The sequence below is a fragment of the Pseudochelatococcus sp. B33 genome (assembly GCF_053570585.1).
The window spans coordinates 57,672-170,150 of record NZ_JBSEFH010000003.1 but is presented as its reverse complement, the minus strand read 5'-3'; the positions used below and the strand labels follow the sequence as shown (position 1 = coordinate 170,150).

Annotated in this window: 101 protein-coding genes and 5 pseudogenes (2 of these 106 running past the window's edge); 54 read left to right on the top strand and 52 right to left on the bottom strand. The window is 64.0% G+C overall.

The features are described from left to right. The 7 genes in view from ACUSIJ_RS04340 to phnL are tightly spaced (at most 19 nt apart) and all read left to right on the top strand, a layout consistent with a single transcriptional unit that may run on beyond the window. Positions 1–1,094, top strand: partial view of an alpha-D-ribose 1-methylphosphonate 5-triphosphate diphosphatase gene (locus tag ACUSIJ_RS04340; RefSeq protein ID WP_449307138.1) — the 3' portion only. It extends 85 nt beyond the left edge of the window; only the last 1,094 of its 1,179 coding nucleotides appear in the window; its start codon lies off the left edge, out of view; it ends in the stop codon at positions 1,092–1,094. 8 nt (positions 1,095–1,102) lie between these two features. Beyond that, positions 1,103–1,564 carry a phosphonate C-P lyase system protein PhnG gene (phnG, locus tag ACUSIJ_RS04335; protein ID WP_449307137.1) on the top strand — a complete coding sequence of 154 codons (462 nt, stop codon included), beginning with the start codon at positions 1,103–1,105 and terminating at the stop codon, positions 1,562–1,564. Between the two features lie 8 nt (positions 1,565–1,572). Next, positions 1,573–2,169: a phosphonate C-P lyase system protein PhnH gene (phnH, locus tag ACUSIJ_RS04330; RefSeq protein WP_449307136.1), complete on the top strand. Its 597-nt coding sequence runs from the start codon at positions 1,573–1,575 to the stop codon at positions 2,167–2,169. Continuing rightward, the gene (locus ACUSIJ_RS04325; protein WP_449307135.1) at positions 2,166–3,311 is read left to right on the top strand and encodes a carbon-phosphorus lyase complex subunit PhnI; all 1,146 of its coding nucleotides are present in this window, start codon (positions 2,166–2,168) and stop codon (positions 3,309–3,311) included. Before phnH ends, ACUSIJ_RS04325 begins: the two co-directional genes overlap by 4 nt. Further along, a complete protein-coding gene (locus ACUSIJ_RS04320; protein ID WP_449307134.1) occupies positions 3,301–4,164 on the top strand; it encodes an alpha-D-ribose 1-methylphosphonate 5-phosphate C-P-lyase PhnJ in 864 nt (287 codons plus the stop codon). The genes ACUSIJ_RS04325 and ACUSIJ_RS04320 overlap by 11 nt, the downstream gene beginning before the upstream one ends. Continuing rightward, entirely contained in the window at positions 4,161–4,940 is a 780-nt protein-coding gene (phnK, locus tag ACUSIJ_RS04315) for a phosphonate C-P lyase system protein PhnK (protein ID WP_449307133.1), read from the top strand. The genes ACUSIJ_RS04320 and phnK overlap by 4 nt, the downstream gene beginning before the upstream one ends. Positions 4,941–4,959: 19 nt before the next feature. Continuing rightward, on the top strand, positions 4,960–5,652 hold the full coding sequence (gene phnL, locus ACUSIJ_RS04310) for a phosphonate C-P lyase system protein PhnL (protein WP_449307132.1): 693 nt from the start codon (positions 4,960–4,962) through the stop codon (positions 5,650–5,652). Between the two features lie 116 nt (positions 5,653–5,768). Here the strand turns inward: phnL and ACUSIJ_RS04305 are convergent. Together ACUSIJ_RS04305 and ACUSIJ_RS04300 are read right to left on the bottom strand one after the other, a co-directional pair. Further along, positions 5,769–5,888: pseudogene (locus ACUSIJ_RS04305) on the bottom strand (IS3 family transposase); the annotation flags it as partial. Further along, positions 5,876–6,223, bottom strand: coding sequence for a hypothetical protein (locus tag ACUSIJ_RS04300; protein WP_449307131.1), 348 nt, complete (start codon positions 6,221–6,223; stop codon positions 5,876–5,878). The pseudogene ACUSIJ_RS04305 and the gene ACUSIJ_RS04300, both read right to left, overlap by 13 nt. Between ACUSIJ_RS04300 and ACUSIJ_RS04295 the strand changes: the two genes are divergently transcribed. After that, positions 6,203–6,556 (top strand): helix-turn-helix transcriptional regulator, encoded by a 354-nt coding sequence (locus ACUSIJ_RS04295; RefSeq protein WP_449307130.1) that lies wholly within the window; start codon positions 6,203–6,205, stop codon positions 6,554–6,556. The genes ACUSIJ_RS04300 and ACUSIJ_RS04295 overlap by 21 nt on opposite strands. A 121-nt stretch (positions 6,557–6,677) precedes the next feature. Here ACUSIJ_RS04295 and ACUSIJ_RS04290 read toward each other — a convergent pair whose 3' ends face one another. Beyond that, positions 6,678–7,556, bottom strand: a complete 879-nt coding sequence (locus tag ACUSIJ_RS04290; RefSeq protein ID WP_449307129.1) for an alpha/beta fold hydrolase — start codon at positions 7,554–7,556, stop codon at positions 6,678–6,680. Between the two features lie 98 nt (positions 7,557–7,654). Between ACUSIJ_RS04290 and ACUSIJ_RS04285 the strand changes: the two genes are divergently transcribed. After that, positions 7,655–8,572, top strand: a complete 918-nt coding sequence (locus ACUSIJ_RS04285; protein ID WP_449307128.1) for a LysR family transcriptional regulator — start codon at positions 7,655–7,657, stop codon at positions 8,570–8,572. Positions 8,573–8,634: 62 nt separating this feature from the next. Here the strand turns inward: ACUSIJ_RS04285 and ACUSIJ_RS04280 are convergent, their stop codons facing one another. Both ACUSIJ_RS04280 and ACUSIJ_RS04275 read right to left on the bottom strand, forming a co-directional pair. Next, positions 8,635–8,841 (bottom strand): hypothetical protein, encoded by a 207-nt coding sequence (locus tag ACUSIJ_RS04280; protein ID WP_449307282.1) that lies wholly within the window; start codon positions 8,839–8,841, stop codon positions 8,635–8,637. After that, positions 8,838–9,413 carry an efflux RND transporter permease subunit gene (locus ACUSIJ_RS04275; RefSeq protein ID WP_449307281.1) on the bottom strand — a complete coding sequence of 192 codons (576 nt, stop codon included), beginning with the start codon at positions 9,411–9,413 and terminating at the stop codon, positions 8,838–8,840. Before ACUSIJ_RS04275 ends, ACUSIJ_RS04280 begins: the two co-directional genes overlap by 4 nt. 226 nt (positions 9,414–9,639) lie before the next feature. Here ACUSIJ_RS04275 and ACUSIJ_RS04270 point away from each other — a divergent pair. After that, positions 9,640–9,798: pseudogene (locus ACUSIJ_RS04270) on the top strand (LysR family transcriptional regulator); the annotation flags it as partial. Positions 9,799–9,898: 100 nt separating this feature from the next. Here ACUSIJ_RS04270 and ACUSIJ_RS04265 read toward each other — a convergent pair. Both ACUSIJ_RS04265 and ACUSIJ_RS04260 read right to left on the bottom strand, forming a co-directional pair. Next, a complete protein-coding gene (locus tag ACUSIJ_RS04265; protein WP_449307127.1) occupies positions 9,899–11,956 on the bottom strand; it encodes a prolyl oligopeptidase family serine peptidase in 2,058 nt (685 codons plus the stop codon). A gap of 186 nt (positions 11,957–12,142) precedes the next feature. After that, complete coding sequence (locus ACUSIJ_RS04260; protein ID WP_449307126.1) at positions 12,143–12,703, bottom strand: TetR/AcrR family transcriptional regulator; 561 nt, start codon at positions 12,701–12,703, stop codon at positions 12,143–12,145. A gap of 277 nt (positions 12,704–12,980) precedes the next feature. Between ACUSIJ_RS04260 and ampC the strand changes: the two genes are divergently transcribed. Continuing rightward, entirely contained in the window at positions 12,981–14,141 is a 1,161-nt protein-coding gene (ampC, locus tag ACUSIJ_RS04255) for a class C beta-lactamase (protein ID WP_449307125.1), read from the top strand. Positions 14,142–14,252: 111 nt separating this feature from the next. On the opposite strand, the pseudogene ACUSIJ_RS04250 reads toward ampC, so the two are convergent. Then, positions 14,253–14,888, bottom strand: a pseudogene (locus ACUSIJ_RS04250) (alpha/beta fold hydrolase); the annotation flags it as partial. Between the two features lie 554 nt (positions 14,889–15,442). Between ACUSIJ_RS04250 and ACUSIJ_RS04245 the strand changes: the two are divergent. Beyond that, positions 15,443–15,766: a hypothetical protein gene (locus ACUSIJ_RS04245; protein ID WP_449307124.1), complete on the top strand. Its 324-nt coding sequence runs from the start codon at positions 15,443–15,445 to the stop codon at positions 15,764–15,766. Between the two features lie 77 nt (positions 15,767–15,843). On the opposite strand, the gene ACUSIJ_RS04240 is transcribed toward ACUSIJ_RS04245, so the two are convergent. Continuing rightward, the gene (locus ACUSIJ_RS04240; RefSeq protein WP_449307123.1) at positions 15,844–16,761 is read right to left on the bottom strand and encodes a LysR family transcriptional regulator; all 918 of its coding nucleotides are present in this window, start codon (positions 16,759–16,761) and stop codon (positions 15,844–15,846) included. A 106-nt stretch (positions 16,762–16,867) separates the two neighbouring features. Between ACUSIJ_RS04240 and ACUSIJ_RS04235 the strand changes: the two genes are divergently transcribed. The 6 genes from ACUSIJ_RS04235 (at position 16,868) to ACUSIJ_RS04210 (ending at position 23,205) form a co-directional block, all read left to right on the top strand. Next, on the top strand, positions 16,868–18,043 hold the full coding sequence (locus tag ACUSIJ_RS04235; RefSeq protein WP_449307122.1) for a M24 family metallopeptidase: 1,176 nt from the start codon (positions 16,868–16,870) through the stop codon (positions 18,041–18,043). Between the two features lie 127 nt (positions 18,044–18,170). Then, a complete protein-coding gene (locus ACUSIJ_RS04230; protein WP_449307121.1) occupies positions 18,171–18,938 on the top strand; it encodes an ABC transporter permease in 768 nt (255 codons plus the stop codon). 71 nt (positions 18,939–19,009) lie between these two features. Then, a complete protein-coding gene (locus tag ACUSIJ_RS04225; RefSeq protein WP_449307120.1) occupies positions 19,010–20,011 on the top strand; it encodes an ABC transporter substrate-binding protein in 1,002 nt (333 codons plus the stop codon). Between the two features lie 12 nt (positions 20,012–20,023). Next, positions 20,024–20,782, top strand: coding sequence for an ABC transporter ATP-binding protein (locus ACUSIJ_RS04220; RefSeq protein ID WP_449307119.1), 759 nt, complete (start codon positions 20,024–20,026; stop codon positions 20,780–20,782). Between the two features lie 2 nt (positions 20,783–20,784). Continuing rightward, positions 20,785–22,350, top strand: coding sequence for a gamma-glutamyltransferase family protein (locus tag ACUSIJ_RS04215; protein ID WP_449307118.1), 1,566 nt, complete (start codon positions 20,785–20,787; stop codon positions 22,348–22,350). Positions 22,351–22,431: 81 nt separating this feature from the next. Then, positions 22,432–23,205 carry an aspartate/glutamate racemase family protein gene (locus tag ACUSIJ_RS04210; RefSeq protein WP_449307117.1) on the top strand — a complete coding sequence of 258 codons (774 nt, stop codon included), beginning with the start codon at positions 22,432–22,434 and terminating at the stop codon, positions 23,203–23,205. Positions 23,206–23,250: 45 nt separating this feature from the next. Here ACUSIJ_RS04210 and ACUSIJ_RS04205 read toward each other — a convergent pair whose 3' ends face one another. Further along, complete coding sequence (locus tag ACUSIJ_RS04205) at positions 23,251–24,156, bottom strand: LysR family transcriptional regulator (protein ID WP_449307116.1); 906 nt, start codon at positions 24,154–24,156, stop codon at positions 23,251–23,253. A gap of 103 nt (positions 24,157–24,259) precedes the next feature. Between ACUSIJ_RS04205 and ACUSIJ_RS04200 the strand changes: the two genes are divergently transcribed. Together ACUSIJ_RS04200 and ACUSIJ_RS04195 are read left to right on the top strand one after the other, a co-directional pair. Beyond that, positions 24,260–25,441, top strand: a complete 1,182-nt coding sequence (locus tag ACUSIJ_RS04200) for an MFS transporter (RefSeq protein WP_449307115.1) — start codon at positions 24,260–24,262, stop codon at positions 25,439–25,441. An 11-nt stretch (positions 25,442–25,452) separates the two neighbouring features. Continuing rightward, on the top strand, positions 25,453–26,487 hold the full coding sequence (locus ACUSIJ_RS04195; protein ID WP_449307114.1) for an aldo/keto reductase: 1,035 nt from the start codon (positions 25,453–25,455) through the stop codon (positions 26,485–26,487). Between the two features lie 242 nt (positions 26,488–26,729). Here ACUSIJ_RS04195 and ACUSIJ_RS04190 read toward each other — a convergent pair whose 3' ends face one another. Continuing rightward, positions 26,730–27,197, bottom strand: a complete 468-nt coding sequence (locus ACUSIJ_RS04190) for a host attachment protein (RefSeq protein WP_449307113.1) — start codon at positions 27,195–27,197, stop codon at positions 26,730–26,732. Positions 27,198–27,394: 197 nt separating this feature from the next. On the opposite strand from ACUSIJ_RS04190, the gene ACUSIJ_RS04185 reads away from it, so the two are divergent. From ACUSIJ_RS04185 to treY, 8 genes are all read left to right on the top strand, one after another. Beyond that, positions 27,395–27,661 carry a hypothetical protein gene (locus ACUSIJ_RS04185; RefSeq protein WP_449307112.1) on the top strand — a complete coding sequence of 89 codons (267 nt, stop codon included), beginning with the start codon at positions 27,395–27,397 and terminating at the stop codon, positions 27,659–27,661. 205 nt (positions 27,662–27,866) lie between these two features. Further along, on the top strand, positions 27,867–31,118 hold the full coding sequence (locus ACUSIJ_RS04180; RefSeq protein ID WP_449307111.1) for an alpha-1,4-glucan--maltose-1-phosphate maltosyltransferase: 3,252 nt from the start codon (positions 27,867–27,869) through the stop codon (positions 31,116–31,118). A 3-nt stretch (positions 31,119–31,121) separates the two neighbouring features. Continuing rightward, positions 31,122–34,421: a maltose alpha-D-glucosyltransferase gene (gene treS / locus ACUSIJ_RS04175; protein ID WP_449307110.1), complete on the top strand. Its 3,300-nt coding sequence runs from the start codon at positions 31,122–31,124 to the stop codon at positions 34,419–34,421. Between the two features lie 17 nt (positions 34,422–34,438). Next, positions 34,439–36,673 (top strand): 1,4-alpha-glucan branching protein GlgB, encoded by a 2,235-nt coding sequence (gene glgB, locus ACUSIJ_RS04170; protein ID WP_449307280.1) that lies wholly within the window; start codon positions 34,439–34,441, stop codon positions 36,671–36,673. Between the two features lie 3 nt (positions 36,674–36,676). Further along, a complete protein-coding gene (glgX, locus tag ACUSIJ_RS04165; RefSeq protein WP_449307109.1) occupies positions 36,677–38,788 on the top strand; it encodes a glycogen debranching protein GlgX in 2,112 nt (703 codons plus the stop codon). Then, positions 38,785–40,575, top strand: coding sequence for a malto-oligosyltrehalose trehalohydrolase (gene treZ, locus ACUSIJ_RS04160; RefSeq protein ID WP_449307108.1), 1,791 nt, complete (start codon positions 38,785–38,787; stop codon positions 40,573–40,575). The genes glgX and treZ overlap by 4 nt, the downstream gene beginning before the upstream one ends. Then, positions 40,572–42,656, top strand: coding sequence for a 4-alpha-glucanotransferase (malQ, locus tag ACUSIJ_RS04155; RefSeq protein WP_449307107.1), 2,085 nt, complete (start codon positions 40,572–40,574; stop codon positions 42,654–42,656). The genes treZ and malQ overlap by 4 nt, the downstream gene beginning before the upstream one ends. Continuing rightward, the gene (treY, locus tag ACUSIJ_RS04150; RefSeq protein WP_449307106.1) at positions 42,653–45,199 is read left to right on the top strand and encodes a malto-oligosyltrehalose synthase; all 2,547 of its coding nucleotides are present in this window, start codon (positions 42,653–42,655) and stop codon (positions 45,197–45,199) included. The genes malQ and treY overlap by 4 nt, the downstream gene beginning before the upstream one ends. Positions 45,200–45,251: 52 nt before the next feature. On the opposite strand, the gene ACUSIJ_RS04145 is transcribed toward treY, so the two are convergent. The 8 genes from ACUSIJ_RS04145 to ACUSIJ_RS04110 all read right to left on the bottom strand — a co-directional run bounded on the left by ACUSIJ_RS04145 (position 45,252) and on the right by ACUSIJ_RS04110 (position 54,427). Continuing rightward, positions 45,252–45,992: an amino acid ABC transporter ATP-binding protein gene (locus ACUSIJ_RS04145; RefSeq protein WP_449307105.1), complete on the bottom strand. Its 741-nt coding sequence runs from the start codon at positions 45,990–45,992 to the stop codon at positions 45,252–45,254. Continuing rightward, positions 45,989–46,963, bottom strand: coding sequence for an amino acid ABC transporter permease (locus ACUSIJ_RS04140; protein WP_449307104.1), 975 nt, complete (start codon positions 46,961–46,963; stop codon positions 45,989–45,991). The genes ACUSIJ_RS04145 and ACUSIJ_RS04140 overlap by 4 nt, the downstream gene beginning before the upstream one ends. A gap of 58 nt (positions 46,964–47,021) precedes the next feature. Then, on the bottom strand, positions 47,022–47,855 hold the full coding sequence (locus ACUSIJ_RS04135; RefSeq protein WP_449307103.1) for a transporter substrate-binding domain-containing protein: 834 nt from the start codon (positions 47,853–47,855) through the stop codon (positions 47,022–47,024). 198 nt (positions 47,856–48,053) lie between these two features. Next, complete coding sequence (locus tag ACUSIJ_RS04130; RefSeq protein WP_449307102.1) at positions 48,054–48,866, bottom strand: alpha/beta fold hydrolase; 813 nt, start codon at positions 48,864–48,866, stop codon at positions 48,054–48,056. 2 nt (positions 48,867–48,868) lie between these two features. Further along, positions 48,869–49,945 carry an LLM class flavin-dependent oxidoreductase gene (locus ACUSIJ_RS04125; RefSeq protein WP_449307101.1) on the bottom strand — a complete coding sequence of 359 codons (1,077 nt, stop codon included), beginning with the start codon at positions 49,943–49,945 and terminating at the stop codon, positions 48,869–48,871. A 23-nt stretch (positions 49,946–49,968) separates the two neighbouring features. Then, positions 49,969–51,483 carry an aldehyde dehydrogenase gene (locus ACUSIJ_RS04120; RefSeq protein ID WP_449307100.1) on the bottom strand — a complete coding sequence of 505 codons (1,515 nt, stop codon included), beginning with the start codon at positions 51,481–51,483 and terminating at the stop codon, positions 49,969–49,971. A 1-nt stretch (position 51,484) separates the two neighbouring features. Then, the gene (locus ACUSIJ_RS04115; RefSeq protein ID WP_449307099.1) at positions 51,485–52,477 is read right to left on the bottom strand and encodes a flavin reductase; all 993 of its coding nucleotides are present in this window, start codon (positions 52,475–52,477) and stop codon (positions 51,485–51,487) included. 144 nt (positions 52,478–52,621) lie between these two features. Further along, positions 52,622–54,427 carry a helix-turn-helix domain-containing protein gene (locus tag ACUSIJ_RS04110; protein ID WP_449307098.1) on the bottom strand — a complete coding sequence of 602 codons (1,806 nt, stop codon included), beginning with the start codon at positions 54,425–54,427 and terminating at the stop codon, positions 52,622–52,624. 164 nt (positions 54,428–54,591) lie between these two features. On the opposite strand from ACUSIJ_RS04110, the gene ACUSIJ_RS04105 reads away from it, so the two are divergent. After that, positions 54,592–55,194: an amino acid synthesis family protein gene (locus ACUSIJ_RS04105; RefSeq protein ID WP_449307097.1), complete on the top strand. Its 603-nt coding sequence runs from the start codon at positions 54,592–54,594 to the stop codon at positions 55,192–55,194. Between the two features lie 291 nt (positions 55,195–55,485). Here the strand turns inward: ACUSIJ_RS04105 and ACUSIJ_RS04100 are convergent, their stop codons facing one another. The 5 genes from ACUSIJ_RS04100 to ACUSIJ_RS04080 form a co-directional block, all read right to left on the bottom strand. Next, entirely contained in the window at positions 55,486–56,793 is a 1,308-nt protein-coding gene (locus tag ACUSIJ_RS04100; protein ID WP_449307096.1) for an LLM class flavin-dependent oxidoreductase, read from the bottom strand. A gap of 28 nt (positions 56,794–56,821) precedes the next feature. Next, on the bottom strand, positions 56,822–58,024 hold the full coding sequence (locus ACUSIJ_RS04095; protein WP_449307095.1) for an ABC transporter substrate-binding protein: 1,203 nt from the start codon (positions 58,022–58,024) through the stop codon (positions 56,822–56,824). Beyond that, entirely contained in the window at positions 57,951–59,141 is a 1,191-nt protein-coding gene (locus ACUSIJ_RS04090; RefSeq protein WP_449307094.1) for an ABC transporter ATP-binding protein, read from the bottom strand. The genes ACUSIJ_RS04095 and ACUSIJ_RS04090 overlap by 74 nt, the downstream gene beginning before the upstream one ends. Next, a complete protein-coding gene (locus ACUSIJ_RS04085) occupies positions 59,138–60,946 on the bottom strand; it encodes an ABC transporter permease (protein WP_449307093.1) in 1,809 nt (602 codons plus the stop codon). The genes ACUSIJ_RS04090 and ACUSIJ_RS04085 overlap by 4 nt, the downstream gene beginning before the upstream one ends. 267 nt (positions 60,947–61,213) lie before the next feature. Beyond that, a complete protein-coding gene (locus ACUSIJ_RS04080) occupies positions 61,214–62,071 on the bottom strand; it encodes a LysR family transcriptional regulator (protein WP_449307092.1) in 858 nt (285 codons plus the stop codon). A gap of 135 nt (positions 62,072–62,206) precedes the next feature. Here ACUSIJ_RS04080 and ACUSIJ_RS04075 point away from each other — a divergent pair, with 135 nt between their 5' ends. From ACUSIJ_RS04075 to ACUSIJ_RS04060, 4 genes and pseudogenes are all read left to right on the top strand, one after another. After that, positions 62,207–63,196 (top strand): bile acid:sodium symporter family protein, encoded by a 990-nt coding sequence (locus ACUSIJ_RS04075; protein WP_449307091.1) that lies wholly within the window; start codon positions 62,207–62,209, stop codon positions 63,194–63,196. Positions 63,197–63,337: 141 nt separating this feature from the next. Next, positions 63,338–63,910 carry an HdeD family acid-resistance protein gene (locus ACUSIJ_RS04070; protein ID WP_449307090.1) on the top strand — a complete coding sequence of 191 codons (573 nt, stop codon included), beginning with the start codon at positions 63,338–63,340 and terminating at the stop codon, positions 63,908–63,910. 112 nt (positions 63,911–64,022) lie between these two features. Then, positions 64,023–65,183 (top strand): oxalate decarboxylase family bicupin, encoded by a 1,161-nt coding sequence (locus ACUSIJ_RS04065; RefSeq protein WP_449307089.1) that lies wholly within the window; start codon positions 64,023–64,025, stop codon positions 65,181–65,183. 78 nt (positions 65,184–65,261) lie between these two features. Beyond that, positions 65,262–65,696, top strand: a pseudogene (locus tag ACUSIJ_RS04060) (cation:proton antiporter domain-containing protein); the annotation flags it as partial. 136 nt (positions 65,697–65,832) lie between these two features. Here the strand turns inward: ACUSIJ_RS04060 and ACUSIJ_RS04055 are convergent. The 3 genes from ACUSIJ_RS04055 to ACUSIJ_RS04045 are packed head-to-tail and all read right to left on the bottom strand — an operon-like array spanning position 65,833 to position 68,025. Then, positions 65,833–66,321 carry a hypothetical protein gene (locus tag ACUSIJ_RS04055; RefSeq protein ID WP_449307088.1) on the bottom strand — a complete coding sequence of 163 codons (489 nt, stop codon included), beginning with the start codon at positions 66,319–66,321 and terminating at the stop codon, positions 65,833–65,835. A 60-nt stretch (positions 66,322–66,381) separates the two neighbouring features. Next, on the bottom strand, positions 66,382–67,242 hold the full coding sequence (locus ACUSIJ_RS04050; protein WP_449307087.1) for an SDR family NAD(P)-dependent oxidoreductase: 861 nt from the start codon (positions 67,240–67,242) through the stop codon (positions 66,382–66,384). 45 nt (positions 67,243–67,287) lie between these two features. Beyond that, a complete protein-coding gene (locus ACUSIJ_RS04045) occupies positions 67,288–68,025 on the bottom strand; it encodes a helix-turn-helix transcriptional regulator (protein ID WP_449307086.1) in 738 nt (245 codons plus the stop codon). A gap of 295 nt (positions 68,026–68,320) precedes the next feature. Here ACUSIJ_RS04045 and ACUSIJ_RS04040 point away from each other — a divergent pair, with 295 nt between their 5' ends. The 10 genes from ACUSIJ_RS04040 to ACUSIJ_RS03995 all read left to right on the top strand — a co-directional run bounded on the left by ACUSIJ_RS04040 (position 68,321) and on the right by ACUSIJ_RS03995 (position 78,213). Then, entirely contained in the window at positions 68,321–69,772 is a 1,452-nt protein-coding gene (locus ACUSIJ_RS04040; protein ID WP_449307085.1) for a sensor histidine kinase, read from the top strand. Beyond that, positions 69,757–70,401: a response regulator transcription factor gene (locus ACUSIJ_RS04035; protein WP_449307084.1), complete on the top strand. Its 645-nt coding sequence runs from the start codon at positions 69,757–69,759 to the stop codon at positions 70,399–70,401. Before ACUSIJ_RS04040 ends, ACUSIJ_RS04035 begins: the two co-directional genes overlap by 16 nt. A gap of 218 nt (positions 70,402–70,619) precedes the next feature. Further along, on the top strand, positions 70,620–70,994 hold the full coding sequence (locus ACUSIJ_RS04030) for a response regulator transcription factor (protein ID WP_449307083.1): 375 nt from the start codon (positions 70,620–70,622) through the stop codon (positions 70,992–70,994). A gap of 109 nt (positions 70,995–71,103) precedes the next feature. Beyond that, positions 71,104–71,637 carry a Dps family protein gene (locus tag ACUSIJ_RS04025; RefSeq protein WP_449307082.1) on the top strand — a complete coding sequence of 178 codons (534 nt, stop codon included), beginning with the start codon at positions 71,104–71,106 and terminating at the stop codon, positions 71,635–71,637. Between the two features lie 5 nt (positions 71,638–71,642). Then, the gene (locus tag ACUSIJ_RS04020; protein ID WP_449307081.1) at positions 71,643–72,401 is read left to right on the top strand and encodes a YoaK family protein; all 759 of its coding nucleotides are present in this window, start codon (positions 71,643–71,645) and stop codon (positions 72,399–72,401) included. 469 nt (positions 72,402–72,870) lie between these two features. Then, a complete protein-coding gene (locus ACUSIJ_RS04015; RefSeq protein WP_449307080.1) occupies positions 72,871–73,935 on the top strand; it encodes an ABC transporter substrate-binding protein in 1,065 nt (354 codons plus the stop codon). A gap of 17 nt (positions 73,936–73,952) precedes the next feature. After that, a complete protein-coding gene (locus ACUSIJ_RS04010; RefSeq protein ID WP_449307079.1) occupies positions 73,953–75,047 on the top strand; it encodes a FecCD family ABC transporter permease in 1,095 nt (364 codons plus the stop codon). After that, positions 75,044–75,826: an ABC transporter ATP-binding protein gene (locus tag ACUSIJ_RS04005; protein ID WP_449307078.1), complete on the top strand. Its 783-nt coding sequence runs from the start codon at positions 75,044–75,046 to the stop codon at positions 75,824–75,826. The genes ACUSIJ_RS04010 and ACUSIJ_RS04005 overlap by 4 nt, the downstream gene beginning before the upstream one ends. A gap of 824 nt (positions 75,827–76,650) precedes the next feature. Continuing rightward, positions 76,651–77,394, top strand: a complete 744-nt coding sequence (locus ACUSIJ_RS04000; protein ID WP_449307077.1) for a hypothetical protein — start codon at positions 76,651–76,653, stop codon at positions 77,392–77,394. 21 nt (positions 77,395–77,415) lie between these two features. Continuing rightward, the gene (locus ACUSIJ_RS03995) at positions 77,416–78,213 is read left to right on the top strand and encodes an SDR family NAD(P)-dependent oxidoreductase (protein ID WP_449307076.1); all 798 of its coding nucleotides are present in this window, start codon (positions 77,416–77,418) and stop codon (positions 78,211–78,213) included. Positions 78,214–78,424: 211 nt separating this feature from the next. Here ACUSIJ_RS03995 and ACUSIJ_RS03990 read toward each other — a convergent pair whose 3' ends face one another. Further along, a complete protein-coding gene (locus ACUSIJ_RS03990) occupies positions 78,425–78,730 on the bottom strand; it encodes an ABC transporter substrate-binding protein (RefSeq protein WP_449307075.1) in 306 nt (101 codons plus the stop codon). A gap of 238 nt (positions 78,731–78,968) precedes the next feature. Between ACUSIJ_RS03990 and ACUSIJ_RS03985 the strand changes: the two genes are divergently transcribed. The 5 genes from ACUSIJ_RS03985 to ACUSIJ_RS03965 all read left to right on the top strand — a co-directional run bounded on the left by ACUSIJ_RS03985 (position 78,969) and on the right by ACUSIJ_RS03965 (position 84,744). Then, entirely contained in the window at positions 78,969–79,907 is a 939-nt protein-coding gene (locus tag ACUSIJ_RS03985) for a LysR family transcriptional regulator (protein ID WP_449307074.1), read from the top strand. A 522-nt stretch (positions 79,908–80,429) separates the two neighbouring features. Further along, entirely contained in the window at positions 80,430–81,716 is a 1,287-nt protein-coding gene (locus ACUSIJ_RS03980; protein ID WP_449307073.1) for an FAD-dependent oxidoreductase, read from the top strand. Between the two features lie 59 nt (positions 81,717–81,775). Beyond that, a complete protein-coding gene (locus ACUSIJ_RS03975) occupies positions 81,776–82,807 on the top strand; it encodes an ABC transporter substrate-binding protein (protein ID WP_449307072.1) in 1,032 nt (343 codons plus the stop codon). 48 nt (positions 82,808–82,855) lie between these two features. After that, positions 82,856–83,665, top strand: a complete 810-nt coding sequence (locus ACUSIJ_RS03970; RefSeq protein WP_449307071.1) for an ABC transporter ATP-binding protein — start codon at positions 82,856–82,858, stop codon at positions 83,663–83,665. Next, positions 83,662–84,744 (top strand): ABC transporter permease, encoded by a 1,083-nt coding sequence (locus ACUSIJ_RS03965; RefSeq protein WP_449307070.1) that lies wholly within the window; start codon positions 83,662–83,664, stop codon positions 84,742–84,744. The genes ACUSIJ_RS03970 and ACUSIJ_RS03965 overlap by 4 nt, the downstream gene beginning before the upstream one ends. A 108-nt stretch (positions 84,745–84,852) precedes the next feature. Here the strand turns inward: ACUSIJ_RS03965 and ACUSIJ_RS03960 are convergent, their stop codons facing one another. The 9 genes from ACUSIJ_RS03960 to ACUSIJ_RS03920 all read right to left on the bottom strand — a co-directional run bounded on the left by ACUSIJ_RS03960 (position 84,853) and on the right by ACUSIJ_RS03920 (position 92,501). Next, a complete protein-coding gene (locus ACUSIJ_RS03960; protein WP_449307069.1) occupies positions 84,853–85,728 on the bottom strand; it encodes an alpha/beta fold hydrolase in 876 nt (291 codons plus the stop codon). Next, positions 85,721–85,912 carry a hypothetical protein gene (locus ACUSIJ_RS03955; RefSeq protein WP_449307068.1) on the bottom strand — a complete coding sequence of 64 codons (192 nt, stop codon included), beginning with the start codon at positions 85,910–85,912 and terminating at the stop codon, positions 85,721–85,723. Before ACUSIJ_RS03955 ends, ACUSIJ_RS03960 begins: the two co-directional genes overlap by 8 nt. Beyond that, positions 85,909–86,913: an aldo/keto reductase gene (locus ACUSIJ_RS03950; protein ID WP_449307067.1), complete on the bottom strand. Its 1,005-nt coding sequence runs from the start codon at positions 86,911–86,913 to the stop codon at positions 85,909–85,911. The genes ACUSIJ_RS03955 and ACUSIJ_RS03950 overlap by 4 nt, the downstream gene beginning before the upstream one ends. 18 nt (positions 86,914–86,931) lie before the next feature. Continuing rightward, a complete protein-coding gene (locus ACUSIJ_RS03945; protein ID WP_449307066.1) occupies positions 86,932–87,717 on the bottom strand; it encodes a sugar phosphate isomerase/epimerase family protein in 786 nt (261 codons plus the stop codon). Between the two features lie 52 nt (positions 87,718–87,769). Continuing rightward, positions 87,770–88,594: a shikimate dehydrogenase family protein gene (locus ACUSIJ_RS03940; protein WP_449307065.1), complete on the bottom strand. Its 825-nt coding sequence runs from the start codon at positions 88,592–88,594 to the stop codon at positions 87,770–87,772. Further along, on the bottom strand, positions 88,591–89,415 hold the full coding sequence (locus ACUSIJ_RS03935) for a sugar phosphate isomerase/epimerase family protein (RefSeq protein WP_449307064.1): 825 nt from the start codon (positions 89,413–89,415) through the stop codon (positions 88,591–88,593). Before ACUSIJ_RS03935 ends, ACUSIJ_RS03940 begins: the two co-directional genes overlap by 4 nt. Positions 89,416–89,436: 21 nt before the next feature. Further along, positions 89,437–90,951 carry a tripartite tricarboxylate transporter permease gene (locus ACUSIJ_RS03930; protein ID WP_449307063.1) on the bottom strand — a complete coding sequence of 505 codons (1,515 nt, stop codon included), beginning with the start codon at positions 90,949–90,951 and terminating at the stop codon, positions 89,437–89,439. Between the two features lie 11 nt (positions 90,952–90,962). Continuing rightward, positions 90,963–91,436, bottom strand: a complete 474-nt coding sequence (locus ACUSIJ_RS03925; protein ID WP_449307062.1) for a tripartite tricarboxylate transporter TctB family protein — start codon at positions 91,434–91,436, stop codon at positions 90,963–90,965. A 63-nt stretch (positions 91,437–91,499) separates the two neighbouring features. Beyond that, positions 91,500–92,501 (bottom strand): Bug family tripartite tricarboxylate transporter substrate binding protein, encoded by a 1,002-nt coding sequence (locus ACUSIJ_RS03920; RefSeq protein ID WP_449307061.1) that lies wholly within the window; start codon positions 92,499–92,501, stop codon positions 91,500–91,502. Positions 92,502–92,808: 307 nt separating this feature from the next. Between ACUSIJ_RS03920 and ACUSIJ_RS03915 the strand changes: the two genes are divergently transcribed. The 4 genes and pseudogenes from ACUSIJ_RS03915 (at position 92,809) to ACUSIJ_RS03900 (ending at position 95,807) form a co-directional block, all read left to right on the top strand. Further along, the gene (locus ACUSIJ_RS03915; RefSeq protein WP_449307060.1) at positions 92,809–93,417 is read left to right on the top strand and encodes a nuclear transport factor 2 family protein; all 609 of its coding nucleotides are present in this window, start codon (positions 92,809–92,811) and stop codon (positions 93,415–93,417) included. A 153-nt stretch (positions 93,418–93,570) separates the two neighbouring features. Continuing rightward, positions 93,571–94,437 (top strand): intradiol ring-cleavage dioxygenase, encoded by an 867-nt coding sequence (locus tag ACUSIJ_RS03910; protein ID WP_449307279.1) that lies wholly within the window; start codon positions 93,571–93,573, stop codon positions 94,435–94,437. A 101-nt stretch (positions 94,438–94,538) separates the two neighbouring features. Continuing rightward, positions 94,539–94,747 (top strand): annotated as a pseudogene (locus tag ACUSIJ_RS03905) (3-oxoacid CoA-transferase); the annotation flags it as partial. A gap of 121 nt (positions 94,748–94,868) precedes the next feature. Continuing rightward, the gene (locus tag ACUSIJ_RS03900; RefSeq protein WP_449307059.1) at positions 94,869–95,807 is read left to right on the top strand and encodes a zinc metalloprotease HtpX; all 939 of its coding nucleotides are present in this window, start codon (positions 94,869–94,871) and stop codon (positions 95,805–95,807) included. A gap of 113 nt (positions 95,808–95,920) precedes the next feature. Here ACUSIJ_RS03900 and ACUSIJ_RS03895 read toward each other — a convergent pair whose 3' ends face one another. Beyond that, positions 95,921–96,697 carry a slipin family protein gene (locus tag ACUSIJ_RS03895; protein WP_449307058.1) on the bottom strand — a complete coding sequence of 259 codons (777 nt, stop codon included), beginning with the start codon at positions 96,695–96,697 and terminating at the stop codon, positions 95,921–95,923. 18 nt (positions 96,698–96,715) lie between these two features. Beyond that, complete coding sequence (locus ACUSIJ_RS03890) at positions 96,716–98,008, bottom strand: NfeD family protein (RefSeq protein ID WP_449307278.1); 1,293 nt, start codon at positions 98,006–98,008, stop codon at positions 96,716–96,718. A gap of 567 nt (positions 98,009–98,575) precedes the next feature. Between ACUSIJ_RS03890 and ACUSIJ_RS03885 the strand changes: the two genes are divergently transcribed. Both ACUSIJ_RS03885 and ACUSIJ_RS03880 read left to right on the top strand, forming a co-directional pair. Beyond that, complete coding sequence (locus ACUSIJ_RS03885) at positions 98,576–100,024, top strand: hypothetical protein (protein ID WP_449307057.1); 1,449 nt, start codon at positions 98,576–98,578, stop codon at positions 100,022–100,024. Positions 100,025–100,037: 13 nt separating this feature from the next. Then, on the top strand, positions 100,038–101,024 hold the full coding sequence (locus tag ACUSIJ_RS03880) for a Kelch repeat-containing protein (protein WP_449307056.1): 987 nt from the start codon (positions 100,038–100,040) through the stop codon (positions 101,022–101,024). A 111-nt stretch (positions 101,025–101,135) separates the two neighbouring features. Here ACUSIJ_RS03880 and ACUSIJ_RS03875 read toward each other — a convergent pair whose 3' ends face one another. From ACUSIJ_RS03875 to ACUSIJ_RS03815, 13 genes are all read right to left on the bottom strand, one after another. Next, positions 101,136–102,245 carry an NADH:flavin oxidoreductase/NADH oxidase gene (locus tag ACUSIJ_RS03875; protein ID WP_449307055.1) on the bottom strand — a complete coding sequence of 370 codons (1,110 nt, stop codon included), beginning with the start codon at positions 102,243–102,245 and terminating at the stop codon, positions 101,136–101,138. A 167-nt stretch (positions 102,246–102,412) separates the two neighbouring features. Beyond that, a complete protein-coding gene (locus tag ACUSIJ_RS03870) occupies positions 102,413–102,547 on the bottom strand; it encodes a hypothetical protein (RefSeq protein ID WP_449307285.1) in 135 nt (44 codons plus the stop codon). Beyond that, positions 102,493–102,642 carry a DUF3095 family protein gene (locus ACUSIJ_RS03865; protein ID WP_449307054.1) on the bottom strand — a complete coding sequence of 50 codons (150 nt, stop codon included), beginning with the start codon at positions 102,640–102,642 and terminating at the stop codon, positions 102,493–102,495. The genes ACUSIJ_RS03870 and ACUSIJ_RS03865 overlap by 55 nt, the downstream gene beginning before the upstream one ends. A gap of 101 nt (positions 102,643–102,743) precedes the next feature. Beyond that, positions 102,744–103,610, bottom strand: a complete 867-nt coding sequence (locus ACUSIJ_RS03860) for a phosphodiesterase (RefSeq protein WP_449307053.1) — start codon at positions 103,608–103,610, stop codon at positions 102,744–102,746. Then, positions 103,610–104,686 (bottom strand): ABC transporter ATP-binding protein, encoded by a 1,077-nt coding sequence (locus ACUSIJ_RS03855; protein WP_449307052.1) that lies wholly within the window; start codon positions 104,684–104,686, stop codon positions 103,610–103,612. Before ACUSIJ_RS03855 ends, ACUSIJ_RS03860 begins: the two co-directional genes overlap by 1 nt. After that, the gene (locus tag ACUSIJ_RS03850) at positions 104,683–105,477 is read right to left on the bottom strand and encodes an ABC transporter permease (protein ID WP_449307051.1); all 795 of its coding nucleotides are present in this window, start codon (positions 105,475–105,477) and stop codon (positions 104,683–104,685) included. Before ACUSIJ_RS03850 ends, ACUSIJ_RS03855 begins: the two co-directional genes overlap by 4 nt. Before the next feature lies 1 nt (position 105,478). Next, positions 105,479–106,291 carry an ABC transporter permease subunit gene (locus tag ACUSIJ_RS03845; RefSeq protein WP_449307050.1) on the bottom strand — a complete coding sequence of 271 codons (813 nt, stop codon included), beginning with the start codon at positions 106,289–106,291 and terminating at the stop codon, positions 105,479–105,481. Between the two features lie 66 nt (positions 106,292–106,357). Beyond that, a complete protein-coding gene (locus ACUSIJ_RS03840; RefSeq protein ID WP_449307049.1) occupies positions 106,358–107,371 on the bottom strand; it encodes an extracellular solute-binding protein in 1,014 nt (337 codons plus the stop codon). Then, complete coding sequence (locus ACUSIJ_RS03835; protein WP_449307048.1) at positions 107,368–108,417, bottom strand: substrate-binding domain-containing protein; 1,050 nt, start codon at positions 108,415–108,417, stop codon at positions 107,368–107,370. Before ACUSIJ_RS03835 ends, ACUSIJ_RS03840 begins: the two co-directional genes overlap by 4 nt. A 337-nt stretch (positions 108,418–108,754) precedes the next feature. After that, a complete protein-coding gene (locus tag ACUSIJ_RS03830) occupies positions 108,755–109,522 on the bottom strand; it encodes an SDR family NAD(P)-dependent oxidoreductase (protein ID WP_449307047.1) in 768 nt (255 codons plus the stop codon). Positions 109,523–109,627: 105 nt separating this feature from the next. After that, positions 109,628–110,383, bottom strand: coding sequence for an SDR family NAD(P)-dependent oxidoreductase (locus tag ACUSIJ_RS03825; RefSeq protein ID WP_449307046.1), 756 nt, complete (start codon positions 110,381–110,383; stop codon positions 109,628–109,630). A 221-nt stretch (positions 110,384–110,604) separates the two neighbouring features. Beyond that, the gene (locus tag ACUSIJ_RS03820; protein WP_449307045.1) at positions 110,605–111,621 is read right to left on the bottom strand and encodes a zinc-dependent alcohol dehydrogenase family protein; all 1,017 of its coding nucleotides are present in this window, start codon (positions 111,619–111,621) and stop codon (positions 110,605–110,607) included. Between the two features lie 307 nt (positions 111,622–111,928). After that, positions 111,929–112,479 carry the 3' portion of a flavin reductase family protein gene (locus tag ACUSIJ_RS03815; RefSeq protein WP_449307044.1) on the bottom strand. Its footprint extends 13 nt past the window's final position, so only the last 551 of its 564 coding nucleotides appear in the window; its start codon lies beyond the right edge, outside the window; it ends in the stop codon at positions 111,929–111,931.

Sequence of the window (112,479 nt, the reverse complement as noted above, 5' to 3'; positions counted from 1 at the left end):
GCATTGTGACGGCTGACGAAGTCCTGCGCGGAACGGTGCAGGTGCTCGACGGCATCATTGTCGATATCGCCGGCGGAGCCACGGCGGTTCCGGGTGCGCTCGACCTTGAGGGGGACTATCTTCTGCCTGGCCTCGTCGACGTCCACACGGACCATCTCGAGAAGACGAGCATGCCGCGCGCGGGAATGTTCTGGCACCCGATGAACGCGGCCATGACGCATGACATTATTCTTGCTGCCGCGGGCATCACGACGGTTTTCGATTCCCTCGTCGTCGGGGCGGTCGGCAACCCCGACCGGAGAAAGCTCCTCCCGCTGATGATCCGGGGGCTCGCCGATGCCCGCAGAGCCGGCCTCCTGCGCATAGACCATCTGCTCCACCTGCGTTGCGATGCGCGCGAGGCGGGGTTGATGGATGTTCTCGCCCCTTATCTGGATGATCCCCTCGTGCGCTTCGTCACCATTCTTGACGACAGCCCCGGTCGGGACCCCGCTCGCTTCCGCCGTACCATGCTCCGCAAGAAGGCGAGCGAGGAGGAAATCGCCCGCGAAGAGGCCGACGCTGCCGTCACGGATGAACTTGCACGCAACAACCGTCTTGCCCTTGTCGAGGCCTGCAAGGCGCGAGCACTGCCTTTCGCCAGTCATGACGACACGCTGGTCGGGCACATCGCCGAGGCTGAGGCCTTCGGCATGACAATCTCGGAGTTTCCGATCTCCATCGACTCGGCGCGCGCGGCCGGTGCGGCGGGAATGGCGATCATCACCGGCTCGCCCAACATCGTTGCAGGCCGCTCTCATGCCGGCAACGTCTCGGGCCGCGATCTTGCTGCGGAGGGCCTCGTCGATATCGTCTGTTCCGATTACATTCCCGCCAGCCTGCTCCACGCCCTCTGGGTCCTGACCGCGGATTCGATCGGCCTCGGCCTGCCAAAAGCGATTGCCATGGGCACAAAGCGGCCCGCCGAGCTTTTCGGCCTCTCCGATCGCGGCGAGATCGCGCCGGGCCTTCGTGGCGATCTTGTACGTGTGAACGAGCGTGACGATACGCCCATCATCCGCAATGTCTGGGTTGCCGGTCGGCAGGTTCTCTGAGGCGCGTCATGGATCAGCTGTCGGAAGCGGGCAGGGCATCCCTATCCCGGGAAAGGTGGATGACGGTGCTCGCCCACTCATCGGTTGCCGAGATCGAGGAGCACTGGAAGGCGGTCCGCCAGCCGTCCTTCCAGTGGGTGCGTCGTCCCGAGCAGGGGGCGGCCATGGTCCGCGCCCGTGCTAACGGCACGGGCGTCCTTTTCAATCTCGGCGAGGTCGCGGTCACCCGCTGCTCTGTGCAGATCGAGAGCGGCGAGGTCGGCGTTTCCTATGTCGTGGGGCGCAGCAAGCGTCACGCGGCGCTTGCCGCCATTTTCGACGGACTCATGCAGCATGAGATGTCGACCGGCGGACACGAGATCGCGCCTCACATCGATGCGCTTGCCGAGGCCGCCGAGGAGAGGCGGCGTGCCATCGTCCGCGAAGCCTATGGCAGCAAGGTCGATTTCTTCATGGTCACGAGAGGGTAGGGGCAACAATGAACGCCATCACCATCGCCCCGCATTTCGCCGATCCCGTCCACCAGTCGCAGCGGGCGTTTCGCGGCATTCTCACGGCGCTCGCCCGTCCGGGCCGGATTATCGAGGTCTGCGTGCCCACCCGCCTGACGCCGCGCATGGAAGGCGCGGTTGCGGCGATCGTCCTGACCCTCCTCGATCACGACACGCCTCTCTGGCTCGACCGGACCTTCCTCACGGAGGAAATTCGGCGCTATCTGCGCTACCACACGGGCGCGCCTTGTGTTGTCGACCTGGCCGAAGCGGCCTTCGCCCTGATCGGCGAACCGGAAGACATGCCGCCGCTCGATGCCTTCGCGCCCGGCGAGCCGGCCTATCCCGACCGCTCCACGACGCTCATCCTCCAGCTTCCGTCGCTGGAAGGTGGCCAACTCGTCACGTTGTCCGGCCCAGGCATCGAGCACGAGATCGAAGCCGCGCCCACCGGCCTCCCCGAATGGTTCTGGCCCGCCTGGAACCACAATGCCAGCCGCTATCCACTCGGCATCGATGCGTTCCTGGCCTCGGGCAACCGCATCATGGGCCTGCCGCGCACTGCAAAGGCGACTATCCGATGAGCGCTATCAAGGGCGGCGAAAAAGCCATCGAAGCCTCGCACCGGCTGATCGCGAAGCGCAGGCGCGGCGACCGGTCCCTCAATGAGATGTCGGTTGCTCAGATTCGTGAGCAGCTCACGCTCGCCGTTGATCGCGTGATGGCCGAGGGCGGTCTTTATGACCCGACGCTGGCCGCGCTCGCGATCAAGCAGGCGGAGGGCGATCTCAGCGAAGCCATATTCCTGCTTCGCGCCTTCCGCGCCACCCTGCCGCGCTTCGGCTTCACCAGCCCCGTCGATACAGCCGCCATGACGGTTCGCCGCCGCATCTCCACCACACACAAGGACGTGCCCGGCGGGCAGATTCTGGGGCTGACCTATGACTACACGCACCGTCTCCTCGATTTCGGCCTGATGGAAGGCGGAGAGGATCGGGAGGGCGTGCTGCCGGAGGACGATGCCTCCGACGACGATATTTTCCGCCAGGCCGAAATCCTCACCCGGGATGTCGGGTCGCTGGCGCCGTCCGATGCGCTCGAAACGGAGCTGCCGGGCGACGCTTCGGACGTGGCGGACCTCACCCGCGACTCGCTCGCCTTTCCGAGCCGTCGCGACCAGCGCCTGCAGAATCTCGCGCAAGGTGACGAGGGCTTCCTGATGTCTCTCTGCTATTCCTCCATGCGCGGTTATGGCAGCAACCATCCCTTCGTCGGCGAGTTGCGGCATGGCGATGTGACGGTCGCGATGGAAATCCCGGAAATCGGGCTTGAGGTCGGGATGGGCTCGATCCGTGTCACGGAGTGCCGCACGGTCCACCTGTTCGCCGGCGATCCGGAGCGTCCTCCCGGCCATACGCGCGGCTATGGCCTCGTCTTCGGTCATGGCGAGCGCAAGGCCATTTCCATGGCCGTGGTCGACCGGGCGCTGCGCGGCAAGGAATTCGGCGAGGAGACGCAATATCCGGTTCAGGACGAGGAATTCGTTCTCTCGCACACCGACAATGTCGCCGCCTCCGGTCTCGTACAGCACCTGAAGCTGCCTCATTATGTGGATTTTCAGGCGCAGCTCCAGCTCCTCGCCCAGCTCCGCGCCACCCATGCCGAGAAATATGCGGCGGTGCAGGAGGAAGAGTCCGCTATCGGGGAGCCGGCCCATGCTGGATGAAATCGACGTCGAGGATACCGCCTACAGCTTTGCCTATCTCGACGCCCAGACGAAACGCATGGTCCGGCGCTCCATCCTCAAGGCCGTGGCGATCCCCGGCTATCAGGTGCCCTTCGGCAGCCGCGAGATGCCGCTGCCGCCCGGCTGGGGGACGGGCGGCATACAGGTGACGGCGGCGCTTCTCGGCCGCGACGACCGGCTGAAGGTCATTGATCAGGGTGCGGACGATACGGCCAATGCCGTCTCCATCCGCCGTTTCTTCGCCAGCGTCGCCGGCATTGCCACCACGGAGCGGACGGAGGAGGCGACCATTGTCCAGACACGCCACCGCATCCCCGAGACGCCGCTGAGGGAAGACCAGATCCTCGTCTTCCAGGTGCCGCAGCCGGAGCCGCTCCGCCGTCTCGTGCCGGAGGAATTCCACTCCCGGCGCATCCATGCCTTCGCCAATTACGGGCTGATGCATGTGATGCTGTACGAGAGCATCGCCCGGTACGGCCACATCGCCATGTCGCACAACTATCCTGTCCGCGTTCACGGGCGCTATCTCACGTCGCCGTCGCCGATCCCGAAATTCGACAATCCGAAGCTTCACCGGAATCCGGCCCTGGCGATCTTCGGCGCCGGCCGCGAGCGGCGCATCTACGCCATCCCGCCCTACACGGATGTGCGGAGCCTCGACTTCGACGACTATCCCTTCGAGGTTCAGCGCTGGTCCACCGCCTGTTCGCTCTGCGGCGCGACGGAGAGCTATCTCGACGAGGTACTGCTCGACGACAAGGGCAACCGCACCTTCGTCTGCTCCGATACCGCCTATTGTGCCGGCCGCCGCGAGAAGGGGGCCGCCGCATGAGCCTGCGCGAACCCATTCTCGATGTCCGCAATGTCGACAAGCGCTATGGCGAAACGGTCGCCTGCGAGGACGTGTCCTTCACTCTCCGTCGTGGCGAGGTTCTCGGCATTGTCGGGGAGAGCGGCTCGGGCAAGACGACGCTGCTCCGCTGCCTCGCCGGCCGCCTTGCGCCTGATTCGGGCGAGATTCTCGTCGATATTCCCGGCCTCGGCCGTTCCGACATCATCGCCATGGACGAGGCCCGGCGCGAGCAGGCTCTGCCGCTGGCGCTCTCCCTCGTCCACCAGAATCCGCGCGACGGCATCCGCCTCGACATCAGCGCCGGCGGCAACATTTCCGAGCCGCTGATGGGGCAGGGGAGACGCCATTATGGCGATCTTCGCTCTGTCGCGCTTCACTGGCTGAAGCGCGTCGAGATCGCGCCGGGACGGATCGACAGCCTTGCACGCACCTTCTCCGGCGGTATGCAGCAACGGCTGCAGATTGCCCGTTGCCTCGTCACCTATCCGCAACTCGTTCTCATGGACGAGCCCACCGGCGGGCTCGACGTTTCGGTCCAGGCGCGGCTTCTCGATCTCCTGCGCGGCCTCGTCCGCGAGCTCGGCATTGCTGCCGTCGTCGTCACCCACGATCTCGCCGTTGTCCGCCTGCTCGCCGACCGGCTGATGGTCATGCAGCGCGGCCGGGTGGTCGAGGAGGGGCTCACCGATCAGGTGCTCGACGATCCCCACCATCCCTATACGCAATTGCTCGCCTCCTCGGTCCTTCAGGCCTGAGGCGGCAGGAGTTTCCTCCATGACCATTCGCCTCGCCGCCGAGGGCCTGTCCAAGACCTTCACCCTCCACACGCAGGACGGCACCGTGCTGCCGGTCTTTGAAGGCATCGGGCTGCAGGTCAGGGCCGGCGAGTGCGTCTGCCTCCACGGCCCCTCCGGAGCCGGCAAGTCGAGCCTCCTCCGTTCGCTCTATGCGAACTACAAGCCCGATGCCGGCAAGGTCCTCGTCCTGCATGAGGGCGGGGAGGTCGATCTCCTCGCCGCCGATCCGTGGGAAGTGGTGGAGATACGCCGCCGCACCATCGGCTATGTCAGCCAGTTTCTGCGGGTTATTCCACGTGTTCCAACCCTTGAAATCGTCGCCGAACCGGCCATTGCCATCGGCCGCGATCCCACCGACACCTATAACGCCGCTCGCACGCTCCTGACCCGCCTCCGCATCCCCGAGCGGCTCTGGCCCCTTGCTCCGGCGACCTTTTCCGGCGGCGAGCAGCAGCGTGTGAACATCGCCCGCGGCTTCATCGTCGACTTCCCGGTGATGCTCCTCGACGAGCCGACCGCCTCACTCGACGCCGCGAACCGGCAGACCGTCATCGACCTCATCCGCGAGGCCAAGGATCGCGGCGCCGCCATTGTCGGCATTTTCCACGATGCCGAGGTCCGGAATGCGGTTACGGATCGCTTCTTCGAGATGCAGCCGGGCGTGTCTTGAACCGGCACTGGCCTCCAAACGTCCCGAATCCGCCCTTCTTTGCCGCTTTGAATAGGTCCCTGACAGAGGCAGTCTGAGACCATCCGCTGCCTGTTTACAGTCCGCGGAAAGCTTTAGGGGGGTCGGTCAGTTTCGAGAAGCGAATTTACCTCGCGGAAGAGATCGGACAGGGCGTCGATAGCGTCGGTGGAGTTGCGCTTGCGATCGATGCGGATCGCCAGACCTACCTTAGGGAAAGCCCCGTCAATCGCTCCGAAAGCGTCCAGAGACGCTCGGCTTCATCGGGGTCCATCGCCCAGGGTGCCACGCCCTTGTCGCCTGGCGCCTCGGCCTGCAGCAGGGCGACCTCGCAGTCCTCGCAATAGACGCCGCCGATGCCGCCGAGTTGCGGGCTCGTCGCTGCCCAGACGCTGGTCGCCGCCCCCTGTTCGGGGCTCTTCAGGTCGCGTGCAAGATCGACGCGGCGGTTGCCGTTCTCGTCGTAGACATCGAAAGCATTGATCTCGTCCTCGGAGAGATGCCGGGCGAGGTCGGTCAGGATGACGCCCGGATGCAGCGAGAAGGCGCGCACGCCCGCGCTCGCCCCGCGCCGGTCGAGCCCGAGCCGGCGCGCGGCTGGACCGTGGACTCGCTCGCCCGCATCGCCGGCCAGTCGCGCTCGGCTTTTGCCGAGCGGTTCCGCCTCACTATCGGCACGTCACCGATCGATTATCTCGCCACCTGGCGCATGCGACTTGCGGCGGCGCGGCTCCGGCGCGGCGACGAGCCTTTGCCGCGCATCGCGCGATCGCTCGGCTATACGTCCGACAGCGCCTTTGCCGCCACCTTCCGCCGCACTCTGGGCCATTCCCCCGCCCGCTACCGCAGTCTGCATCGCGGCATGCCTTCGCACGAGCCGGCGTGATCCGTCGGATCACCGATCGGAGATGATATGAACAAGGCCCGTCACGCCAGCTGTCGTCGTCGCACCGTCAGCTTCGAAGCCGACATCGATCTCGTTCGGAGCTCGCGTAATCAGATTCGTATCAGCTCTGAGGTGCGGTCCTCTTGATCGCCTTGTCGAGGAATTGATGAACGAGCGCCGCCACCTCCTCCGCATGGGTTTCCAGGGCGAAGTGGCCGGTGTCGAGCAGATGGATTTCCGCGTCCGGCAGGTCCCGTCGGTATGCCATCGCGCCGGCAGGCAAGAACGCCGGGTCATGCCGCCCCCAGGCCGCCAGGAACGGCGGGCGGTGCTCGCGGAAATAGGACTGGAAGGCCGGGTAGAGCGCAACGTTGCTGCGGTAGTCGAGGATAAGGTCGAGCTGGATATCCTCCGCGCCCGGCCGCGCCATGTAGGCGATGTCGAGTTCGTAGCCATCGGGCGACAGCCGGGTTGGGTCGGCTCCTGTGCCATACTGCCAGTTCCGGATCGTGTCCGGCGCGAGCGAGGCCCGACAGGCCTCCCGATTGGCGGCGCTCGGCTCGCGCCAGTAGGCCTCCCATCGCCCCCATTCGTCGCTGAACCCCTCGACGTAGGCGTTGCCGTTCTGCGAGATGATCGCGGTGATCCGTTCAGGATGGCGCATCGCCAGACGCAGGCCCACCGGCGCGCCGTAGTCGAAGATGTAGAGCGCGTATCGATCGAGGGACATGGCGTCGGTGAAGCCCTCGATCACGTCGGCAAGACGATCGAACGTATAGTCAAACGTCCCGCGCGGCGGTGCCTTGGTCTGTCCGAAACCGGGTAAGTCCGGCGCGATGAGCCGAAAACGATCGGCAAGGAGCGGGATCAGATCGCGGAACATGTGGCTGGCTGTCGGAAAGCCGTGCAACAGCAGGAGCGCCGGCGCATCGCTCGGCCCAACCTCGCGGTAGAAGACATCGACGTCGCCGACCTGTCGAAACCCGTAGCGTGTCGTCATCGTACAATCCTTTCATCTTTCGAAGAAACCTAGTGTATTTCTGCTGGCGGCATAATAAGGGAATCCAGTAAGGCTTGATTGCAGGATCGGAAACACTGATGGATCGTCTCGAAGCGATGTCGATTTTCGTGGCGGTCGTGGACGCCGGATCGCTTGCGGCCGCCGCCCGCAAGCTGGGCTACTCGCCGGCGTCGGTGACCCGAGCGGTCGCACAGCTCGAGGCCGGCGCCGGCGAGCGGCTCCTCGAACGGACAACGCGTCGCTTCGCCCTCACGCAGGCGGGCGTCCGCCACGTCGCGACCTATCGGCTGATGCTGGAAGAACTCGCAGGTCTCGAGGCGCAATCACAGGACGCCGCCATTGCCGGCGGCGTGGTCATCACCGCGCCCGAATTGTTCGGGCGGCTGCACGTCATGCCGGTGGTAGAGAGCTTCATGGCGGCGTTTCCCGGCACACGGGTGCGCGTGCTTCTCTTGAACCGCATGGTCGACCTTGTCGGTGAAGGTGTGGACGTCGCTATCCGTCTTGCGGAGCTGCCGGACTCGTCCATGACGGCCGTCAAGGTCGGCGAGGTCCGCAGACTGACCTGCGCTGCACCAGACTATCTCGATGCACGGGGGCGGCCGGGACATCCCTCGGATCTCGTGAACCACTGGTGCATCGGTCTCAACGAGGCGGGGGCGGAAGAGCTGTGGCGTTATCGCGAGAGCGCTTCCACACGCCGTGTGCGTTCGGTACGCGTGACGTGCCGCCTTGCGCTGAACAGCGCGGCTGCCGCAATCGAGGCCGCCGAGCGCGGAATGGGTATCGTGCGCCCCTTATCCTACCAGGTCGAGCGGCAGATCACAGACGGGTCTCTGGTCTCTCTTCTTCGGGATTACGAACCGGAGCCGATCCCGGTGCATCTGGTCTTCCAGCCGCGTCGGAGCCACGGCAGCGCCGTACGGGCCTTCATCGACCACGCAGTCCCGTTGCTGCGACGAGCGTCCGGAAAGCCGCCTGCACGGACCGCGTGAGGCTCGCCGGGTTGGAACGGTGTCATCGCCCTCTTTGAAAGGATCCTCGGCACAATGACCACTCACGACGCTGCGGTTGCCTCGACTGATCCTTCGACGATCCTGCCACGCTGCTCGTGGAGAAGGAGCCAGAACAGAAGGCATGGAAGCAGAAGAAGCGTGGCGACGGTCGCGACGGCCAGCCCGCCGATGATGGCGAAGGCCATCGGGCCCCAGAAGATCTGGAAGGCGATCGGCACCATGCCGAGCATCGCGGCGAGCGCTGTCAGGACAATGGGCCTCGCCCGGTGCGTGGAGGCGTGGACGATCGCGTCCCAGGATCTTCTCCTCGGCCTGTATTCTCGTCGACCTCCTGGATCAGGATCACGGCGTTGCGGATGATCATCCCGGCCAGCGCGATGACGCCGAGCTGCGCCACGAAACCCATGGGCGTGCCCGTCGGCAGCATGGCGGCGACAACGCCGATGAGACCGAACGGCGCCATCAGGATGGCGAGGCCCGTCCGGGCAAAGCTCTGCAGCTGAACCATCAGCAGCGCGAAGATAACGAACGCCATGGCGGGCAGAACGGCGAGGATCGAGTCCGTGCCCTTGGCAGCCTCCTCGACCACGCCGGAAATTTCGATTGCATAGCCGATCGGAAGCTGCGCGCGGATGGGTTGAAGCGTGCGATCGATGTCGAGAGCGACGGTCGCCGGCTGGATGCTCTTCCCGACATCCGCCTGGACGACGACCATCGCGTTGCCCGAGCGGCGCCAGATCACCGGTTCGTCAATCCCGTAAGCCACCGTTGCGATCTGGTGCAGCGGTATGCTGGCGCCGGACGAGGCGCGGAAATGCATGTCCTCGATGGCACGCACGGACGAGCGATCGTCGGCGTTCTGCGGCAGGTTCAGACTGACCAGAAGCTCGGGACGGTCGGATGCGGGGAAGAACTGCTCCTCCAGCCTCGTCGCTCCGAAGACAGCCACGGCGAACGCCGCGAGGAACAGCGTCAACGTGGCGATCCGCCACCGCATCGCCGTCTCAAGCAGGCGGCGATAGACGCGCAGGATTCGCCCCTCCGAGCGGGATCCGCGCCTGAAGGTGCTGCCGGCGCCCGTCGATCTCGGCACTTTTCCAGTGCAGATGGCTTGGCACGTTCGCTACCGCCACGATCCGGCCCACAGATGGTTGCGTTCGATGATCGGCGCACTGGCGAAAGAAATGACTCCGGAACAGACCTGAGACGGAACCGCTCGCCATCGCGGCCGCAGCGCTGAAGGATCTCGAACACATTCTGAAAGCCATGGCCGCCTAGTCCGCATGGCTCCCGGAAGTGCTGACGTCAATCGGGGTTGCCGACCTTCAGCCCGGTCCAATGCGCGGCGAACGCCCACTTGTCCGCGATCTCCTCGATGGCCTTGTCGGTCGGCTTGCCAGCGCCGTGCCCCGCGCGGGTCTCCACACGCAAGAGGCGTGGGCGGTCCCCGAGATCGGCGGCCTGGAGCGTCGCGACGTACTTGAATGAATGAGCGGGAACGACGCGATCGTCCGTGTCAGCCGTGTTGACAAGGATGGCCGGATAGGTCGTTCCGGACCGGATGTTGTGCAGCGGCGAGTAGGCCAGGAGGTTCTTGAAATCGGCCTCGACGTCCGGACGGCCATACTCCTGCATCCAGAGCTGTCCTCCGGTGAAGCGCTCGAACCGCAGCATATCGAGGACGCCGACACCCGGAAGGGCCGCCGCAAACAGGTCCGGCCGCTGATTGACGACGGCGCCGATCAGCAGTCCGCCGTTGGATTCTCCCTGGATGGCCAGCCCCTCGGGCGAGGCGATCCCTTCGCTCTTCAGGAATTCTCCGGCGGCGATGAAGTCATCGAAGACGTTCTGCTTGTTTTGAAGCCGCCCCGCGTCGTGCCAGGCCTTGCCGTACTCGCCCCCGCCGCGGATGTTGGCGACCGCATAGACGCCTCCCTGCTCGACCCAGGCCATGGCCGCCGGCGAGTAGTACGGAACCATCGAAATGGCGTAGCCGCCGTAGGCATAGAGCATCGTCGGCGCCGGGCCGGTCACCTCCCGGCGACGGACGATAAAGATCGGCACGCGTGTGCCGTCCTTGGACGCGTAGAAGCGCTGCTCCACGACGATCCGGTCGAGATCAATCGCAATCTTTGGCTCGGCCCAGACCGTCCTCGAGTTGGCGGCGACGTCATAGCGGTAGATGGTGGTGGGCGCGTCGTGGCTGGTGAAGACGAAGAACGCCTCGTCGTCGCCCGGACGGCCGTGGAAGACGCCGGCGCTGCCGATCCCGGGGAGTTCGACGGCGCCGTCGGGCGTTCCGTCGAGCCGGTAGCGCTTCACCTCTGTCTTTGCATCGACCATGTAGGAGACGATGAGGCGATCGCCGATGAACGCGCCGAAGCGAAGCACCGCGTCCTCCCTTTCCGGGATGAGGTCGGTAAACACAGGTTCGGGATCGGCGAGATCCACCGTCACGATCTTGCCGCGCTCCGCGCCTTTCTGCGTCGACAGGAAGAGCTTCGTGCCGACATTGCTGGCAAGGAGCCAGGTATGGTCGAAGGCGCCGACAACGGTCCGGACAGGCCAGTCAGGCTTTGTCAGGTCTATCGTCGCGAGCGCGTTGCCGCCCGTGAGGGCCGTCGAATAGATTACCGCATATCTTCCGTCCGCGGTGACGTCGACCGTGTGGATCAGCGGGTACTCCGACTCTGGAGCATGGACACGCTTGTCCTCGGATTGCGGCGTTCCAAGCCTGTGAAAATAGACAGCATGCCCAAGGGCCGGAGCGACGAACGCCGCGTCCTTCTCAGGTTCCGGGTTGCGGGAGTAGAAGAAGCCCGAACTGTCCTTCACCCAGGCGATGTTGTTGAAGCGTGCCCACTTGATCTCGTCGTCGAGGATCGCACCGCTCTCGATATCGAGGACGCGGATCGTGCGCCAGTCCGTACCGCCCTCCTGGATCGCGTAGGCGAGATGGATTCCGTCTTCTGACGGCGCCCATTCCGCCAGCGCGGTGGCGCCGTCCTTGGACCACTCGTTCGGATCGATCACGACACGATCCGCGCCGCTCGCACCTTCCCGGACGATGAGGACATGCTGGTTGTCGAGCCCCGCATTGCGCGCAAAAAAGTAGCGCTCTCCCCGCTTCGCCGGCGTGGTGAGACGCTCGTGATCGAAAAGAGCCGTCAGGCGCTCACGGAAGACGTCCCGTCCCGGGAGCCCGGCCAGGTAGGGCGCGGAGACGGCGTTCTGCGCCTCGACCCAGGCAGCGACATCCGGATCGCGGCGAATGTCGTTCTCCAGCCAGCGGTAGGGATCGGCGATCCTCTGGCCGAAATGCTCATCGGCGGCATCGACCTGCTTGGTTTCGGGATAGTTCATTATGTTCTCCTCGTTGGCAAATCCTGGAAGCGTCATGGAAAGCAGGCCCAGGTCGACGCGGCACGAACGATCCTCTGCTTTTGGAAACGAACGCTTTGCGGTGGGGTATTGGCGTTGGCCGGACAGCCGGAAGCGGGTCCGGCATGCCCGACGCGATGAAACCCCGACATGTTGTCTCCCTGGGGCCTACCCCTCCACGGGGTCGCAGATCGGCAAGGTGCTCACCGACCGGATGGCAGCGGCGAGCCTGCCAGCCACTTCGTCCGGTTCAAAACGTTGGCCGTGGTTGATCGCGGCCGAACAAATGGACTCATCCACCACGCGCACGGCGGCCATCGCTGCGGCGGCGCAGAGTTTGACGTCGAAATCGTCGGGCGATCGGCCAGTGCGTTCGGCGATGATCTGGACCAGATCGTGTTCCGCCTGTGCGCTGGCCATCAGATACGCTGAACGCAGAGCGGGTTCCTGTTCAAAGCGCGAAACAAGGCGCGCAGCAGCCACGCCGTCGCTGATCTCCTCCTCGGTGCGAAGCATGGACCCTATGGTCTGGTGCAGATGGGTCTCGATCGAAACCTGCCGGGGCCAGGCCCGAAGCAATTCGACGAAGCGGTAGCCGGTGACCAGAAACAAAGGCTCCACACAGGCTTCCTTGGACCTGAAGTAGCGCCAGACCGTGCGCTTCGAGAGACCGGCAGCAGCCGCGATTGCGTCCCCGCTCGTTGCCTCCACGCCGTGTTTCCAGAACAACGCCGCCGCATGACGGGAGACAGCCAGCCTCGCCTCGTCGGTCTTCGAACGCTTGATCCTTTCCTCCTGTCACTTAGTGTCAAATTCTGTATGTCACTAAGTGACAGATTGGTCAAGCGATATCCGAGCCACCAGAAGGATCACCACAGTGACCGGTCTTGGCCGCCATTGTCGCGCCATAGTCACGCTGGAAGAGGCATCTGGTAAAGAGGGCCGGCACGGAGTTCAGGCGAAGTTCGTCTCCGGCGTCAGATTGGCCGATGGACTGGAGCATGACATGAAATCTCTTTTTCTGCGGACGTTGACCTTCACAGCCATGATGACCTTGTCGGCCGTGCCGGCGCTTGCCGTCGAGACGGTGCGCTCGGCCGTGGACGCGGTGGTGAAACCGCTGATGGCCGAGCATGACCTGCCCGGCCTTTCGGTCGCGATCCTTCACGACGGCGAGCACCATGTCTTCCACTACGGCGTCGCATCTCGCGATACCCGCGCGCCGGTGGACGACAAGACCCTGTTCGAGATCGGATCGCTGTCCAAGCCCTTCACCGGAACGCTTCTCGCGCGCCTCGAAGCGGAAGGGGCGGTCGATCTTTCGGCGGCGGCGCAGACCGTGCTGCCGGAGCTTGCGGGGAGCCCGATCGGCAGCGCCAGCCTTCTCGATCTCCATACCTATGTCGCCGGCGGGCTGCCGCTCCAGTTCCCGGATGGGGTGGACAAGACGAACTTTGCCGCATTCTACCGGCGCCTCGAGCCGACCGGCAAAATCGGCGCGAGCCGCCTCTATTCGAACCCCTCGATCGGACTGTCCGGTCATCTCGCCGCGGCGAGCGCCGGACAGTCCTTCGCCTCGCTTCTGGCCGACAAGGTCTTCGAGCCCCTCAAGCTCGCGGACACGTTCCTCGAGGTCCCCGAAGACCGCATGGCCGACTACGCGCAGGGCTACACGCGCGACAATGCGCCTGTGCGTGTCAATCCCGGCCTCTTCGACCAGGAAGCCTATGGCGTGAAGACCACGGCGCGTGATCTCCTTCGCTTCGTGGAGGCATCGGTGAATCCTGAAGGGTTCAGTGAAGGCCTCGAATCGGCCCTCGTCGCGGCGCGCACTGGCGTCTACCGGGTCGACCGTATGCATCAAGGGCTCGGCTGGGAACTCTATGGCGTCCCGGCTCGGCTCGGCGACCTTCTGCAGGGTGCCGATCCGGCATTCGTCCTGGAATCGAATGCGGTGGAGCGGCCGGACGCGCCGGTGACCGGCGCGGCGGTCGGCACCGTCTCGAAGACCGGCTCCACGGGCGGCTTCGGAGCTTACGCCCTGTTCCAGCCCGAGCGCGGCACGGCGATCGTGATGCTCGCCAACCGCTTCTGGGCGAACCCGGCGCGCATCGAGGCGGCGCACACGATCCTCGCCAAGATCGATCCGGATTTCGTCGCCGACTAGCTCGTATCAGGGGTTACTGAAAATAAGAAGGGCCTGCAAAGGGCAGGGTTGGAACGGACAGGCCACGGCGCTCCAGCGCCGTGGCCTGATTTCGTCACGTCTACGCCAAGCTTACCGGGCCGCTTCTTCAATCAGGTCTGCGACGACCTGCGGCTGCGAGACCATCACGACGTGCGACGCGCCTTCGACCACGATCGTGCGCCTGGAGCCCGCGCGCTCGGCCATGAACCCGAGCGCCTGGGCCGGAATGTTCTTGTCGCCATCGCCGTAAACGAAGTACGAGGGCAGCGACTTCCACGCGGGTTCACCGGACTTTTCCGTCAATGCCGCTTCAGTGATGGGCCGCTGACCGGCCGCCATCAACGCAGTTGCCTCGGCCGGAACGTCATACGCAAACTGATCGCGGAACTTCGTCTGATCGATATACAAGTCAACGCCGCCATCAGCGAGCTTGACCGGGGGAGCAAGCGCGTCACCAAGCGTCCCGCCGGGGAACTTGCCGGCCAGATCGGCCGCGGCCTCGCCAGCGTCCGGTGCGAAGGCCGCTACATAAACCAGCGACTTGACGTTGTCGTGGCCCTTCGCCGCGTTCGAGATGACCTGACCACCATAGGAATGGCCGACAAGAACCACCGGGCCTTCAATGCTTCCAACGACATCGGAAACATTGCGAGGGTCATTCGACACACTGCGCAGCGGGTTGGCGACAGCGACGGTCCGGAGGTCGCCGCCACGCCTGAAAGCATCGCCGTGAGCCCGGACGGGAGCCGCGTGGCCGTCGTGGCGAACACGTCCGAGGCGAGCACGGTCGAGATCATCCCCTATGTGGAAGGGGCCTTCGGCACAGGCCGGCGCTTCGACCTCGCCAGTCTCGGCATCACCGGCGCCACCGCCACGCCACGCGGCGGAGTGACGGCCACGGCGGTCAACTGGCATCCTTCCGGCCGGATCCTCGGCGTGAACATCAACACGCAGGATCGCGTGGCGTTCTTCACGCTGAGCGAGGCGGACGGCCAGCTCGTCCTTGATGCCTGGGGAGAACCGGTCGAGGTTGGCCGGGATCCCTTTGTCGGGCGCTTCACACCCGATGGCCGCTACTATCTGACCTCGGACTGGGGGCGTGACTTCGCTGCGACGAACCTCGAAGGACGTCTGCCGCAGGAAGCCTCGTCGATCAGCGTCGTGCGCCTGGCGGATATCGGCTCGTCGGGCGCGGCGGCCCGCCATGAACGGATCGGCGGCGCGGATCCGCGGAAGGCATCGCCATCAGTCCGGACGGACGGCTCGTTGCGACCGTCAACATGCGCGGAACGGCGTTCCCGCCCGATTCTCCGCGCTTCGACCGGCATGCCACGGCCAGCCTGCTGACCTTCGACCCGCAGAGCGGCACGCTCGCCAAGGTCGCGGACTACCCCTTCGACGGCGTCCTCCCCGAAGGTGGTACCTTCGACCTGACAGGCGAGCATTTCCTGGCCACGGTCTTCGAAGGGCATGAGGGCGCCGGGCCGGATGCGGCTGCGGGCCTTGAGGTCTTCCGCGTTGTCGGCGGAAAACAGCCGGCGCTCGAACGGATCGGGCGCATCCCCACACCCCACGGAGCGCATCATGTCGCCGTTGCGCGATAGGCCGACGGGGCATCGTCGAGGCAGGGCACACGGGCGCTGCGCGTCCTGCTGCTACTGCCGGTTGCGCTGGCGCTGCGTCAGTATATCAGCCCCAGACTGAGCCTGATGGCGTCGCGCACCTCGCGTTCGGCGATTTCGAGGAAGACGCGTGAAACCTGGGAAAGCGGTTTGTTGGCCGAGGAGATGGAATAGACCCGCAGGGGAATTCTCGGCCTGAAGCGGCGCAGCACGTAATTGTGCGACCTGTTCATCGATTGGGTGATCGGGTCGACGAGGGCGATACCGGCATTGGCGACGATCTCGCCAGCGAGATGCGATGCGTTGATTTCCGCGACCACATGGGGATGCACGTGCTCCCCGGCGAAGGTTTCGCGGATCAGGTGAGCAGGTGGGGACGACGGATTGAGCAGGATGAGCTGTTCGCCTTTCAGATCCACAGGCGTGATCTCCTTCTTCGCCGCGAGCGGATGATCGCCGTGGATCTGGCAGACGAACTCCGATTCCGCGATCGGGTTCATCCGCAGATTGAGGTTTTGCGGGTCGCCATGAATGAAGCCGAGCTCGATCTCGTGCTGCTCCACGGCCTCGATGATGCGCGCCGACATTTCCGCCTGGAACTTGACCTGAACCTTGGGGTGGGTCGAGATGAACAGTCCGACGCTGCGAGCGATGGCGCCGACTGCAAGGGCATGGATCGCTGCGAGTTGCAGCTGGCCATGGCGGGCCTCCTGCAGGGCAACGATCTCATCGCGAAAAATTGAAACCTGATTCAGCAGCTTCTCCGTTTCCGCCAGCAGCCGCAACGCATCCTCGCTTGGCTGCAGGCGGCCGCGCACGCGCTGGAAGAGCTGTAGCCCCACTGTTTCCTGCAACTGGGCGATAGCCTTGCTGACAGCCGGCTGGCTGATGTTTAGCATTTCCCCCGTCTTGGTGACGCTGAGGGTCTGGACCAGCGTGCGGAAGATTTCGAGATGTCTGAGGTTGGGAGAGTGCATAACCAAAATGACATGAATTCGAAAAAATTTTCTCATTAGACATAATCACGGGCGGACACCAAACTCAACCAGCCAACTAAAAACAGCTTCTGGAGTGGTGGACGTAATGACACTTCTGTTTGAACGGTCGGAGTATCTGGAGCGCGTTGCCAGGACAAAGGAGCAGATGGTCCGGGCGGATATCGACCTTCTTCTGGTCGCTAGTCCGGCCAATCAGTTCTATCTCACGGGTTACGACGGCTGGTCGTTCTATACGCCACAGATGGTTATCGTGTCTCTCGATGCAGAGGAGCCGGTCTGGTTCGGGCGCAAGATGGATGCCGTCGGCGCGAAATTCACGGCGTTCCTCGCGCCGGAAAACGTCGTGCCCTATCCTGACAAATATGTCAGTTCTCCCGATCTCCATCCGATCGAGAACCTGGCGGAGCTCATTCTGGAAAGGGGCTGGGGCCGCTCGCGCATCGGCGTGGAGATGGATGACTACTACTACACCGCCCGCTGGCACCAGATCCTGACGGACAGCCTGTCGGAAGCCGCGTTCAGCGATGCGTTCCTGTTGGTCAATCGGGTGCGGATGAAGAAGTCGGCGCGCGAAATCGAGTATATGGCGCAGGCAGGCGCCATCGCCGGCGCGGCGATGGAAGCCGCTCGGCGGTCGGTGGCCGCGGGTGTGCGCCAGTGCGACGTCATGGCCGAGCTCTACAAGGTGACGACAGCCGGCACGCCGGAATTCGGCGGCACTTTCCCCTGCAAGCCGCCCAATGCGATGGTCGGCGAATATTGCAGCGCGCCGCATCTGAGCTGGACCGACGCGCCGCTGCGGGAGGACGAGATCTTCTACATCGAGATGGGCGGCGTCCGTCATCGTTATCATTCGCCCCTGTCGCGCTGCGTCTACGTCGGCAAGCCCCCGGAGGAACTGGTGCGCACCACCGCGATCATCCGCGAGGGGCTGGAGGCCGTGCTCGACATCGCGCGTCCCGGCGCCTTGTGCGAGGATCTCGCCCATGCGTGGAAGCGGGTCACCGCCAAATACGGCATCGAGAAGGATTCGCGGATCGGTTATCCCGTCGGCATCGGCTACCCGCCGACATGGGGCGAACTGACGTGCAGCCTGCAGAGCGGTGACAGGACGGTGATGGAGGAGAACATGACCTTCCATTGCATTCCGGCCCTCTGGCTCGACAAATACGGGCTCGTCGTCAGTGAATCATTTGTCGTGACACAGGACGGCGCCAAGACATTCGCCAACTATCCAAGGGAACTGCTTACGAACCAGTGACAGCTGCCGATCCGGAGAGGCGGACATTGGGCGAGCCCATCCATCGCTCTGCCGCGTTGATCGGATATCGGATTCTTCCGGGATGTGAGACCACGTCCCGCATTGAAGCAAAAACCGGGGATCGGAGATGAGGAACATTATCTATCCGGGCGCAACCTTCGTAGTGTTCCTTGCCGGATGGTATGCGGCTTCCACTGTCCTGGAGGTCCCGGCATATCTTCTGCCGCGGCCGGACGTCGTCATTGCCCGGCTGATCGAGGATTTTTCGTTTTTGATGCGTCATTCCTGGGTCACCGTCTATGAAACGCTGGGTGGTTTCCTGCTCAGCGTCGTCATCGGTATCCCGCTGGCGTTTGCCCTTGTTTCCTCGCCGATCCTCGACCGGGCGATCATGCCGTGGCTGGTCCTGTCCCAGACGTTTCCCAAGGTGGCGCTCGCGCCGCTGATCGTCGTCTGGTTCGGGCTCGGCGTATGGCCCAAGATCCTTGTCACCTTCCTCGTCGCCTTCTTCCCCGTGGTGATCTCCGCGGTGGTCGGCCTGCGTTCGATGGAAAACGACATGGTGGAACTCGCCACGTCGATGCGGGCGAGCAAGTTTCAGATCTTCTGGAAGTTCAGATTGCCGCTGGCGCTGCCCAATATTTTTGCAGGTCTCAAGGTATCCGTCGCCTTTTCGGTGGTTGGCGCCGTCATCGCCGAGTGGGTGGGCGCGACGGAGGGGCTCGGCTACCTGCTGCTGGTGGCCAATGCGAATCTCGATACGCCGTTGCTTTTCGCTGTCCTCGTCATTCTTACGGTAATCGGCATCGTACTCTACTACGGCGTCGAGTACCTCGAGGAGAGGGTGATCCCCTGGCACGCCATCGTCAGATTGAGGGAGGCGCCGGGCGTATAACGGCCACGACTCTGGGAGGAATAAATTAAAATACAATAATAAAAAACAACACAAACAGAGGATGGATCAAAATGCGTAGACGACAATTCATTCAATTTGTATCGGCATTGGTGCTGGCGCCTGTTCTCTCTTACGTGCCGGCACCGGCTATAGCGCAGGACAAGACGAACGTCAGCTTCCGGCTCGACTGGTCTATCTATGGCACTCATGCGCCGTTCTATCTGGCGCTGAAGGAGGGCCTCTATGAAAGGGAGGGACTTAACGTCACCATTGGCGAGGGGCAGGGCTCTGCCACGGTCGCCAAGCTGATCGCCCAGGGAGCCGACCCGATCGGTTTCGTCGACTTCGGCACGCTGGCGCGCTCGGTCGAGCAGGGGATGCCCCTGAAGGGCGTGATGCGACTGATGAGCGACGTGACCGTCATCATTTCGCATGCCGATAATCCGATCAAGGAGCCCAAGGAGCTAGAGGGCAAGATCGTCGCCTTCGCGCCCGCGGAGTCGACGGCGCAGATCTTTCCCGCGCTTCTCGCCAACCAGGGCATCGATCCCAACAGCGTAAGCGTACTGACACCGGCTGTCGGCGCCAAAAACGCCGTCTTCCTGCAGAAGCGCGCCGACGCGATTCCGGCTCACGTCAATGTTCAGGTTGCGCAACTTGAGGCACTGGGCGCGACGGTGTCCTACTTCAAGTTTTCGGATTTCGGCGTGAGCCAGATGAACAACGGCATCGTCGTCAATACCGGCTTCCTCGACCAGAATCCCGATGCGGTGCGCGGCTTCCTCAAGGCGACCGTCGAGGCCTTCGAGATCGCGGAAAAGGAGCCCGAACGGGCCGTGGACGCGCTGATCTCGGCGCTGCCCGAGCACGGCAAGAACCGAAGCCAGCTGCTGCGCCAGCTCGAACTGGGCAGTGGCTCGCTGAAGACGAAGTATACGGAGGACAAACCCCTGGGCTGGATCGACGACAGGGATTGGGAGGAAACCCAGAACTTGCTGGTGACATACGGAGGCATGTCGCGCAAGGTGCCGGTCGAGCAGCTCTCCACGAACGAGTTTCTGCCCGAGCAATAGAAGAGCAAGCCGATGCATTCGATCATTCACCTTGACGGGGTGTCGAAAAGTTTTGGCTCCGTTCTTGCGATAGAGTCCGCTTCGCTGGATGTCAGGCAGGGCGAATTCGTCTCCATCGTCGGCAGTTCCGGTTGTGGGAAAAGTACATTGTTGCGTCTGATTGCCGGCCTCTTGCCGGCAACCTCCGGCGTCATCGAGGTGAACGGCAAGCCGGTGAGGGGCCCGGCGGAAAGCATCGGCATCGCCTTTCAGACGCCGGTCCTGTTGCCATGGCGCAGCGTGGTGGAGAACATCATGCTGCCCATCGAAATCCGAAGGCTCAGGACCGGCGACTACCGGGCGGAACTCGAGCGGATGATCGATCTGGTGGGGCTGAGGGGGTTCGAGGACAAGAAGCCCCACCAGCTTTCCGGCGGCATGCAGCAGCGCGTGTCGCTCTGCCGGGCACTCATCCACGATCCGACGCTCGTGCTCATGGACGAGCCTTTCGGGGCGCTCGATGCGCTGACGCGCGAACAGATGAACGTCGAGATCCAGCGGATCTGGATGGAGACGAAGAAGACGATCGTCCTGATCACACACAGCATCATCGAGGCGGTATTCCTCGCTGATCGCATCGTCGTGATGTCGGCGCGCCCCGGGCGCGTCGTCGAGATCATCGATGTGGACGTGCCGCGGCCGCGTTCCTTTACCAACCTTTCCGATCCAGCATTTCAGGAGGCATGCAACAAGGTGCGCCTGCTGATGAACGCCAGTGGCTTGACGGAGTAGACATGACTTTTACATCCAGGCCGATCGTCATGGCCGACCGCGGTCTCGTGGTCAGCGGGCATCATCGCGCTTCCGAGGCCGGTGCGGCGGTCCTGCGCGCCGGCGGTAATGCGTTCGACGCAGCCATCACCGCCGCCACGACGCTGGCCGTCGCGGTTCCCCACATGAACGGCATCGGCGGCGACGCGATCGCACTGTGCTACAGCCGCGAGGATGACCGGGTCTTTGCCATCAACGGCAGCGGTCGCTCGCCTGCTGCGGCGACCGTCGAGGCATTCCGCAGGCTTGGCCACGACAGGATACCCAGCCGGGGGCCGCTGTCGATGAGTGTCTGTGGTGTGGTTCATGCCTGGGAGGCGGTTCTGAAGCGCCTGGGCACCATTTCCTTCTCCGCCGCGCTCCAGCCGGCCATCGCGCTCGCCGAGACCGGCGTGCCCGTTGACGGCGTGTTGCAGACCTTCCTTGAAGGCGACAGCTACAAGAACTTGTCGGAGGATTTTCCGGACCTCGCCAGCGTCTACGGCCCGGTGTCCCGCCGGACGCTGGGCAGCCGCCTGAAGCAGACGCGTCTGGCACAGACCCTGAGGGAACTGGCCGAGGAAGGGGCCGGCGCGCTCTACGGCGGCGAGGTCGGGCGGCGGCTCGTCGAGGACCTGAACAGGGTGGAGTCGCTGCTCACCCTGGAGGATCTGGCCGGACATGACACCCTGATAGGCGAGAGCCTGTCGGTGAAAGTGGGCGACCATCGGCTTCACGTCGCGCCGCCCAATTCGCAGGGCATCGCGCTGGCGTACATGGCCGGCCTGCGGGACGCGCAGAAGCGGGCCGGCCATGCGGCAGGGGCGCTGACGGTCACGGATTTCCTGCGCCTGAAGCGCATCGCCTTCGAGAAGCGCGACGATGTTGCCACCGATCCCGGTCGCTCGCCGCTCAGAACATCCGGTCTGGACGACGAACCTTTCGGGGAGCTTCTGGCCGGGGAGGGCTCAACGGACACCCAGGCGCGCGCCGGCGGCGGCGACACCAGCACCCTCGTCGTGGTCGACAGGTGGGGCAATGCGGTCAGCTGGGTCCAGAGTCTCTTCGATGAATTCGGGAGCGGCGTGCTGTCCCCCTCGACCGGCATCGTCATGCATAACCGGCTGTATCTCGAAGAAATCTCGGATGATCCGGTGCACGGCCTGTTGCCTTCCACGCGACCTTTCCACACGCTCTGCCCGGCATTGCTCGTCGGCGACGGATGCGAGGTGGCGATCGCGACGCCGGGCGACCACGGCCAGCCACAAGCCATTTTCCAGGTGCTGGCCAATGTCTTCGAACATGGTCTCGATCTGCAGATGGCCATCGACGCGCCACGCGTGCGTCACGACCGGGGCGAGGAGGTGCTGATCGAAAACCGCGCGCCCGCATCGTGGCGGGACGAGATCCGCGCTGCCGGACTGACTCCCAGGGAGGTCGGGGACTGGTCGCGGCTGATGGGTGGGGTCAACGCCATTCAGAAAGGCCCCGAAGGCGTGCTGTTCGGCGCCGCCGACCCGCGCCGCGCCTCGTACGCGGTGGCGGAATAGGGACTTCGTCCGGCTTGGACTCACCCCCCGCCTTCGCCGAATACGCGGCTTCGGGGCGCCAACTGATCGGGAGGAATCGTTATGGGAGACAGTCGTGCCGTCGTCCTGACCGGTGGTCACAATATCTATGGCCATGCCGTCGGCATTCTGATGATCGAGGGGCGCTTCCCCCGCCCCGTCGGCGCGATCGGCAACGCCGCCACGTTCGATTTTCCCGTCCTGCATCATGTCGTGCGCGGGTTTTCCGGCAGCCGGACGGTCCATGAGCTCGGGCAGATGGACCCGGACGGCGCCGCATTCCGCGACGCTATCGCGCCCTGGATCGAGGGCGCCAGATACCTGGCCGGGCAGGGCTGCAAGGCACTGAGCACTTCGTGCGGTTTCGCGATCCTGTTCCAGCGGCACCTGGCGGACGCGGTCGACATACCGGTGTTCGGCTCGACGCTGCTGCTGGCGCCGATGCTGATCGCCGGCCTGGGGCGCCGGCGGCTCGGGGTGATAACGGCGTCGGCCGAGGGCCTTATCGAGCGGCATCTGCAGGCCGCCGGCATCCCCCCGGACAGGGTCGCCATCATCGGCATGGAAGGGGCGGAGGAGTTCGCCGCCACGGCGTGGCATGACAGGCAGACGCTCGATCTGCAAAAGGCGAGCCGAGAGACCGTCGATATAGCCCGCAGACTTGTCGCCGATCATCACGATATCGGGGCGATCCTGCTGGAATGCTCTCTTTTGCCGCCCTATGCATCTGCTGTCCAGCGGGCGACCGGGCTTCCTGTGTTCGATTTCACTCACCTCATCGAGCTGGCCCATCGCGCCTGTGTGCGCAGGGAGTTTCCGGCTTCGCTCCATGCCTGAGCGGCCTCTCCGTGGAATAGGGGGCTGCATGCGGTGGCCGCCGGCTTACGACACCCTGCCTCTCTCCGCCAGGAAGTCGAGCAGCGCCCTGACACGAGAGGGCAGCGGACCACCCTGGCCGACATAGACGGCGTGGAAGGTTTCCTTCTCGCCCGCGTCGAGATGGCCAAGTATCGGCACAAGCCGCCCGGCGGCGGTGTCCTCGCGCACGGTGAAGGCGGCGAGGCGGGCGAGGCCGACTCCCGCAAGCGCCAGATGCCGCAGGCCCTCACCATCGCTCGCCTGCACACGGCCTGTCGCCGGCACCACGACGGTTTCGCCATTTTCTCGAAGCGGCCAGCCATCGATCGACCGCGCATAACCGAAGCCGAGGCGGTTGTGCCGTTCGAGATCGGCGATGCTATGGGGCTCGCCGCAGCGATCGAGATAGGACGGGGCGGCGACGATCGTCAGCGCCGTTTCCCCGAGCTTGCGGGCGACGAGGCTGGAGCTTTTCAGCGGCCCGGCGCGGATCGCCACGTCGGTGCGCTCCGCCAGAAGATCGACCACCGCGTCGGTCTGGACGATATCGAGCGTGACGCCCGGATAGAGCGCCAGAAACTCCGGCAGCACCGGCGCCAGGATGTGATTGGCATAGGAGGCGCTGGTGTTGACGCGCACGCGGCCTACCGGCTGCTCGCCTACGCCTGCCGCACGCTCCGCGTCTTCCAGATCGGCGAGGATGCGCGTCGCCCGCTCGTAGAAGGCGCAGCCTTCCGGCGTGAGCTGGAACTGGCGTGTCGAGCGGTTGATCAGCCTTGCGCCCAGCCGGAATTCCAGCCGCGCGATAAGCTTGCTGACCGCCGAGGGCGTCATGCGCACGGCCCGCGCGGCGGGCGAGAAACCGCCAAGTTCCACCACGCGAACGAACACTTCCATTTCGCCGGATCGGTTGACCTCAAGCCGCGCCATGATGATTTCATCTCATAAGTGATGTTCCGTTCGGCATTCTACCTCACCTGTCGTCGCCGATCTATCTTGGCTGCACCCCATCGAGGAAGATCGAGACTGCACCATGCCGCTGGCACTCTATGCCCTGACGGCCGGCGCCTTCGGCATCGGCGTCACCGAATTCGTCATCATGGGCCTCCTGCTGGAGGTCAGCCGTGAACTCAACGTCACCATCGCTGCCGCCGGTCTGCTGATTTCCGGCTATGCGCTCGGCGTCACCGTCGGGGCGCCGGTGCTCACCGCCATGAGTGCCCGCTGGCCGCGCAAGCATGTGCTGGTCGGCCTTATGCTCATCTTCGTCATCGGCAACGCTGCCTGCGCGCTCGCGCCGACCTATGGCTGGCTCATGGCCGCGCGCGTGCTGACCGCCCTGGCCCATGGCACCTTCTTCGGTGTCGGAGCTGTGGTGGCGACGGGTCTCGTCGACGGGAGCAAGCGCGCCTCGGCCATCGCCATTATGTTCACCGGGCTCACGGTCGCGACCGTTCTCGGCGTACCCTTCGGCACCTGGCTCGGCCAGCATTATGGCTGGCGTGCGACCTTCTGGGCGGTGACGCTGACAGGGCTGTTCGCCTTGATCGTCCTTGCCGCTCTGGTGCCGCAGGACCGGACGCAGCCCGAAGCTTCCGATTGGCGGGCCGACCTGCGTGCCATTGCCCGCCGCCCCGTCCTGCTCGGCCTGCTGACGACCGTGCTCGGCTATGCCGGCGTCTTCGCCGTCTTCACCTATATTGCACCGCTGCTCACCGAAATCAGCGGTTTTGGCGACAGAGCCGTCTCGCCGATCCTCTTGATCTTCGGCGGCGGTCTGGTCGCGGGTAATCTGCTGGGTGGCAGGCTGGCCGACCGCAACCTGATCGGCACGATTCTCGGCACGCTGGCGGCGCTCGCCCTGGTGCTCGGGCTCATGACCTTCGCCCTCGACAGCAAGATTGCCGCCGTGATCTTCACCGGCCTGCTCGGCGCGGCAGGCTTCGCCACCGTCGCACCCTTGCAGATGTGGGTGCTGTCCAAGGCCGAAGGCGCGGGCCAGAGCCTCGCGTCCAGTTTCAACATCGGTGCCTTCAATCTCGGCAATGCCATCGGGGCGTGGGCCGGCGGCGTGGTCATCGACCAAGGGCCGGGCCTCTCCATGGTGCCGATCACGGCCGCGCTGTTTCCGCTTCTCGCCATCGCCACCGCGCTGATCGCCGTGCGGGCGAGCAAGAGCGCGGCGGTCACGCCTTCCTACAATCCCGTTCTCTAAGGAGCATTCCCATGGATTATCGACCGCTCGGCAAATCCGGCCTCAAGGTGCCGGTCCTCAGCTTCGGTGCAGGTACCTTCGGGGGTTCCGGCCCGCTCTTCGGCAATTGGGGCCATTCCGATGCAGCGGAAGCCCGCCGCCTCGTGGACATCTGCCTCGAAGCCGGCGTCAATCTGTTCGATACGGCCGATGTCTATTCCGACGGCGCTTCGGAGGAAGTGCTTGGCGAGGCGGTCAAGGGCCGGCGCGATGCTGTGCTGATCTCGACAAAGACCAGCTTGCCCATGGGCGACGGACCCAACGATGCTGGTTCCTCCCGCTTCCGGCTGATCCGGGCTGTCGAAGATGCGCTACGCCGCCTCCAGACCGACTATATCGACCTGCTCCAACTTCACGCCTTCGATGCAGCAACGCCGGTCGAGGAAGTCCTTTCGACGCTCGATACGCTCGTTCGTGCTGGCAAGGTCCGCTATGTCGGCGTCTCCAATTTCTCCGGCTGGCAGATCATGAAATCGCTGGCCGTTGCCGACCGCTATGGCTGGCCTCGCTATGTCGCCAATCAGGTCTATTACTCCCTGGTCGGACGCGACTACGAATGGGATCTGATGCCGCTGGGCGAGGATCAGGGCCTCGGCGCGCTGGTCTGGAGCCCGCTCGGCTGGGGCCGGCTGACCGGCAAAATCCGCCGTGGCACGCCGCTGCCCGAAGGCAGCCGCCTGCACGAAACCGCCAGCTTCGGCCCTCCGGTGGAGGACGAATATCTCTATCGGATCGTGGACGCGCTCGACGTGATCGCAGAGGAAACCGGCAAGACGGTCCCGCAAATCGCGCTCAACTGGCTGCTGCAACGCCCGACCGTTTCCTCCGTCATCATCGGCGCGCGCAACGAGGAACAGCTGCGTCAGAACCTCGGCGCGGTCGGCTGGAGCCTGACGCCTGAGCAAATCGCAGGGCTGGACGAGGCCAGCGCGGTCACCGTGCCCTATCCCCACTTCCCCTATCGCCGGCAGGAGGGCTTCGCGCGGCTCAATCCGCCGATGACTTAGGGTCTAAGAACCCCTGACAAAACCGTTTGTTAACCATCTCGGCGCAATTTCTCAGGCATGGCCAAGAAACTGCTTTTTGATGAATTTTGGGCAGAATTGCGCCGCTGATGCCGTTCGAGGTAGCGCGCCCGAGGGGTGGTCGGCCCTGCGAGCCATGGGGACGCAGAGTCGGGCGATTGCAGCCGAGGAATGCCAGATAATCTCTTCGGGCTACCTGAGCGCCATGCTTCCGTCCCAGACGATCAGGCGAGGCGGTGGCGGCCGATTCCGAGTTCGGCGATCGCTTCCCGCAGTTCTTGCTCGGGTAGCTTGGTCAGGTCCTTGGCGACTTCCTTGACGATCGTGCCACGCAGCGTTGAAGGGAGTATACGGCGTATGACGCCGAGCAGCCGAGGCTCCGCGATGATTGCGAGCCGGTCGAACTCGCCGGAGGCATGGCGTCGTTCAAGCTCCTTGAGCAGAGTGCCGGCAAATTTTTCTTCCTGTGCCTGCACTGGATCGGACGAATATTCCATCGCTGAACGTTGCGGTCCGTGCGATGAGAAGCTGCGTCCGGGCTTGTCCGACATGATCTCGCGCAGTTTCTTGTGATCGATCTCGAAGACGAGATCCCCGGGCCGCTCACCGGATTCACGGCTTGCGCCGAGATCGCGGACGATGCGTGCACGCGCGCCATCCGCTATGAGCACCCAGGTCGTCTCTGCTTTCACGGTTCTCCTCCTTCCGTGTTTCATCCCTCTCATCGGAAATGGGCTGGCGCGTGTGATTAGGCAAGGGACGATACATGTCCCGCCGTACGCTCGCCGGGGAACAAGACGCAGCGCGCCTGCCCGGTTCCTGTTTTCGTTTCTCGCGGAACATACGCGTCTTTTCCCGGTTCGGCGTCTGTCGGAAGGGAGAAAGGATCATGAGCGCAGCGACGACGACAACCGATCACGATGAAATAAGACAATGGGCCGAGAGCAGGAGTGGCCGCCCCGCCCGAGTGAATACGGGGGAGCCGGGCGGCATCCTCAGGATCGACTTCGGAGAACCGGAAGAAGGGCTGGAAGCAATTTCGTGGGAGGCGTTCTTCGAGATCTTCGATGAAAACAGGCTCGCCTTTCTCTATCAGGACGAGACGAAGGGCGGCGGGCAAAGCAGGTTCAACAAGTTCGTCCGCCGCGAAGCCTGACCGCGACGGTCTCCCCCCACGCTACACCCCCGAACCAGAAGCGCACGGCGGAACCTGCCCGGGGGGAGCGCGTTTAATAACCGTGTTTGCGCCGCAAGAAGAGACGTCTCGGGTTTACGGCCTGGGCCCAGGGGGCTGGCCGGAGAACGAAGAATGTCGCTCTTGCGCCGTCGAAGGCAATGATGAAGAGAGGATTCCAGCGTTCGTGCTCCGCGTCTATTACATCCATCCACTGGTAGCCGGCCCCCTGGACCAATGGAAGAGCGACCTCGACAGAGTTCGGGACATGGGCTTCAGTCACGTTCTCAGCGCTCCGCTGTTCCGGCCCGGCCGGCGCGGCGACGTGTTTCTGACGGCCGACCACGACAAGCTCCACCCCGCTTTCGGACCGGATGGCACCGGCGCGGACGCCGCAATCGCTGCACTCGCCGGGGAATGCCGGAGGCGCGATCTGGCGCTGACACTGGATATCGTGATCGATCGGGTCGCGGATGATCTGCACACCGAGGGATTGGTGCGCGACTGGTTCTCCCGCGCTTCCGGCGCAGATGTTCTCGGTCCGCGAGACATTGAGGGCCGCGAAGCGCTGGCCGCTCGCTTCGGCGAACCCGGATGCGACGAGGCCCTTGCCGATTGGTGGGCGAGGCGGCTGACGCGGCTCGTCGAGGCTGGTGTCACGGGGTTCCGTTGTCTGCGTCCTACGCACGCGCCTGCGGATGTGTGGCGGCGTGTCATCGGCGATGTGCGCGGGAGGCGGCGCGAGTGCCTTTTCATCGCCGACACGCCGGGGGCGTCCTGGAATGACGTGCAGCGACTGTCGGGCTGCGGGTTCGACTATCTCATTTCCTCCGCCGCGTGGTGGGACGGCAGGGCGGAGTGGCTGCTGCGGGAGCATGAGGCGCTGAAACCGGTCGCGCCGCTGATCGCCTATCCGGAGCAGCCGTTCGGCAAGCGGGTGCGCCCCGGGACCGGCCGGCGCGCCCTCGCCATTGCCGCGGCTACTGGCGCGGGAGTGCTCGTACCGATGGGTTTCGAGCATGGCGCGACGGCTCCGCTCGATCCGGTTCGCGCGCGGCCTGCCGGCCGGGATGTGGCGGGCGTCGACAGGACAGGCGCCATTACCGGCATCAACCGCATGCTGGCGAGCGGGGACTTCCTTGGCAGTGACGATGCTCTCCACCCGCAGAGCGCGCCGGGCGCTCCGGTCACCGCCATCCTGCGCACGGACAGCGCCGATGCACGACGCGCCTCGCGGACGACGCTGATCCTGATCAATCCGCACATCGCCCGTCCAGCCGTATTCGACATGCGCACCATCGGCAGTCTGCCCCTCGGCATTGCTTCGCTTCGCGACGCAGAGCACGGGGACCTCACGCTTCCACCCGACGGCAGGATCACCCTGAAACCCGCTCAGGTGCGCTTCCTTGCGGTCGAGCCCGGCGCCCCGATCACGAAAATTCCTGCCCCCGACATCGCGCTGGCGCAGGCCGCGGCGCGCATCGTCATCGACGCGGTGGCCCCTGCGGTCGACGATGGCCGCTTCGCCGTCAAGCGGCTGATCGGCGAGACCATCGTGGTCGAGGCCGACATCTTCATGGACGGCCATGATGTGCTCGCCGCCCGGCTGCTCTGGCGGCCCGCCGACGAGAAGGAGTGGCGCGCCGCGCCGATGCGGCCGCTCGTGAACGATCGCTGGCAGGGCTCGTTCACGCCCACGCGGGTCGGCAGACATGTCTTCACCATCGAAGCCTGGCGCGACGCTTACGGCAGTTGGCGCAACGAGGTGGAGAAGAAGCATGGCGCGGGCAAGTCCGTCTCGCTCGACCTCAGGGAAGGCGTCGACCATCTGCGCAAGTCCGTCGCAGGCAAGTCCGTCGCGGGCAAGTCCGTCGCAGGCAAGCACGATCGCGCCGGCAAGGCGCTCGCCCGCATCCTCGACCGGCTCGGCCCGTCGGACGACAACAGGCGAGAGGGGCTGCTCACGGATGAGGTCAAGGATCTTGCCGCCGCCTGCGATCCGCGGCAGTTCCTCGTCCGCCATCCCGTGGAGCTGCCCGTCGTGGTCGAGCGGCGGGCTGCCGGCTTTGCGAGCTGGTACGAGCTGTTTCCCCGCTCGCAGACCGCCGATCCCGGCCGCCACGGCACCTTCGACGACGTGATCGGCCGGCTTCCGGCGATCCGCGACATGGGCTTCGACGTGCTCTATTTTCCGCCGATCCACCCGATCGGCACCACCAACAGGAAGGGCCGCAACAATGCGCTGACCGCGGCGCCCGGGGAGCCGGGAAGCCCTTATGCCATCGGGGCGGCGGAAGGGGGGCATGATGCCATCCATCCGCAGCTCGGCAGCTTCGACGATTTCCGCCGCCTGCGCGATGCCGCCGCCGCTCACGGCATCGAACTCGCGCTCGATTTCGCCATCCAGTGCGCGCCGGACCATCCCTGGCTGCGGGAGCATCCCGGATGGTTCGCCTGGCGCGCGGACGGCAGCCTGCGCTACGCCGAAAATCCGCCGAAGACCTATGAGGACATCGTCAACGTCGATTTCTACGCCGAGGCGGCGCTGCCCGGTCTGTGGCTGGCGCTGCGCGACGTCGTGGCGCTTTGGGCCGGGGAGGGGGTGCGGCTGTTCCGGGTCGACAATCCGCACACCAAGCCGCTGCCGTTCTGGGAGTGGCTGATCGCGGATATCTCCCGGCGCTATCCTGACGTGGTCTTCCTGTCCGAGGCCTTCACCCGGCCCAAGATGATGTATCGCCTCGCCAAGGTCGGCTTCTCCCAGTCCTACACCTACTTCACCTGGCGCAACGAGAAGGCGGAGATCACGGAATACCTGACCGAGCTGACGACGACCTCCGCGCGGGACTATTTCCGGCCGCATTTCTTCGTCAACACGCCGGACATCAACCCTTTCTTCCTGCAGCGGTCCGGCCGGCCGGGCTTTCTCATCCGCGCCGCGCTCGCAGCGACGCTGTCGGGTCTGTGGGGCGTCTATTCCGGCTTCGAGCTCTGCGAGGCGGAGGGCCTGCCGGGCCGCGAGGAATACTGGGATTCGGAGAAGTACGAGATCAAGCCGCGCGACTGGAACACGCCCGGCAACATCATTGCCGGGATCGCGCGCCTCAACCGCATCCGCAAGGCCAACCCGGCCCTCCATAGCCATCTCGGCCTGACGTTCTACAACGCCTTCGACGACGCCGTGCTCTATTTCGGCAAGACGACCCCCACGCGCGACAATACGATCCTCGTCGCCGTCAGCCTCGATCCGTATGCGAGCCGGACCTTTTCCTTCGAGGTGCCGCTGTGGGAGTGGGGCCTTCCCGACAGCGGCAGCCTGCATGTGGAGGACCTCGTGGCCGACAGCTCGTTCGTGGTCGCGGGGAAGGTCCAGCAGATGACGCTCGATCCGGGCCAGCCCTTCGCCATCTGGCGGGTGCGGCCCGAAGGGGAGCTCTGAGCCATGCCCAGAAGCCGCAAGAGCCAGATTCCGTTCGATCCGCTGTGGTACAAGGACGCGGTCATCTACCAGCTCCATCTCAAGTCGTTCTTCGACGCCAATAACGACGGTATCGGCGACTTCGCCGGTCTCATGTCCAAGCTCGACTACATCAGCTCGCTCGGTGTCACGGCGGTGTGGCTGCTGCCCTTCTATCCTTCGCCACGCCGCGACGACGGCTACGATATCGCCAACTATCGCGACGTGCATCCCGACTACGGGACCATGGCCGACGTGCGCCGCTTCATCGACGCCGCCCATCAGCGCGGCATCCGCGTCATCACGGAACTCGTGATCAACCACACCTCGGACCAGCATCCGTGGTTCCAGAGGGCCCGGCGCGCGAAGCCCGGCTCGGCGGCGCGGAATTTCTACGTCTGGTCGGACAACGACCAGGCCTACAAGGGCACGCGGATCATCTTTCTCGACACCGAGAAATCGAACTGGACCTGGGACCCGGAGGCCGGGGCCTATTACTGGCACCGTTTCTATTCTCACCAGCCCGACCTCAACTTCGACAATCCCCAGGTGGTCCGCGCGGTTCTCAGCGTCATGCGCTTCTGGCTGGATCTCGGCGTCGACGGCCTCAGGCTCGACGCGGTGCCCTACCTCGTGGAGCGCGAGGGCACCATCAACGAGAACCTGCCGGAGACCCACGCCATCCTCAAGCGTATCCGCGCCGAGCTCGACGCCCAATATCCCGGCCGGATGCTGCTGGCGGAGGCCAACCAGTGGCCGGAGGACACCCAGCAGTATTTCGGCGACGGCGACGAGTGCCACATGGCGTTCCACTTCCCGCTGATGCCCCGCATGTACATGGCAATCGCCCGCGAGGACCGCTTCCCGATCACCGACATCCTGCGCCAGACGCCCGAGATCCCCGCCAACTGCCAGTGGGCGATCTTCCTGCGCAATCACGACGAGCTGACGCTGGAAATGGTCACCGACAGCGAGCGCGACTATCTCTGGCAGGTCTATGCGGCCGATCGCCGGGCCCGCATCAATCTCGGCATTCGCCGCCGGCTCGCGCCCCTGCTCGAGCGCGACCGCCGCCGCATCGAGCTCATGAACGGTCTGCTGCTGTCCATGCCGGGCACGCCCGTCATCTATTACGGCGACGAGATCGGCATGGGCGACAACATCCATCTCGGCGACCGGGACGGGGTGCGCACGCCCATGCAGTGGTCGCCGGACCGGAACGGAGGCTTCTCGCGGGCCGATCCCGAGCAGCTCGTCCTGCCGCCCATCATGGACACGCTCTACGGCTTCGAGGCCGTCAACGTGGAATCGCAGAGCCGCGATCCCCATTCGCTGCTCAACTGGATGCGCCGGCTTCTCACCGTGCGGCGGCGACACAGCGTCTTCGGCCGCGGCACGCTGCGCTTCCTCTATCCGGGCAACCGCAAGATCCTCGCCTATTTGCGCGAGCACGAGGACGAGACGTTGCTGTGCGTCGCCAATCTGTCGCGCTCGCCCCAGGCGGTGGAGCTCGATCTCGGGGCCTTCGCCGGACGGATCCCGGTCGAAATGACCGGAGATTCATCCTTCCCGCCTATCGGCCAGCTCACCTATCTCCTCACCCTGCCGCCCTACGGCTTCTACTGGTTCATCCTGGTTTCGGAAGGAGAGCTGCCGAGCTGGCACGAGCCCGCCCCGGAGCCGCTGCCGGAATTGGCGACGATCATCATCCGCAACCGCATCGACGAGATCATGAGCCCCGCCAACCGCAAGATTCTGGAGGGGGAGGCGCTGCCGGCCTATCTGGCGAAGCGGCGCTGGTTCCCGTCCAAGAACGAGTCCATCGGCAAAGTCGAAATCACGGCCGCCGCCGTCCTGCCCAAGGTCGCGGACAGCCTCCTCGCCGAAATCGCGGTGACGACAGGACGGGGAACCGATCGCTACCTCCTGCCGCTCGGCATCGCCTGGGAAGACGATGCCACCGCCGCGCTGCCCCAGCAGCTCGCCCTGTCGCGGCTGAGGCGCGGGCGCAGGGTCGGCCACCTCACGGACGCGTTCGCCCTGGAATCCTTCCTGAGGGCTGCAGTGGGTGCCCTGCGCGCGGGCAGCACACTTGCCCTGGGAGACGATGCCATCAGCTTCCTTCCCGAGCCGGGGCTGCGGGAGACCGAGCTTGAGGCGGACGCGGACATCAACTGGCTGGCCGCGGAACAGTCGAACAGCTCGGCAATGGTCGGCGACGCTCTCGTGATCAAGCTGATCCGGCGCATGCAACCCGGTGTCCATCCCGAGGCGGAGATGAACCGCCGTCTTACCGAACTCGGCTTCGCCCATTCGGCGCCGCTGCTCGGCGAAGTCGTCAAGGTCAGTGGTGACGGCGAGCATGCGACCATCGCCATCGTCCAGGGGTTCGTGCACAACCAGGGCAACGGCTGGGACTGGACGCTCGACTATCTGCGCCGCGCCAGCGACGACTTCGTCAGCCGGGATCCGGCCGATGCGGACGAACGAGGGGAATGGCTTGCCCCCTATCGGATGGTCGCCACGTCCATGGGCCAGGCGCTCGCGCAGATGCATGCGCTGCTCGCCGTTCCAAGCGACGACCCGGCCTTCTCGCCTGTCCGGACCGGCAAGGCACGGTGCCAGCAGTGGGCGAAGGCCGTGATGCGACAGGTGGATGAAGCCTGCAAGGTGCTGGAAGCGAGAAGCGAATGGGCCGACGAAGAAGAGGGCAGGCTCGCCCAGGACATCCTCGCCCGCCACGACAGGCTGCTCACCAGGATCGCGGACCTGGCCTCGGCAGGAGCCGGTTCGCTCGAAACGCGTATCCACGGCGACTTCCATCTCGGCCAGGTCCTGATCGCCCAGAGCGACGTCTTCATCATCGACTTCGAGGGCGAGCCGAACCGCAGTCTCGACGAACGCCGCGCCAAGGCAAGTCCCTACCGCGACGTGGCCGGGCTTCTGCGTTCCTTCGACTATGTGGCCGCGGTCGCCTCCCGTTCGGAGCTGGGAAGCGAGCGGGCGGGGGAGATGGAGCACAAGCAGCGTCTGATCGCCGAGTTCCGCGAGGAGGCCACGGCGGCTTTCCTGCAGGGCTACCGCGCGGCGTTGCCGGCAGACCTGCACGACTGGGCCGATCCGGAAGGAGAGCGCGCCCTCATCCGGCTCTTCTCTCTCGAGAAGGCCGCCTACGAGCTCTGCTACGAGGCCGCCAGCCGCCCCGCCTGGATCGGCGTGCCGCTGCGCGGACTGGCGCTGCTGATCGGCTCCCTCGTCGATTCACCTGTCCGGGAAATCGCATGATGAACGACCGTCGCGACATGCCCTCCGGTCCGTCCGCCGATCCCTCGCTCCTCGTCGCGCCGGAGGTGGCCGCAGCGCTGGCGGATGGACGCATGGGCGATCCCTTCGCCGTACTCGGACCACATCGTGTGGGAGAGGCCCTGATCCTGCGCGCCTACGTTCCCGGCGCCCTCGGCGTGGAGGCCGTTTCGCGCGGGGACGGCGGCGTGGTTGCCACGCTGGCCGAAACGACCGCGCCGGGTCTGTTCGTCGGGCAGCTCGCGCGGGAGGAACCTTATGCGCTGCGCATCCGCTGGCCGGACGCGGGTGGAGAGGTGATCGAGGAGCGCGCCGACCCCTACTCCTTCGGGCCGTCGCTGGGCGATCTCGATATCCACCTCATCGCGGAGGGCCGGCATCGCGAGTTGTGGCGCGTGCTCGGTGCGCGGCCGATGACGATCGACGGCGTTGCCGGTGTGCGGTTCGCCGTCTGGGCGCCGAACGCGCAGCGGGTGTCCGTGGTCGGCGACTTCAATGGCTGGGACGGCCGCCGCCACCCGATGCGGCTGCGTCACGACGCTGGCGTGTGGGAGCTCTTCATACCCGGTCTTGCCAACGGAGAGCGCTACAAATACGAGATCCGCGGCGTGCACGGCGTGGTCCTGCCGCTCAAGGCCGATCCCGTCGCCCTCGCCACCGAGGTGCCGCCGGCGACCGCTTCGGTCGTGGCCGACAGGCTCGACTTCGACTGGAACGACAGCGACTGGATGGCCTCGCGCGGCGCGCGGCAGGCCCGGGGCGCTCCGATCTCGATCTACGAGGTGCACACCCTGTCCTGGGTCGGGCGAACGGCCGCCGACACGGCCGGAGGCGAAGCAGCGCTCGACTGGGACGATCTGGCGCGGCGGCTCATCCCCTATCTCGTCGATGCGGGTTTCACCCATGTGGAGCTTCTGCCGGTGATGGAGCATCCGTTCGGCGGATCGTGGGGCTACCAGCCGCTCGGCCTGTTCGCGCCGACTGCCCGGCACGGTCCGCCTGAAGGCTTTGCGCGCTTCGTGGATGCGTGCCATGCCGCCGGCATCGGGGTGATCCTCGACTGGGTTCCCGCCCATTTCCCCGCCGATGTCTACGGTCTCGCCCGGTTCGACGGCACCGCGCTCTACGAGCACCAGGACCCGCGCGAGGGCTTCCACCAGGACTGGAACACGTTGATCTACAACTTCGGCCGCCGGGAGGTGGCCGGCTTCCTGATCGCGAGCGCGTTGTGCTGGCTCGAGCGTTTTCATGTCGACGGCCTGCGCGTCGACGCGGTCGCCTCGATGCTCTACCGCGACTACAGCCGCGCGCCCGGCCAATGGCTGCCCAACATCCATGGCGGTCGGGAGAACCTGGAGGCCATCGATTTCCTGAAGCACCTGAACACGGTCGTGACCGAGCGCTGCGAGGGCGCCATCACCATCGCCGAGGAATCGACAGCCTGGCCGGGCGTGACGCAGCCGGCCGCAAGCGGGGGCCTCGGCTTTTCCTACAAATGGAACATGGGGTGGATGCACGATACGCTCCACTACGTGGCCCGCGATCCGATCCATCGCGCCTATCATCATGGCGAGATCACATTCGGCCTGGTCTATGCGTTTTCGGAACGCTTCGTGCTGCCGATCTCCCACGACGAGGTGGTGCACGGGAAAGGCTCCCTTCTCGGCAAGATGCCGGGGGACCGCTGGCAGCGCTTCGCGAACCTGCGCGCCTATCTCGGCTTCATGTGGGGCCATCCGGGCAAGAAGCTGCTCTTCATGGGCTGCGAGATCGCGGCCCCGCGCGAGTGGAACCACGAGGGCGTGATCGACTGGGATCTCCTCGCCGATCCGCACCATGCGGGGATCCAGCGGCTCGTGCGCGACCTCAACCGCGTCTATCGCCAGTGGCCGGCGCTGCATCGCGGCGATGCCGACAGCAGGGGTTTCCGCTGGATTGTCATCGACGACAACCGCAACAGCGTCTTCGCCTTCCTGCGCGCGGACGAAGGCGAGGCGCCGGTGCTGGTCGTCGTCAACATGACGCCGGTCCCGCACAGGGATTATCGGGTGGGCGTGCCGGTCGCGGGTTTCTGGCGCGAGATCCTCAATACCGACTCGCGGCTCTACGGCGGCAGCGACATGGGCAATGCAGGGGGCGTGATCGCCGCCGATGCGCCGAGCCACGGCCAGCCCTTCTCCCTGGATCTGACGCTGCCGCCGCTCGCCACCATGTTCCTGACGCCGGAGGCCTGATCCATGCCCGCGATGCCTGACCGCCTGGAGCCCGGTTCTCCCTATCCGCTCGGGGCAAGTTGCGATGCGCTCGGGGTGAACTTTGCCGTGTTCTCGGCCCACGCCGAGAAGATCGAGCTGTGCCTGTTCGAGCCGTCCGGCCGACGCGAGATCGCCCGCCTCGCCATGCCGGAATGCACTGACCAGGTGTTCCACGGCTATCTGCCGCTCGGCCGCCCCGGCCTGGTCTACGGCTATCGGGCCTACGGTCCCTACGATCCCCGGAATGGCCACCGCTTCAACGGCTACAAGCTGCTGCTCGATCCCTATGCCCGGGCGCTGGCGGGGCAGGTTCGCTGGTCCGACGCCCTGTTCGGCTACCGGCTCCATTCCAATCGCGGCGACCTGTCCTTCGACCGGCGGGACAGCGCGGCCAGCATGCCGAAGGCGGTCGTGACCGACGACCGGATCGACCGGGATCCTCTGCGCCCGCCGGCCCCCGGTGTCCCCTGGGGCGAGACCGTGATCTACGAGGCCCATCTGCGCGGCCTCACCATGCTGCGCGAGGACATGCGGCCCCATGAGCGCGGCACCTTCGCCGCGTTCCTCGAGCCCGCGGTCATCGACCATCTGGTCAAGCTCGGCATCACCGCCATCGAGCTGCTGCCGGTGCACGCCTTCCTGCAGGACCGGCATCTGCTCGAGAAGGGCCTGCGCAACTACTGGGGTTACAACACACTGGCCTTCTTCGCGCCCGAGCCGCGCTATCTGTCGACGGGCTCGCGCGACGAGCTGCGCATGGCGGTCGCCCGGCTCCATGCCGCGGGCATCGAAGTGATTCTCGATGTCGTGTACAATCATACCTGCGAGGGCAGCGAGCTCGGGCCGACCCTGTCGTTCCGCGGCCTCGACAACGCGAGCTACTACCGGCTGGTGGACGGCGACCCGCGCCACTACGTCAACGACACCGGCACCGGCAACATGCTCGACCTCTCGCATCCGCGCGTGCTGCAGATGGTGATGGATTCCCTGCGGCACTGGGTGAGCTATTACGGCGTCGACGGCTTTCGCTTCGATCTCGGCACTACTCTCGGCCGCGAGAGCTACGGCTTCGATCCCGGTTCCGGTTTCTTCGACGCCCTGCTCCAGGAGCCGGTGCTGGCGGGCCGGAAGTTCATCTCGGAGCCTTGGGACATCGGCCTCGGCGGCTATCAGCTCGGCAACCATCCGCCGGGCTTCGCCGAATGGAACGACAGGTTCCGCGACGGCGTGCGCCGGTTCTGGCGCGGCGATGCCGGCCTGCGCGGGGACCTTGCCGCACGCGTCACCGGCTCGGGCGACTTCTTCGACCGGAATGGCCGCGCCGCGTGGTCCTCCATCAACTTCGTCACCGCCCATGACGGTTTCACGCTCGACGACGTGGTGAGCTACAACGAGCGTCACAACGAGGCCAATGGCGAAAACAACGATGACGGCCACGGTGAGAACCACAGCAGCAACTGGGGCGAAGAGGGACCGACGGAGGACGCCGGCATCCGCGAGACACGCGCGCGCGTGAAGCGGGCCATGCTGACCACGCTGTTCGCTTCCCACGGCACGCCCATGCTGCTCGCCGGCGACGAGGCTTGCCGCACGCAGCAGGGCAACAACAATGCCTATTGCCAGGACAATCCTATCTCCTGGGTGGACTGGGAGCGCGCCGCAACGCCGGAGGCGCAGGCGCTTGCCGCGTTCGTGGCGCGTCTCGTGACCATCCGCCGCGCCTATCCCGTGCTGCGCTGCAGGGCCTTCATGCACGGCCGGAAGGAGATCGCTCCCGGTATCCCGGACATCGGCTGGTTCGACGAGCGCGGCGAGGCCATGACGCCGGAGGCATGGAACGACCCGGCCGGCCGGCGCCTCACCCTGCGCCGCGCGGGCGAGGGCATGGACGGCGGCATCGACGTCGTCGTGCTCGCCATCAACGGATCGAACGAGGCGGCGCCGTTCGTCCTGCCGCCCGTCGGGCTTTCATGGCGGCTGCTCGTCCACAGCGCCGATCCCGAAGCGGAGGAGGCGCATGTCGGGGGAGAGTTCATCGTCGAGGCCCACAGCGCCGCCATATTGGCAGCGCGACCGGAAGGAGAGGGATCATGACCGGTGAACACTTTCGCAGAGCCATGCCGTTCGGCGCCACCGTCACCGACCGTGAAACAGTGTTCCGCCTGTGGGCGCCCGCGCAGCAGGCCGTGTCGCTCGTCGTGGAAGGACAGCCGCCCGTGCCGATGGAGGCGGAAGGCGGAGGCTGGTTCGAGGCGCGGCTTCCCGTCGGCCACGGCACGCCCTATCGCTTCAGGCTCGACGACGGCTCGCTCGTCCCGGACCCGGCGTCGCGGGCTCAGGCGGAGGGCGTCCACGGCCCGAGCCTCGTCATCGATCCGACGGCCTACCGCTGGCGCAACCCCGGCTGGATGGGCCGCCCCTGGGCCGAGACGGTGCTCTACGAGCTGCACGCCGGCGTATGCGGCGGCTTCCGTGGCGTGGCCGCACGCCTGCCCGGCCTCGCGGAGCTCGGTGTCACGGCCGTGGAACTGATGCCGGTCGCCGACTTTCCGGGCCAACGCAACTGGGGGTATGACGGTGTGCTGCCGTTTGCACCCGACACTGCCTACGGCTCGCCGGAGGATCTCAAGGCGCTCGTCGACCGGGCGCATGATCTCGGCCTGATGATCTTCCTGGATGTGGTCTACAATCATTTCGGACCCGACGGAAACTATCTCGCCGCCTACGCGCCGGATTTTTTCCGGCACGACAAGGCGACGCCCTGGGGGCCGGCGATCGACTTCCGCCAGCCGCAGGTGCGCCGCTTCTTCACCGAGAACGCGCTCTACTGGCTGATGGAATACCGGTTCGACGGCTTGCGTCTCGACGCGGTGCACGCCATCGGCGAGCCGGATTGGCTCGACGAGATGGCTGATGAAGTGCGGCGCGCGGTCGAGCCCGGCCGGCGTGTCCATCTGGTGCTGGAGCATGACGGCAACGTCGCCTCTCATCTGGCCGGCGGCTTCGATGCCCAGTGGAACGACGATGCCCATCACGCCCTGCATGTCCTGCTCACGGGCGAGACCGAGGGCTATTACGGCGACTATGCATCGGCTCCGTCGAAGGCGCTGGCGCGGGTCCTGGCCGAGGGGTTCGCCTATCAGGGAGAACCGTCGCCCCATCGCGGCAACGCGCTGCGCGGCACGCCGAGCGGCGCGCTGCCGCCGACGGCCTTTGTGCTGTTCCTGCAGAATCACGATCAGATCGGCAACCGGGCGCTCGGCGAGCGGCTGACCACCCTCGCCGATGCCGGGGCCATCGAGGCGGCCGTCGTCCTGCAGCTTCTGGCGCCACATATCCCGCTGATCTTCATGGGCGAGGAATGGGGGTCGAAGGCCCCGTTCCTGTTCTTCACCGACCACGGCCCGGAACTGGCCGATGCAGTGCGCGAGGGAAGGCGAGGGGAGTTCGCCTCCTTCGCTGCCTTCAGCGACCCGCAGGCGCAGGCACGCATTCCGGACCCGAACGACGAGGCGACCTTCCTGCGGTCCGACCCGGCTCCCTTCGACCCGTCCGATAGGGGGCAGGCGAAGCGGCTGTCCCTTTATTCCCGGTTGCTCGCGATCCGACGGGAAGCGCTGGTTCCGCGGCTCGACGGGGCGTGCGCACTCGGGGCGGAAGCGATAGGCCCCGCCGCCGTCGCCGCCCGCTGGCGCCTCGGCGACGGCGCGATCCTGACGATCGTCGCCAATCTCGGCGAGGACGCCGTCGTGACGGCGCCCGCCGCAGGCCCGCTCCTGTTCGAGAGCCGGGAGGGTGCGGCGTCCGCGTTGGCGGGCGGTCTCGTCCCGGCGCGTACGACCGTCGTCCTGCTCCCCCCGGTGAAGGAGGAGGGTGCATGACCACAGTGCCGGACGAAGCCCTGCGCGCCCTGGCCGCCAGGGCCGGAATCGCCGTGGAATGGGAGGATGCCGCCGGTGCGCCGAAGGTGGTCGGCGTCGATACGCTGCGCCACCTGCTCGCGGCCATGGACCTTCCTTGCGGCACGGCGGGGCAGCTGAAGGCGAGCCTGCACCGGCTCGACGAAGAGGCTTCGGCTCCTCCCGCGCTTGTGGTCGGGCACGCCGGGACGGGCACGCGGTGGCCCGCCGGCCTCGCGTCGGGGCCGTTCCGCATCACCCTGGAGGACGGCCGCATCCTGGAGGGACAAGCGGGCGCCCCGGCCCTGCCGGCCATCGACCTTGTCGGCTACCACCTTCTGGAAGTCGCAGACCGCGCAGTCACCCTTGCCATCGCGCCGCCGCGCTGCTTCGGCATCGCCGACGCCTGCGCCAGCCAGCGGGTGTGGGGGCTCGCGGCCCAGCTCTACGGCCTGCGCCGCCGGGGAGACGGCGGTATCGGTGATTTCACCGGCTTGGCAACGCTCTGCGAGAGCATAGCGGAATGGGGATGCGACGCCGTGTCCATCGGCCCGGTCCATGCGCTGTTCACGGCCGCGCCCGGCCGGGCGAGCCCCTACTCACCGTCGAGCCGCCTGTTCCTCAACCCCCTCCATGCGGATCCACGCGCCATTGCGGACGCGCGGACCCTGGATGCCGCGATCGGTGTCGCGGGCGTTCGCAACACGCTCGGGCGGCTGGAGACGGCGCCGCTCGTCGACTGGGATGCCGCCGGCCGCGCCAAGCTCGCCGTCCTGCGGGAGGTGTGGTCGCTCATCGCCCCTTCGCTCGCGGAAGGCGCCAGCGGGCTCGGCGACGATCTCCGCGCCTTCACGGCGCGCGGCGGCCAATCCCTGCGCGATCATGCGACCTTCGAGGCGCTGCATGCCGGGCGATTGGCCGCGGATCCGGCGGATGGGCATTGGCACCGCTGGCCGGGCGAGTTCAAGGACCCGCGCAGCGGAGCCGTCGCCGTCTTCGCGCGCGAGGCAACCGATGAAATCGCCTTCCACATCTTCCTGCAATGGCTCGCCGACCGCAGTCTTGCCGGCGCCCATGCCGCCGCGCGCGCGGCCGGCCAGCGCATCGGCCTCATCGCCGATCTCGCCGTCGGCACCGACGGCGACGGCAGCTATGCCTGGAGCCGCCAGGGCGACGTCATGAACCGGGTCGAGATCGGCGCGCCGCCCGACCTGTTCAACCCCCAGGGGCAGGCATGGGGACTGACTGCCTTCTCCCCGCGCGCGCTGACGCGGCAGGGCTTCGCCCCCTTCATCGAGGCATTGCGCGCGGCCCTGCGCCATGCGGGAGGCCTGCGCATCGATCACGTGCTCGGCCTTGTCCGGCTGTGGCTGGTACCCGAGGGCGCGCCGCCAAGCGACGGCGCCTATCTGCGTTTTCCTTTCGAGACCCTCTGCGCATTGATCGCTCTCGAGTCCCATCGTCACCGCGCCGTCATCGTCGGCGAGGACCTCGGCACGGTGCCGCGCGGTCTGCGCGCGGACCTCGCCGCCGCGGGGCTTCTGGGCATGCGCGTGCTGTGGTTCGAGCGCGACGGCGAGGATTTTCTCGATCCCGCCGCCTGGCCGTGCCCGGTGGCCGCCATGACCTCTACCCACGATCTGCCGACCGTGGCCGGATGGTGGAGCGGGCGTGATATCGCCTGGCGCCGGCGGCTCGGTCTGTCCGCAGCAGCCGGGATCGACGCCGCGGAGGAGGATGAACGCCGCTCCACGGACCGACAGGCCCTGTGGGCGGCCTTCCGCCGGGCCGGAACCGCATCCGGCCCGGCGCCGGCGCCGGACGCGGCTGCGGGCGCTGTGGCGACGGCAGCCATCGACTTCGTCGCACGCACTCCGGCCGAGCTTGCCCTCATTCCCGTGGAGGATCTGCTCGCCATGCCCGAGCAGCCCAACCTGCCGGGAACGACAGACGAGCATCCCAATTGGCGGCAGCGCCTTCCGGGGGAGACGGCGGGGCTGCTTGCAGCACCCGGTCCCCGCGAACGGCTCCGCCGGCTCGCCCGCGAAAGGCCGCGCTCATGATCCCGCATGCCACCATGCGCCTGCAGCTTCACGCTGGCTTCACCTTCGCCCACACCGAGCAGCTGGTGCCTTATATGGCCCGGCTCGGCGTGAGTCATCTCTACGCCTCGCCGATCCTGACCGCGCGGCCGGGCTCGCCGCACGGCTATGACGTGGTCGATCCGACACGCGTCAGCACCGACCTCGGCGGCGAGCCGGCCCTTGCCGCGCTTGTCCGCGCGCTGCGAGCCCACGGGATGGGACTCATCGTCGACAGCGTGCCGAACCACATGGGTATCGGACCGGATAATCCCTGGTGGATGGACGTTCTGACCTTCGGACCCGACAGTGCCTATGCCGGGTTCTTCGACATCGACTGGCAGGCCGCCTTCGAGGACGGCCGGCCGCGGATCGTGCTGCCCGTGCTCGGGGCGCCGCTGGCGGAATGCATCGCGAAGGGAGAGTTCCGCCTTAAGGTTGGCGCCGACGGGGCGCTCGCCATCGCCCATGGCGCGCAGCGCTTTCCGCTGACGCCGGCCAGCACCGCCGGGTTCGATCCGAACGAGGACATCGCGCCCGAGCGGCTGGCCGATCTGCTCAACCGGCAGCATTACCGCCTCGTCCATTGGCGCGAGGCCGGCGACCGCCTCAACTGGCGGCGATTCTTCGATATCAACGAGCTGGCCGGCCTGCGGATCGAGGAGCCGAAGGTCTTCGAGGCGGTTCACGCCACCCTGTTCCGCCTTTATGGCGAGGGCCTGATCGACGGGTTTCGAATCGATCATATCGATGGCCTGACCGATCCGCGGGGTTACTGCCGCCGCCTGCGCGACCGGCTCAGCCAACTGGCGGCCGAGCGTCCCGCGTCCGCACCGGCCGGCTGCTACCTGGTCGTCGAGAAGATCCTGGCGGACCGCGAGGAGCTTGCGGCCGATTGGCAGGTCGACGGAACAACGGGCTACGACTTCATGAGCGACGTGACGGCGCTGCTGCATGACCCCGCCGGAGAGGAGCCTCTGACTGCGCTCTGGCGCTCCACAAGCGGCCGCGCGGCCGATTTCCATGCCGAGGAGCTGGCGGCGCGGAGCGAATTGCTGGACGGCAGCCTCAAGCCCGAGTTCGAGCGCGCCGCGAAGGCGCTCGATGCTGTCGCGGGCCGCGATCCCGTCGGATTGCGGCGGGCGCTGCGCGCCTTCGCTGTGCATTTTCCGGTCTATCGCACCTACGCGGGGCTCGACGGCCGGCCCGCCAGCGACGGCTGGGCGGTGAGGGAAGCGCTCGACGGCGCAGCGGAGGGAGGCGGGGCAGCTCTGCTTGGCGATCTGGATCGCTGGCTTGGCGGCGAGGCTCCTTCTACTCTTCCGCCCGGTCCGGAGCGGACCGGGCGCCTTGTCGCCATCCAGCGTTTCCAGCAACTCACCGCGCCCCTGGCCGCCAAGGCCGGAGAGGACACCGCCTTCTATCGCTACGGCCGGCTGCTGTCGCGGAACGAGGTCGGCTCCGATCCGGGACGTCTCGCGCTGGCCCCCGGCGAGTTCATCATGCGGGCGCAGCGCCGGGCGGCACGCTTCCCGCATGCGATGCTCGCGACCGCGACGCATGACCACAAACGCGGCGAGGACGTGAGGGCACGCCTCGCGGTCCTCTCCCACTGTCTGGATCTCTGGGGGCAGACGGCGATGCGATGGATCGCGGCCCACGCGCCGCTGCGCGAGCGTCTCGCCGCGCCGGAACCCGCCGATGCCTATATGCTTTATCAGACAATCGTCGGGGCTTGGCCGCTCGATCTCGATCCAGGGGATGCACAGGGCCTCGCGGGCTTCACCGAACGTCTCGCCGGCTGGCAGGAAAAGGCCCTGCGTGAGGCGAAACTGCGCACAAGCTGGTCCGCGCCGGACGCAGCCTACGAAGCGGGCTGCAGGGCCTTTCTCGCTGCCCTGCTCGATCCGTCGAATACCTTTGTGAAGGAGGCGGCGGCCTTCGTCGCGACGATCGCGCCCGCCGGCGCGGCCGGGAGCCTCGCACAGGTCCTGATCAAGCTGACCACGCCCGGCGTACCCGACATCTATCAGGGAACGGAATTCTGGGATTTCAGCCTGGTCGATCCGGACAACCGCAGGCCCGTTGATTTCGCTGTGCGTGACGCCACCTTGGCCGGGGAGATTCCCCCTGGCGATCTTCTCGATCACTGGCGCGACGGGCGGCTGAAACAGGCCGTCATGGCCCGCATCCTGGCCATACGGCAGATGCAACCGCAACTCTTCGCGGACGGCAAGTTGCTGCCGCTCGACGTCTCGGGCCGCCACGCCGACCGTATCCTCGCCTTCGCACGCGCGAAGGGCAAGGACATGGCCCTCGTCGTCGCCTTGCGCGCGCCTTGGGGTCTGGTGGATCGTGAAGCGCCACGCGTCGTTCCCGACGCCTGGGAAGATACCGCCGCCGAGATGCCGGCCGGACTGCGAGGTCCGTGGCGCAATCTCTTTTCCGGCACGAGATACGACGGCAGCCGCCTCATGCTCGGCGCCATCATGGAAGGACTACCGATCGCGTTGCTGGGCGCCTGATCAGCTTCCGTACAAATCCCTCCGCGGCACACAGGTCTGGGGAGGTCTTTATTCAATGCTTGAGGATCTGGCTGAGGAAGAGCTTCGTCCGCTCGTGCTGCGGGTTGTTGAAAAACGCGTCCGGTTTGCCCTGTTCGACGATCTGGCCGGCATTCATGAAGATCACCCGGTCGGCGACCGCGCGGGCGAAGGCCATTTCGTGGGTGACGCAGACCATGGTCATGCCCTCGCGGGCGAGGCTCGTCATGGTTTCCAGCACCTCGGAGACCATTTCGGGATCGAGCGCGGACGTGGGTTCGTCGAAGAGCATGACCGCCGGCTGCATGCAGAGCGAACGGGCAATCGCCACGCGCTGCTGCTGGCCGCCGGAGAGCTGCACCGGATACTTGTTCGCCTGCTCGGGAATGCGCACGCGCTCCAGGAACTGCAAGGCTGTCTTGCGGGCTTCCACTTCGGAGACGCCCTTGATCCACATCGGCCCAACCATGCAGTTCATCAGCACGGTCATGTGCGGGAAGAGGTTGAAGTGCTGGAACACCATGCCGACGTTCTTGCGCACCTCGCCAACGTTGCGCATCCTGTCGTGCAGGGTGATGCCGTTGACGACGATATCTCCCTGCTGATGCGCCTCCAGCCGGTTGAAGCAGCGGATCAGCGTCGATTTTCCCGAACCTGACGGCCCGCAGATGACGATGCGCTCGCCCCTTTCCACCGTCATGCTCACGTCGGTCAGCACGCGGAAGGCGCCGTACCATTTGGAGACGTTGCGGACGTCGATGATCTTTTCGCTCATCGCACTTTGCTCCTCGCGTAATGACGCTCGATGCGTGACTGGATGAGCTCGAGGCAGATCGACACGGTCCAGTAGAGCATGGCGGCGGAGATCAGCATCTCCATGTGCTGGAAGGTCTTCTGGCCGAGCGTGCGCGCCAGGAACATCAGCTCCCAGACCCCGATGACCGAGACGAGCGAACTGTCCTTCAACATCGAGATGAACTGGTTGCCGGTGGGCGGGATAATGACGGGCAGCGCCTGCGGCAGGATGATCTTGCGCATGGTGAGCCCGAAACCGAAGCCGATGGAGCGCGAGGCTTCCCACTGGCCACGGTCGATGCTCTGGATGCCGGAGCGGAAGATCTCCGTCATGTAGGCGCCGTAGCAGAGCGAAAGCGCCAGGATGCCGGCCGGCACCGCATCGATAATGAAGCCGAGCTGCGGCAGGCCGAGATAGATGAGATAGACCTGCATCAGCAGCGGCAGGCCGCGGAAGAAGGAAGTGTAGAAGCTTGCGATCGCGTAGGCGAAACCATTCGCGGAGAGCTTCGCGACTGCGCCGAGAATGGCGATGGCAGACGCGATCACGATCGAAATGGCAGACACGTATATCGTCGTGAAGAGACCCTGCGCGATGAGAAAGGGCAGCTTTTCCGCGATGAACGGCAGGCTGAGATTGAAGGTCTTGAAGAAGGCGAGGAAGAGCAGCAGCAGTTCAAGCCAGACGACCGCGACCTGCACCTTCAGCGGCGCGAAGCCGATCAGCACGATGTTGAGGCAGAAGACCACCGCGACGACGAAGGCGATGGCGAGGCGGCCGTAGAGGCCGCTCTCTGCCGGCTCGCCGATCACGGGCCGCATCAGCTCGCCCATCGTCGTTCCCGCCAGGTCGAAAGCGAGGAAGAAGACAAAGACCACCGCAAACAGGACGGCGACGAACCAGGGTTTGTGGACGAGGACTTCAGATTCGACGGTATCCGGATACAGCATCTCCGCTCCTTCAGGATTGAGCGCGGGCCCGAATCCGGGCCGCGCGCGCCGGTGGATGTTACTGCGTGACCGTGTAGTCGACACCGTACCACTTGACGGAGAGCTTGCTCAGCGTGCCATCGGCCTGCATGGCCTTGACGGCCTCGGCGATCTTCTCGCTCAGTTCCTTGTCGCCATGCTCGACGGCAACCGCCAGCGGCTCGAAGAAGACCGGCTTGCCGAGCTGCTTGATCGGGTAGCCAGCCTTTTCGGCATCAAGGATGCTCGGCAGCGAGGAGACGACGGCGTCGAGGCGCGTGCCGTCCCCGAGGCGCAGGTCGTCGAAGGCAGTCGTGGAGTTGGCGTAGGATTTCACCTCACCCGGCTTGAACTCGTAGGTGAAGGCGGGCGCACCGGCCGCATCCAGCGTCAGGTCCTGGTTCGCATAAGATTCGAAGGTCGAGGTCGCCGTCACGCCCACCCTCTTGCCGTCGAGATCGGCAAACTTTTCGGCCTTGCTATCCCTGTGCACGGCGACGGCGGCGGGGGTGTAGTAGTAGACGGCCGGGAAATCGAAGAGTTCGCCGCGTGCCTTGGTCGGCGTCATCGAGCCCACATGCATGTCCCAGCGGCCCTGCCACTTGCCGGCCGTGATGATGTCCCAGCCGGGCGTCACGAACTCGACAGAGACGCCGAGATGCTTGCCGATCTCCTTGGCGATGTCGACATCGAAGCCGTCCATCTCGTTCTTGTCGTTGACGAAGGACTGCGGCGCCCAGTTGGCGTCGGTCGCGACCTTCATCGTCTTGGCGGCGAGTACGCGGTCCAGCACGGCGCCGGCCCTTGCCGGCACGGCCGCGAGCGAAAGGGCGAGAGAGGCGGCGAGCGCGGTAATTGTAGAAGTCCTGATCATGCGTTTTATTCCCTCTGTCTGTTGTCGTTTCGTCGACGGCGCGGGATCCTCTCCCTGCCGTTGTGTGTGATCTTGCGGCCTGTCGTCCATCCCGTCTTCCGGCGTTCCCAAGCAGCGCCCGCCGCCCGGCTCCGCCGAAATGACGGAAATCAAATCGCATCCTCCGCCGAACGGCTTCGCCCCTTTTTGCGCAGCGTCTCATTCATGAGCTGGCTCCGTATGGCTCAGGAAATCGCCGATGGCATCGGCAACCACATCGGGCGCTTCGATGAGGATGGAATGGCGGAGGCCCGGCAATATGGCGAGCTGCGATCCCGGGATGCGCTCGTGCATATAGCGGGCCATGCGCGGGTTGGAACCCACATCGTCCTCGCCGGTGGCGATCAGCGTCGGACAGCGGATCTGATCGAGGAAGCCGCCGAAATCCGTTTCGGCCAGCACCCGGTAGGCGGAGGCGTAGCAATCCGGATCGTTTTCCGCGTCTCGCGCCCGAAGCCAGGCGATGACGTCGGGATGGGCTTCCTGGAACGCCTCCGTCAGCCAGCGGGAGAGCGAGGCGTTGTGGTGGTCGGCCGGCGTGCCGGCCTGGAGCGCGGCAAGCCGCGCCAGCACGCGCTCGCGTTCCTCCGGCGTGCGACCCGCGACGGTGGAGAGCAGCACGAGCCGGCGCAGGCGCGGAAGATGCGTCAGCGCGAGGCGCTGGGCGATGAGGCCGCCGAGCGAGAAGCCGGCGAGGTTGAAGGTCGAAAAGCCTGCCGTATCGGCAAGCGCCAGCGTCTCGGCCACGAAATCATCGATCTCGTAGCGGCCCTTGATGCGGCTGGACCCGCCATGCCCTCTCAGGTCGAAGGTGAGGATCGTGAAACAGTCCTTCAACCGTTCGACGACGCCCGACCAGGCTTCCAGATAGGAGCCGACCCCGTGGATGCAGACGAGGGGCTCGCCACCATCGCCGTCGATGCGATAACGGAGCGTGATATCGCCGACCCGGTGCTCTTGCATCTCCGCCATGATCAGCGCCCCGCCGCCGCCCGCTTCTGCTCGCTCTCGCGCGCAGCGAAGACGGGCATGACTTCCTTGGCGAAAAGCTCGATGGTCCGCTTCTGCAACTCGAAAGGCAGGTTGAAGATGAGGCCGAGGCAATACTGGTCGACGCCGGCCGCCTCATAGGCCATGAGCTTTTCGATCACTTCATCCGGCGTGCCGAACATCAGGTTCTTGCGGATGCTCTCGGGATTGTAGTTTTCCTTGCCCCTCACGGCCTCGTAGGGCACCGCCTCGGGGAAACCATCCTTCACCGTGCCGATATTCTGCATCAGGTTCTCGAAGGCGCGGCCATAGTCCATGCTGTGCTGCACGGCCCGTTCCCAGCCGTCCGGCCGGTCATAGACACAGGTGCGCCGCTGCATCATGAAACGCGGGCGCGGCACTTCCGGATGGTCGGCAACGGCCTTGTGGAACTTGTCGGAGAGCACCTGGATTTCCGCGGCCGGCGCCGAGAGCGGCGTCGAAAGGATGCTGGCGCCGTTGGTGATCGCCCAGTCGAAGGTGCCGGGATCGCGGGCGGCCACCCAGATACGCGGATGCGGCTGCTGGAGCGGCTTGGGCACGGCGGCCGTGATCGGAAACTTCCAGTAGTGCCCGTCATGGGCGTAGTCGCCAGCCCACAGTTTCTTCACCACCGGCACGAGCTCCTTCATGTAGGCGACGCCCTCCTGCTGCGGCACGCCGCCCGCCATGCGGTCGAATTCGTACTGGTAGGAGCCGCGCGCGATGCCGAATTCCAGGCGCCCGTTCGTCAGGTGGTCGCAGAGTGCGGATTCTCCGGCAAGCCGGATCGGGTTCCAGTAGGGCGCGACCAGCGTCGAGGTGCCGAGCCGGATGTTTTGCGTATGCTGCGCCAGCCAGACGAGCGTCTGGAACGGGTTCGGCGAGATGGTGCATTCCAGCGTGTGGTGCTCGGCCGTCCAGAGCATCTCGAAACCGCCCTCATCCGCCATGCGGGCCAGCGTCAGGAGATTGCTCTTCACCGTGTCCATCGACACATCCGGCGAGAAGCGTTCCATCGTGAGCGAAACTGCGAACTTCATGGGTTCTGCCTTTCCGTGTCTGTCTATTTGAGGCGGATGACGAAGGGGTCCTGCATGACGCCGGAATAGTCGATGATGACGTTCTTCAGCCGCGAGAACTCGTACATGACCTCGAAACCGCCGCGCCGGCCGTAGCCGCTCTCCTTGAAGCCGCCGTTGGCGGACATGAAGGAGGCAGAGCGGTAGGTGTTGATCCAGACCGTGCCCGCATCGATGCGGTTCGCGAAGCGCAGCGCCCGGTCGATATCCTTCGTCCAGATGCCGGAGGCGAGGCCGTAGCGCGTATCGTTGGCCAGCTCGATCATCTCCTCCTCGTCGCGGAACGGCATGACGCCCACCACCGGCCCGAAGAGTTCGTCGCGCATGAAGGTCATCTCGTTTTGCGCATCGACCATGACGGTCGGCTCGAAATACCAGCCGCCCGGCGCAAGCTCCACCTTCTGCGGCCGCCCACCCCCAATGGCGACCTTCGCGCCTTCCTTCACACCTGCAGCGACATAGGACTCGACCTTGGAGAGCTGATCTGCCAGCGCCAGCGGGCCGATATCGGTATCGTCAACCGTCGGAAGACCGACCCGGATGCGCCGGGTGCGCGCAACCAGCGCATCGACGAATTTGTCGTAGGCGCTCGCCTCGACGAAGCAGCGCGAGCCGGCGACGCAGGTCTGGCCGGCCGCGGCGAAGACCCCGGAGACGACGCCGTTCACCGCATGCTCGATGTCGACATCGCCAAAGACGACATGGGGGGACTTGCCGCCAAGCTCCATGGAGCAGGGAACGAGGTTCTGCGCCGCATTGCCCGCGATGCGCCGGCCGGTCGCTGTGCTGCCGGTGAAGACGTATTTCGCGACGCCCGGATGACGGGTCAGGGCCTCGCCCGCGCTCTTGCCGGTCCCCGTTACCACGTTGACGACGCCCGCCGGGAAGCCGGCCTCGTGAATGAGTTCGGCAAGCGCCAGCGTCGAGGCCGTCGCATGCTCGGAGGGCTTGATGACGACCGTGTTGCCGATGGCGAGGCACGGCGCGAGCGTGCCGGTGAGCAGCATCAGCGGCGAGTTCCACGGCGTGATCATGCCGACGACGCCGAGCGGTTCGCGCAGGTTGATGTTCAGCGTGTCGAGCCGGTTGATCGGGATGGTGTCGCCCTGCAGCTTGTCGGCCATGCCGGCGAAATAGTGGTAGCTGTCCGGCATGGCGCGCATCTGGGCGCGCGTCTCCTTCAAAAGTTTGCCGTTGTCGCGCGTCTCGATCTCGGCGAGCGCATCGGCATTGGCGTGGACAAGTTCGGCGAGACGCCGCACGAGGGCGCCGCGGTCGGTCTGCGTCATACGCCGCCAGGCGGGGTTGCGGAAGGCAGCGCTGGCGGCCGCAACGGCGGCCTCCACGTCGTCCGCGTCGGCTTCGGCGAATTCGTACCAGGGCTTGCCCGTCGTCGGGTCGTAGCTCTCGATGTAGTTGCCGTTCTTCGGCGCCACGAATTCACCGCCGATGAACAGGCGCCGGCGCGAGCCTTCGATGGTGCTGACTGTCGTCTTCATGTCATTGTCCTTGGTCTTGGGAGGCCGGGAGCCAGGCACGGGCTTGCCCGTCGAGCATCGCGACGCGGCCGCCGTCGTCGGAATCCATGTAGATGCCGAAGCGGCCCGCCTGCCGTTCCTGCACGTAGCGCCGCAGCATGGAACGCAGTTCGTGCGTCGCGATCGCGTCGTAGGGAAGGTCGTCGAGGGGGAAGAAACGGAGGGTGTCCGGCAGGCTGATCGCCATCCCCGCGCTCGCGAGCCGGGCGCGATAGACGAGGTAGCCGGGATCGCTGTCGGCGACGTCGAAGACGGAATAGAGGAAGGTCTCCTCCGGCACGAGACGCAGCGCATCGCCACCGTCCAGCACCAGTTCGCTGTCGGCCTTGCGGCGCCGCGCCGAGGGCAGCACCCAGCCGCCCTTGCCGTCCGAACGCAGCAGCAACCCGTCGCCGGCTTCGATGAGATAACCGATGATCATGCCGTGCGAGGCCAGCCAGCCGTTCGGCAGCGGATCCTTCACGCTGGCGTAGCGTCCGCGGCAGAAGCCGAGCGGCGCGGTGGGGCTGGTGCCGAAGGCACGCACCCGACCGATCAGAATTGCGTGGTCGCCGGCATCGACCGAATCGTGGAGGCTGCAATCGAACCAGGTCAGGCTGTCCGTCAGCACCGGCGCGCCCGTATGCACCCGGTCGTGGTTGACCGACTGGAACTTGTCCGGCGACTTGGAGGCGAAGATCGCCGACACGTCAACCTGACCTTCATGCAGGATGTTGACCGCGAAACAGTCGGCCGCCGTGAAGGCCGTGTAGCTGGAGGCCGACTTGGCGACGCAGACGAGCAGGAGCGGCGGGTCGAGCGAGACGGAGGTGAAGGAATTCGCCGTCATGCCGCGCGGCGTACCGTCAGCCTCAAGCGTGGTGATGACCGTGACGCCGGTGACGAAGGTGCCGAAAGCCCGGCGAAGCGCGATGGGATCGATCGGTGCATCCTGTGCTGCCGCCTGCTCCGCCATGCCGTCGATCTCCTCCTCGGTTCGTTGGGAAGAAGCTATCCACCACAGACGGCTGCTGCTTCCTGCTGAACGGAGGATGTGGAGAAGGAGTTCTGCTGCGGTTCGGAGGAGAGGACGAACAGGCCGGCAAAGCCTTCCGCGCGCTCAGCGCTCGCCGAAGGCGTGGTTGTCGATGACGCTATAAAGGCGAAGGGCAAGCTCCACAGAAAAGCGCCGTTCCGGTGTTTCCATATCGATGCCGAAGAGTTCCTGGATGCGCGCCAGGCGGTAGCGCAGCGTCGTCACGTGCAGGCCGAGGCGGTCGGCGCAGGCCTGGCTGCGGCAGCCTTCCTCCAGATAGGCGGAAAGCGTGTCCAGGTAGGGCGTGCCGTTCTCCCGATCGTGTTCGGCGATCGCCCCGACGCTATCGCGGACGAAACTGCGGACGTCGCCGACATCGGCGGCGGAAACGAGCATGGGCAGCGGCCCGAAATCCTGCGTGGAAAGCGCACCCGTCAGCCCGAAGGAGCGGCCGATGCGGATCATCCGGCTGCACCGCTCCCAGGCCGTGGCGTAGTCGTCAAGACCCGTGCAGCGGCTTCCGACGACCACGATCGGCGCCTCGTCGAAGTAGCGGCCGAGTTCGTCGGCGATGCGGCGCATGAGCCTGGTCGTGCGCTCCTGCCGGCGGCTCGCCTCATGCCGCATGAGGCAGACGACGCCGCCTTCGATGGCCACAAGCCCGGCTTCGATCGAGGCCTGCTGCATGATGCGGGACAGCGTGTGCTCCACATCGACGGAGCCGCCGCCGAAAGCCTTGGCGCGCTCCGGGAAGTCAACCACGATCATCTGCTGCGGCAGGGCGAGATCGAGGCCGAGCCGTGCCGCGCGCTGGCCGACATCGGCCGCATCGCGCCAGCGCCGCTCGACGATCTCGAAGAAGAGTTCGCTCTGCGTGTGCGTCTCGAAGCGGAAGCGCAGGAAGCTGCGCATCATCTGGACGCTGAGCGCGAACTTGGCGCTGTCGAGCATGAGCTGGTCCAGCTCGCCTTCGGCGGCCGCGGAAGGGAAGATGACGAGCGCGCCGACCAGCTGGCGGTCCACCGTCAAGGGTTCGACACGGGCGGAGACGCGCAGCCGCCGCGCGCCGTCATCGAGGAAGATCGGTGCTGTCTCCGTTCTGCCGCGTTCCACCGCCTCCCGCGCCGCCCGGGTGAGCACCCGAGCAAAAATCGTCTGTGCCGCTTCCTGCCAGGCCGCATCGTCGAAATCCGCGGGCAGCGGCGAGCGGCCGGCGATCACCTGGTTGACCGTGAAGTCCACGACGATGAGCGAATTGGGCAGCAACCTTCCCACCATCATGGCGAGCGAGGAGACGGAACCGTCGCTGAGCACGTGCTCCAGCAGCGAGGTGTGCGCCGCCAGCGCCCGGTCGAGCCGCTCCGAAGCGCGTTTCTCCGCCGCCAGGCGATGCTGCTTTTCCACCGCGATCGCGCCAAGATGGATGATCGTTCCGAGGAAGGCGAGGTCGTCCTCCGTCACCTCGGTCACCGTGCGGGCGATCACGCTCAGGACCATCGGCCGGCCTTCCGCATCGGCGCAGTCCATCGGCATGACGAGCACGGTCCGGTAGTCGCGTTCGAAGGCCTCCCTGCGGTAGCCGGGGAACTCGACGCTCTCGCGCGCATCGCGGATATAGACGGGCTCGTTGCGCTGGAGCGCGATCAGCGATGGGCTGGTGGCAAGCTCCCAGCGGTCTGGCAGGTCGCGGTGGATGAGCGTCGGATCGTGCCGGACGATGACATGGGCGTAGCCGTGCGCTGCGTCGATGCCCATGATCGAGCCGAGCGCCCAGTTGGCGTGCCTGCAGGCGGCCGCAATCAGGTGCTGCAGCACCGTCGCGAGGTCGCCGCCGCTGTTGATCTGGCTCGCCGCGTCGCGCAGCGAGAGTATCCGTGATTTCTGATCCAACGCGCCGCGCACTCCCGTCGTTAGCCTGGATAATGCGCCGCAACACCTGTGAAATCTACTTGTTTTCGGAGGAGGACGAGCGAGAGCTTTCCTGCGTATGAGAGGAAGACCGCGCGCCACCCTGCGTTAGGCTGGCGGCAAGTTCAACAGACGGCGGAAAAGACATGGCGCTCGGCATCAGAAAGATCTGCACCTTCCTTGAGGAAACCCATATCGAGGGCGGCAAGGCCACACCGCGGCCGGTCAACATCGTCGTCGTCGCTGCTGTCATCCGGAATCCCTGGGCCGGACAGGGGTTCGTCGAGAATCTCCGGCCGGAGATCATCCGCATCGCCGGGCCGCTAAGCGAGGAGATGACGCGCCGGCTGCTCGCGCAGATGCCGGCGGAAAAGATCGAGAGCTGCGGCAAGGCGGCCGCCGTCGGCGTCAACGGCGAGATCGAGCACGCCTCGGCGATGATCCATACCCTGCGCTTCGGCAATCCCTTCCGCACCGCAATCGGCGGCACGAACTACCTGGAATTCGCCAATACGCGCAACGCGGCGGGTGCGCTCCTCTCCCTGCCCATGATGCACAAGAGCGAGACCGGCAAGCGTTCCCATTTCCTCACCGCCAACTTCCAGATCGCAGACGCGCCCCATCCGGACGAGATCATCGTGTCCATCGCCGCCGCCGACGGCGGGCGCCCGCATGCCCGCATCGCCGACCGGTTCCAGGACATCGCGGAGATGGAGGCGGAGATCGCCGCAAGTGTCGGCAAGGCCTGAACCGGGCAGTGCAACCCCGTGCCCGAAAGGTCGCTTACCTGCCTCCGCCCGAAGACGGGGATCGCAGGCCGGCGAGAAGGCAACTTACATGCCGATGGTGTTGTGACGATCACTCAACGGAGTAGCCGGCGGAATTCTTATGGCGACTCGCAAAAGGGGGAGTGGACATCCCAGGGTGGACATCCCAGGACTGCGGAGCGACGTGTCGCTGTGAGCGATGTTCAAGGCTTCGGGCCACGGGTGGGACGAAGCCTACATGATACGGCATCCCGACGATCCGCCTTGTTTTTCCTATGCGGACGCTTCCTCGGCATAGTGCGATCGTAAGGTATTGCCACGATAGTCGGTCCTGTAGAGACCGCGCTTCTGGAGGATTGGAATGACGTTGTCGACGAAGTTGGTCAGTCCCGTTGGGTTCAGGTTGCCCATGTTGAAGCCGTCAGCGGCCCGGCTGACAAACCAGTCCTCGAAATCGTCCGCGACTTGCTCGGGCGTTCCGACAAGCACCCTGTGGGTTCCGCCTGCGCCCGAAGGCTGTCGCTCCAGCAGTTCGCGCACCGTTGGCTGTTCCTCGCGGATCAGTCCGAGAAGCGCCTGAATGATCCCCTGCTTTGCGGCGCGTGACGGTGCGCGGCGAATGATATAGTCCGGGACTTTGCGGTCCAGTTCAAGCTCGGACGGTTCCGCGCCCAAAAGCTTGGCGAGGTTTCTGACGGCAGCGTCCTCGCTGGTCGCGCTGCGGAGCGAATCCTTGAGGTCTCCGACCTCCTTTTGCGTGCTGCCCAGATAGACATAGACGCCGGGGCAGATTTTAAGCGCATTCGGATCGCGGCCGAATCGCGCCATTTTTGCTTTGACGTCGGCATAGAAGGATTGACCGTCCGCTTTGACCAGGGCGTGAGCAAAGACCGCATCGGCGGTTCTGGCCGCCAGCAGCCTGCCTTCCTCGGATTGGCCCGCCTGAAAGAGGATCGGATGCTTCTGAGGCGTTCGCGGCAACTGGAGGGGCCCGCGGACATCGAAGAATTCGCCTTTATGGTGGAGCGGCGTCGGACGCGTGACCCCCAGCTTGGCGGCAACCTCCTCATCGAGCTGGTGGGCGCCGTAATCCCAGGATTCCCATAAGCCGATCACGACATCCACGAACTCTTCCGCGCGGCGGTAACGATCCGCCGGGACCGGCAGCGCCGAAAGGCCGAAATTGAACGCGGCCTCCTCGTTGTAGGACGTGACGACGTTCCAGCCCGCGCGTCCTCCCGAAATATGATCGAGCGTCGAGAACTGACGGGCGACATTGTATGGTTCGCTGAATGTGGTCGATGCGGTTGCGACGACGCCGATCTGGCTGGTCACGGCGGCGATCGACGACATGACCATTGCCGATTCCAGCGAGGGCTGCTTTTTCTTGCCGTCGCGCAGTCCAAGGGTATCGGCGAAGAAGATGGCATCGAACTTCCCGCGTTCCGCGATTTTCGCGATTTCCTGATAATAAGTGATGGCGAAGACGCCGTCCCCCTTCGCGAAAGGGGGACGCCAGGCCGGGCCGTGAACGCCGGCGCCATTGCCGTGGAAATTCAGCTTCAGTTGTCTCTTTGACATGACGGCACCACGAGCCTCCTGGGGTTGCTTACTTCGCCGTTCCGAAGATCGGCTCGACGATTTCCTCGAAATACCGCCGTTGGGTGTCCGCGCTTTCAGCGGCCGCGAGCGGCTGATAGCTGTAGTCGGATTGGTCGGGCAGGCCCGTTGGCGTGGGAGCGCCCGGCGTTGTGGGATACTCGTAGAGCGTCGCGTAAAGGCGCTGAGCCGTCGGCGTATAGAGCCAGGTCAAAAGAAGCTTGCCGGCGTCCGGCGATGGAGCGTCCTTAAGCAGGCCGAGCGGGGACAGCCGGAGAACACCTTCCTTGAAGGGTGCGGCAGCGATCGGCGCGCCGCGATCCGCCAGGCGTGCTGCAACCTGATTGGGTCCCCAGATGCCAAAGGCATAGCGGCCCTGTGCAACGAGGTTCACACTGGAGGATGCCTTGACCTGACGATCTGACGGGGGAACGAAATCGGCCAGCTTCTGGATCGTCTCGACACTGATGGCGTCGTTGGACAGAAGGATGGCGATAGCCTCGTCGATGGATTCCACGCCGGTCGGCTGGGCGATGGTCACTTGGCCGCGCCACTTGTCGATCAGGATGCCTTCGATTGTATCGGGCACTTCGTCGGCTGGGACCAGATCGGTGTTGTAAACGAGACCGAACAGCTTCCGGACAGGCGAGGCGAAATAGCCGTTCTCGTCGCGCACATCGGTTCCCAGCTTCAAAGTGGTGACCGGTTCGAACTGCTCCACATACCCGGAATCGATATATTCGTCGGGATCGCCGACGACGTCACCCTGGCGATTTCCGCTGGCGAATTCCGCTTCGAGGCGGGCGGCGAGCGCGGCGCCGGATATTTGCGTGCCAAGGACGGTTATTCCGGGAAAGGTCCTTTCGAATTCGCGCAGGAGAATGCCGAGGCCGTCATTGGGATCGGTAGGCGCGCCCGCTGAATAAAGATTGACCGTTGTCTTGCCCGACGTGATGGCGGCCTCATAGAGTTTGGTGATCGCGGCGAGTTCCTCGTTGCTGACGCCTTCGAGCCCGGCGGCGTTCGGGTCCAGCTCGGCGTGGACTGGCCGACCGAATACGACGATCAGCAGAATAAGCGCCCCGAGCAGCGCGTAGGAGGCCTCTTTCCACCCCGCCCTTTCGCGCGAGGCCATTGCATCAAATGACATTTTCAAGCTCCCTGGTGATTGATGAGTTGGATATCGGCTGGTGGGGGGATGCGGCCCCGACATTGTGGGCCAGGAGCGGAATCACGTTTCGTGGGGCGATCGCGACGTCGATCTCGCTGCCAGGAATGACAGGCAGATCGTCCCCCCGATCCAAGACCCGCGACAGCAGGCGCCCTTCGTTTCTGAAGAGGGAATATTCCAGCGACTCGCCCAGATAGGCGATGTCCGTCAGCTGGACCGTCAATACGGTCGACCGGTTCGCTCCCGCTGTCGAAGCCGCTCCCCCTTTTCGTGCGAGCGGCACGAGCGAAGAGGCACGAAAGGCAAGCTGGAGCGGCTGGCCCTTGGGGATCGAAACCTTGCTTTCGGCGCTGAAGAGCGCGTCCAGCTTGGGTACATAGGCCTTGATGAGGTTGCCGTCCGACCCTTCCGCCACAGCGTCCAGAATGTTCTCGTAGCCAAGGAAGCGGGCCGCGAAGGCGCTTACCGGCTTGTGGAAGACTTCCCGCGGCGTGCCGATCTGCTCGATATTGCCGCCGTTCATGATCAGCACGCGGTCGGCCATGGTGAGCGCCTCGATCTGGTCATGGGTGACGTAGAGCGTGGTCGTCTGCACCTGTCGGTGAATATCGCGCAATTGCTTGCGCAAGGCTGTCCGGCGCTCGGCGTCGAGATTGGAAAGAGGTTCGTCGAGCAGCAGCAGCTGCGGCGAAGCGACGAGCGCCCGCGCGAGAGCCACGCGCTGTTGCTGCCCTCCTGAAAGATCCGTCGAAGGGCGCTTCGCCAAATGCGCCAGCCCCACAAGATCGAGGATATCGGCGACGCTTTTTCTAATCTCGGAAGCAGGAAGCCGACGAATCCGAAGAGGATACGCCACGTTTTCGAACACTGTCATATGAGGCCAGAGCGCGTAGCTTTGGAAGACAAGCCCCAGGTTTCGCCGCTGGGTCGGAACCGCTATCGACCGCGCCGTGTCGTGGACCACCTGGCTTCCGATCGAGATGCGACCGTCACTTGGTGTCTCCAGCCCGGCCAGGGATCTCAGGACCGTCGTCTTGCCGCAACCGCTTGGGCCGAGCAGAACGACGAATTCACCCTCCGAGATGAGCAGGTTGAAATTTGACAAGACCGTCGTCACGCCGAACGTCTTCCGCAATTTTTCGATACGGACGACACTCATGGCTGGACCCTTCCAATTTCTGCGGCATCGCGCTTTTCCTGTTCACGGATTCGCCACCCCCAGAACGACTTCAAGCCGCCATAAAGGGCCGCGTTTATGAGGATGAAGAGCAAGATCAGCGTCAGCAGGGCCGCCGCCTGTGACTCCAATGCGCCCTCGAAAAGATTGTAGATTTGGATGGAAACTGTACGGGTGCCCGCGGAGCTGAGCAGCAGCGGGGCGTCAAGATCACCGATGATCATGATCGCCGCCAGAAACCAGGCAAAGAGCAGGCTGGGCAAAAGCAGCCGCGCGGTAATCCCCACGAGAACCCTCAGCCGGGACGCGCCGCTGATCCGAGCCGCCTCCTCCAGTTCTCTTGAAACCTGCCCGACGGCACCCGCCGCGATCTGGACCGAAACCGCCAATATGCCCACGATGAATGCGATAAGAAGCAGCCAGATCGTACCGTAAATCTGGCGAATTCCGGGGAGGGATGCGACAGCCCAGATTAAGGCGAGGGAGCCCACGATACCCGGCATCGCCAGTTGCAGGAATGTGCTGCCTTTGAGAACGGCGCCGATCCGGGGATCGCCGTGGCGGGTCACGTAGGCGATGACGAATGAGAGCGTCACCCCGAGAAAGCCTCCCAGCCCAGCAGCGACAGCGGTGGTGTAGATGACGCTGGGCATTTCGGGATTGGCGACGATGGCCTGATAGTTGGCGAAGCTGAAGTTCCTGTAGACGCCCGGAAACGGCAGGAATGAGGAGAATACGATGGCGCCCAGGGGCAATGCGACGGCGAACACTATATAGAGAACCACGAAAATCGCCGCCGGCGCGCGCCACTGCCCAAGGCTCCACCGGGTCTGGCGATATGATTTGCCGGTGACCGTCACATAGCTGCGCCGTCCAATGACCGTGTACTGCACGATAAGGAGCAGCACGATCAAGCCGGTGAGCAGAAGCGCCAGCGCGCTGGCGTCGGAATAGCGGGGAGGGTTGTAAAGCTGGAGCGTGCGCAGAATGCGGACGCTGAGAAAGGACAGATCGGCGCTGGAGCCGAGGATGAGCGGGATGTTGAAGGATTTTATCCCGGTAACCAGTCCGATCAGAACGACGCTGGTGAAGATCGGCGTGAGAAGACGGGCGTTGATGGTCCATAAGGTGCGCGGAAGCGAAGCCCCTGCGGCAAGGGCTGCTTCTTCATGAGAGCGGTCCAGAGCCCGAAAAGGGCCCACCAGGAAGAGGTAGAGGAAGGCGGCGGTGTGTAGGGAATCGACAAAGATCATCCCCCACCAGGATTCGACGTTGACGATTGCCTGCCGGGTGCCCGTCCACTGGAAATAAAGGACATTGACGACGCCGGTATATCGGTTGGCGAGAAGACTGTAGCCAATGGCATAAAACACCGTCGACGTCGCCGCACAGACGAGAACCGCCGGGGTTATCAGCCGCCGGAAGGGAGTATCGGTACGCTCTGAGAGGAAGGCGAGAATCGCCGCGATCGCAACACCGAAGATCGTGGTCCAGATCGCGAACTCGACGGAGTTGGACAGGGCGTTGGAGCGATTAATCTCTTCCCACATCCGGCCAAACGCATCCAGTGACCACTCTCCGCCTCCCTGCAGGGGAGACGTGGTGCGCAGTGAGCCTACTGCCAGCATGATGAGCGGCCAGATCAACAGCGCGAACAAAAGTCCGATCAGCAGCCCATACCCGAGAAGGTTTGGCCACCTGCGGGCAAATGACACGACGATATCGAGCAGCGAGACGCGCCTGTCCCGATGGGGCGTGGGGGCTTCGATTTGTGGCTGTAAGAGCATCAGGATGAGGGCGGCCTAAATATATTAATTCTATAATTTTTACAGAATTTATATCCTGTTGTCAATACGCTTTCCGCTTCGTCTCGGTGCTCTAAAAGCGGGCAGGCTCGTCCCTCTTGCTTTGCGTAACCGACCCTGTTCCCTGACCCTGCCGGCGGAGAAAACGTTACCAACACGCAGGCAAACCGGATCGCGCGGACGTCCACAGCGATTTGGGCGAACGGCCGACATGGGTCGTAGAACGAACCCGCTGCGCGGGAAGGAGGATTACCGACGAGTGGCGAAGTTGCGTAGAACCTGGGTCAGGGCCGAGGCCGGGGCCGAACTGGCGTTGCGTTGGAGGACGACGAACTCGACGGTGCCCGGGTCGGGCAGCCCGGGAGCTGGCGCCACAGTGGCGAGGCCCGGCGGGATCAGGCGTCGCGAATGGGGCATGAACCCCAGGCCCGCAGCAGCGGCTGCAATCAGCCCGTTCAGGCTACCCGCCGTACAGACGATCCTCCATTCGCGCCCTGCACGGTCAAGCGCTGCCAGCGCCGACGCCCGCGTGATGCTGGGAGGCGGGTACACGACGAGCGGCAGGGGCATCTCGGGGTCGGGACTGAGCTGCGGCGCACTGACCCACACCAATTGCTCCCGCCAGACAATTTCTCCGCGCTGTTCGTCAGCCGGCCGCTTGGCGAACAGTACATCGATCTGGCCCGCGTCGAACTCCCGGTAGAGATTTCCGCTCAGACCGATCGACAGTTCGAGTTCGATATCGCTGAAGCGCGTCCGGAACAGGGACAGGATGTCGGACAGCCCGGTCAGCGCGAAATCCTCCGAAATGCCGAGGCGCACGAGGCCGCGAACGGATCTGGCGGTAACGAACTGTTCGAGCCGGTGGTGCGCGGCAATGACCTCGCGCGCGAAGGGGATCAGCGCCGCACCTTGCATCGTGACGGTGACATTATGCGTCGTACGCACGAAAAGCTGGCGGTCGAGTTGCGCTTCCAGCCTGGCGATCTTCTGGCTGACGGCCGATTGACGTGTCCCGAGCACACCGGCAGCTCCGGTGAAGCTACGCTGTTCGGTAACGGCGATAAAGGTGCGCAGCAGGTCCGGATCGGCGAAAGTGATCGTCATGCGTTGTCCATGATCGGCAGGCTGTTTTCCTCCCGGTTTTATCTCATTTTAGGATGACTGAAATCAAATTCATTCCCCTTCCAGATTGAAAGAATTAGTGCCAGAGTAGCGCCTGTTCTCATAACGGGTGCATTCATGGAATTGCTGCGCCGACTTCGGCTCGACCCCTACCTTGTCCTGCTGCTCGCAACGATCGGCCTTGCCGCGTTCGCGCCAGTGCGCGGCGGATCGGCCGTCGCCTTCGGCTATGTCGTGGAAGCCGCCATCGCCCTGCTGTTCTTTCTCTATGGGGCGAAGCTCTCGTCCAGGGCGGTTGTCGAGGGCCTCACGCACTGGCGTCTGCAGGGCCTTGTCTTCGCAGCCACCTATGTCCTGTTTCCCGTGCTGGGCCTGGCCGTCGCTTTTCTCGCGCGGGGCGTCGTGTCGCCGGATCTCCTGACTGGCCTCATTTTCCTCAGCGTCCTGCCTTCGACCGTGCAGTCCTCGATCGCCTTCACCTCGATTGCGCGGGGAAATGTCGCCGCCGCGCTGACAAGCGCGAGCCTGTCCAACATGAGCGGGGTCTTCGTCACACCGGCGCTGGTGGCGCTTCTGCTGGGAGGCAACGGCGGAGGAATTGATGCGGCTTCGATCGTCGATATCGCGATGCAGATCCTGCTGCCGTTCATACTCGGGCAGTTCTCTCGCCCCCTGATCGGCCAATGGCTGTCGAAGCACGCCGCGGTCACGTCGAGAGTCGATCGCGGCGTCATCATCCTTGTTGTCTATGCGGCGTTCAGCGAGGGCATGGTGGAGGGGATATGGTCGCGGGTCGAGCTATACGACCTGTTCTGGGTGGGCGTGGTCTGCGCCGTTCTGCTGGCGCTCGTCCTGACATTGACGGCACTTGCCGGCAGGCTTCAGGGGTTCAACCGGGAAGACCGGATCGCCATCCTGTTCTGCGGCTCCAAGAAAAGCCTTGCGACAGGCATTCCCATGGCAGGCATCCTCTTCGCTGGGCAATCCGTGGCGCTGATCGTCCTGCCGCTCATGATATTCCATCAATTGCAGCTCTTTGCATGCGCCGTTATCGCTCAACGCTATGCTGCCGAGTTGCCCAGGGCCGAGATGCAAGTCACGGTCTGATGATCGACGTCATTGCCAGAACGGAAGCCGTTCTCCCTCTTTTACCCTGCAATGTGGAAATGCAAAGTGCCGCCGCGAAAGACCGCGGCTGCGCCGATGCGGCACGATCTTCCTCGATGTTCGTTACGCGGGAGATTCGTCATGTCCAATATCGCCACGGATACGGCTCTGCAGGCCGACCTTCAGGAAGTCCAGAGCAAATGGGGATGGTTCGTCGCGCTCGGGGCCGGACTGCTCGTCGCAGGTGGCATCGCCGCTGGAAATCTGTTCATCGCCACACTTGTCTCGATCGTCTGGATCGCGGCCATGATGTTCGTGGGCGGCGTCATGCTCCTTGCCCAGGCTTTCACAACCCATCGCTTGGGACGGAGGGTCCTCTACGTGGCGAGCGGTTTGCTCTACGCAGCCGCGGGAGCGATCGCAATCTATGATCCGGTCCTGGCCTCGATCAGCCTTTCGCTGGTGATAGGCATTCTGCTCATCGCGGCAGGCGGGATGCGGATCGTGTCGGGGGTCCAGGAACATGGGCAGGAGGGCTGGGGCTGGATCGTCGCCGGCGGTATCCTCACGCTGGTCGCTGGCGCCATTGTGGTCGCCGCATGGCCGGAAATCGGTCTCTGGCTGCTTGGTGCGATCCTGTCCGTCGACCTGATCTTTCAGGGATGGGGCTTCATCGCCTTCGGCCTCGCACTGCGTCGACAGGCTGGGAAATGAACCGCCCCGCGCATTCGTGCCCTTTGGCAAGCGGCAGGGCGATCCGGGAAGAACCGCCCTCCAATCCCGTCCAGGATAGCAACGTGGCCATGATGACTATGGAGATAAGCACATGCCCGACACTCAAGACGATCTCGAGCCGATCCGCGGCGATCGCGGCGCGCCCATTCTCGGCCCGCGCAATCCCGCTCTGCAAGGCCAGAACCCCGACCTGCTTCGCTCCCCCGAAACGGACGCCGGAACGGTTCCCAATCTGAAATTTCCGTTCTCCGCTGCCCGCAACCGCCTCGCCGGTGGCGGCTGGGCGCGCGAGGTCACCGTCCGGGAGCTGCCGGTCGCAACGACCTTGGCCGGCGTCAATATGCGTCTCAAGCCGGGCGGGCTGCGCGAGATGCACTGGCACAAGGAAGCCGAGTGGGGGTACATGATCGCCGGCCACGCCCGCATTACCGCGATCGACCCCGAGGGCCGCAACTTCATCGACGACGTGCGTGCCGGCGATATCTGGAATTTCCCGGCCGGCATCCCCCATTCGATCCAGGGCCTCGACGATGGCTGCGAATTCCTGCTGGTGTTCGATGACGGCAATTTCTCGGAGAACGAAACCTTCCTCATCAGCGACTGGTTTGCCCATACGCCGATCGAAGTGCTGGCGAAGAACTTCAGCGTTCCCGAATCCGCGTTCGCCAACATCCCGACCGATGTCGAGACGTCGCGCTGGATCTTCGCCGGCGCGCTTCCCGGCCCAATTGCCGAGGAAGAGGTGATCTCCCCGGCCGGCAAAACGCCCACGCCCTACAGCTTCCGGCTTTCGGAGGTTGAACCGACCAAGGTGCCGGGCGGACAGGTCCGGATCGTCGATTCCTCGAACTTCCCGGCCGCCTCGACCATTGCCTCGGCGCTGGTCGAGATCGAGCCCGGCGGTATTCGCGAGCTGCACTGGCATCCCAACAATGACGAATGGCAGTATTTCCTGTCGGGCAAAGGCCGCATGACGGTGTTCGCCTCGAGCGGCAAGGCCCGCACCTTCGATTATCAGGCGGGTGATGTCGGCTATGTGCCGTTCGCGTTCGGCCACTATATCGAGAACACGGGCGACGAGCCCCTGCGCTTCCTCGAAATGTTCAGGAGCTCCTATTTCGCCGATATTTCGCTCAATCAGTGGATGGCGCTCTCGCCGCAAAAGATGGTCAAGCACCATCTCAACCTCGACGACGTCACGCTGGCGAAGCTCACCAAGGAAAAGCAGGTCATCGTCGGATCTCGCAAGTGATCCGGCGACGATGCAGGCTGCCGCGTCCTCCCCTCCGGCGCGGCAGCCTGTTTTCTGGCGGCATGAAAGCCCTGTCGCATGGCAAGCGTCACCGTCTCGCTGATCCTGTTGCTCTCGGTCGTGCTGAGCGGCACGGCCGCGCGGCTGCTGCCATTCGCTATTCCGCTGCCGCTGGTCCAGATCGCCATTGGCGTGCTCATCGCAGGTGTTGCGCAGCTCAGCGTGGTCCTCGATCCCGATATTTTTTTCATGCTCTTTCTGCCACCCCTGCTGTTTCTCGACGGATGGCGCATACCGAAGGAGGGCTTGTTCCACGACTGGGGGGCTATTGCGGCACTTGCGTTCGGCCTCGTCGTCTTCACCGTTCTGGGTGTCGGCCTGTTCATCCATTGGCTGATCCCGGCAATGCCGCTGGCCGTCGCCTTCGCGCTGGCCGCCGTTCTGTCCCCGACCGATCCGGTCGCTGTTTCGGCGATCGCCGCCCGCGTTCCGGTCCCCAGACGCCTTATGCACAGATGAAGACATGAGCGCTTGAAGCCATGGGCGCTGCCGCGTTCATGGCTATTTCGTTCGTGGATTTTCAGCGGGTTCGGACGTATCGACAGCCTGTGCGGCCGCACAGGCTGGTACTGACATGCCATAGGGACAGTCAGTCCTGTTGAAGAGCAGCTTCGACCGTTCTCGCAATCCAGCTCTCGATGCTCATCCCGGCCTTTTTGGCTCTTTCAGCCGCGGCCTGCGCCAGCGACGGGTTGAGAGGCACGTTGTAGATGACGTCTTCGACTTGATCTGCCGCCAGGACCTCGGTCGACACTTTCTGCGCGAACAGACGCGCATTCTCCGTTTTCTGCTCGACCGAAAGATCCGATCGGGCATCGACGGCCGGGCAATAATACCCGATCAGAAGATTGATGGTGTTGTCCGTCGAAACACCGTCCCCCCGGAGAAGAGCGATCGCCCGCTGCAGCTGCAGGGGATCGGATAGGCGCTCCCCTTTCGGGATTGCCGCCTCGATCGCCGGCGTCAGGGGCGGACCGTCGAGGTCGTGCACGACTGGACAATCCAGCCCGCCGGCATAGGCCGGCGTGCAAACCAGTGTGATGCTGGCCATGGCTATGGCAGTCGTGAGCCTGTTCATCGGGTTCCATCCAGGTTCGAGGGACGCCGGAGAAAGCGTGCCACCAGCGGCAGGACAGGATCAGGCCGCGTTGTTGGCGCTGTCCCCGCCGGTGACGTCATAGGTTGCGCCCGAGACCATGCGGGCCTCATCGCTGGCAAGAAAGACGGCAACCGGCGCTATGTCCTGGGGCGAGATCCACGGCACGCCGAGTGGCGATCGTTCTTCGAGGACATGCCGGGCCTCGGCTTCAAGCTTGTCCGTCGCCTCCTTGGTGTCGAGGTCGCCGAGGACCTGCGCATAGCGCTGCCTGTGGCGCGTGAGAGGAGTGTCGATCAAGCCCGGGATCACCGCATTGACCGTGATGCCGTAAGCGCCCAGTTCGAGCGCTGCGGATTTCATCAGCCCGATGATGCCCCATTTCGAGGCAGAGTAGGCCGCCCCGAATTTGGTGCCGTGCCGCCCCTGGGTCGACGACGTCACGATGATGCGTCCGCCTCCGTTGCGCACGAGATGCGGCGCTGTCGCGCGGATCGCATGGTAGGTGCCGGTGAGGTTCACGTCGATCTGGTCGTGCCAGTCGGCGTGGTTCATCTCCAGAATGGGCTTGAAGGACTGGATCCCGGCATTGGCGAAAAGGATGTCGATCCTGCCGAAACGCTCGACAGTGCTCTCCGTGGCGGCGCGCAAGTCGTCCAGATTGCGCTGGTCGAGGCGGAACCCGGCCCATTGCCCCCCTGCCTGACGTACCGCCTCACCCGTGCTGTCGAGTTCGTCGGCGCTCGCTGGCACCACTTCGAGCGAGGTGCTGACAGGGCCGGCGATATCGATGCCGACGACGGCGGCACCTTCCCGGGCGAAGGCGACGGCGGTCGCGCGGCCGATGCCCCGGGCCGCTCCGGTGACGATGGCAACCTTGTTTGCGAGACGCTTCGCGGCCATTGATCATTCTCCAACCCGTTGGGCGTCGCGATCGGCGACGGGTACTCAGTGGAATTCAGGCGCGAGTTCCGCCTGACGTTGTCTCCAGCGCTTCGGCGTCTCTCCAACGAACTTCTTGAAGACGGTCGTGAAATGCGCCTGGGTCTGGAAGCCGACACCCAGGGCGATATCGACGATGGACTGCGTGCTGTGGGACAGAAGGTTCCGGGCGATCTCGATGCGCCGGCGCAAGACGAAGTCATGGGGGCGATAGCCGGTCGCGGCACGGAACTGGGCGGCGAAGTACATCTTGCTCAGACCCGCCACCTCCGCGAGATCGGCAAGCGTGATCGCGCCAGTCAGGTTCTCGTCGATATAGGCTGTCACTCGCTTCAGCCGCCACTTGGGCAGCACGCAGATGCCGTTGCGGGGCTCCCTGTCGCCGCCGGCGGAACCGATCCCGAGCCAACGGGCCAGGACGGCAAGGCGGATGACATCGGCCTGCACGTCGGCAGCCCCATCCGTCTCCGCCGCGCCCTCCAGAATGGTCACGAGCCGCTTGATGACGGGATCAGTGGTGGAATCGACAAGATCCTCGGCCTGGAACAGGCTTTCGCTGGCCGCCGCCACGTCGTTACCAGCCGGTTCAGCCGTGATCGAGAGCACGACATTCATGTGCGGCAGACCGATCCGAAGCGGGGAAGAGGGGCTTTCCACCAGGCAGCCGGGGGCGTGCGTCTGATCGGCTATCGGGGCCGGTGCCCGGGTGGCGACGGGCGGGCTGAAAAACGAGACGGTCGACATTGGCATGGCCCCTGTGATTATTAGCCGGGACCGGAGCGCACAATTCACGCCGCTGCATTGCTTCAGGCTTTCAGCGTGAAGTCGGCTGTATTGCTTCCAGTGAAGCAGCCAACGGCTATCTTTCTGGCTCCGGACTGACAGGAACAGGGTAGCGATCGCACCAATCGGCTCAATTATACGCTGGTTTGGGGAGGTATCTCATGGCTTTGGAAACGCAAACCATCGTATGTATTGCCTTGACAGGCAGGTGTAGTATCGAGCGCGATGGGGGTAAACGGGAGGAGGAACAGGACAGATGCCGATCGATCTCCCTCCTCTCAGGGTCTCTCCATTCTATCCGATCGCTGCAATAGCCATTGCCGCAGCCATTTTTGTCATCGACGCGCTGTCACCACTCGGTCTGGCGATTGCGGTGCTCTATGCGCTCGTCGTCATCCTGAGCGCGAACTTTCTCGATCGCCGTGGCGTCCTCGCGGTCGCCGGGATTTGCATCATCTTCACGCTGGTCGGTTATGTCGCCGGACATCTGGGCACCTATCACTTCGACGCCGTTGTCAGGTGCCTCATCAGCCTGGTGGCGATCGCCCTGACCACGTTCCTCGCGCTCAAGAACCAGGATGCGATGCTGGACCTGCGTCGGCAGGCGTCGCTGCTCGCCTTGACCCATGACGCAATCTTCGTTGCCGATAGCGCCGGCGTCATCGCCTATTGGAACCGTGGCGCGGAAGAGCTTTACGGATGGACCGGCGCGCAGGCGGTCGGGAGGAAGGTGGCGGATCTCCTGGATACCACGGCGCCGCAGAGCTGTGCGCAGATACAGGAGCTTCTGCTGAAGAACGGCCGCTGGGAGGGCGAGCTGACACGCACCAGACATGACGGTTCCAGGGTCGTCGTCATGAGCCGCCTTTCCCTGCACCGGGACGAGGCCGGCCGCCCGTCCGCGGTCATGGAAACGAGCAACGACATCACGGACAGGCGCAGGGCCGAGGATGCTTTGATCCAGGCGCGGGCAGAGCTCTTCCACATGGCGCGCATCAGTACGCTTGGCGAGCTGACGGCATCGATCGCCCATGAGGTCAACCAGCCCTTGGGGGCGGTCGTCACCAACGGTGAGGCGGGCCTGCGCTGGCTTTCCCGCGAGCCGCCCAATCTCGACGCCGTGCGCAACTCCCTGGAAAGGACGATCTCCAACGGCCGAAGGGCGAGCGAGGTGATCGCCCGCCTGCGCGCGCTTGCCCGCCGCACTCAAGCCCACTACGCGCCGCTCGATCTCAACGGCGTCATCACCGAGACACTGTCGCTGGTGGAGCGGGAGCTTGGCCGCCAGAACATCGGGCTCGCTCTTGCGCTTGACGATGCCCCGCTGACCGTTGTCGGCGATCGGGTGCAATTGCAGCAGGTGATCATCAATCTCGTGATGAATGCCATACAGGCGATGGAAGCCGTTCAGGACCGGGCGCGCGAGCTGAAGATCAGCACCTCCTTCGAGGCCGGCGAAGAAGGGGGCCTTGCCTGCGTCGAGGTTTCAGATACCGGCATCGGGCTCGGCGATGCTGCCTCGGAGGCGCTGTTCGACGCCTTCTACACGACCAAAACCGATGGCATGGGTCTCGGCCTGTCGATCTGCCGCACGATTGTGGAGGCGCATCAGGGTCGGATAGAGTCGCGACCGGGGACACCCGCAGGCGCGACCTTTCTGATCCGGTTACCAGCAGCTTTGAAGGATTCGGCATGCGAGACAGTGTGACGGCGCCTCTGGCGCAAGCCACTTCCGACACGGTGATCGTCGTCGATGACGATTCCGAGCTCCGTGATGCGCTCGAAAACCTGTTCGGCTCCGTCGGGATCGCGGTCAGGACCTACGGCTCCGCGTCGGAAATGCTCGAGGCGAAACTCCCCGATGGCCCATCTTGCCTGGTGCTCGATGTCCGCCTGCCAGGGGTCGGCGGTCTCGAATTCCAGAACCAGCTCGCGCGCTCGGGTGTGAAAATGCCGATCGTGTTCATGACCGGGCACGGCGATATCCCGATGTCGGTGAGGGCGATGAAGGCGGGTGCCATCGATTTCCTTACCAAGCCCTTCCGGGACCAGGACATGCTGGATGCGGTCTCGGCCGCAATCGAGCACGACAGGCAGCGCCGCCAGTCTCAAGCCGCAGCCACCGAATTGCGCCAGCTCTATGCGTCGCTGACGCCGCGTGAAGCCGAAGTGATGTGGTTCGTGACCAAAGGGCTGCTAAACAAGCAGATCGCCGCCGAAATGGGCCTCGCCGAGATCACGGTGAAGATCCATCGCGGGCATCTGATGCGCAAGATGGGGGCCAAATCCGTGGCCGACCTTGTCCGCATGGGCGAGGGACTCAGTCTGCATGTGTAGAACATTTCTACTGTTCGTTGAAACGCAGGAATACTCTATCTCTTTGTTTTTACACAATTCCAGCCGGAAAACCGGTTTCCATTTTTGCCGGAATTGCTTGAGGGCCGCCGTACTCGAAACCTCCGTATAAGTTCCAAACTGCTGCGAATTGTTCCATCTGAAGAAGGGAATTCAGATCGTGGCAGCAGCCATGCCGGCTTTTGAAGGAACAATGCGAGGTGTCCGACATACCCAATATAGCCGTCATCGACGATGATGACGGCCTGCGCAGCGCCACCGAGAACCTGCTTTCGGCTTGCGGATTCAAGGCGTGCACCTTTGCGTCGGCCGAGGATTATCTCGGCTCCGGACTGGTTCCGGACACGGCATGCCTCATCACGGATGTTCAGATGCCCGGCATGGGCGGCATCGAGCTTCAGGCCGCATTGCTCAGGCAGGGGCATCGAAAGCCGATAATCTTCATCACCGCATTTCCCGAAGCACACCTGCGCGAGGAGGTGCTGGCAAGGGGGGCCGTTGCCTTCCTGAGCAAGCCGTTCGAGGTCAGCGAACTGCTGGCCCATGTCGAAAGCGCCCTGGAGCGCAACGGTTGATCCCGTTCCCGGGATCGTTCGAACAGGAAAAATGACGGTCGATCCCGGAAGATCGGACGCCGCTGCCCCCCAGACAATGCGGCCGGTTCATCATCGAAAGGAGCTGATCATGAACAAAACCGTTTCCCCCAAGACCGCTTACGAGGCCGGGCATCTGCGCACGCCTTCGCCGTTCAGTGATGAGGCGGTGCGTGACATCGCGGCCGCGCTCAACGGCGTGCTGGCGGATGCGTTCGCGCTCTACCTCAAGACCAAGAACTTCCACTGGCATGTGAGCGGTCCGCACTTCCGTGACTATCATCTCCTGCTCGACGAGCAGGGGGATCAGATTTTCGGGATCACGGATGACGTTGCGGAGCGCGTTCGCAAGGTCGGCGGCACGACGTTGCGCTCGATCGGCGGGATCGCGCGCCTCCAGCGTATCCTCGACAACGACGCCGATTATGTCGACCCCAGGGATATGCTTGCCGAACTGGGCGGCGACAACCGGCAGCTCGCTACCGGCATGCGGGCGGCGCACGAGGTATGCGGCACCCACGGCGACGTTGCCTCGACAAGCCTGCTCGAGGGATGGATCGATCAGGCCGAGCGCCGCGCATGGTTCCTGTTCGAGGCCACGCGAGGCCACCTCTCGAACAGCTGATCGTCATGAGCCGACGACAGTCACCAGCCGCCGAAACGGATCGCGGAGCCCCGAGCAAGATTGCCTTTGCGCTTCTGCTGACCGTTGTCGCCGGTTTCATCGACGCCGTCGGCTATATGGAGCTGGGCCACTTCTATCTGTCGTTCATGAGCGGCAACAGCACCCATCTCGGCATGGCCGTCGCCCAGGCAGACCGGCCGGAAGCCATGACGGCCGCGGCGCTGATCGCCGCGTTCGTCGCCGGCGTTGCGGCCGGAACCCTGATTGTCGACAGGGCGGAGTCCGAACCGGGCGTCCTTGTGCTGAGCACGGAACTGTTTCTTGTCATCGTGGCCATCCTGCTGCTGTATGCTGGCCGTCCGGTCGTCGCGCTATGCTTGGTCGCCGGCGCCATGGGAATGCAGAACGCGCTGCGCCAGTTCGTCGACGGGGCCGATCTCGGAAAGGGATTTGTGACGGGCAACCTCTTCAGCCTGGGCCAATCCTTGGCGCGGCTCGGGAGAGGCAGGCGCCCGAAGCTCGACGCCGCCCTGAACGGGCTGTCCTGGGGCGGCTTCTTTGTCGGCGTCGTCGCAGGAAGCTTCACCTATCAGGCGATCGGAATTGCCGGCTCGCTCGCAGCGATCGCGGTCCTGCTCGCCTTTCTGATTATCGCCGTCCGGGCGGGATGGCCAAACCATCACCGTTGGAAATGGGAAGGGCAGGGGCCATCCCGTGAACTGACTGACGTCGACGATCGCGCTTCAGGGGCGGCTGGCCGATAAGCGCGTCCGCTTCGCTCGCCTGTGCTTCAGCGTCGCTCGGCGATGACGTTCGACAACTCCCTCGATGCGCTGGATAATACCGACTTCACGGACGAGGAATTGCGCGAGATCGATGGCACGCCACGGGGAGCGGTGTCGATCTGCAGACCCCAATCGAAGGCTGAGTAGTATCCACCATGTATCGATGAGTAACTGCTCGATTTTTACCAATATTAAAATTATTATTATTCTAGATATGTAGAAAAAACTGACAGGCACACACAACATTTCGTGCGTTTTCGAAATTTCTCATGCGATCCGAAAAGCAGAGAGCATTGAGGGCAGCCATGATCGCGGACCTTTTCAGATGCCTGGGTGCTTGAGCGCCCGGGGCCTGAATAAATGTCGTTCAGATTTCGGGAGACAGGATATGCCCTCTAAGCCCTCGTTTCGCGCGAGCCGATTTTTTCTGTATGCCGCTGCAATCCTCATGGCGACCGTGACCGGTGCGCAGGCCAAGGAACTGACCGACGTGCTCGGCCGCACGGTCGACGTGCCCGAGACGGTCGAGCGCATCGTGCTCGGAGAAGGCCGTCTCAGCCATGCCGTCGCGCTTCTGGACCGCGAAAACCCCTTCGAGCGGGTCGTGGGTTGGCAGAACGATTTGCGTAAGCTCGATCCGCATACTTTTGAAGCCTACGCGCAGCAGTTCCCCCAGGTGAACGATATCGCCCTGATTGGAGAGGCCTCCGAAATCAGCGTCAACGTGGAAACCATCCTGGGCCTGAAACCCGATCTCGTCCTCTTCAGCGTCGCCGGCGAAGGGCCGCGAGCCCACAGCCCGCTTGCGGACACGCTCGAAGCAGCGGGCATCCCTGTTCTCTATGTCGATTTCCGCGTTGCCCCGGTCAAGAACACCCCCGCGAGCATCAGGCTGCTGGGTGAGGCGCTCGGCCGGTCCCAGGAGGCGGAGGAGTTCGCCTCTTTCTACGCCGAGCATCTTCATCGCATCGTCTCCCGGACGTCAGGGCTGGCCGACAGCGACCGCCCGGCGGTCTTCCTCGAACTGCTGGCGGGCGCATGGCCGACGCCCGGTCACACGACTGGAAAAGGCGGTCTGGGCGAGTTTCTGGACGTCGTCGGGGGTAGGAACGTCGCGGCCGGCACGGTGCCGGGAGCCATCGGGGACGTCAGCGTGGAGTTCATCCTCAGCGCGAATCCCGACCTCTATATCGCGACGGGCAATCGGGAACCCGGGCTGGTTCTTGGAAACGGGGTCGATGAAGCGAGCGCCGAGGCGTCCTTCAGGTCCGTCCTTTCCCGTCTCGATTTCGTGGAGCTTCCCGCTATCAAGGAAGGACGGGCGCATGGTCTCTGGCACGATTTCTACAATTCTCCCTATAATATCGTTGCTCTCGAAGCCCTCGCGACCTGGGTGCAGCCCGACCTGTTCCCGGATATCGATCCGGCCGCAACCGACAGGGAGCTCAACGAGCGCTTCCTGACCATCAGGCGTGAGGGCACTTACTGGATCGAGCCGCCCGCTGCGCTTTGATCGGCGGGGGCAGCGTCATGGAATTGCCTCCGACAAGATCCGCCGGGTTCACGAGTCCTGCCGTCCTGGAAGGCAGGCAGGACATCGTCGAGAATTATCGTCGTCTGGTTGCGGGACGATTGGTGATCATCGTCGCGCTGGCGGTCCTGCTGGCGGCATCCCTTGTCGTGGATGTGACGACGGGATCGTCGAGCATGTCGATCGGCACACTCCTCCAGGGCCTCACGGACCCCGCGAGCCTCTCGGCTACTGAACGCGTGATCATCTGGAACGTCCGACTGCCCTATGCCCTGATGGCCCTCCTCGTGGGGGCCTCGCTCTCGGTCGCCGGTGCCGAGATGCAGGTCATCCTGAACAATCCGCTGGCGAGCCCCTTTACACTTGGCGTGGCCTCGGCGGCCTCGCTGGGCGCTTCCGCCGTCATCGTCCTCAACGTCGCCTTGCCGTGGATTTCCTTCAACTGGATGACCTCGATCGTGGCTTTCGCATGCGCATTCGGGGCCATGCTCTTGCTGGACAGCATGAGCCGTTGGCATAGCACGAGCACCGAAACCATGGTGCTGCTGGGCATCGCGCTCGTGTTCGCCTGCAATGCTGCGGTGCTGATGATGCAGCTCATCGCAACGGAAGACGTGCTTCAGCAACTGGTCTTCTGGTCGGTGGGCAGCATCGCCCGGGCAAACTGGGAAAAGCTCATCATCCTCGCGATCGTTTTCGCCGTTATCCTGCCGTTCTCACTCGCCTCGGCGGGAAAGCTGACGGCCCTGCGGCTGGGAGAGGAGAGGGCGGCCGCCTTCGGGATCGACATTCACCGTCTGCGCTATGCCTCGCTCGTCCGGATCAGCCTGTTGTCCGCGGTTGCGGTCTCCTTCGTCGGCGCCATCGGGTTCGTCGGCCTGGTCGGGCCGCACATGGCGCGGCTGCTGGTGGGGGAAGATCAGCGTCTTGCCCTCCCGGCGAGTGCCCTGATCGGCGCTCTGCTGCTGTCGCTGTCGTCGATTGCCAGCAAGGTCCTCCTGCCCGGGGTCATCGTCCCTGTCGGCATCGTCACCGCGCTCGTCGGCGTTCCGGTTTTCGTCGTGCTCGTGTTCAAGGGAAAGCCGAACAGATGAGCCTGATCGACAACGGCCTGGTGATATCCGATCTCTCTGTGCGCTACGGACGGAAGACCATCGTTCGCGATCTGGCTTTGCCCGCCCTTCTTCCCGGCACGCTGACCGTGTTGATCGGGCCGAATGCGGCCGGCAAGTCCACCCTGCTGCGCGGCTTGGCGGGTTTCAATCCGATCAAGGGTACCATTACCCTCGACGGCACGGAGGTGGGACAGCTCTCACGCACCGAACGGACGAAACGGATATCGTACCTTCCGCAGACCTTGCCGCCCGGCATCGCCCTCACAGCCCTCGAAGCGGTCATCAGCGCACGTGTCGGGGGGTCGGCGCGCGATCAGGAGACTTTCGATCAGGCATTGGCTGCCCTTGAACAGATCCGGTGCGACCATCTGGCCCTCCAGCCGCTGGCGGAATTGTCGGGCGGACAGCGCCAGCTCGTTGGCATCGCCCAGGCGATCGTCCGGGCGCCCCGTGTCCTGCTTCTCGACGAACCTACCAGCGCCCTTGATCTGCGACATCAGATTCTCGTCATGGAATGTGTTGCGTCCCTCACCCGCAAACGGGACATGATTACCATCGCCGTGCTTCATGACATCAACCTCGCCGCCCGTTATGCCGATACCATCGCGGTGCTCGCAAACGGTCGACTCAATCGCTTCGGAAAGCCGGCCGAAGCGATCGACCCGGAGATGCTGGCCCGTGTCTACGGTGTCTTGGGCCGGGTCAACCATGAGACGGATTACGGCACACAGGTGCTGATCGACGGCGCGATTGCATGAATGGCCGGTTGCCTGACACGGCACTCATGGCGTTCCGCTGACCCGGTTTCGTGCCGGCCAGATGAAAAAGGGTGCGCCGAGGAGCGCCATCGTGACGCCGACCGGGAAGTTCTGGCCGAGCACCGACATCGCCATGACCACGGCGAAGGTCGCGTCCGTATTGATGCCGAGCAGGTCAGGGGAAGCGAGCGGAGAGATCGTGGCTGATGTCGCTCGGGCCGGAAACGTTCATGACAACCCGCCCCATTCCCTCAGACGGGATCCCACCAGTGCGGACCCGGGTCCAAAGGGAGGTTCGATGACGGGTTCTTGCCTCCGAGACTCTTTGATTTGATCATCAAGCGCTACGCAGTGACCCACATGCACCTTGCGCGCTTCAGGACGCAATTCCGCAGGTGGCGGTACACGCCTTTGATGCAATATTTTCATTAATACAGCAACGGAAAGTAATTGTTCTAATTTATAACGGTGCGATATTGGCTCAGTCGATAGCGGGGAGGCACGTGAGTGCAGGCGATCCGGAAGAGAGGTGAAGCCCGGCGATCGGGTGCGTGTATTTGAGAGGCACACAGCGTGCGCTGCGCAGACGATGGCAACCGGTCAACGAATTCTTCCCCGGAACGAAGTTTTGGTCCGTCTGATGATCACCCACCGTGTCGTTCTCGATGATTTTTCCTCGGGCATCGAAACGGCGTATAGCCGCATCGGGTCAAAGGTCACGGTGCAGCTGCCAAGCGGATGACGTGCGGAGCAATCGCCGTCTTCGCCGGGAATTGGCGACGGGAAGAGGTTGCGAGCATAGGATCGCATTGGCGGGTATGGATATGATGGACTTTGAAGGCGAGGCGTGTCTTGCGCTGTGGAACGGCATCGAGGGGAGGCGAGAGGCCGAGTATAATGTCTGGCATGCTCGCGAACATGTCCCCCAGAGGCTGACCGTTCCCGGAATGCGCAGCGCCCGCAGATATCGCAAGGTGATCGGGCCACTTGCCGACTATTTGACGCTGTACGATGCGGCTGAGCTGAAGGTTTTCGAGACTGACACCTATCGGCGCCTTTTAGAGCATCCGACTCCTTGGTCGCGGTCGATGCGACCTTCCTTCCGTGGGTTCTTTCGCCTCTGCTGCAGGCGGATCGTCTCTCACGGCGGTGGCCTCGGAACCGCCGTGGCGGCAGGCGTCTTGGGGGAGATTGACTTTTCCGATCGCGGTACGGGGCAGGAATTGAAGCAATTGCTCCACGAGCACTGCCTGACCGCCGTACATCTTCTGCAACGCGATCGAAACGTTGCCGAGGCTCCATTTTCGATCGACCGGGAGGTTTCCAATCTGCCGGACGCAGGTGCCTTGCTCTTGGAGAGTTTCGATGAGGATTGCTTGCGAGAAACTTTGGGGGTTGTTTCGGACAGCTTGTTGGACATGGGCTTCGGCACCTTTCTCAGCACCGCTACTCTCTATCGGCTGGTTTCCGCTCTTGATCGAGGGTCGCTGGCAAAGGGGCTGCCGTTTCAGGCGGCGGGCCACATGTTTCGACCGGATCATGCTGACGACTCGAATCCGCAACCGTAACTTTTCAGATCTGGACCCTTCATGAGCGACGACATTTCACTGGACACGGCAATCGTAACCGGCGGTGGCGGCTTGCTCGGCAGAGCCATCTGCCTGGAACTCGCGAAGACCGGTTTTCAACGTATCGTCATCATCGATCTTGTGGAGCAGACCGGTCAGGATTCGGCCGCAGCGGTGAGGGCGGAAGTCGCCTCGACGGAAGTCCTCGTCATCAGAGGTGACATCCTGGAGCCGCATTTGCCTGAAAGGATCATGAATGAGATCGTGCGGGACGGTCGACGCGTGAGCTGTATCGTGAACAACGCGGCCGCCAACAGGCCCGGCACCGCAGCGACGGTAAAGCGTGAAGACTGGGACCTGATGATGGGCGTCAACCTGACCGGACCCATGTTTCTTTGTCAGGCGGCAATCCCGCATTGGCGAGAGCATGGGCGGGGAGCTTCCGTCGTCAACATCTCATCTCGCGCCTGGCTGGCGGGAACGGGCGCCGCCTATTCGGCCAGCAAGGCCGGTTTGATCGGTCTGACACATGCACTTGCCGTGGAACTCGGCCCCCTGGGGGTGAGGGTCAACGCGGTCGGCCCCAGCTGGTTCGACAGTCCTTTCAACAAGCAGGCCCGCACCGAGGAAGAGCGCGTCCGCATTGCGGACGTACAAGCGCGTATGTCGCCGCTCGGTCGACACGTTCGCCCAACGGATATCGCCAACACTGTGGCCTTCCTCGCCTCTCCGAAAGCAGCGTTCATCACAGGCGAAACGATCTATGTTGCCGGGGGCGGTCAACTCGCCGTCAATGCCAGTGCGACGCGGGCATCCTGATCGGACAATACGCTCCGCGAGAATCTCCACGCTTACTCGGCTGCTGCGCCGGATGCCTGTCAATCGGCGTCGAAACGGTTCCCCCCCTCTCAGCGTCCAAAGGGGCCCCTCTGGCGGGCCCCAGGCGGCGGCATAGCTTGCCAGTTTGCCCATGCATGCGGCGGCGATCGTAGCCGTGGTGTCCGCGGGGTCTCCGCCGACGACGGGCGCGTCACATCGGGTATGCCCCGGAAGCGACCGCGCCGGCTCCTCCATGAGGCACGACGATAACGTATTCGAAACGATGAACGCATTCCCGGTATGGTCGTTTCTTCGATCCCCCCGTGATGGCGCGTAGTCCGCCCTTGTCGACGAGACTATAGAGGCTGGCAGTCAATGAGGTCACGCCGAAGGTGATGCCGCAGGCGATGACGGCGGTCGCGATGGCTTGCGCCGCTTCGAAGAAGCGAACCTCGACGTTGAGATTCTGCTCGGCGAAATAATCTTTGTCCGGAGCGATGTAGAGGTGGCCTGTCACCGGCAGATTAACCCGTCCCTACAGCAAACTTGTCGGCTGCGGGCAACCTTCCCTGCCAGCAGGACAGGTTGCCGCAGCAGCAAGTCTGGCGACTGAATTCCGTCGTTTGATGCGCTCCTCCTCCACAAAGCCGACGGACGCTCGGCGACGAGATCAAGGATATGGAGGCTGGATTGATCGATCAATTGAAGCTATTTTACCTATTCATGAACTAAATAAATGAATAGGAGGGAGGCGAATGGATATTTTGGGGCTACAGGCGTTCATACAAATCGCCGAGTCGGGAAGCTTCCGAAGTGCGGCCGTCGCCATGAACCTGTCCCAAACGGCTCTTACCCATCGGATCAAGAAGCTTGAGGCTGATGTCGGACTGAGCCTGTTCCAGCGCACGACCCGAACCTTGGCGTTGACCCGCGCCGGGCAGGAATTCTTTCCCAGGGCGCGCGAGATGATGATGCGCCTGAACGCCCTTTATGAGGATCTGAAGGTCGAAGGGCGCAAAGCGCATGAGCGGGTCAGTGTCGGTTGTCTGGGTTCGCTCGGAGAGCTGTATCTGCCCCGTGCCCTGCAGATATTTAGGGACAAGTACCCCGATGTCGTCGTGTCGGTCTTCGACGGCCACGCCGCCGAGCTCAGTGACCTTATTGCGGCGGGGGACGTGCAGTTTGCATTGACGATCCTCGGAACTCAGCGATGGGCCGAGAAGCAGCGCCGCCTCTACGACGAGGATTTCGTTGCCGCAGTCCCCGTCAATCACCCTTTGGCGAACAGGCTGGGTCTCGTCTGGGCGGATCTCGTGGGGTTTCCGTTGGCGCGGGTCGCACGCACCACCAGCCATGGTGTTATCCTCAGCGAAAGCCTGGGGGACTTGGCGGACAAGCTCGATTGGCGTTACGAGGTGCAGCGAACCTATATGGCCCATGCTTTGGTCCGCGCCGGCCTGGCCATCACCATATTGCCTCCCGCTGCACTCCCGCCGGGCGAACTGGTAAAGCTCATTCCGATCAGCAGTCCGACCGTGAAGCGTACCGTCGGAATCATCTCACAGGAAGGTGTTCCGCTTCCCATCAGATCACTGCAGTTTCAGCGCATACTTCTACGCGAGATCTCGCGCGTGCAAAAGGCAGAAGCCCAACGACCCAGCCGCACTTCCCCAGAGAATTTGCCGGCCGTCTAGCCACCGCACTGCAGGCGCCGTTTTCGACGTCTCCGCAGCGCGCATGAAGCTTCCCAACTCAGCAATCCGGATGAAAGCCTGCAGACCGGGGACGTCCATGTCTTCCTCCTATTGATGAATCATACTCATCAATGTTGCCAAAAATTTCGTTTGATCAAGCAATCTCATGTGGCTAGCGTGGCGGTTGCGGTTCCTGAATCTATAAGAAAGATGAAATAGAGTATCCATGGTGATCATGACGGGCTCGCTTGCTGCACTGTCGCAGCACATCGTCTACATGGTCCTCCTTGCCAAGCTAAGCGTCTTCGGCACGACAGGCATATATCTTTCCTTGAAGTTGCCGGGTGCTTTAATGCGACAATCTCTACGGAGGGACTACGTATGGGCTCTTTGAGCGAAGAGGGTGGGCGGCTGTTCTTCCGTTCTGAAACATTTACCGCGAAGAGAACCCGTCAACGGAAGACATCGAACGGCCTTATCCTAGAACCTTCACGACCGGTTCCTATTCACACGGAATGCGACGTGCTCGTGGTTGGTGGTGGACCGGCCGGCACCGCCGCTGCCGTTGCCGCGGCTCGACTCGGCGCAGATGTCGTACTACTGGAGCGTTACAATCATCTGGGTGGCTTGTCGACCGGGGGGCTCGTCATTTGGATCGATCGCATGACTGACTGGGAAGGCCGTCATGTTATCCGCGGGTTTGCTGAAGAGGTGCTCTCGCGCCTTACGCGTGACAAGATCTTCGGCCCCGAGAAAGGTGACTGGGGTTCCCGCGACAGATCGAAGGTCGCATACTGGTCGCTGCGCTCCGCTGCGTATCATGACACCGTTACCTATTCGCCTACACTCGACCCGGAATGGTTGAAGGCAGAATCGTTGGCGATGGTATTGGACGCGGGCGTTCATCCGCTATTCCATGCTTGGGGTGCCCGGCCGGTTATGGAAGACAATCGGGTGGTGGGCTGCATCTTCGAGAGTAAGGAAGGCAGCCGTGCCGTTCTGGCTAAAGTCACCATCGATGCGACAGGGGACGGCGACATTTTTGCTAGAGCAGGGGCGGATTTCGAAACTGAGGTCGATATCCGCGACATTCACGGTTGTATGAATACTGCTTGGCTGTTTGGCGGCATCGATATGGATGCTTTCATTAGGTTCTGCGCAGAGACTCCAGATCAGTTTGGAGACTTCATGTCGAGGGGGCGCGACAAGCTGCGCTTCTTCGAGAAACCGGTGGTTTCGTGGCGAAGGGACGTCGCTGTGTTTATGGGGCCGCGTCTCGCCGGCTACTCGGCACTCAAGGTCGAGGATCTGTCGGAGGTGGAAATACGAAGCCATCAGTTAATGTTAGAGCATCTCGCCTTCTATCGCGAGAATGCGCCTGGCTTCGGCGATGCTTTCATCATGCTTTCCGCGCCGCAGCTAGGTGTCCGCCACGGACGCCGTCTTCAGGCCCTCGGACGATTGACGCGAGAGATGTGGGACGGAAGCGTTGCCGTTGACGAGATTGGCGTATCACCATCGCTTGCTCCGAAATTTGCAAATGTTTCAGTGCCCTATGGTGCGATTGTGCCACGCGATCTCCGTGGCCTCTTGGCGCCCGGCCGCCATCTTGCCTGCGACGCCAGCAGTCACTCCTTTATGAGAGAAATACCGCAATGCTGGTTGACCGGCCACGCGGCTGGCGTTGCCGCCGCACTCGCTGTGGATCAGCGGATTGAAGTAGCTGATGTACCAATCCGCGTGTTGCGAGCGAAGCTCACCGCACAAGGTGCTTATCTCACCCCTCAAGTGGAAGTGGCAGTTCAATGATGACACAAGAACTGACAGGGATTTAAAGGAACAGAAGAATTAAACAGGGAGGGAGAACTATGATTACTGACATCCTCTGTAAAATACGATGGATGGTGGCTGTCGCAGGTGTCGCAGCGCTGGTAGCGCCAGCTGCGGGGAACGCGGCGGAGATACGACCGCTTGATCCGCCCGCAGACGTCAAGATTGCCTACGTGCCCATCATGAAGTTCGCGGCCGCCTTTGTTGCCAAGAATCGCGGCCTCTTTGAGAAGTACGGGCTAAACGTGGAATTCGAACGCGCGCGTTCCGGCACGGAGGTGGTCGCCTTTATAGATCAAGGTAGCGTTGATGTTGGTGGCATAGCTATCGTGGCTTCGCTCTGGTCGGCATGGAAGCGGGGGCTCGACGTCCGCGTGATTGCGCCGGGTGCACTCGACCCGGTCGAAAACGGTCCGACAGTATTAATAGCACATGCAGATAGAGATAATATAAAGAGTGTTGCCGATCTGAAAGGCAAGCGCATTGCTGTGGCAGGAGGCCCGGGATCGGGTGGCGAGTATCACATAGCCAAGGCATTGGAATTGGCCAACCTCACCATCCGCGACGTTGAACTAATGAACGTGAGTAATGCCGACATGCCAGCTTCAATCGAGGCTGGCACAGTCGATGCTGTCCTGACCAGTTCGCCATTCTCCGATCAAATTCTAGGTTCTGGAACGGGAAGACTGATCGGCAAGGATTTCACCCTCGGACTGATGACCGTAGCTTTCGTTGGATCGGGCCGGTTCATTCGTGAACGGCCCGAAGTAGCCGAGAGGTTTGTGCTCGCCTTAACGGAGGCGACGCGTATGATGCAGGGCGACGACTATCTTAACCCCGAGAACATCGCGGCCTATCTCGCACATACTGCCTCGACTGAAGAAGCCATCCGTATCGGCAGCCCCCCGATCTATGATCCTAATGTCGCGATTCCGATCGATGGCTTGGTCGACGCGGAGCGCGTTCACCGTGAGAACGGCCGTACCGAATATGACGAGCCACTCGACCTGTCCAAGGTTGTGGACGAGACCTTCGTAGACAAGGCAATCGGGGTATTGGGCAGATTTTAGCCAAAGCGCAGGCGGGGGCGGCCGCGCTACTTCAGCCAGGGAGGAACAATGATGGTGCTGTCAGTACCCGGGGACAAGGCGCCGAAGATTGCGGCTCGCAACGTCTCGCGAATCTATCAGACCGCCGATGGCGACATCGTTGCTCTCGACGATTTCAGCCTTAACGTCGAAGAGGGAGAGTTTGTATGTGTGGTGGGGCCTTCCGGCTGCGGAAAGTCGACTTTTCTGAGAATGATCGCGGGTCTCGACGAAATCTCGTCCGGCACGATACGGATCACACCGGGCAATGCTCCGGGAAAACCTCTCAATAGTGTGGTGTTTCAAGAATATGCGATCTTTCCCTGGAAGACAGTGATCGAGAATGTAGCCTTCGGCCTTGAAATGCGCGGCGTTGCACGAACCGAGCGTCTGAACACCGCTCGATACTGGCTTGATCGTGTAGGATTGGCGAAGTTCGCAAATTATTATCCGCACCAGATTTCCGGCGGAATGAAGCAGCGGGTCTCGATTGTTCGTGCGCTCGCAAACGATCCCGAAGTGCTGCTGATGGACGAGCCGCTCGGCGCGCTCGACGCTCAAACGCGGGTTGTGCTTCAGGAGGAGCTGCTGCGCATTTGGGAAGAAACTCGCAAGACCGTCGTCTACATCACTCACAGTCTGGACGAGGCCGTGCTGCTTGGAGACCGCGTAATTCTTATGACATCGCAGCCCGGTCGCCACCTTGCTACCTTCGAGATTGACCTACCACGCCCCCGCAACATCGAGACGACTAACACACCTCGCTATGCCGAGTACAAGGCGATGATCTGGGAAAAACTCAGCGTTGAGGTGAAGCGGGCCATGGAGGAACAACAATGAACGATGTCACTCATCCATTGTCGAACAGTTGGAAATCCCAACGTGAAACGGGTAGTATGGCCGGATCGGATCTACGCGTGATCCTGCTGGTGAGCGGCGGTGCTGTCGCCTTCAACCTTGCTTTGTCAGCCGTCGGCTTGTGGCGTCCGTTAGCTTGGCTTGGCATCATCATTGGTTTCATAGCGCTCGTACTCGTTTGCGAACGGATCGGTCGCAGTGTGTCGCCTCGTCGGCGGACTGTCTACGAGCGTTCGCTCGCATTCGGCTTTCCCGCAGCAGTATTGGCGCTTTGGCAAGTGGCCGGCGACACCGGGATGATTAACACGACATGGTTCCCTCAGCCGAGTCGCATCGCAGATGGCTTATGGGACATGATTGTGCGCTACGACCGCTTCTCCGGTACCAGCTTGATTGGTCGGCCCTGGCTCATTCCTCAATATTTTTCCGAGAGCGGTCTAGGCGGCGTATGGACGCTGCTCTCGGAAAGCCACGTATTCGCCACTATTGGGCGCGTGCTGGTGGGTTTCGTGCTTGGCGCAATTCCCGGTATTCTGCTTGGCGTCATCATGGGTATGAACCAGACGGTGCGTCTGATGCTCGATACCACTCTCTCAGCTATTTATGTGCTCCCAAAGATCGCCATTTTCCCGATAGTGATGTTGGTCTTCGCTGACCCCTTCGGAGAAGGGCCGAAGATCCTCGTGGTCGCTCTGGCCGTATTCATCCTAATGACGATAAACACAATGGCTGGTGTACGAGGCATAGAGAGGGTCTACCTCATGGCAGGCCGAAATTATGGTGCAAAAGGGTTTCAGCTGATGCGGCACGTCATCATACCCGGCGCGCTCCCAGTGATATTTGCGGGACTCAGGATATCGCTCGGCACTGCAATGATCGTCATCATTTCCGTCGAATTCCTGCGTGCGAAGCAGGGAGTCGGATTCATAACGTTCTATTACTGGGAAGTGCTGAATCCCGAGAAGATGTATGCGGGCCTCGTAGTTGTTATGTTTCTGGGGGTGCTGCTCACTTGCCTGCTGAACCAACTGCAGAGGAAGATGATGCCATGGCAGCGTTAGGCCGACCATCGTGAGCGCTTCGATAGTGTCGCCGTAGTTCTCAAAGGCCCCTCTGTTCAGCTGCCTCTACGCGGACGTCGGCACGGCTGCCGCTTGATTGTGGCTCCCTCAGGCGGTCACGCGCCCGAGAAATGGCAGAAGGTGCTCGATCACTGCGGCAGATGAGAACTCGGGCAGAAGGTGTCCGCCCTCGACCGCGCAGCCGCTGACGTCATCGGCCCAACGGCGCCAGATCTCGATGGGAGTGGGACCATTGGCATTCTGGCGCTTCGGCCATAAGATCGAAACGGGGCAAGACAATTTTCTGCCCGCCTCCCTGTCCGCAGCATCGATTTCGCGGTCCTCGAATGCAGCGGTTCGATAATCTTCGCAGATGGCATGCCGCACGGCAGGATCTTTGAAGGCTGCGCGGTAGGCGGCCAGCACTTCGGGCTCGAACCGGTCCAGGGATCCGGCCATGTTGGCAAGTGCGGCGTCGATGAACCCGACCGGATCCGCAGCGAGCAGACGCTCCGGCAGACCGTTCGGTTGGGCGAGCATGAACCAGTGGAATGCATTCATCGCGAAAGTGGCATCGACACTGGCGAAGGCATCCAGCGTCGGGATGACCGTCAAGGATACATATCCGCGAACCCGTTCGGGAAAATCCAGGGCCAGCCGATATCCAACGCGGGCGCCGCGGTCATGGCCGACGACGGCAAAGCTCGAATGGCCGAGACTGTTCATCAGATCCACGATCGTTCCAGCGACCCGTCGTTTGGTCCATCTGGAATCGTCATTCAGAATACGACTGTCGCCATACCCCGGAAGATCCGGAACGATGAGCGTGTATTTGTCGGCCAGAGCGGGCGCGACGAAGCGCCAGGTCAGATGTGTCTGCGGATAACCGTGAAGCAGCAAAGCAATTGGACCGGAGCCACCTGTGACGCCCTTGAACTGCACATCCTTTGTTTCGATATCGAGTTTTCGAAATCCCTCAAACATCGTTAGACCCTCGTTGGTTGCTTTTCGGGATCGCCAATTCTGATGCGAGTTCGGTGTGAGTCTTTTCCGCATCCCAGCGGCCGAAGCATTCAAAAAGATCCAGGACTCGCGTTGCCGACTTCACGGTGCTCGGCAGGGAATCCACGCCGCCTTCGTCTTTCTCTGTGTTCGCTTGTGTGCTCACGGCGTCATCTGCTTTGATTGAACTGGACCATCCGGCCAGCCCTTGGCTTCCCAGTCCGCTGTCTCCGCAATCAGCCTGCTGATATCCGCCCAGAATTCGTCGGACAGGTGAAAGGCGGAAAGCGCGAGGCTGTCCTCGAATTCGGCGACGGACTTCGCGCCGAATACGATCGTCGAGATCACCGGATGCCGGGCCGGGTACTGGAGCGCCGCGGCTGCAAGTGGAACATCATGCGCGCGGCAGACATCTTCCAGTCTGGCAACCTGACCCAGGACGGCCTCGGTTGCCGGGCGCATGTCGTAGAACGCATCCTCGCGCGCACCTGTGGCCAGGATTCCGGAATTGAACGGAGAGGCCGCGATCCAGGCAATGTTGCGGTCAGCGCAGTGAGATAGAAGAGGTTCGCTGGCAGTCCGCAGGAGTGAATACTCACCCGCGGGCATGACAACATCGAGTTCCGCCGCCTCGCTGAACTCAAGACAGGCCTTCCAGTCCATCGCCGCGACACCGACGGCCCCGATCACCTTTTCCGATCTGAGCTGCATAAGGACAGGGTATGCGCCATCGAGCGCAGCGTCGAGCCGCTCGCGGTAACTCTCCCCGCAAAGCCTATGATCGAGATCGTGGATATAGACCGCATCCAGATGATCGACCCCCAACCGTGCGAGGCTGCGCTCCACCGACCGCAATGTCGCATCCGCAGAATAGTCGTAATAGCTGTTCCTGTTCTCGGGATCGATGCTCGAACCGGTATGGTTCTGGTAGCGCCCCAGCTTGGTCGAAATCATTAGCTGGTCGCGCGGCAGGCCCGCAAGGGCAAGGCCCAATCGGCGTTCGCTTTCCCCGCCGAGATAGAAGGCCGACGTGTCGAAGTAGCGGATGCCCCTGGCCCACGCGGCCTGCACCGTTTCTATAAAGGCCGCTTCCCCGCCGGCATTTGCAAGACTGCCGGCGCCAATGCCCAAGGACGGGAACCCTCGATTTTCAGTAATGCTCGTCATCTGAACCCAGTCCCCAAGTCAGTTGCGGCCATGTTCGCCGGAAAGGAAAGCGCGGAGCAAACGGCCCGCTATGATGCCCTGCGTCTGATGGTCATACCCTCTCAGCGCAGCCGTCGGCGCTTCGAGACTGATTGGAATACCTGCAGGCAAGGCGTCGAGCAGTTCACGCAACGGCAATTCCCCGTCTCCGGGCAACAGCCGGTTCTCGCGCGCCTCCCGGCGCCGGTCCGCCAGCGTGGCAGGTGCGGCTTGCGGGGCATCGCAAATCTGGAGGTAGGAAAACAGGCTCGGATCATAGAGGGTGATCTGCTCTACGCCCGCGCCGGACCTGAAGAACTGGAGCGTGTCGATCAGCAGGCCGGCATTTGGCGCGGCCGAGTCGCGAATGAGCGCGTCTGCCGCCTGCAGCGAATTGATCGTGCAATATGTGATGGATTCCAGCATGATCCTGAGGCCGAGCGGCTTCGCAAGGGCAGCCAGCGCGGCAAAATTGCTCGAAAGCCGGCTCGGGTCAGGATCGTTGCCGACCACCAGCGCATAACGCGCACCGAGTCGGGCACCGGCCTCGAGTGCAGGCACAATCGTCGTTACGTCGATGTCCTCGTTAAGCCATATCGCCTCGATGTCGAGGAGTCGGACACCGGAATCCGACAGCCTCCTGCGGAGCGCATCGATCGCGCCCGGCTCGGAGAGAACGTCGATGAGCGGGTCCCCGGGGTTTGGAGCGACGAGGCGGATGCCGCAGTGGGTAAATCCGCCCGCGGCTGCGGCCTCGATCAGGGTCAGAGGATGTGCATCGATCATTGTGAGATGATGAAGCGAAAGAGGGGGCATGGGACGACTCTGAGACATAGGCTCAACTGACATTGGCTTGGGCGAAAAATTCCGCTGCGCGCGGCAGTTGGTAATTGAGGACGTTTTCGCTTGGTGCGGTCGGGTGGCCGGTTCTTTCGGCGATATCGAGCAGCCGGGTTACCGGCGGGTTCATGACGAGTTCGGCAACGAGCGTCGATTTCGCCAATCCAGAGGGGTCGAACGGCAGCGGATCCTCGGGGCGAAGGCCGAGATAGGTGGCGTTGATCGCAATATCGCATCCATCGGGATCAATGGCTTCCTGAACTACTACAGCCGTATCAGGGAAAAAGCGGGCAATCCGGGCTGCCACCGCCGAGGCGCGGTCCGCTTGCAGGTCAAAAAGCCTGATTTCGCGTGCCCCTGCCTGCGCGAACGAGGCTGCGACGGACGAGCCAGCTCCCCCGGCCCCGGCGATGAACGCCGATTTCCCGGCAACCGAATATCCCTGGGCGGCGAGCCCGGCGACAAAGGCTTGGCCATCGAGATTGTCACCCAGCCAGGAGCCATCGGGTTCGCGGCGCATCACGTTGATCGATCCGGCGGTCTGTGCGGTCCCAGTCGCCCGGTCCACGAGATCGAGAGCCGCGACCTTGTGCGGCACGGTGAGCACGAGGCCGGCCAGATTGCGTATGGCCTTGCACGCCGTCACCACCTGAGCCAGATCATCCGGCGCGACATGCAAGGGGAGCTGGACTGCATTGAAGCCATTGGCCTGCATGAGCTCGGTCAGCGGGCGTGGCGAACGGACCTGCCTGACCGGGTAGCCAAGTAGGCCGATCACGCAGGTCTCGCCATCAAGGAAGCGAAGCTGCGGCCCAGCCGTCATCGGTTTGTCTCCCCGATGAGACGATCGATCTCCGCTTTGCCAGTCTTGAACGCAGGCTCGGGATCCTTCGAGATAAGCTCAAGCACGGCCACACCCGAAAAGCCGATGCGATCCACCGCAGCCATGATTGCCCGAAAATCCACGCTGCCGCTCCCCAGCGGATCATGCCGCCATGCCGATCGCGTGCCATCGGAAAGATGTAGCTGCGACAGTCTTTTCCCCATACGCTCGATCGCGTCCGGCTGGTTCTCACCGATGAATTCGGCGTTGGCAACGTCATAGGCGATGCCCATGGCCGGATCGCCGAACCGGTCAACGAATGAGATCATGTCGTCTGCCGTCGGAATCGGTGTCAGGGGATGCGTCTCGACATGGAGCGCCAGCCCCAATTGCCGTGAGACGGCAAGCAGCGCCTCGATGCTCCCGCAAAGTCCCTCAATCACCGTTTCGCGCAGTGGGGGCCAGAGGCTGGACACACGCCCCGGCACGACGACCACACCCTTCGCTCCGAGATCGGCGGCCAGATGAAGCGTTTTGGTGTAGAGGGCGACGGCGTGCTCGCGCACATCGGCCACCGGGCTTGCCAGATTGTAGTCGATGGCCGGCGGGTTAAGCGACTCCAGCCTTGTCCCGGACCGCTCCAGTTCGTCTCGTAATTGCCTGCGATCGCTTGCGGTCATGTCGTCGGGCCAAAGATGTCCCGGCGCCATGATGACGTCGAAGTCATTGAGCCCTAAAGCGCACAGCCGCTCGATGGCAGCGGCAGCCTGCGTCGTCCACATATAGGAGAAGGTACTCCCACCAATTCTCAAGCTCATCATGCAAGGCTCCTTACGAGAGGGTTAGGGCTGCTTCGGCTGGTCCGATTTCCGGTTCGACTTCAGCCTGCTCCAAAGCGGCGTCTGTCCCAGGACGAGCACAAGGAAAAAGATCAGCAACACTGCCGATATCGGGCTGGTCAAGTACGAGCCGAGGAAGTCGAGAACCGAATTATGGGACGTGAGCACGGCGCGCCGGAACGAGGAATCGAGAAGCGGTCCCAGAATGACACCGAGGATGATCGGTCCGACCGGGAAGCCGTAGACCTTGAAGAAGTACCCAAGGACGCCGAAGGCGAACATCCCATAGACGTCGATGATCGAGCTCTGGATCGCATAGGTTCCTATGACCGAAAGCAGTATCACGCAAGGCATCAGGACCCCCCGCGGCACCTGCATGACCTTGGCCATCAGCTTTATGCCCGTCAGCCCGAAAATCAGCAGAAACACATTGGACAGGATGAGCGCGCCGACGATGAACCAGAAGAGATGCGGCGTCTCGATCATCAGCATCGGCCCGGGCCGCAGCCCGTGCACGTAGAGCGCGGCAATCATGATGGCGGTTACCGCATCACCCGGGATTCCGAGCGTCAGCATGGGCACGAACGCGCCGCCGACAGCGGCACTGTTGGCGGATTCGGGCGCAACGAGCCCCTCATAGGCGCCCTCGCCAAAAGGGCGGGAAGGGTTCTTGACCGTGCGCTTGGCCTGGTCATAGGCGATGAGCGCGGCAATATCGCCCCCGGCACCGGGCAAGATTCCGATGAACGCCCCGATCATCGAGCTGCGCAGGGAAAGCGGAAGGTACTTTTTGACTGTTGACAGGGAGGGAATGATCTCGCTCACATTCTGAATCATCGGGGGCGTTCTCAGAAAGCGGAGCTGGTAGAGCGCTTCCGCCAATCCGAAAAATCCTATCATCGCAGCCACATAGGATATGCCCCCGAGCATGATGGGGAAGTCGAACGTCAGGCGCGGCTGGGCGGTGAAATTGTCGAGTCCGACCAGCCCGATGACGACGCCCAGCGCGGCGGCGAAGACGCCCTTGCCCAGCGAGGCGCCCGCGAGCGAGCCGACCAGCAGCAGGCCGATGAGGGCAAGGATGAAAAAGTCTCGCGGCGCGAACAGCAGGGCGGTCTCGGACAGCAGTGGCGCGCCGATCGCAAGAACGGCGAGCCCGGCCATGCCCCCAACCACGGAAACGATCGTGGTTACGCCGATCGCCCGGCTGGCTTCGCCGCGCCTTGCCAGGGGATAGCCGTCCAGCGCCGTTGCAACGGCTGCCGGGGTTCCGGGAATGTTGAGCAGAATCGCCGTGCGCGCGCCGCCATATACGCCGCCGCAGAAGACGCCCACCATGAGCGCAAGCGCCTCGTTGATGTTCCAGGAGAAGGTAAAGGAGATCAGGATGGACGCAGCCATCGTCACCGAGATGCCGGGAATGACGCCCACATAGATTCCGGCGAACGTACCCGCGGCGACGAGAAACAGCAGGTACGGATCGGTGAGGCTCATCAGGAAGTAGGATAATTGGTCCATTATCTGATCCCCTAGGGCAGATAGACACGGAAAATGTACGCGAAAACGACGTACACAAATGCCAGCACGAGAACCGTGATCGCGCCGATGCGGATGGGGTTGCGCGAATAGAGCATCACAAACGAGATGGGCAGGAAGACCGCGCTCGATATCCAGAAGCCGACCGGCTCCAGTGCCAGGATATAGATGAGACAGAAGCCGGAGTAGGCCAGGATCAGGGGAGAGATGACCTCCGAAAGCGGGGCCCGGCCGTTGCCGGCATCATCCGCCTTGCTCCGGGGCGCGTACAGAATGGCCCCTGCAGACAAGCCGAGGGCGATAACCGCCATCGTGCCGGCGGCAATCAGGGGGAAGATGCCCGGCCCCGAAATGGTTGGCAGGCCTTGAATGCCATAGGCTTCATAGACCAGGATAAGCGATCCAAGGGCCAAGAACACGAAAAAGGCCAGCGTTCCCGGCAAACTGACTGATCGTTCTTCGGACATGTTACCTCCCACAGAAATGCGACGGGTGTCACGGACTGTCATGACGCCCGTCCATCGCCCTTATCAGGGACGCGAAATGCCGAACTTTTCGGGCGAGATGCTGGCAAGGCCGACCTCGTAAAGCACCCAGGACGTCAGCGAGCGCCAGTTGTCGACGAAAGTCCTGGCTTCCTCGCCAATGATATTGAGGGGCTGCATCCCGGAATTGCGGACAAACTCCCGGACACGCTCGTTGCCGGCGGCTTCAAGGTAAGCCTCCGTCAGGCGCTCGATGATGGCGTCGGGCGTGTCCTTCTTGACGAGAATGCCCTGGAACGTGCCCCAGGGAAGGTATGCGTCGAGTTCCGGCACGTCTTCGACGATGGCGGGGATGTCGGGAAATTCAGCCAGCCTCTCGTTGTGAAGCACGGCGAGCGCCCGCAGCCGGCCGGCACGAATGAGTTCGGCCGCAGCCGGAAGACTGGTCGGCATGAAATCGACGTGACCGCCCTGCAATGCCGTCAAGCCCGGCCCCTCGCCATCGAACGGCACGCTGTTGACCTCGATATCGATTGCCGAATCCAGCATCGCCAGAGAGAAAACAGGCGTTCCGGCACTACCGGTGGTCCCCGCCGTGATCCGGCCGGGATTTGCCCGGATGTCCTTGAGCAGTTCGGCGAATGTCTGCCAGGGAGCATCGTTCGCGACAGCGAACACGGCCAGGTTCGTTCCGAAGATGATCACGGGCGTGAAGGCGTCGTAATCGAGCTCGCCGATGCCGAGCACCTTGTGCACCTGCGGCGTCTCCGAGCCGTAAAGGATGTCATAGCCGTCGGCCGGGCGCGAATTGACGTATTGCACCGAAATGGCGCCGCTGCCCCCGGCGCGGTTCACCAGCACGATGCTCTTGCCGAGAATATCCTCGACGACAGGCGAGACGACACGCGCCAGCACGTCAGTTGCGCCGCCAGCGCCCCACATGATCGTGCCTTGAAGATCGCGTGCAGGATAATCCTGCGCTCCGGCGGACGCCGTCATTGCCACAGACAGCGCTGCGACAGCAGCGAATTTCTTGAATTTTATCATTGGACGCCTCCCTGCATTCCGGTTCCAAATTTGAGAGTAACAGTCGACATTAATTCCATATCATGAATTAGTTTTCAAGTGAGCATAATGGTTCGACGTGCCTTTCCATCGATCCGGAGATCGCTCTGGGGCCGCTTGAAAAAATAATAAATTATTACAATTAGATAATAGAATGAGAATGTCAGGGCAAGTGCCGTCGTCTCCTGTCACTGCGATTCTTGTCTGTACGTGTATGTGAACTGACTTGCAATGGCGTCAAGAATGATCTACAGAAAGAACTCGTTCAAAAGTGTAAACTGGAGGTACTATGAGCAATTCCGATGATCGAAGAGCTATCGATGAGCTCGTCCAGAATTGGGCTGTCTGGCGGGATGCCGGTTTTTGGGACCGTTTCAAGACTGTTTGGCATCCCGACGGGCGCATGATGGCGACTTGGTTCCAGGGGTCCGCCGAGGAGTTCATCAGGGTCAGCCGCGAAGGCTTCGAGAACGGCGTTCGGATTCTGCACTTTCTGGGAGGAAGCAGCGTCGACGTCGCGTCGAATCGGGCGATCGCCCAGACAAAGATGACGATCAGCCAAAGGGCTGACGTTCACGGAGTTGCCTGTGATGTCGTCTGTACCGGCCGCTTCTACGACTTCCTGGAGAAAGTCGACGAAAAGTGGTGCCTCGTGTTGCGCCAGCCGATCTACGAGAAAGATCGCATCGATCCGATCATTCCGGGAGCCGTCATCAAGTTTGACGTCGAGAAGCTGAACGGCTTTCCCGTCGGTTACCGGCACCTAGCCTATATCCAGTCCGAGATAGGCTACAAGGTAAAGCTCAATATGCCCAGCCTCGTCGGTCCCGAGGTCGAAGCTCTTTACGCCGAGGGCGAACGCTGGCTGTCCGGTGCGAATCTCAATTGGTCCGAATGACGGAGAGTGCCCATGCAATCTTTCGTCTACGATGCCCGGTCACCCCGCGTGGTGTTCGGTGCAGGGGAGTTGCCGGGAGGCTCCTGCCTGGGCACTGTCGGCACGGCGCTCCATCATAAGCTTTGTCCAGGGCCTTTGAAGGAGGAGGCAGTCATGCGTAATTTTAACGAGCATACGATCACCGATGCGGTCATAGCCAGTCTGGCGAACACGAAGAACCCGCGCGTCAGGGCGGTCAGCGAGGCGCTCGTTCGGCATCTTCACGCCTTCGTTCGCGAAATCGAGCCCACCGAGGGTGAGTGGATGTTCGCCATCGATTTCCTGACCCGAACCGGCCAGATCTCCGACGACAAACGCCAGGAGTTCATCCTGCTTTCCGACACGCTGGGCGTATCGATGCTCGTGGACGCGATCAATCACCGGTTCCCCGAGGGCGCAACCGAAACAACGGTCCTGGGGCCGTTCTATGTTCAGGATCCACCCGAATTCAAGAATGAAAGCTGTATTTCTCCTGGCATCAACGGAGATCCTCTTTACGTTACCGGTACCGTCAAGGATACTGCGGGCGTTCCACTTGCCGGTGCGCTGATCGATGTCTGGCATTCCGACGATGATGGATATTACGACGTACAGCAGGACGGCGAGCTCGCGATGCGAGCCCGGCTTCGCGCACGGGACGACGGCAGCTTTGCATTCTGGAGCATCATGCCCGCGGCATATCCCATTCCTCATGACGGACCGGTGGGAAAAATGCTTGAGCACCAGATGCGCCATCCTTATCGCCCGGGCCATATCCATTTCATGATCGCCCATCCCGGTTTTGAAACCCTGGTGACCCACGTGTTTGTCGCCGGCGACGAATATCTCGATTCAGACGTGGTGTTCGGCGTGAAGGACTCGCTTATTGCGGATTTCCCCCTATGCAGCCCGGAAACGATGCGCAAAGAGGATGGGCCTGCCGAGCCGTTCCGCATGTTGAACTACGATTTTGTCCTGGCAAGAAGCGATCCGAAATTATAATCGTCTTTCCGGCCGACACTTTGTGGCACGCGCTCGGAATAGAGGTGCTCGAAGGGCAGGCCGCCCATCGCATCGGGCCCGGCCGTGCGGCGGGCGCCTAGGTGGACCTCGGTATCGGCTTTCCGGAGATGGTCGCCCGTTGTCAGCCGCCGGGCCGCGAGGCGATCTTCCCGCCGAGAATGACATCCTCGACTTTGGCGAAACGCCTCCCGAGGGCGAGCAGGACCGGGACCTCATCAACGCCGGCAAGAGGCCGTGACACTGAAGCCGGGGCTGCCTTCTCCACCCCGCCGACAGCTTCGCCATGGTCATTGTCGCCTCCTTTTTCTCGATAGCGATAATTGATCGTGCAGCCGCTTGATCAGTATGGACTCCCGTCGATACATCTTCGAAGTTTCGCGGCGTGGAAAATTCATCGGGGCCACGGCATCATGCGACCGAGCAGTCGGCACAAACTAAACAATCTGGCTCAGACCGCGCTCATCTTCGCGGGCATGACGGGCATGACCTGGCTGATCGTGGCAAGCGTGGCCAGTGATAGCGTCGCCCTCGCGGCCGTTGCCGGCCTGGCAGCGGGATTGATCCTTGCGCCCACTGTTCCGAAAGAACTCCTGCTGTCGGCCTACAATGCCCGCCCGCTCACGGAGCGGGAATTTCCAAGCGGCGTTCTCATGCTGAAGGAATTGTCCCGGCGGGCCGGCCATTTGCACACGCCACGGCTCTATTACATACCGAGCGCGGTGCCCAACGCCTTTGCGCTGGGCTTCCGGACGGAAAACGCCATCTGCCTGACCGACGGCATCTTGCGGCTGCTGAACTATCGCGAACTGGCCGGTGTGCTCGCCCATGAGGTCAGTCATATCGCCAACCGCGATCTGTGGATCATGGGGCTTGCCGACATGATGTCGCGTCTGGTGTCGCTCGCCTCCTACGTCGGGCAGCTGATCATTTTCCTGAATCTCCCGTTGCTTCTCGCCGGACACGCGGTCATCCCGTGGCACGTGCCGCTGCTCCTGATCTTTTCGCCCACGATCATGGCGTTGCTGCAACTTGCCTTGTCGCGAACCCGGGAGTTCGACGCCGATCTGGGCGCCGTCGAACTGACCGGCGATCCCGAGGGGCTCGCCAGCGCGCTGCTGAAGCTCGAGCGGCGCGTCGGCCACTTCTGGGAGGATATCGTCCTGCCGGGCCGGCGCATTCCGGAGCCGTCGCTCCTGCGCACCCATCCGAAGACCGCCGATCGCGTGGCGCGCCTGCGGCGGCTGATCCCGCGCCAGCCGGCGGAATGGCACGGCGGCATTCCCGATCTGCCGGGCATTCGCCCGATCCGGAACAGGCCCCGATACCATCGGTTCGGCACCTATTTCTGATCCCGGATCCGTCGTGTGATTGTCTTATTTATAGTGGGTACCGTTTTTGGCAAATTCGATGCACAAACAGAGAGATAGAGCAAAATAGCGATTCGGATCTAATGCATTTTGCTCTATTCCGTTTTCCCGTCCCTGGATAAGCCGGGGAACATGCCGGCCAGCTCGGTCGGGAACGGGAAGACGATGGTCGAGCTTTTCTCGCCGGCGATGAAATTGAGCGAGGCGAGATAGCGAAGCTGCATGGCCTGCGGCTGCTTGGCCAGTATCTCGGCCGCCTCCAGCAGTTTCTGCGCAGCCTGCTGCTCGCCTTCCGCGTTGATGATCTTGGCGCGCCGCTCGCGCTCGGCCTCGGCCTGCCGGGCGATCGCCCTGACCATCGACTCGTTGATGTCGACATGCTTGATCTCGACATTGGCCACCTTGATGCCCCAGGCATCGGTCTGCTGGTCGAGGATCGTCTGGATGTCATTGTTGAGCTTGTCGCGCTCGGCCAGCATCTCGTCGAGGTCGTGCTTGCCGAGCACGGAGCGCAGCGTGGTCTGCGCCAGTTCGCTGGTCGCCTGATGAAAGTTCTCGACCTGGATGGTGGCTCGCTCGGGGTCGATCACGCGGAAATAGACCACGGCGCTGACCCGCACCGAAACATTGTCGCGGCTGATCACGTCCTGGCTGGGCACGTCGAGAACGATCATGCGCAGGTCGGTGCGTACCATCTGCTGGACGTAGGGCACCAGCAGGATCAGCCCTGGCCCCTTGGTGCCGGTGTAGCGGCCGAGCGTGAACACCACGCCGCGCTCGTACTCGCGCAGGACGCGGATCGCCGAGGCCAGCACGCCGAGCAGGATGGCGATGAGGGCGATATAGAAGACAAGATCGCCGAGAATATCCATGGTTTCCTCCGTTGCGCTCTAGCGGACCGCCTCGATCTCGAGCGTGACGCCGTCCAGGCCGGTCACGCGAATAGTCTGGCCGGGGGCGAGTGGGGCGGCGGAAGCCGCCCGCCAGCGCTCGCCATGGACCAGCACGTGGCCGTGACCGCCCTCCCAGCTCAGCACCTCGCCGGAGGCGCCGATCATGTACTCGCGTCCGCTCACCACCTTGCCGCTGCGCGAGGTGACGGCCAGCCGCGCCACCAGCAGCGACATCAGCAGGCCGGCGGCGGCGACCGCGCCCAGCATCGGCCAGGACACCTCGAAGCCCGGCATGTCGGTGTCGAACAGGATCGCAGCGCCCAGCACCAGCGCGATCGTCCCGCCGACGCCCAGGACTCCAAAGGAAGGCGTCAGCGCCTCCGCGACCAGCAGCGCCGCTCCCAGAAGAACGAGGCCGATGCCCGCATAGGTGACCGGCAGCACGGCGAGCGCATAGAGCCCCAGAACGAGGCTGATGCCGCCGAGCGTGCCGGGCACCAGCGCGCCGGGATTCATGAACTCGAAGATCAGCCCGTAGATGCCGACCAGCATGAAGATCAGCGCCACGTTGGGGTTGGTGACGACGGACAGGAAGCGGGTTCGCCAGTCGGGTTCGATTGCCTCGACGGCGAGCCCTTGGGTGTCCAGCGTCGCGTCCGCCTGCCCGACGCGCACGGTCATGCCATGCGCCTTGGCCAGCAGGTCGTCGATATCGGTGGCGGTGAAGTCGATGACGTTCTCGCGCGCCGCGGCCGTGGCGGTCAGGCTCACCGCCTCGCGCACCGCCCGCTCGGCCCAGTCGGCATTGCGGCCGCGTATCTCGGCAAGCCCGCGGATGTAGGCGACGGCGTCGTTGATCGCCTTGGCCTCGGCGGCGCTCGCGGGGGACGATGGCCGGCCTTCCTTCCCGTCTTCGTCTTTGTCCCGCGCGCCGAAGGGCAGGCCCCCGCCGCCGCCGATCGCGATCGGGGTGGCCGCGCCCAGATTGGTGCCCGGTGCCATGGCGGCAACATGGCTGGCATAGAGGATATAGGTGCCCGCGCTCGCCGCCCGCGCGCCGGAAGGCGTCACGAAAGTCGCAACGGGAACCGGAGAAGCGAGAATTTCGCGGATAATGGCGCGCATCGAGGTGTCGAGGCCGCCCGGCGTGTCCATCCTGATCACGACGATGGCCGCCTCCCGCTCGCCGGCGCGCTGGATGCCACGCGAGATGTAGTCGGCCGTCGCCGGCCCTACGATCCCATCCAGTTCCAGCACCACCGCGACACGATCGTTCTGGGCCGAGGCCATCGATCCGAAGACGCCGGCAAGGACCACAGCCGCCAGCGCGATCACCCACGCCGCTGCGCAGCGGCGTCCTTCCCTCCGCTCGCGCACGGCGTGGCGCCGCATCGCCCCTCCCGTCACGCGTCCGGGTAAAAGCTCCGCCAGAAGGCTTCTCGACCAGGCACGCACGGCAACCTCCCTGCTGACCGAACGCCGCAAGGACGGGGATGTTCCGGCAGTGTGGCCAGCTGAAGCGTGGAAGATCAAGAATAGAGCACCTCGCCGGAGAAAGACAGGGTCACAGCACTGACAGGATCATGAGCGTCAGGAACGACGCTCCGCTGACGGACTATCGCGGCAGCACGTCTCCCCGCCCGTTCTTTCCTGGAGCAGCGTGAGGCCATCCTCAAAACGTGAGGGCCACGATGCGCGGCAGAGGCGGCAGGTCGTATTTCCGGATGCGTCGACATGGTATTGGGTGGGTGCCAGTTTCGATGTCGCCGAAGGCGACGGCCGGGCCAGTGTCCGTTGCGCATCGGCATCGGTTCGGGGCTTGGGAAGAGGAGATGCCGCCTGCCATCGCACCGGACAATGATTGACACGGCGGATAGGTGCTGGCCGAAGGTCGCGGCTCTGTTCCGGTCATGCCTCGGCCCTGTCGCCGTTCTTCTGCTGTCGTTGCCGAGCGAGGCTTTCGCGCATGCGTTTCCGCGCCCCTACGACCTGCCGCTGCCGCTCGGCCACTGGCTGATCGGCGCGGGGATTGCGGTCGCGCTCTCCTTTGTCGGCGCAGCCGGCCTGATGCGTGGTCGGGGCGCTTCGCGCGAGAAGGTCGTCGCCTTGCCCCGCCGGGCGACGAATGGCCTGCTCGTCCTGTTGCAGTCGTCCTCCGTCGCGATCTTCTCGCTGCTCCTCCTCGCGGGCTTCGTCGGCGATCAAAGCGATTGGGACAGGAACATCCTGCCCGTCGCCGTCTGGGTCGTGTGGTGGGTCGGCATGGCCTTCGTCTGCGCGCTCGGGGGAAACCTTTGGGTGCTCGTCAACCCCTGGGCCATTCTGGGACGCCTCGCATTCGGCCAGGGCGGGCCGGCGCTGCGCCTGCCGGAGCGCGCGGGCGTCTGGCCGGCGGTCGTCCTGTTCCTGCTCTTCGCATGGACCGAGCTTGTCTGGCCGTCCAATGCCGTGCCGGCGCGGCTCGCCTGCGCGATCCTTCTCTATTCCCTCGTCACATTTGCGGCAATGGCGCTGTTCGGCGTGAAGGAGTGGCTACGGCGCGGCGAGGTGTTCGCCATTCTGTTCGACCTCTTCTCGCGTTTCGCTCCGCTCGATGGGCGCCGGGACGCGGCGGGGCATCCCCATCTCGTGCTGCGATCCTACGGGGCGGGGCTGGCGACGTCGCCCCCGCCGTCGACGTCCATGACGGCGCTGGTGATCGCGATTCTGGCGGCGGTGAGTTTCGACGGTTTTTCCGAGACGCCTGCCTGGGCGCGGCTCTCGGGCGATGGGGTCGGTCTTCTCTACCGGCTCGGCGTGGTCGGGATCCTTGGCTATGTCGCGGCGCAGACGCTGGTGAAGACCGCCGGGCTTCTCCTCGCCCCGCTCCTCTTCGCTGGCATCTATCTGGTTGCCTGCCACCTTGCGGCCCGGATCGACGGCGCGCCTGCGGGGGAGGTGGTCCGGCGCTTCGTCTTCTCCCTCGTGCCGATTGCCATCGGCTACCACCTCGCCCATTATTTCTCCTACCTGATCATTCAGGGTCAGATGATCGTGCCGCTGGCCTCCGACCCGTTCGGCTTCGGCTGGAACCTCTTCGGGGCGGCGGGCCGTCCGCTCGATGTCGACGCGATCGACATGCGTCTCGTCTGGCTGGTCGCGGCGGGTGGCGTGGTGCTGGGACATGCGGCGGCCGTGGTCCTGGCGCATCGCGCGGCGACAGCGGGTTCGATGCGCCTTGTCTCACAGGCTCCGCTCGTCGTTCTGATGATCGCCTATACGGTGACGAGCCTGTGGATTCTGGCTCAACCGATCGTCGCCCATTGAAGGAGAAAACACGATGCTCCGCTTGTCGCTTCTCTTGCCCTTGCCCTTGCGCCGCGCCATGCTCACTCTCGCCTGCATCATCCCGTTCGCCGCCGCCGCGCAGGAGCCCGGCGAGTGGGCGCATCGTGCCGAACTGCTGGCCCCCAACAGCGAGTTCGCGGTCGCCGAGCTCGAAGGCCGCCTCTACATCCTCGGCGGCTATCCGGCGAACCGTGAGACGGTGACCACGGTGCAGGTCTACGACACTGCGGCCGACGAATGGGAATACGGGCCCGAACTGCCTGTGCCGAACAACCACGGCATGGCGGTATCGGTGAACGGCAAGATCTATCTCATCGGCGGGCAGACGAGCGCCGACAGTGGCGATTCCTATGTCGATACCGTCTACGAACTCGATCCGGCGGTCGGCGAATGGGTGGAGAAGGCGCCGATGCCGACGCGCCGTTCGGCGGGCGTCGCCGTCGTCCGCGACGGGCTGATCTATGTCGCCGGCGGGCGCCCGCCGCGCGGCCACGACTTCGCCGTCTACGACCCCGGGACCGACACATGGGGGACGCTTCCCGACCTGCCGAGCCAGCGCAACCATATCGGCGGCGCGGCCATCGACGGGCGCATCCACGTCATCGGCGGGCGGCTGGGAGGGGGCTTCCGCTCCGACCAGACGGCGGCGCACGAAGTGTTCGATCCCGGGAGCGGGCAATGGAGCGTCGCCGCGCCCATGCTGCGGCCCCGCAGCGGCATCAACGCGGTTCTTGCCGACGGTTGCCTCCATGCCTGGGGCGGCGAGTCGGCCGCGGGCATGTTCGCCGACCACGACTATTACGATCCAAAGAACGATAGCTGGACGAAGCTCGCCGACATGCCGCTGCCCGTCCACGGCGTCACCGGCGCGGCCTTTGTGAACGGGTCGATCCATGCGCCGGGCGGCGGCACGGAGGTCGGTGGCTCCTCGGGCAGCCTCCACAATCAGGTCTACCGGCCGGCCGTGGACTGCCGGTAGGCGCTGTTCGCCTCGGGCCCTCTCACCGACGATCCGGCGGGCCGGCTCCGCGGGCTACTCGCACGCAGGCCGGCGTGAGCCCGCCGGCCGGCCGGAGACATACCGGACCCGTCAGTCTGCCGGATCGAACAACTGGCTGAATCGCCGGGGCTGGGAGCGCAGATACTGGTTCGGTGCGCGCACGCTCGCGCCGAAATGCGCAGCCGCGTGCCAGGGCCAGTGCGGATCGTAGAGGATGGCGCGCGCCAGGGCGACGAGGTCTGCGTCACCGGTGCTGACAATCGCCTCGGCCTGCTCGAATTCCGTAATCAGGCCCACCGCGACGACCGGAATCCCGACGGCTGCCTTCACCGCCCGCGCGAACGGCACCTGATAATTGGGGCCGATGGCGATCTGCTGGTTTTCGGCCAGACCGCCGCTCGACACGTGGATGGCGTCGCAGCCGCGCGCTTCCAGCGCCTGCGCGAAGGCGACTGTCTGTTCCACGTCCCAGCCGCCTTCCACCCAGTCGGTCGCGGATACGCGAACCGAGACCGGGCGGCCCGCCGGGAATGCCTTACGGACGGCATCGAATACCTCCAGCGGGAACCGCAGGCGGTTTTCCAGCGATCCGCCGTATTCGTCATCGCGCCGGTTCGAGAGCGGCGACAGGAATTCATGCAGCAGATAGCCGTGCGCGGCGTGGATCTGGATGGCGTCGAGCCCCAGCCTGCCGGAACGTTCAGCCGCCTGCGCGAAGGCCAGGCGGATGCGTTCGAGCCCGGCCTTGTCGAGCGCGGCCGGCGCCGCGTCGCGGGCGCGGAAGGGCACGGCGGACGGCGCCACCGTCTGCCAGCCGTTCGGATCGTGGGGCGGAAACTGCGCACCCCCCTTCCATGGCACGTCCGTGGAGGCCTTGCGGCCGGCGTGGGCGAGCTGGATTGCGATCGGCACGCCGGACCATCGCCGGACGCCGTTCAGCGTCCGATGCAGCGCGGCCTCGGTTTCGTCCGAATACAGGCCGACGTCCTTATAGGTGATGCGCCCCTCCGGCGCGACCGCCGTCGCCTCGATCGTCAGCAGGCTAGCGCCGGAATTGGCGAGGCTGCCGAGGTGGATCAGATGCCAGTCGGTCGTCTTGCCGTCCTCGGCCGAATATTGACACATCGGGGCGATGACAATTCTGTTTCGCAGGGTCAGGTTGCCGATATTGAGCGGCGAAAAGAGCTTCGCGTGAGTCACAATTGCTTTCCTTCATGTCGAGCTATCCGGCGCCGGAGAGAGAACGACTGGCGGCGCCCAATCCCGCGCAGGGGAGGGACGTGGCTTCTCCATATGGCGGCACCATATCTGAAACGGCAGCTTAGGTGATATAATTTATGTTTTCGATGCTGTAGTGCTGCACTTCCCTATTGGCACGGCATGGCATGGCGGCGGGCGGCGGCGATCGTCATTTTCAGGCCGTCGTCGAACTTCCGGAAATCCGAGTTCATCTGCCGTTCGGCCCATTCGGCCCCGTCACCTGAAAACGTGGCGAAGGACACGAATTTTCCGGTGCGTATCGGCCGATGCGCACGTCGCGACCGTGCCGCCGTATCTCGGAAAGAGGCACGATGGCGGCCCGGACGTCGAGCAGCATTTCATCGCGGGCCCATGCCCTGAGGCTGCAGCTTGCCGGAACGGTGCCGTCCGGGGTGGTATGGTTCTCTGCTCTCGGTGGCCGAGCTGTCGAGCCGGGCGCTATTCGCCGAGCGTGTCCGAGCACAGGGCAAGCGGCGACGTATTCCGGCTTCGCCCGGGATACTCCGCGGGCAGAATGAAAGGAAACGGACCGGGCGCCCTGTTCACCTTTGCCGTATGAGTGACAACATCGCCCCGGTCGAATTGGTGCAACAGGAACTCGGGCGGCTCCAGCACGAAGCAGGGCGGCCCGTCCGGCCGTAGATCCAGGGCCACCTGATGGCTGACCGAAGGCGCGATCTGGCACAGGGTGCCGCCGAACATCTGCTGGATCGAGCGATGGACGTGCCCGCACAGGACGCGTCGGACCTGGCCATGAGCGGCGACGATCCGCTCCAGCTCCTCGGCCCCCTCGAATAGCCGTGCCGCGTCCATATGCGCGATGCCGGTGTTGAACGGCGGGTGATGCAGCATGATGAGGGTCGGTGCGTCGGGAGACCCCGCCAGGGTTTCCTCCAGAAAAGCGATCGTTTCAGGACCAAGCACGCCATGGCTCGATCCCGCAACGAGGCTGTCGAGGCCGACGATCCGCACCGGTCCGCACCAGACGGCGAAGTTGAGCGGCCCGCTCTCCGGAAGGTAGCCGGCGGCAGTGAAAGCGTGGCGGAAGGGCTCGCGGCGGTCGTGGTTGCCCGGCACCGCATAGGCCGGAAAGGGCAGGCGCGACAGGAGGTCCGCGACGATGGCGTATTCCTCCTCCAGGCCGCAATCCGTCAGGTCGCCCGTCACCAGCACGCAATCCGGCCGTGGATCGAGCCGCAGGAGAGCATGGATTGCATGTTCGGCAAGCAGGTTGGTCTCGGAGACGCCGTAGGCGAGTTGTCCCTTGGGGCGAATGTGGAGATCGGAAATCTGGGCGATCAGCATCAGGCTCCCGCCTTGAATTCGAGAATGGCGGCGGGGTCGATATCAAAGGCGATGATCTGGCCCGGCGTGAAGGAGAGGCTCGACGGCAGGTCGAGTTGCAGCCGGCATTCAGGCGAAACCTCGGCGACGAGCCGCTGCGTCGCGCCGAAGAAGGTCGCTGCGGCGACGCGGGCCATGATCGCGCCACCTGCGGAAGCGAGGCGTGCGGCCTCGGGCCGGAAGCAGAGCGTGGTTCCCCGGTCGGACCCGCCGACATTCAGCCGCACCATGGTTTCGCCCGCATGGATGTTCAGCACGCCGTTTTCCACGCGCCCGGCGATCCGGTTCATGGTGCCGACGAAATCGGCGACGAAGTCATTCGCCGGTCGATGATAGATCTCCTGCGGCACGTCGATCTGCGCGATTTGGCCCTTCTGCATGACGGCGATGCGGTCGCCGATGGCCATGGCCTCGGCCTGGTCATGGGTGACATAGACGGCGGTGATGCCGAACTCGCGCAGCAGGAGACCGATCTCGACCCGCAGCCGCTCGCGCAGCACGGCATCAAGCGCGGCCAGCGGCTCGTCGAGCAGCAGCACGCGCGGCTTGATCGCCAAAGCCCGGGCCAGCGCGGTGCGCTGGCGCTGGCCGCCCGAGACTGCCGAGATGCGCCGGCCGGCGTATTCCTCAAGGCCGACCAAGGCCAGCAAGCGGCGCGTTTCAGCCTCGCGTTGCGCGCGCCCGACCTTGCGGATCTTCATGCCATAGGCCACGTTTTCGGCCACGGTCATGTTCGGAAACAGCGCGTAGGACTGGAAGACCATCCCGACATTGCGCTTCTCGATCGGCACACCGCTGACATCCTCGCCGTCGAAGCGGATCATGTCGGGACCGTCAGGCTGTTCCAATCCCGCGATCAGGCGCAGGAGCGTGGTCTTGCCGCAGCCGGACGGCCCGAGCAGCACGAGGATCTGGCCTGCCGGGATTTCGAGGTCGGTGGGTTGCAGCACCATCGTTCCGTTGAAGGTCTTGCTGAGCCGGCGCGTCGTGATGGACGAGCCGCTGCGCGCGGCGGTGACAGGGGCTTGGGCGTTCATGAGTGCGTCCGTTTTTCGGTGAGGTCCGCGACCAGCTGAACGCCGATCAGCAGGGGGATGACCATGATCAGGAACACGACGGTGTAGGCCGAGGCGATCTCCAGCCGCATCGACGCATAGGCATCGGCCAGGCCCACGGGCAGGGTCTTGGTCATTGGCGTATGCATCATCCACGTGAGGTTGAATTCGCCGATCGAGAGCGTCACGACCGTGAGCGCCCCGGCAACGATACCCGGCCGCACGTTCGGCAGAATCACGTCGACGAAGCGCCGCCAGGCCGGGGAGCCGAGGCTCGCCGCGCCTTCATCCAACGTGCGCCAGTCGATGGTTTCGAGCACGGCGATGACGGAGCGCATCATGAACGGCAGGGTAAAGAGCACATGGCCGACCACGACGAACAGCGTCGATTGGCGGAAGGCTCCTGCGCCGCCGTAGCTGAGGATCAGCGCGAGTGCGAGCGCGAGGCCCGGCACCGCGACGGGCAGCGTCACGATCTCCTCGACCGCGTGGGCGAAGCGGCCGCCACGGCGCACCAGCGCGTAGGCGCCGGGCACGCCGATCAGCAGCGTCAGCACGAGCGTCAGCAACGCCACGACGAGGCTGCGCCAGACCGTATCGGAATAAAGCTCCCAGACCTGCCGTACCCAGTCGAGCGTGAAGCCGGCCGAGACGCCGCGGGCGTAGTTCACAGTCAGGCCCGCATAGACGGAGAGCAGGACGGGAACGACGAGGAACAGGGTGAGCAAAGCCGTGATGACGATGCCGGCGGCTGAGGTCCACTGACGGTGCATCTCAAGCCCCCTTCGTGTCGCGCATGGCGCGGCTGCGGGCAATGGCGAGCGCCGCCCAGGTGATCAGCCCGAGCGCGATGGAGATCGCGGCGGCCATGCTGGCGTTGGTGGCGAGCGTGAACTCGGTGTAGATCAGCATCGGGATCACATCGACGTTCGTCGCCAGCGTGAAGGCAGTGCCGAAGGCCCCCATCGCCGTGGCGAAACACAGCGCGCCGCCGGTGTACATGGCCGGGAACAGCGCCGGCAACACCACATCGCGCTGGATGGCGAGAGGGCTGGCGCCGAGTGAGCGGGCGGCCTCGACCAGCGAGGGATCGAGCTTTTCTGCCGCCGCGAGGATGGTCAGCAGGACGCGCGGCACCGAGAAATAGAGATAGCCGAGAAACAGGCCGAAGAGCGAATAGGCGAAGACGACGTTCGTGCCGACCAGGCTCTTCGTCATGGTGCCCACCAGGCCGAGCCGGCCGCCGAACAGGATGATCATGAAGCCGACCACGACGCCGGGAAAAGCCAGCGGAAAGGTGAGCATCGACAGAAGCAGCCCACGGCCGGGGAACTGCCTGTTGGCCAGCGTCTGGGCGGCGACCGTCGCCACCGCCAGCGTCGCGACCGTTGTCAGGATGGCGAGAACGAGGGTCACGATCAGGCTGTTGCGAAAGCGCGCCTCGGTCAGGATGACGAAGAAACCCGCAAGGCCCTGGGGCCCGCTGCCGGCCTCGAGGGTCAGCCGGGCAAGGGGCAGGATGAGAAAGGCCAGCGTGAATATCGCCAGCGGCAAGATCAATAAGAGGTCAAAGCGCTTGGCCTTCATCAGTGCCTCCTCCCGGCGAGTTAGGCTGCGCCGAGGGCGCGGTTCGGCCCCCGGCGCCGGGGTCTGTCAGCGCACTTCGGACAGGTAACGCTGGGAGAAGGCGGCCTGCGCTGCCTGCGCCGCGGCCCAGTCCACCGCGACGGCGCGCTCGTATTCGCTCGCGGGCAGGAAGCGTTCGGCGACTTCGGCCGGCATCTCGACCGGGAGAGCGGGCCGCAGATAGGCGCTGCTCCAGAAGAGCTGGCCTTCGTTGGACAGCAGATAGTTGAGGACCTTCTCGGCGTTTTCCCGGTGCGGCGCGCCCTTCACCAGCGTCATGACATAGGGGAAGGTCACCGACCCTTCGCAGGGCAGGACGAATTCGAACTTGCCGGATTCGGTGTATTTGGCCCGATAGGCGTTGAAGTCGTAGTCCATCAGGATCGGGATTTCGCCCGACACGGTCCGCGCATAGGAAGTCTGCTTGGTGACGATCGCTCCGTTGCCGGCAAGCTCCTTGAGATAGTCGACCGCCGGGGTGAAATCCTCGAACGAGCCGCCCAGAGCGGTGTTGATGGCGATGGCCGATCCATAGCCGACGGCGGCCGAGGTCGGATCGAGATAGCCGACGAGGCCGTTGTATTCAGGCTTCTTCAGGTCGGCCCAGCAGGCCGGCACCGGCGTATCGCCGAGCGCGTCGACATTGACGAAGAGGCCGAGCGTGCCCTGATGCACCGCCCACCAGCGGCCCTCGGGGTCCTTGACCCCTTCGGGGATCTCGTCGAAGCGTTCGGGTTTCCATGCCTCCACCAGGTCCTGCTCGGCGGCTGAGATGCCGGCATTGATGCCGAGATAGGCAATGTCCGCGACGGGGCTGGCGCGCTCGGCAATGATCTGGGCGATGGCCTGGCCGGAGTTCTTGTTGTCGCCGGGGATGCTGATGCCGAGTTCGGTGCGGATGCGGTTCAGCATCTCGCCCCAGTTCGCCCATTCCGGCGGGCAGTTGTAGCAGATGGCGTCCTGGGCCTGCGCCTGGATCGGAGCAAGGGCGAAGACGCTGACAGCGGCCGCGAGGCCGAGGGAAAGAAGACGTGATTTCATGGTCGGAGCTTTCTCTTCTTGGAGGGGATGGGGTTAACCGGAGGTTCGCCTCGCCGGGGCGGCGCGATCGTCTCCCCCGGAATGGGGATGACATCCGGGCACAACCGCTGCGGGGCCTTGTGCCCCGCAGCCATGTCCAGCAGCAGGGAGGCGGCGAGTGCTCCCATCACCTGCGAGGGTTGCCGGATCGTGTGAAGCCGGGGCGAGATCAGGCGGGCGAAGTCGATCCCGTCGAAGCCGGTGACGGAGACGTCCTCGGGAACGCTCAGGCCCGCGCGGCGCAGGGACGCGATCACCGTGACCGCCAGCAGATCGTTCGAGGCCATGATCGCCGTCGGCTTGTATGCGACGAGGACCTCGGTGAGGTCGATGTCCTTGGTCGCGTCGATGAAATCGACCTCGATCGCCGGGGCCGCCGTCAGCCGGGCGGCCGTCATCGCGTCTCGATAGCCCTCGTAACGGCGGGCCGAGCGGTCGGACGAGATGAATTTTCCGGCGAGAAAGAGGATGCGGCGATGGCCGAGCGCGATCAGGTCCTCGGTCGCGCGACGCAGGGCGTCACGATTGTCGACCATGACCGCAGCGACGCCCTCCGGTGTGTCTTCGTTGTAGATCGTCACCACGGGCAGCCCCGCCTTGCGGACGCGCTGGAGGGCCACGCTGGAGGCCGGATCACAAACCGTCATGATCATGCCGACCGGGCGTTCACCGATCAGGGTGGTGACAATGTCTTCTTCCTGCGCGGGGTCGTAGTTGGACTGGCCGAGAATCGTGAACATCCCGGCGGTTCTCGCGCGCTGTTCGATCCCCGCGACCGCGGCGGCGAACACCGGATTGGTGAGGCTGGGAACCAGAATGCTGATGACGGGGCGGGTTTCCGGGAAGGCGCGGGCGAGCGGAAAGCCTACCTCCAGAGCGGCTTTGACCACCCGTCGGCGCATCTCGTCGCTGACCGGGCCGTTGCCGGTGACGACCCGGCTCACGGTCGCGATCGAGCATCCGGCATGCGCCGCTACATCCCGTATCGTGATCTCCGTCGACGCCACCGTCCCGCCCCGTCTTGGCTGCATCCGTCCCGGGTCAGCTCGTTTCAGGGCGTGAGGTAGCACGTCATCTTATTGGCTGAATGACGCTGTTTCAGTCGTTTTCAGTGCTCATAGGCCGGAGAGATCGGGGTTGGGCTCAGGATTCGTTGACCGGAACCAGAAGGTGCACGGGTAGCGGCGATGCAAATGGCCGAGAAGCATGTGTGGGCGCATCGTGTTGCGATGCGTCGCCGGTCTTTGAGACGGCCGAACATGTTCTCGATCTTGTGGCACTGCCGGTAGAGGGCAGGATTGTGCGGGATCGGATTCTTGACAGTCCCGGAGGATGTGGGACCGATCACGTCCTGTTGCCGGGGATGGTGTACCCGCCATCCACGAGCAGCGTCTGGCCGGTGACGAAGCTTGCGCCGGAGGAGCACAGCCAGGCGGCCGCCTCGGCAATCTCGTCCGGAGAGCCGAACCGGCCGAGCGGCGTATGCGCGCGGAACGGCTCGCGGGATTCGTCGGTCGTGTTCCCCTGCAGCATCGGCGTGTCGATCACGCCGGGATTGACGTTGTTGATGCGGATGCCGGCCTCGGCGCATTCGAGGGCGAGCGCCCGCACCAGGCCGTCGAGCGCCGCCTTGGTCGCCGAATAGAGGCCCGAGCCCTTGAGCGCGCCGTGCGCCAGCCAGGACGACGTGTTGACGATGGCGCCGCCGGTTCCCTGCCGCTTCATCCGAGCGACCTCGGCTCGCACGCACAGCCACGTCCCGCGCAGGTTCACGCCGATGGTCCGGTCGAAGTCGTCCACGGTCAGCGAGTCGATCGCACCCCAGGCGCCCATGATGCCCGCGTTGTTGAACGCGGCGTCGAGCCGGCCGAATGCCTTCACCACCGTCTCGACCATCGCTGAAACCTGCTCGGGATCGGAGACGTCCGTCGGCACGCCGATCGCCGTCCCGCCGGCTGCGTTGATCTCCTCGACAACAGCCCGAACCTCGGTTTCCCGCCGCGCCGCGACGGCAACCAGCGCGCCCCGGCGCGCAAAGAGCAGCGCCGCGGATTTGCCGATGCCGGAATTGCCCCCGGTCACCAGAACCGATTTGTTTTTGAACTCATTCATTGTGTTCTCCGATAGAGGATGGCCACGATCCTGCGCGCCGGCGCCGGCGACATGGCCCCAGCGGCCGGATGGCCTCGATGAACGGCGCCGGCGGGCACGCGCCTGCTACGGCTGGTCGGTGGGCCGAATGAGAATCTCGTTGACGGCGACCCGGCGCGGGTTGGTCACGATATAGGCGACGGCCTCGGCGATGTCCTCGGCCAGCAGCCGCTCGACCTCGCCGAACATGGCCGTAAAGCCTTCCCACTGGCCTTCCTTGTTCCATAGTTCGGTCGTCGTCGCACCGGGCTCGACCACCGAGAAGCGCAGCGATTGTCGCGTGAACTCCTGCCGCCAGGCTTCGGTCGCCGCGGTCACCGCGAACTTCGTGGCACTGTAGATCGCCACCTGAGCCGCGGCGTAGCGCCCACCCACCGACGAGATGTTGACGACGTCCGCCACCTTGCGCGGGCTCGTGCCGACCGCTTCGAGCAGATGGGGCAGCGCGGCCTTCGTCACGTACATCAGCCCGCGAAAGTTCACGTCCACCATCTGGTCCCAATCGGACAGGGGCGTTTCGATGGAGGGACCGTTGAGCATCACGCCCGCGGCGTTGACCACCGTGTCGAGCCGTCCGAGGTCGGCGACGGTGCGCGCGACCGCCTCCTCGGCTTCGTGCGCGGAGGCGAGATTCGCGGCGATTGCGATGGCCTCGCCGCCGTTTGCGCGGATGTCGCTGGCGAGCTTTTCCAGCCGCTCGATGCGGCGCGCAACCAGCGCGACCCGCGCGCCCGACGCCGCCAATCGGATCGCCGTCGCCTGACCGATGCCGCTCGACGCGCCGGTGACCAATGCTACTGTATTGTTGAGTGATTCAGCCATGGCCGACGTAACCTTCCAGTTCGCTGACAGAAGACGACTGGCTGCGCAGCCCCGCTATCCGCAAAAGTGCGCGGCCAGTTCACCGAGATGTTCTAGGATCTCCACGCCTCTACCCGTTACCCTGATCCTGCCGGATTATTGCCCGATCGTCCGGCATTCCATGAATCGTCGGGCCCTTGCCGATCAGGGCAGACGACTGCGGCGGGCCGCCGCGCGTCTCGCTACTCACCGGCGATCGTGATCACGACCTTGCCGAAGATGTCGGGCGAGAGCTGCGCGTCATAGGCGGCCTTCGCCTCGTCGAAGCCGAACGTCTTGTAGATCATCGGCTTGATGCCGTTGTTCTCGATGAAGCCGACGGCCTGCTCGTGCTGCTGGCGACTGCCGACCGGAATGCCGCGCAGGCTCGTTCCCTTGGCGAGGAACAGGCCCGGGTCGATGACGTCCCCGAAGGTCATCAGGCCGATCACGGCGATGTCTCCGCCATAGGCGAGCGCCTGGAGGCACTGGTTGACCGAGCCGAACCCGGCGGTGTTGACCACCTTGTCGACCCCGCCGGTCGCCGCGAATACCGCCTTGCCCCAGTCGGGATCGGCCTTGTAGTCGAACGTCGCCGCGACGCCGAGATCCTTCAGCCGCCGGCTCTTGTCCACGCGGCTCGACGTCACGAACACCTCCGCTCCCATCGCCTTCGCCATGTCGACGGCGAACAGCGAGACGCCGCCGGTGCCGAGCATCAGGACCTTCTGGCCGCGTTCCAGCGGATAGGCGCCGCGCAGCGCCGTCCAGGCCGTGACGGCGGCGCAGGGAATGGTGGCCGCTTCGACGAGGCTCAGGTTCCGCGGCGCGCGGGTGACGCGCGACGCCGGCAGCACGACATACTCGGCCAGGACGCCGTCCTCCTCGAGCGAGCCCAGGCCGAGGCCCATGTCCGCATTCGGCGGCCAGGTGGCGAAATCGCGCAGATAGACGGTGGTGACCCGATCCCCCACCGACCATTGCGTCACGCCGTCGCCGATCGCATCGATGACGCCCGCGCCGTCGGCGACCGGGATCAGGTCGCGGTCCGTCCGCCAGCCGTCGCCGGCATTGCCCAGAACCAGATGATCCCGGTAATTCAGCGCCGCCGCGTGGACGCGCACGCGCACCTCTCCCGGACCGGGCTGCGGAATGGCGGCGGTCTCCTGGACCAGCCCATCGACCGACGTCACGCCCTTCTTCAAAATCCAACGTTTCATGAAACGACTCCGACTGCACCACTTCGATTTGCTGCGTTTCGTGCAATTCAAGCGCTTACCGTTTATCCGACTGGCCCATGTAAATCGGCGCGAGCTCCGGCCGGCGATGCGCGCCGTCATCGACACCCGTCGTCACGGATCCGCTCCGCCGGGGGCGGATCGTCGCAGGCGCAAGGACACCGCCAAGGCAAGTCAAGACCAGCCGTGCGAACGGTGCGGGCGAGGACGGCTGAGCCCCTTCACCACACTCCCGATCACTCGCGCGCGCTCAACTCGCCGTGCGGCCGGGGCGCCGGCAGCCGGTGCCTCAGATCAGCCTTTCGGGCAGGAACAGCGACCGGCGGCTGATGATCTTGCCGGACACCATGAACACGCCTTCGCCGGTATAGTGCAGGGTCTCGGGATGCTTCGGCGAAGATGCGACATGCGCCTTCACCACCTCGAAGATGAAAAAGTTGTAGCGATCGACCAGCGCATCCTCGTGCAGGCGGCATTCGAAACTGGCGTGGCATTCGCCGATCAGCGGCGCCTCGACCTTCTCGGCCTTCTGTGCCGTCAGGCCGAACTCGGCGAACTTGTCGATCTCGGCCCCGGAGGTGTTGCCGATCCGGACCACGGTGTCGGTCAAGGCCGTCGTCGGCAGGTTGATCACGCATTCGCGGCTGCCGCGGATCAGCCCGAAGCTGTGATTGCCGGCCGAGATCATCAGGCCGACGAGCGCGGGAGAGAACTCCAGGACCGTGTGCCAGCCGAGCGTCATGATATTGGTCCCGCCCTGCCATTTGGAGGAGACGAGGACGATCGGGCCCGGTTCCAGAAAGCGGCGCACCTTGCTGACCGGGAAGTCGGCCTTGGTGA

Excerpts from the sequence above, each read along its gene's own strand:
- phnG (WP_449307137.1), top strand. The coding sequence starts at position 1,103 with ATGGATCAGCTGTCGGAAGCGGGCAGGGCATCCCTATCCCGGGAAAGG.
- phnH (WP_449307136.1), top strand. The coding sequence starts at position 1,573 with ATGAACGCCATCACCATCGCCCCGCATTTCGCCGATCCCGTCCACCAG.
- ACUSIJ_RS04325 (WP_449307135.1), top strand. The coding sequence starts at position 2,166 with ATGAGCGCTATCAAGGGCGGCGAAAAAGCCATCGAAGCCTCGCACCGG.
- ACUSIJ_RS04320 (WP_449307134.1), top strand. The coding sequence starts at position 3,301 with ATGCTGGATGAAATCGACGTCGAGGATACCGCCTACAGCTTTGCCTAT.
- phnK (WP_449307133.1), top strand. The coding sequence starts at position 4,161 with ATGAGCCTGCGCGAACCCATTCTCGATGTCCGCAATGTCGACAAGCGC.
- phnL (WP_449307132.1), top strand. The coding sequence starts at position 4,960 with ATGACCATTCGCCTCGCCGCCGAGGGCCTGTCCAAGACCTTCACCCTC.
- ACUSIJ_RS04295 (WP_449307130.1), top strand. The coding sequence starts at position 6,203 with ATGCAGCGAGAAGGCGCGCACGCCCGCGCTCGCCCCGCGCCGGTCGAG.
- ACUSIJ_RS04290 (WP_449307129.1), bottom strand. The coding sequence starts at position 7,556 with ATGACGACACGCTACGGGTTTCGACAGGTCGGCGACGTCGATGTCTTC.
- ACUSIJ_RS04285 (WP_449307128.1), top strand. The coding sequence starts at position 7,655 with ATGGATCGTCTCGAAGCGATGTCGATTTTCGTGGCGGTCGTGGACGCC.
- ACUSIJ_RS04275 (WP_449307281.1), bottom strand. The coding sequence starts at position 9,413 with ATGCATTTCCGCGCCTCGTCCGGCGCCAGCATACCGCTGCACCAGATC.
- ACUSIJ_RS04265 (WP_449307127.1), bottom strand. The coding sequence starts at position 11,956 with ATGAACTATCCCGAAACCAAGCAGGTCGATGCCGCCGATGAGCATTTC.
- ampC (WP_449307125.1), top strand. The coding sequence starts at position 12,981 with ATGAAATCTCTTTTTCTGCGGACGTTGACCTTCACAGCCATGATGACC.
- ACUSIJ_RS04245 (WP_449307124.1), top strand. The coding sequence starts at position 15,443 with ATGCGCGGAACGGCGTTCCCGCCCGATTCTCCGCGCTTCGACCGGCAT.
- ACUSIJ_RS04240 (WP_449307123.1), bottom strand. The coding sequence starts at position 16,761 with ATGCACTCTCCCAACCTCAGACATCTCGAAATCTTCCGCACGCTGGTC.
- ACUSIJ_RS04235 (WP_449307122.1), top strand. The coding sequence starts at position 16,868 with ATGACACTTCTGTTTGAACGGTCGGAGTATCTGGAGCGCGTTGCCAGG.
- ACUSIJ_RS04230 (WP_449307121.1), top strand. The coding sequence starts at position 18,171 with ATGAGGAACATTATCTATCCGGGCGCAACCTTCGTAGTGTTCCTTGCC.
- ACUSIJ_RS04225 (WP_449307120.1), top strand. The coding sequence starts at position 19,010 with ATGCGTAGACGACAATTCATTCAATTTGTATCGGCATTGGTGCTGGCG.
- ACUSIJ_RS04220 (WP_449307119.1), top strand. The coding sequence starts at position 20,024 with ATGCATTCGATCATTCACCTTGACGGGGTGTCGAAAAGTTTTGGCTCC.
- ACUSIJ_RS04215 (WP_449307118.1), top strand. The coding sequence starts at position 20,785 with ATGACTTTTACATCCAGGCCGATCGTCATGGCCGACCGCGGTCTCGTG.
- ACUSIJ_RS04210 (WP_449307117.1), top strand. The coding sequence starts at position 22,432 with ATGGGAGACAGTCGTGCCGTCGTCCTGACCGGTGGTCACAATATCTAT.
- ACUSIJ_RS04205 (WP_449307116.1), bottom strand. The coding sequence starts at position 24,156 with ATGGCGCGGCTTGAGGTCAACCGATCCGGCGAAATGGAAGTGTTCGTT.
- ACUSIJ_RS04200 (WP_449307115.1), top strand. The coding sequence starts at position 24,260 with ATGCCGCTGGCACTCTATGCCCTGACGGCCGGCGCCTTCGGCATCGGC.
- ACUSIJ_RS04195 (WP_449307114.1), top strand. The coding sequence starts at position 25,453 with ATGGATTATCGACCGCTCGGCAAATCCGGCCTCAAGGTGCCGGTCCTC.
- ACUSIJ_RS04185 (WP_449307112.1), top strand. The coding sequence starts at position 27,395 with ATGAGCGCAGCGACGACGACAACCGATCACGATGAAATAAGACAATGG.
- treS (WP_449307110.1), top strand. The coding sequence starts at position 31,122 with ATGCCCAGAAGCCGCAAGAGCCAGATTCCGTTCGATCCGCTGTGGTAC.
- glgB (WP_449307280.1), top strand. The coding sequence starts at position 34,439 with ATGCCCTCCGGTCCGTCCGCCGATCCCTCGCTCCTCGTCGCGCCGGAG.
- glgX (WP_449307109.1), top strand. The coding sequence starts at position 36,677 with ATGCCCGCGATGCCTGACCGCCTGGAGCCCGGTTCTCCCTATCCGCTC.
- treZ (WP_449307108.1), top strand. The coding sequence starts at position 38,785 with ATGACCGGTGAACACTTTCGCAGAGCCATGCCGTTCGGCGCCACCGTC.
- malQ (WP_449307107.1), top strand. The coding sequence starts at position 40,572 with ATGACCACAGTGCCGGACGAAGCCCTGCGCGCCCTGGCCGCCAGGGCC.
- treY (WP_449307106.1), top strand. The coding sequence starts at position 42,653 with ATGATCCCGCATGCCACCATGCGCCTGCAGCTTCACGCTGGCTTCACC.
- ACUSIJ_RS04145 (WP_449307105.1), bottom strand. The coding sequence starts at position 45,992 with ATGAGCGAAAAGATCATCGACGTCCGCAACGTCTCCAAATGGTACGGC.
- ACUSIJ_RS04140 (WP_449307104.1), bottom strand. The coding sequence starts at position 46,963 with ATGCTGTATCCGGATACCGTCGAATCTGAAGTCCTCGTCCACAAACCC.
- ACUSIJ_RS04135 (WP_449307103.1), bottom strand. The coding sequence starts at position 47,855 with ATGATCAGGACTTCTACAATTACCGCGCTCGCCGCCTCTCTCGCCCTT.
- ACUSIJ_RS04130 (WP_449307102.1), bottom strand. The coding sequence starts at position 48,866 with ATGGCGGAGATGCAAGAGCACCGGGTCGGCGATATCACGCTCCGTTAT.
- ACUSIJ_RS04125 (WP_449307101.1), bottom strand. The coding sequence starts at position 49,945 with ATGAAGTTCGCAGTTTCGCTCACGATGGAACGCTTCTCGCCGGATGTG.
- ACUSIJ_RS04120 (WP_449307100.1), bottom strand. The coding sequence starts at position 51,483 with ATGAAGACGACAGTCAGCACCATCGAAGGCTCGCGCCGGCGCCTGTTC.
- ACUSIJ_RS04115 (WP_449307099.1), bottom strand. The coding sequence starts at position 52,477 with ATGGCGGAGCAGGCGGCAGCACAGGATGCACCGATCGATCCCATCGCG.
- ACUSIJ_RS04105 (WP_449307097.1), top strand. The coding sequence starts at position 54,592 with ATGGCGCTCGGCATCAGAAAGATCTGCACCTTCCTTGAGGAAACCCAT.
- ACUSIJ_RS04100 (WP_449307096.1), bottom strand. The coding sequence starts at position 56,793 with ATGTCAAAGAGACAACTGAAGCTGAATTTCCACGGCAATGGCGCCGGC.
- ACUSIJ_RS04095 (WP_449307095.1), bottom strand. The coding sequence starts at position 58,024 with ATGTCGGGGCCGCATCCCCCCACCAGCCGATATCCAACTCATCAATCA.
- ACUSIJ_RS04090 (WP_449307094.1), bottom strand. The coding sequence starts at position 59,141 with ATGAGTGTCGTCCGTATCGAAAAATTGCGGAAGACGTTCGGCGTGACG.
- ACUSIJ_RS04085 (WP_449307093.1), bottom strand. The coding sequence starts at position 60,946 with ATGCTCTTACAGCCACAAATCGAAGCCCCCACGCCCCATCGGGACAGG.
- ACUSIJ_RS04080 (WP_449307092.1), bottom strand. The coding sequence starts at position 62,071 with ATGACGATCACTTTCGCCGATCCGGACCTGCTGCGCACCTTTATCGCC.
- ACUSIJ_RS04075 (WP_449307091.1), top strand. The coding sequence starts at position 62,207 with ATGGAATTGCTGCGCCGACTTCGGCTCGACCCCTACCTTGTCCTGCTG.
- ACUSIJ_RS04070 (WP_449307090.1), top strand. The coding sequence starts at position 63,338 with ATGTCCAATATCGCCACGGATACGGCTCTGCAGGCCGACCTTCAGGAA.
- ACUSIJ_RS04065 (WP_449307089.1), top strand. The coding sequence starts at position 64,023 with ATGCCCGACACTCAAGACGATCTCGAGCCGATCCGCGGCGATCGCGGC.
- ACUSIJ_RS04055 (WP_449307088.1), bottom strand. The coding sequence starts at position 66,321 with ATGAACAGGCTCACGACTGCCATAGCCATGGCCAGCATCACACTGGTT.
- ACUSIJ_RS04050 (WP_449307087.1), bottom strand. The coding sequence starts at position 67,242 with ATGGCCGCGAAGCGTCTCGCAAACAAGGTTGCCATCGTCACCGGAGCG.
- ACUSIJ_RS04045 (WP_449307086.1), bottom strand. The coding sequence starts at position 68,025 with ATGTCGACCGTCTCGTTTTTCAGCCCGCCCGTCGCCACCCGGGCACCG.
- ACUSIJ_RS04040 (WP_449307085.1), top strand. The coding sequence starts at position 68,321 with ATGCCGATCGATCTCCCTCCTCTCAGGGTCTCTCCATTCTATCCGATC.
- ACUSIJ_RS04035 (WP_449307084.1), top strand. The coding sequence starts at position 69,757 with ATGCGAGACAGTGTGACGGCGCCTCTGGCGCAAGCCACTTCCGACACG.
- ACUSIJ_RS04025 (WP_449307082.1), top strand. The coding sequence starts at position 71,104 with ATGAACAAAACCGTTTCCCCCAAGACCGCTTACGAGGCCGGGCATCTG.
- ACUSIJ_RS04020 (WP_449307081.1), top strand. The coding sequence starts at position 71,643 with ATGAGCCGACGACAGTCACCAGCCGCCGAAACGGATCGCGGAGCCCCG.
- ACUSIJ_RS04015 (WP_449307080.1), top strand. The coding sequence starts at position 72,871 with ATGGCGACCGTGACCGGTGCGCAGGCCAAGGAACTGACCGACGTGCTC.
- ACUSIJ_RS04010 (WP_449307079.1), top strand. The coding sequence starts at position 73,953 with ATGGAATTGCCTCCGACAAGATCCGCCGGGTTCACGAGTCCTGCCGTC.
- ACUSIJ_RS04005 (WP_449307078.1), top strand. The coding sequence starts at position 75,044 with ATGAGCCTGATCGACAACGGCCTGGTGATATCCGATCTCTCTGTGCGC.
- ACUSIJ_RS04000 (WP_449307077.1), top strand. The coding sequence starts at position 76,651 with ATGATGGACTTTGAAGGCGAGGCGTGTCTTGCGCTGTGGAACGGCATC.
- ACUSIJ_RS03995 (WP_449307076.1), top strand. The coding sequence starts at position 77,416 with ATGAGCGACGACATTTCACTGGACACGGCAATCGTAACCGGCGGTGGC.
- ACUSIJ_RS03985 (WP_449307074.1), top strand. The coding sequence starts at position 78,969 with ATGGATATTTTGGGGCTACAGGCGTTCATACAAATCGCCGAGTCGGGA.
- ACUSIJ_RS03975 (WP_449307072.1), top strand. The coding sequence starts at position 81,776 with ATGATTACTGACATCCTCTGTAAAATACGATGGATGGTGGCTGTCGCA.
- ACUSIJ_RS03970 (WP_449307071.1), top strand. The coding sequence starts at position 82,856 with ATGATGGTGCTGTCAGTACCCGGGGACAAGGCGCCGAAGATTGCGGCT.
- ACUSIJ_RS03965 (WP_449307070.1), top strand. The coding sequence starts at position 83,662 with ATGAACGATGTCACTCATCCATTGTCGAACAGTTGGAAATCCCAACGT.
- ACUSIJ_RS03960 (WP_449307069.1), bottom strand. The coding sequence starts at position 85,728 with ATGTTTGAGGGATTTCGAAAACTCGATATCGAAACAAAGGATGTGCAG.
- ACUSIJ_RS03950 (WP_449307067.1), bottom strand. The coding sequence starts at position 86,913 with ATGACGAGCATTACTGAAAATCGAGGGTTCCCGTCCTTGGGCATTGGC.
- ACUSIJ_RS03945 (WP_449307066.1), bottom strand. The coding sequence starts at position 87,717 with ATGATCGATGCACATCCTCTGACCCTGATCGAGGCCGCAGCCGCGGGC.
- ACUSIJ_RS03940 (WP_449307065.1), bottom strand. The coding sequence starts at position 88,594 with ATGACGGCTGGGCCGCAGCTTCGCTTCCTTGATGGCGAGACCTGCGTG.
- ACUSIJ_RS03935 (WP_449307064.1), bottom strand. The coding sequence starts at position 89,415 with ATGATGAGCTTGAGAATTGGTGGGAGTACCTTCTCCTATATGTGGACG.
- ACUSIJ_RS03930 (WP_449307063.1), bottom strand. The coding sequence starts at position 90,951 with ATGGACCAATTATCCTACTTCCTGATGAGCCTCACCGATCCGTACCTG.
- ACUSIJ_RS03925 (WP_449307062.1), bottom strand. The coding sequence starts at position 91,436 with ATGTCCGAAGAACGATCAGTCAGTTTGCCGGGAACGCTGGCCTTTTTC.
- ACUSIJ_RS03920 (WP_449307061.1), bottom strand. The coding sequence starts at position 92,501 with ATGATAAAATTCAAGAAATTCGCTGCTGTCGCAGCGCTGTCTGTGGCA.
- ACUSIJ_RS03915 (WP_449307060.1), top strand. The coding sequence starts at position 92,809 with ATGAGCAATTCCGATGATCGAAGAGCTATCGATGAGCTCGTCCAGAAT.
- ACUSIJ_RS03910 (WP_449307279.1), top strand. The coding sequence starts at position 93,571 with ATGCGTAATTTTAACGAGCATACGATCACCGATGCGGTCATAGCCAGT.
- ACUSIJ_RS03900 (WP_449307059.1), top strand. The coding sequence starts at position 94,869 with ATGCGACCGAGCAGTCGGCACAAACTAAACAATCTGGCTCAGACCGCG.
- ACUSIJ_RS03895 (WP_449307058.1), bottom strand. The coding sequence starts at position 96,697 with ATGGATATTCTCGGCGATCTTGTCTTCTATATCGCCCTCATCGCCATC.
- ACUSIJ_RS03890 (WP_449307278.1), bottom strand. The coding sequence starts at position 98,008 with ATGGCCTCGGCCCAGAACGATCGTGTCGCGGTGGTGCTGGAACTGGAT.
- ACUSIJ_RS03885 (WP_449307057.1), top strand. The coding sequence starts at position 98,576 with ATGATTGACACGGCGGATAGGTGCTGGCCGAAGGTCGCGGCTCTGTTC.
- ACUSIJ_RS03880 (WP_449307056.1), top strand. The coding sequence starts at position 100,038 with ATGCTCCGCTTGTCGCTTCTCTTGCCCTTGCCCTTGCGCCGCGCCATG.
- ACUSIJ_RS03865 (WP_449307054.1), bottom strand. The coding sequence starts at position 102,642 with ATGCTGCTCGACGTCCGGGCCGCCATCGTGCCTCTTTCCGAGATACGG.
- ACUSIJ_RS03860 (WP_449307053.1), bottom strand. The coding sequence starts at position 103,610 with ATGCTGATCGCCCAGATTTCCGATCTCCACATTCGCCCCAAGGGACAA.
- ACUSIJ_RS03855 (WP_449307052.1), bottom strand. The coding sequence starts at position 104,686 with ATGAACGCCCAAGCCCCTGTCACCGCCGCGCGCAGCGGCTCGTCCATC.
- ACUSIJ_RS03850 (WP_449307051.1), bottom strand. The coding sequence starts at position 105,477 with ATGCACCGTCAGTGGACCTCAGCCGCCGGCATCGTCATCACGGCTTTG.
- ACUSIJ_RS03845 (WP_449307050.1), bottom strand. The coding sequence starts at position 106,291 with ATGAAGGCCAAGCGCTTTGACCTCTTATTGATCTTGCCGCTGGCGATA.
- ACUSIJ_RS03840 (WP_449307049.1), bottom strand. The coding sequence starts at position 107,371 with ATGAAATCACGTCTTCTTTCCCTCGGCCTCGCGGCCGCTGTCAGCGTC.
- ACUSIJ_RS03830 (WP_449307047.1), bottom strand. The coding sequence starts at position 109,522 with ATGAATGAGTTCAAAAACAAATCGGTTCTGGTGACCGGGGGCAATTCC.
- ACUSIJ_RS03825 (WP_449307046.1), bottom strand. The coding sequence starts at position 110,383 with ATGGCTGAATCACTCAACAATACAGTAGCATTGGTCACCGGCGCGTCG.
- ACUSIJ_RS03820 (WP_449307045.1), bottom strand. The coding sequence starts at position 111,621 with ATGAAACGTTGGATTTTGAAGAAGGGCGTGACGTCGGTCGATGGGCTG.